The sequence below is a fragment of the Haloarcula nitratireducens genome (genome assembly GCF_019599505.1).
Genome location: NZ_RKLT01000003.1, coordinates 1 through 111,464 on the forward strand (window position 1 = coordinate 1; position 111,464 = coordinate 111,464).

Sequence of the window (111,464 nt, forward strand, 5' to 3'; positions counted from 1 at the left end):
AGGCCTCGACCAGCGTGTCGGGCACCGACGAGAGGCCGGCGTAGAAGATGATGAACATGAACGGCGTCCAGTTCCACGTGTCCAGTAAGATGACCGTCAACAGCGGGATGTCCGAGAGGAAGTTCGGTGCCGCGAAGGGAGTCAGCGTGTTGATCACATAGGGGATGATGCCGATCTCGCTGTTGAGCATGATGCGACCGATCGTCGCCATCGAGACCGGCGCAACCGCCATCGGGACGATGAACAGGACCCGGTAGAACGACTTCGTGCGCCCCGACTCGACGCCGGAGACGAGCGCGGCCAGCACGAATCCGAGGACGGATTCGAGGAACAGCGCGCTGACGACGACGGTGATGGTGACGACGAACGAGTGGAACGCGCCGCCTCTGGTGAACGCCGTCCGGAAGTTGTCTAACCCGGCGAACTCGGCCTCGAAGACGTTCAGCGTGGCTTCCTCGATGAGCGCGAGGTAGAGGTCGTAGGCGCCGGGGAAGAAGGTGATCATCACCATCACCAGCACCATCGGTGCCATGAACCAGTACGGGAGGTAGTCGTTCCAGACGTCCCGCAGGCTCCCGAGGGCCGTGTCGTCCGTCGTTTCTGTCTGCGTTGGTGTACTCATTATGGTAGTGTGGCTCGGATTGGTTCGGGCGGGTTACCCGCTGTAGATGTCTTCGGCGATCTCCGCCGCCCGGGTCATCGCTTCCTCGGCGGACTTCTGCCCGGCGATGGCTCGCTGGAGCTCCTCGGAGTAGCGCTGGCCCCACTGGGGGTACTTCCGGTCGAAGGGGTCGGGCTGCGCTTGCTCCAGGGAGTCGAGCGAGACCTGCGCGAAGTTCTCGCCGACGCGCGAGCGGAACTCCTCGTTCTGCCAGACCGACCGCCGGACCGAGTAGGCCGCGCTCTGGTTCAGGTGTACCCAGGTGTTCGTCGGTTGCGACGTCGCCCACAGCATGAAGAGGAAGCCCTGTTCGGAGTTCTTGGCGTTCTTCGACGTGGACAGCTGCCAGTTGAACGCGTTCGGGCCGAACTCGCCGTCGGCCGGTCGCGGCGCCTTCGCGACGCCGATGGAGTCGGCGACCGACGAGTCGGAACCGGTCAGCGCGGGCCAGAACAGGTTGGCGTCGGCGACGATGTGACCGGCGCTGCCCTCCTGCATCGTCGAGAGCACGTCGGACCAGGTCATCGCGGAGACGCCTTCCGGACCGTACTCCCGCAGTATCTTGGTGTACCACTCCGCCGCGTTGATGACCGCGTCCGTATCGAGACCGGAGTCCTCCGGGAACGAGGTCCAGAGTTCGCCGCCGTACTCGCGGATGAACGTGTTCAGGATGTAGATGTTCATCCCGTACCCCTTCTGTCCGCGACCGACGGTGCCGACGATTTCGGACTCGTTCTCGTGGATAGTCTTCGCGTTCTGTCGGAACTGTTCGAGCGTCTCGGCGACTTCGAGCCCGTGCTTCTCGTAGAGGTCCTTCCGGTAGAACTGCGTCTGAACCTCGACCGTGATGGGAACGCCGGTCCAGTTGTCGCTGTACCCGCCGCCGTGGGCCTGCCAGCGAGACGACTCGAAGAGGTCGTCGGGCTTCCACCAGTCCTCGTCGTAGAGACTGCTGTCGTTGAAGTATTTATCGAGCGTCTGCAGCCACCCCTCGTTGCGGAACTGGTTGACGACCTGGTCCATGAAGAAGACGTCGAACTGCCCGGCCCCGGTGCTCACGTCGGTCTGCCGCTTGGTCCGGAACTGCTGTTCGGGCAGGACGTTCCAGACGACGTCGATGCCGGTCAGTTCCTCGAAGACGGGAACGGCGGGTTTGATGTTATCGACCCACGCGTGATTGACGGCCCCGACGTTTATCTTCGAGCCCTCGAACTGCTTCCAGTCGATGTCGGCCCCGGTGTACTTATCGAGCGAGATCGGCAGGTCGCCCGATGCATCATCGCTCCCGGTACCGCTCGACCCGTTACCGGTCGACCCGCCGCCCCCGCCGTCGCCGCCGTCACCGCCTCGCGTACACCCAGCGAGACCGCCGAGGAGGCCGACGCTGGCCGCTTTGATGAAGCTACGCCGCTTGTGCTGACGTCGATTGCGCTCGCTTGTCATTGGTCTCCGTCTCACCTCCCAACGAATTTCTCATGAGCAATAAAGTTAATCATTTGTAGAGCATGATACACGTTATCCCACCCGCAATCATTATATACCATAGGTGAAAACCGATTCCCGTATGGAGTACGACTTCACAGACCAGACCGTCCTCGTCACCGGAGCCGGGAGAGGGATGGGGAAAGCGGCGGCGAAGAAGTTCGCAGAGAACGGCGCGAGCGTCGTCGTCAACGACCTCGACGCCGAGGTCGCCGAATCGACCGCCGCGGAGATTCGAGCGAGCGGGGCCGACGCCGTCGGTATCGGCGCCGACGTGAGCGACGAGGCCGAAGTCGCCGCGATGGTCGAGACGGCGACCGACGAGTCGGGCACTATCGACGTGCTGCTGAACAACGCCGGCGTCGGCGACGCCGGTCCCTTCCTCGACGAACAGTACGACGACACGTTCCAGTTAAACCTCGACGTCCACCTCCACGGGTCGCTGAACTGCATCCGCGAGGTCGTCGACGGGATGGTCGAGCAGGGCTACGGGAAGATCGTCAACACCACCTCGATCCACACCAAGAACGCCGTCGGGATGTCGCCGGCCTACGACGTGGGCAAGTTCAGCCTGCTCGGCCTGACCAAGAGCCTCGCGCTGGAACTCGGCCGGGAGGGGATCCGGGTCAACGCCGTCGCGCCGGGCTGGGCGGACACGCGGATGACGGACGAGTTCAGCGACGCCGTCACCCAGCAGATTCTGGACAACAACCCGCTCGGGCGGTTCGCGGACCCGGAGGACGTGGCCAACGCGATGGTGTTTCTCGCGTCGCCGGCCAGCGACTACGTCAACGGCCACGAGCTCCGCGTCGACGGCGGGCAGGTCCCCATCGACAGCTGGCGACTGGACGACCGATAGCCCCACAGCGACCCCAGCAACAAGCTATTTATCTCGTGACCGGAATAGTGTCTCCCGTTGGACCGAAGCGTCGACTGTCGTCACCCATCGGTAACGGTACCCGGACGGCGTCGAACCCACAGCCATCAGCGGCGAGACGTGACGTACCGTGACGTGACGGTCGCTATCCGGTCACGTCACCCGAGAGACGGAGCGGCCGAACCCGAGAGCGCACCTATGAGACCTGACAGACACACTCCGAAACGCACCGAGCGACCGACTACCCGAGACGCCGAGGGAGGCAGCTGATGCGCGCATCGACACTGACCGACGTCGGCGAGATCACTGTAGAGGAGCGCGAGCGACCGACCCCGGCGGCCGACGAAGTTCTCGTCGAGGTCGGTGCCTGCAGCGTCTGCATGACTGACTACCACATGTACCACGGGACCTTCCCGATCGAGACGCCGCTGGTGCCCGGTCACGAAGCGGCGGGCACCGTCGCCGACGTCGGGGACGACGTCACCGGCTTCGAGGCGGGCGACCGCGTCGCGGTCAACCCGACGGTCCCCTGTAACGCCTGTTCGTACTGTAAACGCGGCGAGACCCACCTCTGTGAGAACAACACCAGCATCGGCGGCGCGGGCGACACCATCCTCGACGGGGCGTTCGCCGAGTACGTCCGCGTCCCGGCGATCAACGTCGAGGACATCGGCGACATGTCCTTCGAGCGGGCCGCGCTGGCCGAACCGCTGGCCTGCTGCGTCCACGGCGTCGAACAGGTCGATCTCACGCCGGGCGACAGCGTCGCCATCATCGGGGCCGGTCCCATCGGGCTCTTACTGCTACAGGCGTTCCGCAACGCCGGTGCCGCCCCCGTCGTCGTCTCCGAACTCGACCCCGAGCGGCGCGAGCTCGCGGCCGAGCTGGGCGCGGACGCCGTCGTCGATCCCGACGAGGTCGACCCCGAGGAAGCCATCCCCGAGGCCGCGGGTGGCCCGGTGGACATCGGCGTCGAGGCCATCGGCCTCGTCCCGACCATCGAGCAGGCCAACGCGGTGACCGCCAAGGGCGGGTCCACCCTCATCTTCGGCGTCCCCGAACAGGACGCGACGCTGGAGGTCAGCCCGTTCGACGTGTTCTTCGACGAAGTCGGCTATCGGGGGTCGTACTCCCTCACCACCGAGGACTTCGAGCGAGCGATCACGATGCTCCGGTACGGTCGCGTCGACGCCGACTCGCTCGTCACGGAGCGAATCGGACTCGACGAGTTGCCGACGGCGTTCGAGCGGATGGGCGACGCCGAGGGGTTGAAGAAAGTCGTCGTCCCCGACCGCGACTGACCGCCCCGTAGCGACGTGCTCACTTCCCTCTGTGCAGTCTTCCTACGTAGCCGGGCCGCTATTTCCACGTCGTGAGGGGGACCTGTTCTTCTCTACAGAACGAATAGATTTCCGCAGCTACGCGCGCAAACGAACCCCATCCATCCGAAAAATCGTGATAGATTCGGCATGCGAATAATTAACAAAGTCGATAGCGTTCTGCTCTAAAGAACAACCTTTTCACCGTCCCGTTCGTAGCGTGCGTATGGACGACACACCGGAGTACGCCGTCGAAGCGACCGGGACCTCGCTGTCGATCCTCGAAGCGCTCGTCGAACACGAGGAACCGCGGGGCGTCACGGCTCTGGCCGACCGCGTCGACGTCTCGAAGAGCGTGGTCCACAATCACCTCTCGACGCTGCGCGCACGCGGCTACGTCGTCAAGCGGTCCGACGGCTACGAGCCGTCGTTGCGGACGCTGAATCTGGGCAACCGGACGCGGGAGAAACTGCCCGTCTACCGGGACGCGAAGCAAGCTCTCGACAACCTCGCGGCCGCGAGCGGCGAGACGACCACGCTGTTCGTCCTCGAAGCGAACGCGGGCGTCCCGGCGTACATCTCACAGCCCTCGAACGGCTGGGACCCCGAGTTTCGGGAGGGCGAACGGCTCCCGATTCACGTCAACGCGCCCGGGAAATCGATACTGGCCTCGCTGTCCGACGACCGCGTCGAGGCGATATTAGACGGCACTCGACTCCACGCACAGACGGAAGCCACGATCACCGACGCCGACGCGCTCGAAGACCAGATCAGCCGCATCCGAGACGACGGCATTGCGTTCTGCAGAGAAGAACAGTACGAGGGGATCGTCGGCGTCGCCGCACCGATTCAGACGGGCGAGGAAAATTACGTCGCCGCGCTCGGCGTCTGTGGCCCCGTCGACCGACTGAGCGGCCGATACCTCGAAGAGGACGTCACCGGCCAAGTGCTCAGCACTGCGAAGTCGGTGCAGGTCACGCTCACGAGCAACTGACAGCGACCTATCGAGTATATAACACTGGTACGTTCGTTATTCCCCTCTCCATTCCGGTGTCCGTCCGATGACGATACGCTCCTCAAGGCAGCTTCATTTCGACGATATTCCCCACCATCTCAGCGGTTTTATCGATGTAGTATTCACCGATTCAGAATACTCTCTCTAAATCTTCCGTTCCATATTCTTTTTATCCCCTTTCACGAGTAGAAATGCAGTGAGTGTCAAGATATATCTGGATATGTATGTCTTTAGAGAGTGACAGCGACATCTCTCCTTCGGAAACGGTGCGGTACCCGCACAATCCCCGTATGTGCGGCTGGGCGGGATGAGCGCCGGGCTCGACTCCGACGGTTCACCGCCTCTCAGCCATCGCAGTCCGTACGCTCCTCGCGACCGTTACCCACTGCCAGGCCGCCGCACGCCCGACCGCAGTTCGAACTGTTTAAGGGCGCGAATACGGAACAGTCGATAACTCGCTGGACGACGGGCACCAGCGGGCACCTGCGTGTGCAGGTCGGGATGTGAGCCGCCGACGCGACGTTCGTCGCGGGCGACTTGAACCACGCAACGCCCGTGGTGAAACACAATGGCACGAAGTGCATACTCGTACATCCGAGACGCGTGGCAGAGCCCCAAGGAAGGCAAACTCGCCGAGCTGCAGTGGCAGCGACAGCAGGAGTGGCGCGAGCAGGGCGCGGTCGAACGCATCGAGCGCCCGACCCGCCTCGATAAGGCCCGTTCGCAGGGTTACAAGGCCAAGCAGGGCGTTGTCGTCGCTCGCGTCTCCGTCCGCAAGGGGAGCGCGCGCAAGCAGCGCCACAAAGCCGGACGCCGGTCGAAGCGCCAGGGCGTCACGCGCATCACCCGCCGGAAGGACATCCAGCGCGTCGCCGAGGAACGCGCGGCCCGGGTCTACCCGAACCTGCGCGTGCTCAACAGCTACTCCGTGGGTCAGGACGGCAGCCAGAAGTGGCACGAGATCATCCTCGTCGACCCCGAGCATCCGGCCATCCAGAACGACGACGACCTCTCGTGGATCTGCGAAGACCACCAGGCCGACCGCGTCTTCCGCGGGCTGACCGGTGCCGGCCGTCGCAACCGCGGCCTCGACACGAAGGGCAAGGGCGCAGAGAAGACCCGGCCGTCGATCCGCTCGAACCGCGGCAAGGGCAAGTAAGCGACCGGTCGCGCTCCCGTTTTCCGCACCGCTTTCTCTCGACTTTCCTACGTCGCTCTCGCTACCGGCGGTTCCGAGCGTCCCCGGCGTCCGGAAGACCGGCGGCCGCTACCCGCGCCACGCCGGGTGACCGTGGCTGGCGACTTCCGTCGGCGTCGTCCCCGAACCGCGCTCGGAGACGGCGCTGACGGCGTAGAACGTCGCCTCGGGGTCGCCGTTGCGCCGCCAGTGCCACCACGTCCGGGCCAGAAGCCAGAGGCGACGGCGGCGGGTCAGTTCCGGCGTCGCCGTGAGCACGTCGTACCCTCGTTCCCGGATGAGCCGATGGTGTTCCGCGTACAGCACCGCCGCCAGCAGGACGCCGAACTGGCAGTCCTCGGGCAGGTAACGGATGCCCGTGACGCCCTCGCGATACAGTTCCTCCGTGCGAGTCAGCTCCTCCTCCATCACCGCGCGGAACGCGTCGTCGACCTCGGCGTCCGCGAGTTGCTCCTCGGTGACGCCGTGCCGGGAGAGCGTCTCCTGTGGGAGATACACCCGGCCGTAGTCGCGGATGTCCTCGCGCACGTCCCGGAGGAAGTTCGAGAGCTGAAACGCCTCCGCCAGCGCCGCGGCGTGAGGAAGCGCCTCCTCCTTGCCGGGCGGGTCCATCACCATCGTCATCATGTTGCCGACGGCGACGGCCGACCCTCGCATGTACCCCCGAAGGTCCTCGAACGTCTCGTAGCGGGCCTGTTCGATGTCCATCTCCATGGCGTCGACGAAGACGTTCACCTCCTCGTCGGGGATGTCGTGTTCGGCGCGGAGGTCCCGAAACGCCGAGAGGACGACGCCGTCGTCGGTGTCGTCCGGTTCGCGGTTCCCGAGGGCTGTCTCCCGGATCGCTTCGAGTCGCTCGTGCTGAACGGCCGGCGACGGGCCGTCGGGTTGATCGACCACCTCGTCCGCGATACGGAAGAAGGCGTACATGACGTAGGTCGGATAGCGGATGCGTTCCGGAAGCAGGCGCGTAGCGAGGTGAAACGTCCGACCGGTCTGCTGCTGGATCGATTTGCTGGTTCGGATATTATCAGATTGCATTGAGTTCTGGCGACGGGATGGTGGGTGGGTGAGTGGTACTCGAATCGCGACGGCCGCGGCAGGGAGCGTAGTCGGTTCTCGTCCGTCGTCGGTAGTTCGGGCCGCGATTCATGTCACGGGTCCGATATCAGAGGCCCGAGTGACACTTCGTCTACATACACGTACGGAGAGTACGACTTTAAACTGTGTGCCCAACTGCTTTGGACGAGTCACGGCGTCCGCCGGGTCGTCGACGCCGGGAGCGCCTCACCACGTCTCGAAGACGGCTTCGAGCAGTTTCCGCTCGCCGGCGCGGAGGTGCTGGTGGAACGTCGAGGGGCAGATGTCCATCGATTCGGCCAGTTCCTCGCCCGAGATGTCGCGGGGCCACTCGAAGAAGCCGCCGAGATACCCCTTGCGCAGCGCCGTCAACTGGCGGTTGGTCAACTCGTCTTCGAGCGTGGCGAGAAACGCCTGCCGCGACATCGGCGGTTCGTCGCGGTCACGGACCGACAGCAGGTCCGTCCCGGGGTAGGCGTCCCGGACGTGTTCGACGACGGCGCGGGTCTCGGTGGCGGCCGGAAGCACCGCGGTGACGACGGCGTGGTCGGGCGTGACGACGATGTCGCGTGTCTCGGCCCCTCGATCGGCCAGTAGCGAGACGACGGGCGGGTCCGCGACGGCGAACTCGAACAGCGACGTCGACTCCGTCGTCGAGACGTGCGTGACGGCGCTGACCTGCGGGTGGTCGGCGGCCGTCGCACACACCGCCGTGGGGTCGTCGGTCTCGACGAGGAAGAACATCGCCGACTCCTCGTCGCCCGCGACGCTGCCGCCGTACTCCATCCGACAGCCCAGTTCGCGGGCCAGCGAGAGGAAGAAGACGTCGTCGTCGCGTATCTGGAGCTCCAGTTCGGTGAAGTTGTCCGCCCTGAGCAGGCGGCTGGTCTCCGTCGCGTCGATCGCCGTCGAGACCGCCTGTCCGACGGCTCCGAGGACGGCCCGTTCGCGCGGGTCGAACACGTCGCCTCTGTCGGCGTACACCGTGAGCACGCCGTACAGGGACTCGCCCGCGACGAGCGGAACAGCCGCCAGCGACGCGACGTCCTCGCCCGCGAGTTCGCGGTGGACGGCGCGTATCTCACCGGTCTCGACCTGAATCGCTTCAGTTCGGGCGGCGACCGCGACGGGGTCGTCGTCGGTCATCGGGATGCCGACGTCCGTCCCGTCGCCGTCGGGTCCGGCAGTCGACACCGCCGCCGGGCGAAGCGTCTCGTCGCGGACGTCGAACTCGGCGATCCACGCGAAGCGGTACGAATCCACGGACGCCAGCCGGTCGACGACCGCCTGCTGGATCTCCGAGCGCGACCCCGCGGTCATCACATCGCCGACGACCGCCGTGACGAGTCCGTCGAGTCGGTCGAGGAGGTGTTCCAGTTTCGAGCGCTCCGCTTGCAACTGCTCACTGCGGCGCTCGGCGTCCAACTCCGCTAGTTTCCGCTGTGTGATGTCGACGTGCGCGACGACGACGCTGCCCGCTTCCTCGGGCGGCAACGGCGCGACGCGCATCAGAAACCACTGTTTCTCTTCGGCCGTGTGACACGGGTACTCCAAGGTGAAGAGGTCCCGATCGCCGTCCATGACCGCCTTCAGCCCCGCGACGGCCTCGGCGGCGTACTCGTCGGCTTCGACGTCCGTCGTCTCGAAGTAGTTCACCCCCTGCATGTCGCCGTTGTCCACCCCGGCGAACTCCCGCCAGGCGCGGTTCGTCACGAGGATCGTGCCGTCGTCGTCGAGGACGGCGACGTTGATGGGCAGCGTATCGAGCGTCGCACGCGCGAGTGTCTCTGGTGGCTTCATCGCGGTAGTTCCGGCGCAGGTGGGCCGATAGCAGGTGTAATGGCGGCATCCGAATAAACGTGTGGACGGCCGGCCCCATCAGATGGGTATCGAGAACGTCCCCCGAGTAGTTGCCCGGGCGGAAAAATCTATACCGTGGCGGACGCTATCTCGGCGTATGTTCGGCTCCCGGACAGACCGGGAGATGGTGACCTGCATCGCCTGCGGGGAACGCCTCTCGCGGTCGGACGCCCGCGAATACGACAAACACGGCGACCGATGGGACCGCCGCGATAAGACCTTCGAGTACGTCTGTAAGACCTGTTTCGGCGAGATGTCCCGCCACCCGAGAGGCGACCTCGAAGCGACGCTCGACGCCGCCGGAGCCGGGGAGACCGACCGCGAGACGTTTCTGGAGCAGTTCCGAGAGCTGTCTCGGAACGAGTCGGAGTGAGCGCGAGCGACCCGCCGAGATCACCACCCCGACAGTCCTAACTACACCGTGGGCGTAGCCGGGGGCATGACCACCGAAGACGCCCAGGCGGCCGCCGGGACGCCGGAGGGGCAGGGCCCCGTCGAGATCGACGAGGAGGTCGCCCGCCATATGGAGAACAAACGCGAGGAACTGTTCGAGAAGTTCGGCATCCGCGACGAGTTCCCGCCCGAGGTCCTCGAAGAGGCCGAGAAGCGCACCCAGGAAGTACAGGCCGAGATCCAGGACGAGGGCGAGGAGCGCCGAGACCTCCGCGACCTGACGACGTGGACGACCGACCCCATCGACGCCCAGGACTTCGACGACGCCATCTCCGTCGAGGAGCGCGACGACGAGTACGTCCTGTGGGTCCACATCGCCGACGTGACCCACTACGTCAACCCCGACACCGCGATGTGGGACGAGGCCGTCGAGCGCGGCAACACCGTCTATCTGCCCGGCTACACCATCCACATGCTCCCGCCGGTGCTCGCGGAGACCGTCTGCTCGCTGGTCCCCAACGAGGATCGACTGGCCCACACCGTCGAGATGCACCTCGACAAGGAGGATCTGGGCTACGACGAGATCGAGATCTACAAGTCCATCATCGAGAGCGACGCCCGCCTGACCTACACCGAGGCCGAGAACCTGCTGGACGACCCCGACAGCGCCGGCGACCACTTAGAAGACGATAGCGTCGATCTCGCGGAGAAGACCCGCGAGGTCTGGGAGCTGGCCGACCGGATGCACGAGCAGCGCAAGGAGGAGGGGTCGCTCGTCCTCAACCCCGCGCGGGACCGCGCCCACACCATCATCGAGGAGTGCATGCTCAAGGCCAACAAGGCCGTCACGCACGAGCTCATGTGGGGCCGCGGCGTCGAGGCGATGTATCGGGTCCACCCGCAACCCAGCCCCGACGAGTGGGACGAGGCGCTGGTCGAGATTCAGGAACTCGACGGCGTCTCCATCCCCGGGTCGGCGTGGGACGACCCGCGCAAGGCCGTCAACGCGACGCTCGAAGACGCCCCCCAGCGCCAGCTCGATAAGATCCAGTGGGCCGTGATGAAGGTGATGCCCCGCGCGAAGTACATGAACGACCCCTTCGGCGGCCACCACGCGCTGAACTTCGAGATATACGGACACTTCACCTCGCCCATCCGCCGGCTCTCGGACCTCATCAACCACTGGATCGTCTACACCAACGACGTGCCCGAGGACCTCGTGGCGCTCTGTGACCGGGCCAGCGACCGACAGAAGGATGCCGAACAGTGCGAGCGCGAGTACAAGCAGTTCTTAGAGGAGATCGGGCTGGACCCGTCGGCGGTGAACAACCGCGGTATCGAGGTCGTCGACGAGGACGAGGAAGCGGAAGAGTAGCGAATCAGGACGACGCTTCGCCCTCGGGGAGGTACTTCCGACTCCACTGCCACAGTTCCTCGATGACCGGGCCGAGGTCGGCCCCGGCGTCGGTCAGGGCGTACTCGACGCGAACGGGTTTCGCGTCGATGACGTCGCGGCTAACGACGCCGGCGGCCTCCAGGTCGTCGAGCGACTCCGAGAGCACCTTATCGGAAATACCCTCGACGGACGCTTTGAGGTCGTTGAAGCCGAGGGGACCCTCTCGCTGAAGGATGTGGATCAGGATCGGATGCCACTTCTTGCCCAGGATCGCGGTCGCCCGGCGGAGTTGCCGGCGTTCGCTGACGCGCCGTCCCACCCCCTCCCCATCGGAGTCCATGCTTTCGCGTTCAGGTGGGCCGAACATATAGGTACTGGCGGCGGTCGGGCAAGTGGACAAGACCTATTGAGCGGTCGGTCGGCATCGGAACTATGTGCCCTCCACCAGCGATCGCCACGGAGAACCTGACCAAGCGTTACGGCGACGCCGCTGCCGTCACCGACCTCGACCTGACCGTCGAGTCGGGCGAGGTGTTCGGCTTCCTCGGCCCGAACGGGGCCGGCAAGACCTCGACCATCCGCATCCTGACGACGCTGACCGAACCCACCTCGGGGTCGGCCCGCGTCGCCGGCCACTCGGTGAGCGACCGCGCGAGCGTCGTCGAACACATCGGCGTCTTACCCGAGGAGCCGCCGCTGTACGAGGAACTCACCGGCCGCGAGCAACTGGAGTACATCGCCGGGTTACGCGGCTACGAGAACTGGGACCGCGTCGAATCCCTCCTCGAACGGTTCGGTCTCGCCGAGGACGCCGACCGCCGCGTCGGGACGTACTCGAAGGGGATGAAACAGAAGGTCGGGCTCGTCCAGGCGCTGTTACACGAACCCGAGGTGCTCTTTCTGGACGAACCGACCAGCGGTCTCGACCCGCGGGCGGCCCGGACGGTGCGTGACACCATCAGCGAGGTCGCCGCGGCCGACACCACCGTCTTCCTCTCGACGCACATCCTCCCGGTCGTCGAGGAACTGGCCGACACCGTCGGCGTGCTCTACGACGGCGACCTCGTGGCCGAGGGCGCACCGGCCGACCTGACCGACGACGTCGAGGCCGGCAGCACGCTCGAAGACGTGTTCCTCGACGTGACGAGCGAACAGGAGCACGAGCGACCGGCGAGACGATGACGCGGCCGAACGCCCGCCGCGTCCGCCTCGTCGCCCGGACCGAACTGCGCCGGACGTGGCGCAACCTCCGCGAGAGCACCCGCGGCGTCGTCATGCTGCTCGGTGGCGGACTCATGGTTCCCCTGTACAGCCTGGGGATGGGGGCGCTCGCGTACTTCGGCGGGAGCGCGCTCGCGGAGACCGGTATCCGGCAGCTGCGCTCGGCCGCACTGAGCGTGCTGGCGATGCTGCTCGCGCTCGTCGTCTTCGTCGAACTCCAGCGCTCGGCGAAGCAGGTCGGGGAGCCCGACGGGCTCGACGGCCTACTGACCACGATTCCCTACGTCGACGTGCTCGCGGGCGTCCTCACCGCCGAGTTCGCCCGGATACTGGGCGCGCTCGGACTGCCGTTGCTCGCGCTCGCCGTCGGGCTGACGGCCGGGACCGGCCGCCCGCTCGTCTTCCCGATCGTCCTGCTGACGACGCTGCTCGTCACCGCGCTGGGCGCGCTCCTCGGCTACGCCGGCGGGCTGACGGTGAAACTCGCCGCCGCTCGCTCGGCGTTCGTCGCCCGGCACCGCGCCAGCGTCGGCTCGATCGCCTCGATAGGTCTCGTCGTCGGCTGGATCGGTCTCTCGACGGTGTCGTCCGTTCAACGGTCGGTACTCCGTGCGGTCACCCACTCGCCGCTCGCCTGGGTCACCGACGTCGTCCTCGTCGCGTTGCCGAACGTGTCGGCCTCCCCGCTGGCGGCGGCCGGCGGTTGGGCACTCCTCCTCGGGAGCGTCGTCGCCGCCGCCGTCGGGACCAAGTGGCTCGCCCGAGCGGTCTGGTACGTCGACCCCGTACAGCCCGACCGCGAGTTCGACGCGGACGAGCGGACGCTCTCCGACCGCCTCCTCACCGGCCGCGTCTCGACGGCGACCCGCGTGGTCGCCCAGAAGTCCTGGCTCCGGGCGAAGCGCTCGCCGTTCACCGTCCAGTTCGCCGTCGCGCCGCTGTTCCTGCTCGTCTATCGGGGCCGGTTCCTGCTGACCGGCGGTCCGGTCCCGGCGACGCTCCCGCTGACGGCGGGACTGGCGAGCGCCTCGGCGTTCGGCGCGGCGTTCACGCTCAACCCGCTCGGCGGCGAGGAGCGCGTCCTCCCGCTGACGCTGACGGCCGACGTCTCCGGCCGGGAGTTCGTCACTGGCCTCGTCCTCGCGGGCGTCCTCCCCGGGCTCCCCGTGACGATGGCCCTCGTCGGCGGTCTCGGCGTCGTCGCCGGGCTCGGACCGGCCGCGCTCGGTACCGTCCTCGCCGCTGCGTCCGTCGCGACGCTCGCCGCCCCCGCGGTCGCCGCCGGGACGGGCATCGTCTTCCCGAAGTTCGAGACCTCGTCGGTCCACGGCCGCGAGGTGACCGTCCCCAGCAGCTGGGCGTTCCTGTCGTACTTCGCCCTCCTCGCCGTCGCCGTCCTCCCGACGAGCGCGGCGTTCCTGTTCGCCGTCGATCCGCCGTTCTCGGTCTCTTTTCCGGTCGAAACGCCGCTCTTACTCGGCGTCGGCTTCGGCGTCACCGCCGTCCTCCTCGGTGCGATCGGCGGCCTCGGCTACCGCTACGCCGCGAACCGCGTCGCAACCTACCGCCTCCCCTGACCCGGCTCAGCAGGTCGGCTTCGGGTCCAGTCCCATCTCGGTCAGCGTCTCGGCGTACTCCTCGTACGCGACGTCGATAGCCTCGACAGCCGCGTCTCGGGCCGTCTCGCGGCCCTCGTCGTCGAGTTCCGCGAGCGCGTCTCGCGCCGGATCGAGGTCGCTCGCGGCGGTCCGCATCTCTCGGAACGCGTCGGCGCTGCCCTCGTCGGCCTCGTTGACGAAGAAGCTCACCACCTGCAGGTAGAACCGGTCGGCGACCAGCGGAGACGCCACGAGTCCCGCTCCGATTTGTTCGGCCGTTCCGTCGACGGTTTCGAGATGCGCCGAGAGCGCGTCCGTCTCGGCGTCGGCCGTCGTCACGTCGTCCCTCGGAATACGGTCGGCCCGCTCGCTCGCCGCCGACGCCGCGGCGTCGAACGCGTCCGCGATCGCACCTTCGCTCTCGTCGGCCCACGCGGCCAGCGCGCTCGCTCTCCCGCGTTCGCGCGTGACCGCGGCCTCGCGGACGGCATCGCTCGTCAGGTCCGCGCCCGTCACCGCGACGAGCAGCTTGTCCGACCCCAGTCGCTCCAGTCCGCTCGCGCTCGCCTCTCGCACCGCGTCGAGTGTGTCGGCCGCGTCCATACCGACGAGAGGGGCGCTCGACGCATAGAACCCCCGCCCGATTTATCGCCCGTCGGCACCTACTCCGCGTATGGCCGAGGAATACCCCGACCCGCCGGCCGACCACGCGTCGCTGTCGGCGGCCGACCTGAAACGCCGCCTCGACGCCGGCGACCCCGTTCGCCTGCTGGACGTTCGCGACCGCGACGAGTTCGAGCAGTGGCGCGTCGACGGGCCGTCGGTGACCGCGACGCAACTGCCGTTCACTAAGTTCCTGCAGGCGAAGGTGACCGACGGCGTGGCCGACCTCGCGGCGGAGATCGCCGGCGACGGCCCTATCACGGTCGTCTGCGCTCGCGGCGAGTCGAGCGCGTTCGTCGCCGGGCTCCTGACCGACCACGGTTTCGACGCCCGCAACCTCGCCGACGGAATGGAGGGCTGGGCGCGTCTCTACGAGAGCCACGAAGTACCCTGCGACGACGCTACCGTCCTCCAGTACCAGCGCCCCTCGTCGGGCTGTCTCTCGTATCTGCTCGTCAGCGACGGCGACGCCGCCGTCGTCGACCCGCTCCGGGCCTTCACCGACCGCTACGTCGCCGACGCCGCCGACCGCGACGCCGCGCTCCGCTACGCCGTCGACACCCACGTCCACGCCGACCACGTCAGCGGTCTCCGCGAACTCGCCACGGGCCACGACGTCGAGCCGATGTTGCCGGCCCGCGCCGCCGACCGCGGCGTCACCTTCGACGTGACCGAACTCGACGACGACGCCGAGGTTTCCGTCGGGTCGGCGGCGCTCGACGCCGTTTCACTGCCCGGCCACACCACCGGCATGACCGGCTTCGCCGTCGGCGACGTCCTCCTCACCGGCGACAGCGTCTTCGTCGAGAGCGTCGCCCGCCCCGACCTGGAGTCCGACGCCGACGGCACCCGCGACCTCGCGCGCTCGCTGTACGAGACGCTGACTCGGCGACTCGCCGACTTCCCAGACGAGACGCTCGTCGCACCCGGACACTACTCCGAGAGCGCCGAGCGAGCCGACGATGGGACCTACACCGCCCGCTTGGGCGATATCCGCGAGCGTCTCCCCGCCTTCGAGATGGACCGCGAGACGTTCGTCGAGCGCATCTGTGCCGACATCCCGCCGCGGCCGGCCAACTTCGAGCGCATCGTCGCCGTCAACCTCGGGACCGACGACGCCGACGAAGGCACCGCCTTCGAACTCGAACTCGGTCCGAACAACTGCGCGGCCGCGCCGATGGATTAGAACGGGAGCCGCCGACGGAGCCGGTCGAGCAGCGACGTCTCCTCGTCGGTTTCGGCCGGCCCGACGACGTCCTCGTCGGGCAGGATGACTGTCCGCTCGCCGTTGTCTTCGACCTCGATGAGACCGTCCTCTTTGAGCGCCGGGAGCGCTCCCTCGATCTGGTCGATGGTCACCTCCGCCCGCGACCGGATCTCGAACACCGTCATCCCCTCCTCGTGGCGGTCCGCGAGCGCGTCGAGCACCGCGACCTCCGTCTCGTCCCGGTCGCGATACTCCGGCTTCGCTCTCATATGCCCCTCTATACCCGGATGGCTCTTGTCTCTGTCCCTCGGTCCGCCCAAATGAGAATGCGATCTCGGGACTACTGCGCGGGCCGCCCCTCGAAGCGGCCGCGTCGAGCGGGCATTGCGCCGACTCTATTTCCGCCGGCGGTGGGAGCGTAGCGAGGCGACCCCGGTCGCGAATCGCTATCCGCCGGATTACCTCGCGCAGCCGACAGACAGGGTTTAAGTAGGTCACGGCGGCAATCACTGACAATGGGTCTCAAATGTTCCGTCCTCGGGCACACGTACGGTGAGACCACCGTAGAGCGCGAGCGCGAAGAGCAGGGTAGCGAAGTCGTCATCACCATCCAGGAACGGGAGACCTGCGAGCGGTGTGGAAAGACGCGTATCGTCTCGGAGAACAAGGAAGTGACCTCGATCGAGACGCCCGCTGACATCGCGGGCGATATGGTCGACGACGGAGACGAGAGCGAACCGGCAGCCGACGAGGAATCCGCTGCGTCGAGCGACGCCATCGATTCGTTCGCTAACAGCGAGCCGCTGGGGAGTCCGGAGACGGAGACCGACGAAGCGGAGCGAGACGACGGCGAAGATTCGGCGTCCCAGCCGGAAACAGCGGCGGGGGCCGACGTCGAGACCGAGACTGAGACCGAGGCGGTCGAACCCGACGCCGACGACGCGGAGATCTTAGACGATAGCGACGACGACGACCGACGCGGCGACAGCGAACTGGAGAACCCGACGACGGACGTGACGGTGTCCGACGCCGAGACGGGGGAGTCGGTCACCGACGACGAGGCCGACCCGGAGACGGACGACGCCGTCATCATCGACGGTGACGAGGACGACGCGGGGGGGACGACCGACCGCGAACCCGGGCAGTGGCCCGAGGAGCCGGGCGACGACAGTGAGGACGATGGGTGGCGGCCCGAGACGGATCTGACCGCAGCGGAGCCCGTCGACGGGTCCGCTGCGGCCGAGTCCGAAGAAGGCGAGGCGATCACCGTGCCGGCGGGGCAGTTCCGCTGTCCGGAGTGCGGGTTCACGACTGGCGTCGAGGCGAGTTCGCTCAGGGAGGGGGACTTCTGCCCGGAGTGCCACAGAGGCACACTGGTCACCGGTAGCGAGTGAACGCAAAGGGTAAGACGGGGCCTCGCAAAACGAAGCCCATGCGAGAGTACAAGATGCGGCGGGGTGAACACCTCGAAGACCGCGTCCCGGACATGGAAGCGTTCGTCGAGGAGCACTTCGGCGAGGTCACGGACACAGAGGAACACAACGGGAGCGAACTCCTCGTGGTAGACGAACCGGACAACCCCGTGTTCGACCGGGTCGTCGCCGGCACCGTCAGCTTCGGCAGCAAGAAGGACAAACTGGCGCTCCACATCGACGAGAAGCCCGCTGAGGAGGTCATCGCGGAGGGGCACGTCGACGCCGCCGAAGACGCCGTCACCGTCAAGAACGACTTCTTGGAGGGCGCGACCGGCCGCGACGCGAAGGCGCGCCGGGACTCCCTCAAGCGGTCCGTCGAGGACGACGCCGACAAACCCGACAACGTCTGAACGCGACACTATTTTCCGGCAGTCGAGAGCGGCGCAGCGTTATGCATAAATACGTACATGTCATATGTTCACACACGCCCTATCCGGAGGCGCACGAAATATCCGGGTCGTGGAGTCACCGAGCGGTGACTCGACGTGGCACCCTGTCATAGTTTGCCGCCCCGCCGGAGGCGGACCCAATCCGGCATTCGAGCACGTCCGCTCCGTTTTCAGTCCACCAGTCCGTAGCCGCGTTTGACCAGCAGGAAATCGACCAGGAGGACGGCCACGGCCGCGATCGAGAGGACGGCCAGTGACGTGTTCGGATCGATCTCAGTGACGCCGATCATCCCGTAGCGGACGCCGTTGACCATGTAGACCATCGGGTTCAGTAAGGACACCTGGCGCCACAGCGGCGGGAGCACGTCGAGCGAGTAGAACACCGCCCCGAAGAACACCAGCGGGCGGAGGATGAACTGGTTCATCACCGTCAGATAGTCGAAATCCGTGGCCCAGAGTCCGCCGATGACACCGAGCCCGGCGAACAGGACGGTGATAACCAGGAGGAACGCGACCGTGTAGAGCGGGTTCGCCAGCGGGACCGAGGTGAACACTACCCCGACACCGATGATGAGCAGCGACGTGATCACTCCCCGGAGAGCGCTCGCCGCGACGTAAGAGACGACTAACTCACCGTGGGACATGGGCGAGGTGATCACCTCGTGTATGTACTCGTTCCATCTCCCGTGGAAGATGGAGAACGACGCGTTCTCGAACGAGTCCGAGATGGAACCCAGTACGACCAGACCCGGGAGGACGAACTGGATGTAGCTCACACCGGCGATCGCACCGATTCGGTTCCCGAGGATCACCCCGAAGACGGCGAAGTACAGCGAGTTCGTCACGATCGGGGGCAGGAACGTGTTGTAGGGTCGCCTGACGTATCTCAGTACCTCGCGCTGAACCAGCGTGCTAAGTTGCGTGTAGTTCGTACTCATGCGATCACCCCGTCGTCCGCGGCATCGGGGCTCACGCCGACACCTCCGCGTAATCGCGGTCGTCGCGGGTCAGGTCGACGAAGACCTCTTCGAGCGACGCCCGGCGGATGTCCAACGACGTGACCGTGTGGCCCTGTCGTTCGAGTTCCCGCATGATTGCGGGGGCGGTCTGGCTCCCGCCGGCGGCGGTGACGCTGAGGCCGCCGTCGGTGACCGTCACGTCGCCGACGCCGTCGACGTCCAGTCGCGGCGGGCTCGTCGGCGGGTCGGCCAGTTCGAGTGCGATGGTGTCGGTGCCGCGGGCCATCAGGTCGTCGGGAGCGGCGACCTCGACTTTGCTCCCGCTGTCCATGATGGCGACGCGATCGCAGAGCCGTTCGGCCTCCTCGATGTAGTGGGTCGTCAGCAGGATGGTCGTCCCGGCGTCGTTCATCCGGTTGATGATGTCCCAGAGGTCGTGGCGCAACTGCACGTCTACGCCCGCCGTCGGTTCGTCGAGGATCAGCAGGTCCGGGTCCGAGACGAGCGCTCGCGCGAGGACGAACCGCCGTTTCATCCCGCCGGAGAGCCAGTCGAAGCGAGTGTCCCGCTTCTCCCAGATGCCGACGGTCTTCAGGGCATCTTCCGCTCGCTCTCGGGCGGCCTCCTTGCCGATACCGTGATAGCCCGCCTTGTGCTCTAAGACTTCGATGATGGGGAAGAACCGGTCGACGTTGAACTCCTGTGGGGCGAGGCCGATTCGGTCGCGGGCCTCGCGGTAGTCGTCTTCGACGTCGAAGCCGAACACCTCGGCGGTGCCGCCGTCCTTGTGGACGAGGCCGACGAGCGTGTTGATGAACGTCGTCTTGCCCGCGCCGTTGGGACCGAGCAGCCCGAAGAACTCGCCGCGTTCGACGGTCAGGTCCAGTCCGTCGAGCGCCCGCACGTCGCCGTAGTCTTTCCGCAGATCTCGCACGCGGATCGCCGGAGCGGTCATTGTCTACGCAAACGCAGCGACACCGAAAAGCGCGTTGAACGCGGCGGAACGGGCGGCCTATCCGCGTGAGAGAGTATCGAACGGAGAGCGGTCCGGTTACTGCCCGAGTCGCTCGCGCGAGATGACCACGTCGCTCGGCGTGATGATGAGCTGGTCGTCGTCCTTCTGGACGATGTCGCCGCCGACCTCGTTGGCGACCTGCTTGAGCTCGTCGCTGATGTGTTCCATCGTGCGGTCCTGCGTGGAGTGGCGCGTGATGTCGGCGATGACGATGTCACCGTCGTAGACGGCGTCTTTGATGTCGATGACGTCCTGCTTGTCGCTGATGCGGGCGATGCGGACCTGCCGTTCGGCCTCCGCGCTGGCGGTCTCGTACTCGTTGGCCTGCAGTTCGACGTAGTCCTCGGTGTCGCGGGACGAACCCGTCTCGCCGAGAATCTTGCTCATCAGTCCCATGTCTCTCAGGGCGAGCGCGACCGGTTTCAAGGTTTCGTCAGACGAAGTCCCGTGCCAGACGACCGTCACGGAGCGTTCTTCGGCGCGATTCCTCGGTCGGTGTCGGGGCGGACTACACCGAGAACTCGAAGAGATCGTCTCCGACGTGGTGAATCGACTCGACGACCTTGCCCGAATCGCCGACCATGTCGTCGCCGTCGGTCTTCGCGCGCCCGATCGCGAGGAACTTCCCGTGGGACTCCTCGTTGATGACGACGAGGTCGTCCGCCTCGATGTCGGGGTCGGCCTCGGTGATGCCCGGCCGCATCACGTCCGCGCCGTCGGAGACGAACGACACCGCGCCCGCGTCGACGGTGATGACGTGTTGCTGTGGCGGGTAGACGTTCGCGCCCTGAACCGTGAGGAAGGGGTCCTCGTCCACGTAGAGGACGTGCGGTTCGCCGTCGACGAGGACGACGTCCCAGTCGCTGTCCTCGAACTCGACTTTCTCGAAGCTATCGGCGTCTAGTTCGACGCCGAGTTCGTCGGCCAGCGCCGACTCGATGGCGTCGACCTCGTCCGAGCGGAGGTGGTGCCGGGACTTGACGTTCATACGAACCCCTGCGACGCGGCCGGGCGTAAGCGTAACGAACGACGGGCGACTGTGAGTCGATGAAGGGTGTCGAAAGCGAGCGATTTTGCATCTGGGACTCGTCTCCACTTACCGTCGGTTCGAAGTAGCCGGCTACTTCATGACCAATTCCGTGGTATCCCGTGGTTAGTTGTATCAGTAGTGGAATAATAGAAGGTTACGTTCGGACGGCGTCGTTCATCGAACCGCGATAATACTTGACATAACCCGCGGCTTCACGAATGTACGTCCATATTTACAATTGTTTAGTGCGATTAACAAATAGCGGTGGTCCCGTACTTCCAGTCGGTGATAATCAGTGTCAGCGGCAACTCGACTACCGGAGAGCGGAGAATGGACCGAGACGCGATTCTCGCTGACCGCGACCAGTAGATATGCCCGATAACAGAAACGCCGCGAAGGAAGCAGACAAGTCGAATAGTCACGACACCGCCAGACCGAGTCGGCGTTCGGTGCTCTCTGCGGTCCTCGGAGTCGCCGGGTTACCGAGTGCAGGTGATCTAGTGGCTGCGCAATCGGACGAACGCGAGTTCGTCGATATTCTAAGCGCCGACCCGAGCGAGTATCCCGAAGTACTGCTCAGCGTAATCGTCGACACCGAGGCCGGACGAGCCGGAGAGCTATCGGAGAGCGCCTTTCAAATCATCGAGAACGGGGTCGAGCGAGCGGTCGAGTCGTTTAGTTTCACCAGTACTACCGCAGACATCGTCTTCGTGTTCGACGATACCGGCAGTATGGGTGACGAGATCTCCGCGATGAAATCGGGCGTCAAATCGCTGACGACCGAAATCGAGAGCGCGGGGATAGACGCACGGTACTCTCTCGTCACGGTCAAGGATGATTTCGAGATTAACCGGCGGTTCACAGCCGACGCTGACAGACTGAAGCGCACTGTCGACCGACTCGCACCGGCCGGGGGCGGTGACGCTCCGGAGGACAACTTCGACGCCATCGTACGTGCCCTGGAGATGGATTATCGGCCGAGCGCACAGAAGGTGCTAGTCGACATCACCGATTCGACCTCGCACTACGCGGGCGACGGCTCAGGCCGGTCAGACTACACACTCGACGAAGTAGCGGCTCGGATAGAGAATCGCGGAGTAGCGTACGTCGCGATTGCACCTGATATCGACGACGACCGAGCGAGCAAGAAGACGCTTGCCCAGACCACCGACGGGCTGTGGATAGACTTAGCTAGCGCGGATTTTAGTCGGATACTGCGGCGAATCCGACGTCTCGTAGCGACTGCATACGTAATCGTATACATCACCGAGACCCGGCCCGGTGAAAGTCGAAGCGTCAGTTGCCGGGTCGAAGATCCAAACAGGGGGTTCGGAATCGATAGTACCTCCGTCAACGTACCATCCGACATATCGGGCCGAACCAGGGTATTCCGAATACTGTCGACGACGGAAGACGCGGAGGTATACTATCAGTTCACCGTCGCCGGAGAGGTAGAGAAAACGACCGTCGGGGAGAACGGGATCTCGGCCGACAACGACGACACCATCGTTTCGACCGAGGACGGCATCGTGACGGTCGAGGGTTCGACGGGCGACGGGGCCGGCGACGCGTATTCGCTCACAGGCGAGCTACGGTCGTTCGAACGAACGCGTGGCGAGTCGGGAGTCCGGCTCTTCCTCGGAGATGAAGAGATAACCGACGAGTATATCGACGAGCCGGACACCTTCGAAATTATATCCACCGATTCAGATTCGGAATTTACCTACGAGTTCGTCGTCGAGGGCGACGTTCGCCGGGCCCGAACTTCCGAAGAGATCACCTCGATAGGGGAGGACAACGACCAGATCAGCGAGTCCAGAGACGGAAGAATCACCGTCTCGGGCGAGACGGGGAATCTAGAGGGCGACGCGTTCGAAGTGACAGGCGATATCGTCTCGTTTCGGAAGACCAGTGGCGAATCCGGGTTCGAGCTCCGTCGAAACGGCGAAACCGTTACGGCCGAGCTGACCACTGGAGCGGACGAAACCGAGGGTTCGGACGAGTCGGGTACGCGATTCACGTTCGCGATCGTGTCCACGACGGAGGACGCGGAACTTACGTATCAGTTCCTCGTCGACGGCGAGGTCCAGCGGACCGAAGTCTCTCCGGACATCACGTCGCTGGACGAAGATAACGATTCGATTAGTGAAGATGACGAGAGAGTGTCTGTGACCGGTGAAACGGGCAACGAAAAGGGAGACGCCTATACCGTCAATGGCGAGATAATCTCCTTCGAGAAGCAGAGCGGTGAGTCCGAATTCCGACTCGAACGTGACGGTAGAGATGTTACTGACGAGTTCACCTAATGGCGAGAAGACGACCGTAATCCGCCGCCGGTGGAACGCAGTGCAGACATCGGTACGAAGCCGAGAGCGCGCGACGAACCGATGCTAGAACCGAGCGTCGGGACGGAGACTTTTCTTCTCGGGTCCCGAAACGATGGTATGCGCGTCGTCACGCTGCTCCCCTCTGCCACGGAGATCGTCTACGCCCTCGGGGTCGAACCGGTCGGCGTCTCACACGAGTGCGACTATCCGCCGGCGGCCCGCGAGGTGCCGTCGGTCAACCGCTCGCGGGTCGACCCCGAGGCGTCCAGTAGCGAGATAAACGAACAGGTCGCCGACGCCGAATCGGGCGACGGCGTCTACGCCATCGACCGCGAGGCGCTGGCGAGCGTCGACCCGGACGTGATCGTCACGCAGGGCGTCTGTGACGTCTGTGCCGTCGACCACGTACTGGTCGAGGACGCCGTCGCACAGTTGGACCTTGACGCCGACGTGGCGACGCTGGACGTCCACAGCCTCGCGGATCTCTTCGAGTCCATCCGGCGCGTCGGCGCGGCCATCGACCGCGAGGCGGCGGCGACCGATCTCGTGGCCGGCCTCCGCGAGCGCGTCGCCGCCGTCGAGTCGACCGTCGAACGGGCCACCGACACGCCCAGCGTGGCCGTCCTCGACTGGCTCGACCCGGTGATGGTCGCCGGTCACTGGGTTCCGGAGATGGTCGAGAAAGCCGGCGGGACCTACGGGATGGAGGAGGCGGGCGCGCACTCCCGGCCCCGCGAGTGGGAGGAAGTTCGTGCGTACGACCCCGACGTGCTCGTCGCCGCGCCCTGCGGCTTCGATATCGAGCAGACCCGCGAGAACCTCGCCGACGTGACCGGGCGGCCGGGCTTCGACGACCTGAGGGCGGTGCGCGAGGGGCGCGCGTACGTGATGGACGGCCACCACTACGTCAACCGCTCGGGGCCGCGGCTCGTGGACACGCTGGAGTATCTCGCCGCGGTAATGCATCCCGACCTGTTCGACGCGCCGCCGCGGGACGCCGTGCAGGAACTGCCGGCGCTCAGGGCGTAGCGTAAGTCCGAGTCACTCCCCGGTCAGCGCACAGCGCCCCTCGTAGCTGGCGTCGGTGACGCTTTCGATAGCCGGCTTCGACCCACAGACCGGACACTCGGGATTCGGTGCGATGGGGACCTCGTCGACGCTCATCTCGGCGGCGTCGTAGGCCAGCAGGCGGCCGTCGAGCGACTCGCCGTAGCCGAGCGCGAGTTTGACGACCTCCGTCGCCTGCAGACAGCCGATCGTACCCGGGAGCACGCCCAGCACGCCCGCCGTCGAGCAGTCGGGGACGGTGCCCGCCGGCGGCGCTTTCGGGAACAGACAGCGATAGCACGGGCCGTCACCCGTGAAGGTCGTCACCTGCCCCTCGAAGCGGAACACCGCGCCGTGGGAGAACGGGACGCCGGCGAGCGTACAGGCGTCGTTGACGAGGAACCGCGTGGCGAAGTTGTCGGAGGCGTCGACGACGATGTCGTAGTCGGTCACGAGGTCCGCGGCGTTCTCGGCACCGAGTCGTAGTTCGTGTGCCTCGACGGTCACGTCGGGGTTCAGCCCCGCGACGAACTCGCGGGCGCTCTCGACTTTCGGGCGGCCCACGTCGCTGTCCCCGTGGATGACCTGTCGCTGGAGGTTCGAGCGCTCGACCACGTCGTCGTCGACGATGCCGAGCGTCCCGACGCCCGCCGCCGCGAGGTACTGCAGGGCCGGCGCGCCGAGGCCGCCCGCGCCGACCACGAGCACCGACGAATCGAGCAGCGCCGCCTGTCCCTCCGGCCCCACGTCGTCCATGATGATGTGCCGGGAGTAGCGGTCGAGTTGCTCGGGGTCCAGATCCGGTCGCATACGCGAGCGTAAGTCCGTGCTCGGGGATAAGGTGTCGGATAGCGCGTCGGAAACCGGGAGCGATGACCGCCGAGCGAGATGTCGAGTACGGCCAGAAAAGCCCGGCCGAGAGGGAACTGGCCAACCGACACGGACGGGAATGAAAGGGACCGTCCGCTCGACGTTCGAGGCGACGCAAGCACTGGAGTGACCGAAGGGAACGAAGCGCGCAGCGAGCCGCAGTAGTCGAGCAGACGGGGGCTTTCTGGCTGTTCCGCGGTCCGTTACGCTCGATTTCGAAATCGGCCTCCTCACTTCCTAGCAGTCGTAGAGGTCGCGGTACTTCTCGTCGGCGTACGAGAGGAAGTAGTCGGCGGTGAAGGACTCGCCGGTGGCTTCCTTCACGAGGTCGTCGGTCTCGTAGCGCGCACCGTGTCGATGGACGTTTTCGGTCAGCCAGTCGTGGACGGGGTCGAAGTCGCCCTCCCGGACCAGCGAGTCCACGTCGCCGACATCCTCGCGGAGGTGGTGGTCGAGTTGGGCGGCCAGCACCGAGCCGAGCGAGTAGGTGGGGAAGTAACCGATCGCGCCGTTGGTCCAGTGGATGTCCTGCAGACAGCCCTCTGCGTCGGTGTCCGGGCGCACGCCGAGGTACTCCTCCATCTTGTCGTTCCAGACCTGCGGGACCTCAGCGACCTCTAAGTCGCCCCGGATCAGGTCGCGCTCTATCTCGAAGCGCAGGACGATGTGCATGTGGTAAGTCAGTTCGTCCGCTTCGACCCGGATGAGGTTGTCCGGGTGGACCGTGTTGGCGGCCTCGTAGAACTCGCGGGGCGAGGCGTCGGTGCCCAGATGCTCGTTGGCGGTGTCGGTAAAGAGATCCCAGAAGGGCCGCGTGCGGCCGACGTGGTTCTCCCAGAACCGAGATTGGGACTCGTGGACGGTCAGGTCGCGGTTGTCGCCCAGCGGCGTGCCGTAGTCCTCACGCGGCAGGCCGAGCGTGTAGGTGGCGTGGCCGAACTCGTGGATGGTCGAGCCGACGGCGTCCATCGGATCGTCGGGCTTGAACCGGGTGGTGACCCGGGCGTCGAACTGCGTCCCCGTCGAGAACGGGTGCGGGGCGGTGTCGAGGCGACCGTGGTCCCAGTCGTAGCCCAGCACGTCCAGCGCCTCCTCGACGAGTTCGTGCTGCACGTCGTCGTCGTAGGTGCCCGAGAAGGGGTCCGCGAGGGTCACGTCGCTGTCGTCGATGTCGTCGATGAGCGGGACCAGTTCGTCGCGCAACTGCGTCAGTACCTCCTCGGCGGTGTCGATGCCGAGGTAGGGTTCGTACTCCTCGAAGAGGACCTCGTAGGGGTCGCGGTCAGGGTCGATGGCTTCGGCGTACTCCCGGCGGAGTTCGACCATCTCCTCTAAGGTGTCGGCGTAGTGGTCGAAGTCGTCCTCGGCCTTGGCCTGCTCCCAGACCGGCAGGGCGTTCGAGGAGGCCTCTGAGATGCGTTCGACGAGGTCGGAGGGGACTCGTACCGCCCGCTCGTGGTCGCGGCGGACCTCGCGGACGACGGCCTCCTGCTCGGGGTCTAACTCCGCGGCTTCGAGTTCGTCCAGCCACTCGCTCAGCTCGTCGTCGGTCAGCAGGTCGTGATGGAGCGTCGAGAGCGCGGAGGACTGCTTGGCGCGAGCGGGGGTCCCGCCCTCGGGCATCATCACCTGCTGGTCCCACTGGAGGACGCCGCCGGCGTCGCTCACGTAGTGGAGGCGCTTGACGTGGTCTACGAACTGCTCGTAGGTGGAATCCACCTCGTTAGTCGTTGCCATAGCACGCCGTTGGGCCGGATGTCCTAAATGTGCAATGTCGGCGGTAAGGCGTGCACGGCGGCCCCGAAACCTCTCGGGCGAGGCGATAAATCCGTCGAGAGACACCTCCGAAGATGGCCCAAAAGACCGATACGGGGGGCTATCGAACAGCGAGCTATCGTGACTCCGAACGTCACCGGTGTCGGCCCGGTCGTGGTGTACCTCGCCATCCTCGGCTTCGTCGGTGTCCAGTACCACCGCGGCAAGGTGACGACCCGCCGGCTACCGCTACTCGTCGGAATGTGCCTCATCTGGCTCGCCTCCGGTCTGTTCCAACTCGCCACGAGCGGGACGACGCTGGGCTACGCGTTCGACGGTCTCTCTGTCCTCGCGCTGGTCGGTGGACTGTACGGGCTCTACTGGTGGTGGCGTCACCGGGACGTCGAGACGCCCGGCCCGGACCGCGACGAACGAGGCTCCCTCTGAGAGGGCAGACGACGGCGGTCCCGACGGCCCGCGACTCACCCGAGCCACGAAGTCGCGACGCTCTCGTAGATTCGACGGCAACGTTCGAGGACCGCGACTGAGACGCTCTCCTCGGCGGTGTGTGCCTCGCCGGGTTCGGCCGCGCCGACGACGACGCAGTCGGTTCCCGCGGCGGCGAGCCAGCCCGCGTCCGTAGCGTGCGGTTTGACGACGTGTTCGGGCCGAGCGTCCTGTGCGTCGGCCGCCGCGTCGAGGACCGCGTCGGCGAACGCGGCGTCGCCGCAGGCCATCGGCGGCAGGTCCTGGTCGACGCGCCAGGAGACGCCCTCGATAGCTTCGACCCGCTCTAGCGGTGCGCGTTCGTCGGGGACCGTGCGCTCGTCGACGGTGACTTCGCACTCCTCGGGAATCACGTTCCACGACGACCCGCCGTCGATCTCCGTGACGGCGACGCTTCCGCGGAGGTCGTGGCCCAGCACCTCGGTCGTCGGGAAGTCGAGGTCGCGGACGATATCGACGGCGTCGGTCGCGCGGTAGATGGCGTTCTCGCCGGCCTCGGGTTCGCTCGCGTGAGCGGCCGCGCCCTCGGCGACGACGGTCGATCCGCGCCGACCCTTGTGCGCGACGGCGACATCGGTTACCCCCGTCGCGGAGTAGCCCGTCGAACCCTCGCCGACGACGGCGTAGTCCGGCGCGAACCCCTCGTCGATGGCGGCCCGACAGCCGACGCCGCCCCGCTCCTCCCCGGCGAAGGAGGCGAAGACGAGTTCGCCGTTACCCGGCGCGTCCGCGTCGCGGAAGGCCAGTATCGCCGCGGCGAGGCTCCCCTTCATGTCGGCCGTGCCGCGACCGGAGAGGCGGCCGTCTCGCTCGTCGACGACGTACGCGCCGCCGGCGTCGACCTGCGATTCGTCCGGCGGAACCACGTCGTGGTGGCCGACCAGCGCGAGCGACTCGCCGCCGTCGCCGCCTCTCTTTCGCGCGAGGACGTTGCCGTGGTCGTCGCGGGTCACGGTCGCGTCGGTGTGCTCGCGGAGCCACGCCGCGACGAACTCGCCGGCGGCGGACTCGTCGCAGTCGGGTCCGTCGTGGCTCGGAATCGAAACCAGTTCGCGAGTGAGGGAAGCGACGTCCATACCCCGATAGTGTGGCCCGGGCGGTTTGGTTCTTGCCGGCCGTCAGCGGAGCGCCGCGTACGTGATGCCCAGCACGCCCCCGTAGACGACGTGCCAGAGCAGGCTCGGGACCGCGAAGTTCGGGAACGGCGGGGCCTGCGGGAAGCCGACCGCGCCGAGCCACAGGGGCATCACGAGCGCCGCGAGCACCAGCCACGTCACGACGCCCCAGACGACGCCGAGACCGAGCGTCGAGCCGATGGAGCGGTCGGCGGGCAGACCACGCTCGGCGACGGCCGCGAAGGCGACGCCGAGGACCGCCCCGTGCGAGAGGTGGACCACCCACCCCGCGACGCCGCCCGAGAGGCCGTAGAGGCCCGGAATCGCGCCCTGCAGTACGGGCGGACTCGTAAGCGAGATGAGGACGGCCATCACGGCCGCCCCGAGGATACCGCCGAGTACGCCGGCTTGCCAGTCGGCGAGCGTTACGTCCGTCTCCGCCGCAGTCGTGGATTCGGTCGCCATTGCGTCTGGGGATGGACCGCATGATATCAAATAGCCAACTTGTTCGAGCGACGGGCGCGCACGACCACGGTAGCTTGAAGAGGTAGCATCCGCCGAACAGCGCGGTTCAGCTCACGAACAGGCGTCGCTGCGCCCGTTCGTGGTCGGCCGCGAGCACGTCCACCAGCGGTGCGAACGGCGTCATGTCGTCGAGCGTCCGGTCGGCGCTGTCCTCGACGGCGTCGGCTATCACCGGTCGCAGGTCGTCGAGGATCCGCTGGGCGTCGGTGTGGCCCAGCGAGAGGAGGCGCTGGGCGGCCCCCAGCAGCCCGGTCACGAACCCGTGACAGCACAGCAGACACGCCTCTCGTTCGTCGACTCCGGCGAGTCCGGTCGCCGCGCCGAGGACGACGGCGTAGTTGCCGGGTGCGCCTTCAGCGGTTCCACCGTTTCCGTTCGAGGCGCTGCGCGCCTCGCCCTTAGCGCGTTCCGCGTATCGCTCGAACAGATCGGAGTCGCGCAGGTCGCGCTGGAGCGAGAGCAGGCGAGCGCCGGAGCTCTGCGCGCTCTCGCGGAACTCCGCGGCCAGCGTCACCGCCGCGAGTCGGCGATCGGCGGCACAGACTGCATCTACGTCGCCCTCGCGCGCGGCCGCGTGAGCGGCCCGCAGCGCCACGAGTTCGGCCGGCCCGACCTGCCGACGGAGGTACGTCTCTAAGAGCGCGCGGAGGTCCTCGGCGTCGGTCACCCGGTCGTCGGCGACGAACTGTTCGAGGCCGTAGGAGACGGTGTAGGTGCCCACCGGGAGGAAGGAGTCCGCCAGGCGGAACGCTTCGAGGGTCGCCTCCGCACTCGTCTCGCTCGCATCTTCGTCAGCGTCCCCGCTCATTCGCCGTCTCCGTCGATGGTGCGCACGCCGTGCGCGTGGTCGCGGCTGTATCCGCGGTCAGCACCGTCGTGAGAGCCGTGTGAATGCGAATGCGTGTGGTCACCGTGGCCGTGTGCGTGTCCGTCCTCGCCGTGGCCGTGGTCGTCCCCGTCGTCGAACGTCGTCGGGGGAACCCGCTCGTAGCGGGTCGTGACGTCCTCGGGAAGCAGGTCCGCGACGGCGGCGTCCATCCGCTCGCGGGTGTCGGGCACCGGGAACAGCGCCTCCTCGCCCCGGACGGCGAGGTCCCAGTGGCGATTGCCGAGCGCGTGGCCCAGTTCCAGCGCGGCGGCCGCCGACACGTCGGCCTCGGCGAAGTCGAGGACCAGCGCGTCGATCGCGGCGAGTTCGACCGCGACGAGCGTCCCGTCGTCGGTTTCGAGCACGTCGCCGTCCGCGAGGTCGCGGGCGACGACGATGCCGAGATCCTCGCCGTCGGTCGTCTCGGTGCGCAGGCGCGAGCGCCGGCGGTCGGTGTCCGAGAGGACGACTCGAAGCTGATCGGCCTCGGCCAATCGATCGGCGACCGCGCTGTCCTCGCGGTGGCCGAGATAGCTGTCTGCGACGTACATCAGTACTTCCTCCCGGACGGTGCGGGCGCGCCGACGAGGTCCCGGCGGGCGCTGTCCCAGGCGGCGTGGAGCGCGCTCTGGACCGTCTCCGCGCGGTCGCCCAGCGCACGGACGGCGACGCCCGCGCCATTGGGGAGGGCCGTCGCACCCGCGCGGGCCTCGCAGTCAGTGACGACCGCGTGGAGTTCGTCGCTCGTGCCGGCGGCGTCGGTCCCGGGCGCGACGACGAACAGCGTCCCGTAGACCGCGAACTCGCCGAGGACGCCCGGCGCGGCGGGGTCGCTCTCGCCGGGCGCGAGGTGGGTCGCGTCCTCGAACAGCGGGCCGTTCGGCCCCTCGGCGCGGACACGCGAGAGATATCGCTCGAACTCGAAGCGCTCGCCGCGCGCGAGCCGACCGGGGACGACGATATCGCCGAGGACCGCCGTCGCGCCCGCGTCGAGCGAGAGCGTCAGGTCCTGCGAGTAGCGGGCGTCGGCGTGGAGGATGGTCGGTTCCGGCACGTAGTCGAGATGGCCGCCCCGCCCGACGGAGAGGGACGCGCCGGCGGCGGCGTAGTTGTGCGTCATCGACTGCACTTTCGTCGAGCTCTGCGTCGAGACGTGCGCGGTCGCGTTTCCTTCGACGGAGATCGCGACGTCGTGGCGGTCGCCCTGCGCGACGCCGCCGGTCGGCGACTGGACGAACACCGTCGCCGCGTCGGGGTGCGGGTCGTGGGCGAGCGTCCCCGAGACGTGGAACGGCACCGTCGCGTAGTCGTGGACGAGCGCCGTCCCGCCGCTCGTCGGCGCGAACGTCAGTTTCAGCACGCCGTCCTTGCCCGGCGCGCCGACGGCGGCCTGCGGCGGGGATTCAGCCGCGTATCCCTCGAAAGCGGGGTGCGGGGCGTCGGCGGCGTCCGTCCGGTCGGGTACCTCCGTGGCCATCAGGCGAACAACACTCCCTCGTGGAGATGTCGAAGCACGTCGTCGATGCCCTCCTTAGCCTTGCAGTCGGTGAAGACGAACGGGCCGTCGCGGACCTCGCGAGCGTCGCGTTCCATCACCTCTAGGTCCGCGCCGACGTGGGGGGCGAGGTCCGTCTTGTTCATCACGAGCAGGTCGCAGTCGACCACGCCGGGGCCGCGCTTTCGTGGGATGTCGTCGCCCTCCGCGACGCTGATGACGTACAGCGAGTAGTCGGCGAGTTCGGGATTGAACGTCGCCGCGAGGTTGTCGCCGCCGCTCTCTATCAGCACGAGGTCCAGTTCCGGGTGCTCCGCGAGGAAGGCGTCTATCTGCTGGAGGTTCATCGACGGGTCCTCGCGGATGCCGGTGTGGGGACACGCGCCCGTCTCGACGCCCGCGACGAGGTCCTCGGGGACGACGCCCGCGAACCGCTCGCGCAGTCGCTCGGCGTCCTCCCGCGTGAGGATGTCGTTGGCGATGACGCCCACGTCCAGGCCGTCCTCGCGGAGTTGCGGGACGATCTCCGTCAGCAGCGAGGTCTTGCCCGATCCGACCGGGCCGCCGATTCCGACCGTCGCCACGTCGCGGTGGGTCAGGCTCATTCGGCCGCCCCCTCGCGCGCTGCCTCCTCGCTGTCGGTCTCACTGTCCTCGTCGAGTCCACCGACGCTGTCGGAGCGAATCGGGTCGTGAACGGTGACGAGCTTCGTGCCGTCGGGGAAGACGGGTTCGACCTGAATCATGCCGATCATCTCGGGGACGCCCTCCATGACGTCCTCGCGGCCCAGCAGTTGGGACGCGCCGGCGCGTATCTCGGCGACCGAGTCCCCGTCGCGGCCCCGTTCGATGCACCAGTCGCTGATGTACGCGACGGCCTCGGGATGGTTCAGCGGGACGCCGCGGTCCTTGCGGCGTCTCGCGACCTCTGCGGCGGTGAAGACGGTGAGTCGTTCCTGCTCTTTGGCCGTGAGTTTCATAGCATGTACCGCTGTGCGAGTGGCAGTTCGGAGGACGGTTCGCAGGTGACGTGTTCGCCGTCGACCCGGACTTCGAACGTCTCGGGGTCGACCTCGATGTCGTCGGGACAGTAGTCGTTGTACGCCATGTCGTCCTTGCCGGGCGTGCGCGTCCCCTCGACGGGGACGACGGGGGTGTCGAGGGCGTATTCCTCGCTGACGCCGCGTTCGGCGGCCGCGGGCGAGACGAACGACAGCGAGAGCCCGTGTTTGGCCTTGCCGACGGCCCCCGCGCGTTCGCGCTGGAGGACCGGTTCACAGGTCATCAGCGACCCGTTGGCCTCGCCCATCTCCGAGTGGACCGGGAAGCCGCCCTTGAACGTCATCGCGGGCTTGACGCCGAAGAACGCGGGGTCCCACAGCACCACGTCGGCGAGTTTGCCGGGTTCGAGCGTCCCGACGTAGCGCTCGATACCCGCCGAGATGGCGGGGTTGACGGTGTACTTCGCGACGTAGCGCTTGATGCGGTGGTTGTCCGCGTCGGTGCCCTCGTCCTCGGGCAGGGGGCCGCGCTGGGACTTCATCTTCGAGGCCGTCTGCCAGGTGCGAGAGACGAGTTCGCCCATCCGCCCCATCGCCTGTGAGTCCGTCGTCATCATCGAGATCGCACCCATGTCGTGGAGGACGTCCTCGGCGGCGATGGTCTCCGCGCGCACGCGCGACTCGGCGAAGGCCACGTCCTCGGGCACGTCGGGATTGAGGTGATGACAGACCATCACCATGTCCAGGTGCTCGTCGAACGTGTTGTCGGTGTAGGGCATCGAGGGGTTCGTCGAGGAGGGGAGCATGTTCGGTTCGCCGACCATCTCCATGATGTCCGGCGCGTGGCCCCCGCCGGCCCCTTCGATGTGGAAGAGATGCATCGTCCGGCCGTCGACGGCGGCGAAGGTGTTCTCGACGAAGCCGGCCTCGTTGAGCGTGTCGGTGTGCATGCAGACCTGCACGTCCTCCTCCTCGGCCACGTCGAGGCAGGTGTCGATGGCGTCGGGCATCGACCCCCAGTCCTCGTGGAGTTTCAGCGTGCAGGCCCCCGCCTCGATCTGCTCGCGCAGCGGTTCGGGATCGGAGGCGTTGCCCTTCCCGTAGAAGCCGACGTTGACCGGCCACGCCTCGGCGGCCTGCAGGAACCGCTTGACGTTCTCGGGACCGGTCGTACACGTCGTCGCGCCGCCGCCGTAGCCGCCGCCGAGCATCGTCGTCACGCCCGTCGAGAGCGCGTGTTCGTGCAGTTGCGCCGAGTTCCAGTGGACGTGGATGTCCAGCGCGCCGGCGGTCGCGATCTTCCCCTCGCAGGGGTAGACGTCCGTCGCCGGGCCGACGACCATGTCGACGCCGTCCATCGTGTCGGGGTTGCCCGCCTTCCCGATTCCCGCGATCTCGCCGTTCCGAATGCCGATGTCGGCCGCGACGATACCCAAAACGGGGTCGATGATGGTCGCGTTCGTCAGCACCCAGTCGAGCGCGCCCTCCGCCTGCGTGACGCCGGGGGCCATCCCGAGGCCGTCCCGCAGCGTCTTCCCGCCGCCGAAGACGGCTTCGTCGCCGTGCGTGCGCAGGTCCTCCTCGACTTTCGCGAACAGTTCGGTATCGCCGAGGCGCACCTTGTCGCCCTCGGTCGGTCCGTAGAGTTCCGCGTAGGCGTCGCGGTCGACGTCGCGGGTCACTCCGCGTCCCCCTCGCTATCGTCGCCGTCAGTTCCCGTGTCTCGGAAACCGGCGTCTCGCAGCCGTTCGAGCGCGGCGCTCGGGTCGCCATCGATGCTTCCATTCACCATCCCGTTCATCCCGTGGGCGACGCGCTTACCGCCGATGGCGACGAGGTCGACCGTCTGTTCGTCTCCCGGTTCGAACCGGACCGCAGTGCCGGCGGGGATGTTCAGCCGCATCCCGAAGGCGGCTTCGCGGTCGAAGGAGAGGGCGGCGTTGGCCTCGAAGAAGTGGAAGTGCGACCCGACCTGTACCGGCCGGTCGCCGGCGTTGCCGACTGTCACCGCCGCCGTCTCGCGGCCCTCGTTCAGCGTCAGCGTTCCCTCCTCGGTTATCACTTCGCCGGGAACGAGGTCCTCAACCACGACGCACCACCTCGATCGGCGTTTTCGACTGCTCGTCCATCGTGTGCGTGTGAGTTTGGACAGGTGTGATAAGCGGATTGCTCTCGGCGCAAATAGCGCCACTCGATGCAGTATTTTAGCCGATTCGTCACACTGAAGTTCGCTCGACTGGACGAGCGTCCAGCCTCACCCGTCGAGTCGGGTGCGCGCCTCGGCAACCGTCAAGGGCACGTCCTCGCGCCCCTCGAACAGGCGGACGACCTGCGGCGGGCGGAGGTCGCAGTCGGTCAACAGGTCGACGTCGGTCAGTATCTCCCGGGTCGAGCCGCGGGCGACCACCTCGCCGGCGGAGTCGAGCAGTATCACGCGGTCGGCGACGTGCGGGACGAGTTCCGTCTCCGGCGTGGACGTGACCAGCGTAACGCCGTCGGAGCGGCGCTCCGACGAGCCCCCACTCGCTTCGCTCGCGGGAACCCCCGCCGCCGAGAGCTCGTCGAGCAGCGACAGGATCGCAGCGCGGTTGCCGGCGTCGACGTTGCTCACCGGTTCGTCCAGCAAGAGCGCGTCGGGTTCGACGGTGAGCGCGCTCGCCAGCGCCGCGCGGCGCTGCTCGCCGCCGCTGAGTCTGAACGGCGGCTTCGAGAGCAGTCCGTCGAGGTCGAGTCGGTCGGCGAGTCCCTCGACGCGGCGCTCGACCTCGGTTCGCGAAACGTCCTGCTGGGCCGGGCCGTACGCGAGGTCCTCTCTGACGGTGGGGTTGAACAGGTACTCGGCGGGGTCCTGCGTGAGGACGCTCAGTCGCTCCCGGACCGAGTCGGCGTCGGTCGTCTCCCCGAAGTACCGGACCGTCCCGGCGTCCGGTTCGACGAGGCCGCCGAGCAGTTGGAGGAGCGTGCTCTTGCCCGCGCCGTTCGGGCCGAGCAGCGCGACCCGTTCGCCCGCGTCTATCGTCACGTCGACGCCGTCGACGGCGAGCGTCCCGTCCGGATAGGCGTACCGCAGACCGGTCGCCTCGATAGCGGTCACGCGAGGCCCACCCCCGCGACGGTGGCGAGGACGACCAGCGCGAACCCGGCGTCGGCCGCGCCGAGCGACTCGTGAGAGCGGGTCGGCGTCGCGCCCGTCCCGCCGCGGGCGCGGGCGGCCCGCTGGACGCCCTCACCGCGTTCGAGACTTCGCAGGAGAAAGGTCCCGACGAAGTTGCCCGAATCGCGCCACGTCCGACGCAGGTCCGGGTCCGCGAGCGTGCGGCCCCGCCGCGCGCGGACCATCCGTTCGAGTTCCGCGAAGAAGAGCAGCAGATACCGGTAGGTGATCGCCAGCAGCGAGACGGCGATCGCGGGGGCGCGCAGTCGGCGGAGCGCGACCAACAGGTCCGCGAAGCGCGTCGTCAGCAGGAGGACCGAGAGGAAGGCGACGCAGGCGGCCACGCGGACGGTGAAGACGGCGACGTACTCGACGCCGGCGGCCGACAGCGGCGTCCCCGCGAACGTCGGGCCGCCCGTCAGAAACGCTTGCGGAGCGACGACGACCGCCGCGAACGCGGCCGGGCCAGTCGCTCGGCCGAGGAAGGTTCGGAGGGGGACCCGAGAGAGCAGCGCGAGCGCGGCGGCCACTCCCGCGAGGAGGGCGACGCTCTGCAGGTCGCGCCTGGTGACGGCGAACGCGACGAGGGCGACGACGCCGATCAGTTTGACGCTCGGCGCGACGGCCTGCAGGAAGCCGGACCGTTCGGGCACGTCCTCGGCGAGCAGGAACCAGCGGGCGCGGGCCGCGATCGCCGCGACGGTGCGGTCTAGCAGGTCAGTGCGCGCCATCGGAGTCGGTGCCGAGCAGCCGACCGAGACCGGCCGCGACGAGCAGCGTCAGCGCCGTCCCGACGACGGCCGAGACGAACGTCCCGCTCGCGCCACCGAGTCCGGGGACGCCGTAGTCGGGGAGCGGTGCGACGCCGCTCGATTCGGCGTGGTCGGTCGCGCCGGTCGCTTCGGCGGCGTTTTCGAGCGGCTCGGCGTAGCCGACCGCGCCGGCCGCCCACCCGAACACCGGGGCCAGCAGCGCGAGGACGAGCAGCGCCGCGAGGGCACGCGGGAGCCAGTCGGGGGCCATCAGACGCTCGCCTCCCCCGCGGCGGTCGGTCGGAGGTCCGGTCGAGCGTCGACGAGATACCGATAGACGGCGGCCGTGATGGCCCCTTCGACGAGGCCGAGGACGAGGTGGCCGACGCCCATGATGGCCAGCGTGGTGAGCAACTGGTACTCGAACGCCGACGAGAGGCCGAGCTGGAGGCCGGCGGAGAGCGCGCCGGCGGTGATTCCGAGCCAGCCGGCGGCGAAGGCCGCCCGGAACTCGCCGTAGGGCGCGACCGCGCGATAGACGGCGTAACCGACGTACACCTCGACGATGGCCATGTTGAAGACGTTCGCGCCGAGGACGACGAGGCCGCCGTCGCCGAAGACGAGCGCCTGAATCGTCACGACGGTCGCTATACAGAGCGCGCCGAGGTGTGGGCCCAGCAGGATGGCGGCGAACGCCCCGCCGACGAAGTGAGCGCTCGTCCCGCCGGGGATGGGCCAGTTGAGCATCTGCGCGGCGAAGACGCCGGCGGCGACGACGCCGACGAGCGGCGCGCGGGCGTCGGATATCTCGCCGTCTATCCGCTCGGCGGCGTAGCCGAGCACCGCGACGGAGAGCGCGCCGAACAGCAGCGCGAGGGACAGGTCGACGTACCCGTCTGGGATGTGCATGTCACTGCCTCGCCGCCCGTCCGAGATAATACTTTCTCATCGCGCAGTATTACTGACGCGGCGACGGTAGCCACGCATATTACCCCCACTCGCCTACGCCCGAGGTATGAGCGACGACATCGACCGGATCAGCCTGACGCTGCCGTCGGCGATGGTCGAGCGACTCGACGGCATCGTCGACGACTGGGAGTACGCCAGTCGCTCCGAGGCCATCAGAGACTCGCTGCGGGACTTCTTCGCCGACTACGAGTGGGAGAGCGCCGGCGACGAACAGCACCACGGGACCATCGTCATCGTCCACGACCACCACGTCTCGGGCCTCGCCGACGACCTCCAGACCATCCAACACGAGATGGCCGACGCCATCACCTCGGTCCAGCACATCCACCTCTCGCACGACACCTGCATGGAGACGCTCGTCGTCGAGGGCGCGGCCGGTGACATCACCGAACTCGCCAACCGCCTCCGCGCGCTCGGCGGCGTCCAGCAGGTGAAGGTCGTCCTCGTCGGCCAGTAGTCGGCCGCGCGACGCGAACGGACACATCTATCTTCGATGCCGCCCTCTTCGAAGCCGTGTTCCCGCGTCGGATCCGCGGCCTGATCGTGCCAGCGCCGATCCGAGAGCGCCTCGCGGAGACCGCCGAGGCCGCACACCCCCGCGAGGCCGGCGGATTCCTCGCCTGTGAGCGCCGCGGCGACCGCTTACGCGCCGTTTCGCACGTCGACCTCGACAACGAGGCCGAGGAGCCGACGCGGCGATACGTCGCGACGGTAGACGAGCGCGCCCCCGCTCGTCCGCGCGTGTTCTATCACTCACACACCTCCGCGGCCTCCCCGTCGGGACTGACGGAGACGGACAGGCGCAACATCCCCGAGCGGTTCGCCCTCGTCGTCTTCGCCCCGCACGGTGAGCCGTACAGTTATCGCCTGTTCCGACGAGGGCTCCTCCCGTGGCGCGAACTCCCGGTCGAGGCGGCGAAGACCGACGAGTCGCCGACGCGCGCTCGCCTCCCGCGACTCGTCTGAAGCGGCGTCTCCCCACAGTAACCTTATACAGTACAAGGAGTTCCGAGAGGTACGCATCGTCCCCACCCACTGGAACTGTTCGAACGTCCATCCGTCTCATGGGACGGTTTGGGGACGTGCATGTACGATCAGAGACGGTAAACAATCACAGGATAAGCTCTTTTTACTGTGGATGATTCGTCAATTCTGTAACCCATATGCGACCGGACGTACACGCAATCCGCAGGAAGGTTCGCGTATCGCACATCGCTTCGCGGGAAACCGCCCGATTCGTCAACCGGGGGGTGGGTCGGTGAGCGTCATCGTCTACGGACTGGCGGCCATCGTGGTCGTGATGCTCGGCGTCGGCCTCTACGTCTCGAAGTACATCAACGGCGACAGCGTCAACTACATCATCGCGGGCCGGGGGTTGATTCTCCCGCTCGCCGCGGCGACGCTGATGGCCCAATCGCTCGACGCGAACGCGACGCTCGGCAACACCGACCTGACCGCCTCCTTCGGCTTCTGGGCCGGCGCGGCGCTGCCCATCGGGCTCGCGCTCTGTCTGTTCGTCACCGGCCTGTTCTTCGCGAAGCCGATGAACCGGATGGACCTCGTCACGCTCCCGGACTTCTACCGCCGGAAGTACGGCCGCGGCGTCGAGGTGCTCGCGAGTCTCATCATGGTGCTGAGCTACGCCTTCCTGCTCGCCGGGAACCTCGTCGCCGGCGGCTACCTCTTCCAGACGTTCGTCGGCACCTCGTACTTCACGGGCGTCGTCGCCATCGCGGCCATCATCTTCGCGTACACCATCGCCGGCGGCCTCTTCGCGGTGGCTTACACCGACGTGATTCAAGCGTTCGTCGCGCTGGCCGGGTCGCTCGCGCTCGTCGCCTTCGTCGCGATGAACTACGGCATCACGATCCCCGAAGGGATGGGACCGACGGCGCTCGGCCAGCTCACCGACCCCTCGAAGGGCGCGTACGTCAACCTCGCCACCATCGCCGCGCTCGGACTCGGCGACATCGTCGCTCTGGACTTCATGGAGCGCGTCTTCGCGGCCGACGACCCGGAGACGGCACAGAAAGCGTGTTTCATCGGCAGTCTCGGGACGCTCGTCATCGGGATCCCGTTCTCGATGGTCGCGCTCTCGGCCGGTTCCATCCTCCAGTCGATGGGCGTTCAGGCCGGCGAACAGGCGGTCCTCTACGTCCTCTTACAGAACGCCGTCCCGCCGTGGCTGGCGGCGCTCGTCCTCGGGGGTATCGTCGCCGCCTCGTTCTCGACGGGCGACGGCGCGATCTTGGGTACCTCGTCGGTCATCGCCCGCAACATCGGCGACATCCGCGTCGACGAGAAGACCGAGGCCGACCCGACGGCGGCCGACGGCGGCTTCTTCAGTCACGAGAGCGACAAGCTCCTGAAGGTCACCCGCATGATGGCGGTCCCGATTACCCTGCTGGGCGTGTTCTTCGCCCTTCGCGTCCCCGCGACGGGGATGTTGCTCGTCCTGGCGTTCGACATCATGTTCGCCGGCGCGCTCGTCCCGCTGGCGCTCGGTCTCTACTGGCCCGACGTGGCGACGACGCCCGCGGCGCTGGCCTCGATGATTTCCGGCAGCGTGACTCGCCTCGCCTTCTTCGTCCTGATTCCGGTCACCTACGGCTACGAGAACACGCTCCTGTACGTCCAGAACGACGTCTTCACCGCCGCCTTCGACGGCATCCCGACGTTCATCGCACCGACCGTGAGTCTCACCGTGTTCCTCGCGGTCGGCTACGCCACCCGGGAGAGCTACGGCGTCCGCAGCCTCGACCGGCAGGGCCAGCGGACCATCGTCGCCGGCGGCGACGACGATGACTGATAGAGACTGTCGTAGCTGTGTTGCGGTATTCGCCGATCCGGTCTCGGCGACCTACCGAAATGACTTACGACAGTCTCTATGACCGCTCGGCCGCCGACCGGTTCTTCGTGTTCGGCCTCGCACTGGTCGTCGCCCTGTTGGCTCTCACGCTCGTGTTCGTCGTCGTGAGTGGCTAGGCGAGACATATTCAGACATATTGCACGTATTGTGTCAACCGAAACCCGAATCTACTATCCGATAGTGTGTTTTATTCGAATAGAGATGAACGTCCGTCCAGCGAAACTCTCAACGCGGAGTGCCCTGCCGTGAACTCCGATTACGTCCGCGTGAAACGGAAGGTCCAGCAACTCGGCTCCTCGACGCTCGCGGTGACCGTCCCGGCCGAGTGGGCCCGCCACCACGGGATCGAGAAGGGCGACGAGGTCATCGTCCAGCGCGACGAGAACGGCGGCTCGCTCCTGTTAGTTCCCGAAGAACCCACCGTCGAAGACGCGAGCGCGACCATCGACGCCGACTCGCTGTCGCCCGACGCGCTGGGTCGGGCCGTCATTACCCAGTACGTGCTCGGCCGACAGCTCATCCGCGTCGAGTCGTCGTCGCCGCTTTCGCCCGATCATCACGACGCGATCTTCCGGACGGAGCGACAGCTCATGGGGCTCGGGATCGTCGAGCAGGCGAAACAGACCGTCACCGTCCGGTGTTCGGTCGCACCGGGCGATTTCGACCTGCCGACGCTGCTGGGCCGGCTCAGTCGAACGGAGGCGACGATGCGAACCGAGAGTCTCGCAGCGCTAATCGAGGGCGACGTCGACCGGGCGCGGGCGGCGTCTAACCGTCACGAGCAGGTCGAGAAGCTCTTCTACCTCTTCTTGCGGCTGGTCTTCGCCACGTACCGGAACCCGCAACTCAACCAGGAGGTGGGACTCGACACCGGCTTCCCGCTCATCGGCTTCCGATCGGTCGCACAGGACGTCTCGCTGATGGCCGGGCTCGCCCGCGATATCGCCGACCTCGCCGTCGAGAGCGACGGCGAAGCGCCGGACGACGAGCCCGCCGAGAGACTCCGCGACCTCGGCGAGGCGCTCGACGAGGCGGTGTGTGCGACCATCGACGCCGTCACGACTCCCGACTACGGAGCCACCGAGACCGCCCGCGACCGACTGGCGGCCGTCGACGAACACGTCGCCGCCTGCAACGACCAATTGGCTAGCGAGCGCCCCGAACCCCTGCTGGAACTCCAGCGAGCGGTCGTCTTGCTGGAACGGTGTGTCCAGCACGCGCGCGACAGTCTCGACGTGGCGACTCACCTCGCGTTCCGGACCTCGCCGGACCTCGTGAACAGCGAGTGACGGCCGCCGCTTTTCTCGATAGCGCCATCGCGAGCGACAGCTGCGTCGCGCGGCCACTTCGCCCCCCGTTCTCGCCCGTCCTAGTACACCTAGAGGAGACTCGAACGGTACATGCCTACGGATGGTCTCCCCGGTGAGTATTACACATCCGAAGGAACGTTTTTCAATAGTCGTCGATCATCCACTGTTGTCGAATAAGTCGGGCGAAATCCCAACTGAAATCCGAGATAACACCACGATCACTATGTCTGAAGAACGCAACGGCGAAGACATCTACGGCGAGAAGCACAAGGAAGCGAACGAACCCATCTTCAGCGGCGTCCCGACGTTCCTGAAACTGCCCGAGGCCGAGCGAGGCGAACTCGACGAGGAGGACGTGGACGTCGGCATCCTCGGCGCGCCGCTGGACACGGCGACGACCATCCGCCCGGGGACGCGCTACGGGCCGCGCGCGGTCCGCGCCGCCTCGACGGTCCCCTCGCCGCCCTACGAGCACTTCAACATCGAGACCGGCGTCGACCCCTTCGACACGTTCAGTGTGGCCGACACCGGCGACGCCACGGTGTCGCCGGGCGACACCCGGCAGAGCCAGCTGAACATCGAGGACGCCGTCTACGAGATCAGCGAGCAGGCGACGCCCGTCGTCATCGGCGGCGACCACTCCATCTCCTACCCGGACATCAAGGGCTGGGCGGAGGCCAACGGCTACGAGGACATCGGTCTCATCCACTTCGACTGCCACGCCGACACCGGCGAGGACGGGCTCACCGGGTTCGAGTACGACCACGGCGCGTGGGTCAAGCGCGTCTACGACGAGGGCATCATGGCCGGCGAGAACTACACCCTCGTCGGCCCGCGCGGCTTCTGGCCCGGTCCCGACACCTACGAGGACATGCGCGACGCCGGCATGAAGTGGTACACCGCGATGGAGGTCGGCAACATGGACTTAGACGACGTCGTCGCCGACGCCGTCCAGCGCGCGACCGACGGGACCGACGCCGTCTGGGTCTCCTTCGACGTGGACGTGATGGAACCGGCCTACTGCCCGGGTACCGGTGAACCGGAACCGGGCGGGCTCATCCCCCGCGAGGCCATCTACATGGTCCGAGAGGTCGTCAAGGCGCTCGATCCCGAGGACTTCGGCTTCGACGTGGTCGAGGTCTCGCCGGCCTACGACGTGAGCGACTCGAACTCCTACAACGGCGGCATCACCAGCGGCTTCGCCAACCGCCTCATCATCGAGGTGCTCGGCAGCATGGCGCTGGCGTCGAAGGGTCTCGAATCGGGCGACCCGATCAAGCCGAAGGAACCGCTCGGGCCGACCGAAGCGACCGAGACGCCCGCCGACGACTGAGGTCGACTGGGTTACCGACGGCCATCACTCACTGACACCCGCAGAAATCTTTCAGACCGGCCGACCGCGCCGCTCTCCCGTCACATCCGCGGCGGCCCACGCCGTCTTTCGACCCGGAAACGCAGGCCGACTCTTTTCGCAACTCGGAATAGTTGATGTTCTCAGATTATCTCCCAGGTAGAGACAAACATCTGGTAAAATCCCCGTATCCTTTCAGATCCTAATACACAAGGGAAGATGGTTGGACATCTATAAGATGGAAGTGCAAACCCTTATTTACTATCTCGGAAATCGAAGGAACGTCAGCAGATGATGGACGAATACCCACATATTGCGCGTAGTTCGTACATGGAAGAGGTAGTTTTCCCAGTATTCAGACCAGATTGTAAACTCATCTCGGGTGATCTCGCGTGAGTCGGAAGGGCGTCAGCCGACGGCGCTTCGTCACCGCTGGCGGTGCCGCGCTGGTCGCGGGGCTCGCCGGCTGTTCACAGAGCAGCGGGAGCGGCGCGTCGACCGACGGGAAGAGCAGCGGCGAGACCGTCGAGATCGGCGTCTTGGAGGACCGCTCGGGCACGTTCGCGCTCAACGGCACGCCGAAGTGGCAGGCCAGCAAGCTCGCCATCGAGGAGATCAACGCCGACGGCGGCATCGACGGCGCCCAGATCGAGCTGTTCGACCCGGACCCCCAGTCCGACAACTCCCGGTACAAACAGCTCACCCGGAAGATGATCCAACAGCGCGACGTCGACGCGCTGTGGGCCGGCTACGCGTCCTCGACGCGGGAGGCGATCCGCCCCATCGTCGACCGCCAGGACCAACTGTACTTCTACACCACCCAGTACGAGGGCGGCGTCTGTGACAAGAACGTCTTCGCGGTCGGGCCGACCGCCCGCCAGCAACTCGGCAGCGTCCTCCCGTATCTGCGCGAGGAGTACGGCCCGAAGATCTACACCATCGCCGCCGACTACAACTTCGGCCAGCTCTCCGCGGACTGGGTGAAGGTGCTCGCGGACGAGAACGACGCCGAGGTGATCGGCGAGGAGTTCATCAGCCTCGACACCTCGCAGTTCAGTTCGACGATCAACAACATCCAGGAGGCCGACCCCGATTTCGTCATGTCGATGCTCGTCGGGAAGAACCACACGGCCTTCTACAAGCAGAAGGCCTCTGCCGGGCTGGACGTGCCCATCGGCACCTCGACGGCGATGGCGCAGGGCTACGAGCACCGCCGCCTCGAACCGCCGGCGATGGAGAACATCTACGCGGGCGTCAACTACATGGAGGAGATCCCGAGCGAGAGCAACACGAGAGACGGCGGCTTCGTCGACCGGTTCTACGAGATGTTCCCCGACGCCCCGTACATCAACGAGGAGGCCCAGACGAACTACTTCTCGACGTACATGTACAAGAAGGCCGTCGAGCAGGCCGGCACGTTCGAGCAGCCGGAAGTCAAGGAAGCGCTCGAATCCGGCATCAGCCTCGGTCCGGAGCACGCCCCGGAAGCGCCCGAGGGCGGGTCGATCGAACTCGACGGCGCGACCCACCACGTCGACCACCACATGTGGGTCATGAAAGCCGACGCCGAGCACGACGTGACGGCGGTCAAAGACGAGAAGATCCCCGAGAAGTTCCTCTCGGAGACGGTCGGCTGCGATCTCACGCAGGAGGACGAGGAGACGCAGTACACCCCGCGGGACTACTTCGAGGAGGCCGAGTAGGATGGTCAACGGGCTGAACCTCGCCTTCCAGTACCTCCAGCAGTTCTCGGTGCTGGTGCTCGCGGCCGTGGGGTTGGCCATCATCTTCGGTATCATGGGCGTCATCAACCTCGCGCACGGGGAGTTCATCATGGTCGGCGCGTACGCCACCGTCTTCGGCTACCACGACCTCGGCCTCCCGCTGCTCGCGTCGATGGTACTCGCAGTCGTCGTGACCGCCGCCTTCGGGTTCGTCGTCGAACGCCTGCTCGTCAAGCGGACCTACGGGCGGCTGTTCGACTCCATGGTCGTCACGCTGGGCCTCAGTCTCGTGTTGTCACAGGGAATGCTCGTCCTCCGGGGGACCTCCGAGCCGTCGATTCCGACGCCCTTCGGGACCATCTCCTACGGGGCGTTCTCCCAGTCGCTCTACAAGGTCGCGCTCGCGCTGGTGGCCGTCGGCGTCCTCGCCGTCGTCTACTGGCTGTTCACGCACACTGAGTACGGCATTCGAGCCCGCGCGACGATCCAGAACGAGGAGATGTCCCGCGCGCTGGGCGTCACGACCGAGCGCGTCTACAGCCAGACGTTCGCGATCGGTTCGGCGCTGGCCGGGCTGACCGGCGCGCTGCTCGCGCCGCTGGTCTCGGTCAACCCGACGATGGGCGGCACCTACCTGGTCAAGTCCTTCGTCGTCGTCGTGGTCGGCGGTCCCTCGGTCGTCCTCGGCACCGGGCTGTCCGGCGGACTGCTCGGCGCCGTCGACGCCGGCGTGACGTACTTCTACGACCAGACGATGGGGAGCATCGTCCTGCTGGTCGTGACGGTGTTCGTCATCCGGTTCTTCCAGGACGGCATCACCGGGTTCGTCGAGCGCGCACGCGACCGCCTCGCGGCGGAGGGGGCGTAGATGGCCGACGACCACGCCCTCTCCGGCCTCGGTAAGCGCTTCGAGGGGCCGAACACGGTCGGGAGCGGCCGCGGCTTCTGGGCCGCGCTCGCGGTCGCCGCCGCGGTGCTGTTCGCGTACCCGTCGCTCACCGGCATCTATCAGGCCACGCAGCTGTCGCGGTATCTCGTCGCCGCGTTCCTCGCGCTGTCGCTCGCGTTCGTCTGGGGGTACGCCGGCATCCTCAGTTTCGGACAGAACGCCTTCTACGGCCTCGCGGCGTACGCCTTCGCCGTCACCGTCGGCAACCTCGCCTCGCCGCTCGGGACGACCACGGCGGTCTTCGTCGCCGTCGGCTTCGGCGCGCTCGCGTCGCTCGTGCTGGGCTACTTCATGTTCTACGGCGGCGTGCGCGACGTGTACGTGACGATCACGACGCTGGTCGTCACCGTCGTGCTGAACACCTACGGGACGACCGCAAGCCAGGTGTTCGTCGGCTCGGTCAACCTCGGGGGCGACACCGGCATCGGAATCACCGACGTCGTCCTGGGCGCTGGCCCCGTGACCGTCGACCTCGTCCAGCCGCTCACCTACTACGTCATCGCCGGGCTCCTGGTGGCGACGTACCTCGGCCTGCGCGTCTTCGTCAATTCGGACTTCGGCCGCGTGATGGTCGCGATCCGCGAGGACGAGGACCGCGCCGAGATGTTCGGCTACGACGTGAAGTTCCGGAAGCTCGTCGTCTTCACCATCGGCGGCGGGCTGGCCGGGCTGGGCGGCGTCCTCTACATGTTCCAGTCGTACTCGGTCACGCCCGAGACGGTCTTCAGCGCCGCCGCCGCGGCGCTCCCGGTCGTCTGGGTCAGCGTCGGCGGCCGGAAGACGCTGCTCGGCCCCATCGTCGCCGCCGTCGCCACCGAGTGGGTCCGCACCGCGGCCGCCGTCCAGTTCCCGGAGGTGGCCCGGATCGGCGTCGGTCTCCTGATGATCGTCTCGATCCTGCTCCTGCCGGAGGGCGTCGTGCCGGGCGTTCGAGGCGTCTATCGCTACTTCGGTCGACACGGCCTCCGCGGCGGGAGCCGACGGGCGACCGAACGGGCCAGACGCGCGCTCGGCCGGACCCTCCGCGGACGGCTCCCCGGTACCGAGAACGCGCGGGAGGTGGCCCGCGAATGAGTCAGAGTCCCTCGGGCGACCCCAACGTCAGGGAGACCGCCGCGCAACTGGCGACCGGGACGAACACCGAGACGCTGTTGCAGACCGACGACGTGGTCAAGCGCTTCGGCGGGTTCACCGCGACGGACCACGTCGACTTCGGCGTGAAGGTCGGCGAGATACGGTGTCTCATCGGGCCGAACGGCGCGGGCAAGAGCACGCTGATGAAGCTCGTCACGGGCCAGCACCCCGTGACCGAGGGGAGCGTCTACTTCGACGGCACCGATATCACTGACGACGACCCCCACGAGCGGATCGACCGCGGCCTCAGCATGAAGTTCCAGGTGCCGAGCGTCTTCGAGGAGCTGACCGTCCGCGAGAACGCGCGGCTCCCGATCCAGCGGTTCGCGAGCGGCGACGACCGCCGCCGGCGCGTCGACGAGTCGCTCTCGGCCGCCGGCCTCGACGGCGAGGACGACGCGCGCGCCGGCGACCTCTCGCACGGCCAGCAACAGCAACTCGAGATAGCGATGGCCGCTTCGCTGGAACCCGACCTCCTCCTGCTCGACGAACCGGTCGCCGGGCTCTCGACGGAGGAGCGCCGGGCCATCGCCGAGCGGATCGAGACGCTCAACGAGGAGCGGGGCATCGCCTTCATCGTCATCGAACACGACACCGACTTCGTCGAACGGATATCCGAGAAAGTGACCGTGCTCCACCAGGGGTCGGTGTTCCGAGAGGGGACCATCGACGAGATAAAAGCCGACCCGGAGGTCCAGCGGATCTACCTCGGAGGTGACGCGGAGTGACGCTCCTGTCGCTCTCCTCGGTGACCGTCGGCTACGAGTCGACGCCGATTCTGCGGGACGTGGATTTCTCCGTCGAGCGCGGCGAGATCGTCGGCGTCATGGGCAAGAACGGCGTCGGCAAGACGACGCTGATGAAGACGGTCATCGGCCTGCTCGAACCGTGGCAGGGGACGATAACCTACGACGGTACCGACCTCACGACCAGTAGCGCGGACGAGCGCGCCCGCGCCGGCATGGGGTACATCCCGCAGGGCCGGGACGTCTTCCCAGATCTCTCCGTCGAGCAGAACCTCGAGATGGGCGAGCACGTCAACGCCGGCTCCGACGACTACCGCTACGACGAGATATACGACTTCTTCCCGGTCCTCGAAGAGCGGGCGAGTCAGGACGCGGGGACGCTCTCGGGCGGCGAACGGCAGATGCTCGCCATCGCCCGTGCGCTCGTCTCGAACCCGGACCTGCTCTTGCTGGACGAACCGAGCGAGGGCGTCCAGCCCTCTATCGTCGACCAGATCAGCGCCGACATGCGCACCGTCAACGAGGAACTCGGCACGACCATCCTCTTCGTCGAGCAGAACCTCGGCGTCATCCGCGAGATGGCCGACCGCTGCTACGCGATGGAGCGGGGCGAGATCGTCGACGAACTCGAAGGGGCGCAACTGGACGACGAGGACGCCATCGCCAGCTATCTGGCGGTCTGAACGCCGGCCCTTTTCCCGTCCCCCAAACGGACGCTCTTTTAAATGGTCGTCCCGAACACGGGGTATGGAAATCGTACCGGACACGAGCGTGGTCATCGACGGCCGCGTGTCCGAGCAGGTAGAAGCCGACGCCGACCCGGACTCGGACGTGGACGGCATGGGCTTCGCCGGCGCGACCGTCGTCGTCCCCGAAGCCGTCGTCGGCGAACTCGAAGCACAGGCCAACGACGGCCGGGAGACCGGTTGGGAGGGTCTCGAAGAGCTCCAGCGGCTGGTCAACCTCGCCGACGAGGGCACCGTCGACCTCGAGTACGTCGGTCGCCGCCCCGACGCCGTCGAGAAGCGCGACGCCGGCGAGGGCGAGATCGACGCGCTCATCCGCGACGTGGCGCAGAACCGCGAGGCGACGCTGGTGACGAGCGACGACGTGCAGGCCGAAGTCGCCCGCGCGAAGGGTCTCGACGTGGAGTTCATCGAGCCGCGAGGACGCACGATCGAGCGCCTCCAGATCGAGAACTTCTTCGACGAGGGGACGATGAGCGTCCACCTCAAGGTCGGGGTCAAGCCCTACGCGAAGAAGGGCTCCATCGGCGACATGCACTACCAGCCGATCCGCGACGACCTCGCCACCGAAGAGGAACTCCGAGGGTACGCCGAGGACATCGAGGAGGCCGCCCGCTCCTCGCCCGAGGGCTTCCTCGAACTCGACGAACCGGGGATGAGCATCGTCCAGTTCAAGGACATGCGTATCGCCATCGCCCGGCCGCCGTTCTCCGACGCGCGCGAGATCACGGCCGTGCGACCCATCGTCAAGACGGAGTTAGACGACTACGAACACGCCGACGAACTGCGCGAGCGCTTCACCGAACACCAGCGCGGCGTCCTCATCTCCGGGTCGCCCGGTGCCGGGAAGTCGACGTTCGCGCAGGCCGTCGGCGAGTTCCTCGTCGACGCCGACTACGCGGTCAAGACGATGGAGAAGCCGCGGGACCTGCAGGTCGGTCCCGACATCACCCAGTACACCGCGCTGGGCGGGTCGATGGAGAAGACCGCCGACTCGCTGCTGATGGTCCGGCCGGACTACACCATCTACGACGAGGTCCGGAAGACCGACGACTTCGAGGTCTTCGCGGACATGCGACTCGCGGGCGTCGGGATGGTCGGCGTCGTCCACGCGACGCGGGCCGTCGACGCCCTCCAGCGCCTCATCGGCCGCGTCGAGTTGGGGCTCATCCCGCAGATCGTCGACACCGTCGTCTACATCGAGGCCGGCGAGGTCCACACGGTCTACGACGTGACGACCGAGGTGAAGGTCCCGCAGGGGCTGATGGAGGAGGACCTCGCGCGCCCGGTCATCGTCGTCCGGGACTTCGAGACCGGCCAGCCCGAGTACGAGATATACACCTTCAACCGGCAGGTCGTCACCGTCCCGCTGAACGAGGACGACGACGAGCAGGATTCGGGCGTCGACCGCCTCGCGAAGCAGGAAGTCGAGCGCGAGATCCGCGCCATCGCCCGCGGCCACGTCGACGTGGAACTCCGCGGGCCGAACAACGCCGTCGTCTGGGTCGAAGACGACGACATCCCGCAGGTCATCGGGAAGGGCGGCGGCCGCATCACCGACGTGGAGAACCGACTGGGCATCGACATCGACGTGCGGACGCTCGAGGAGAAGCCCACCGGCCCCTCCGGCGGTCCTCAGACCGACAGCGGCGGCAGCCAGCAGGGCGAGGTCGTCCAGCCCGAGGTCACCTCTCGGCACGTCATCGTCCCGCTCGACGGGCACGCGGGCGACACCGTCGAGGTGCAGGCCGACGGCGAGTACCTCTTCACCGCGACGGTCTCCCGCGGCGGCGAGATCCAGGTCTCGCGCGGCTCGGGTATCGCCGAGGAGCTAGAGCGAGCCATCGACCGCGGGATGACGATCACCGTCGTCCCGTCGTAGATCTTTCGGCCCTTTTTCGCTGGACTGCCGAGTCGAAAGCCACGACTCCTGTCGTCCCTGCGGGAGTCGTTCGTGAGCCGGTTCGAGCGCGATTCTCGGAAACGCGCGCGTCAAATATTCGTCGTTAGAAGTGGACGTGCGGACCGCGTTCGAGCACTGTATTGTAGTATGTATCACTATATAAGGTATCTATACGACATTCGCCCATAGTTATTTGGTGCCGCTGCAGTGTTACTTGTGATATGGACCTCCCCGACGCCACCCCCGGTTCGGAACTCCGTCTCGACGCCGACGACCGCCGCTCGGCCCGCGACGGCGACAGGTACTGTCGCCACTGTCAGGAGATCGCGCTCGCGTTCGACCCCCGCGCTAACCGGGCGCGCTGTCGCGCCTGCGGCGAACTGGCCTGAGAACGATGAGCCTCCGACAGCGGCTCCGCGGGAGTTTCCGACGCGGGCCGACGTACGAGTGCGCGTTCTGTCGGCTGACCTTCGAGGACGAGCGAGACTACTGTCCGGCCTGCGGCTGGACGGTCAGAGAAGCCGGCTGAATCAGTCGGAGACGGCCGCGTCGGCCTGTTCCGCGGGCTGCTCGGTTATCTCGTAGAGGTTCTGTCGGGCGTCGGCGAAGTAGACGTCCTCTTCGATGACACCGACCTCGTCGAGGCGTTCGAGGGCGTAGCGGACTGTGCGTGCAGAAAGCATCGACTCCTCGACGATGCCCTTCTGGGTGAGCGGCCCGTCGTATTCCAGCACCTTGTAGACGAGCTTCGCGCTCGGTGGAAGGTCTGCGATGGCCTCCCCATCGGATTCCGTCATTACCTGTTACGAATGTCGCCGGATGCATAAAGATTGAGGAGTCAGTTCGCCAGACGGGCGTTCACGGAGAAACGGAGCGCCGTCGGGCTATCGGCGTCCGTTCCGCCGCCGTGGCGGGCCGGCCGACGCGGGGTACTGGAACCGCGCCCCTTTTGGTGAAGGGTAGTTCAGTACTGCGTATGGCAACGGAAACGGCGGACGGCATGAGTTCCCACATGCGGGGACTCACTGTCACGACGATAACGGCGGTCGCGGGGATCGCGGCGGCGTTGGTCTCGGACGCCGTGGCGACGGGTCCCGGCGACGTCACCGGCATCGTCGTCGTCGCAGTCGCCGTCCTCGCACAGTTCCCGATACTTCGGGTCATCGGCATCGGTCCGGACGACCTCTCGACGAAGGACGTCCTCTACGTCGCGTTCATGACTTTCGCGCTCTGGTTCGTCTCGTGGGGCATCCTGCTGACCGCGGGGGTGTGATCGATGGCGGAGGACAGCATCGCGGTCGTCGACTTAGAACGGTGTCAGCCTGACCGCTGTAACTACGAGTGCATGAACTACTGCCCGCCCAACCGGAGCGGGAAGGAGTGCATCGTCAAGCGCGGCGACGAGTACGAGGAAGACGAGGAGTTCGACGGGAAACCCGACCAAGTTCGCATCTCCGAGGAGATCTGTCTGGGCGAGTCCTGCGGTATCTGCGTCAACAAGTGCCCGTTCGACGCCATCGAGATCATCAACCTCCCGCAGGAACTGAACGACGACCCGGTCCACCGCTACGGCGAGAACTCCTTCGCGCTGTACGGCCTGCCGGCGCCCCAGGAGGGGCAGGTGACGGGTATCCTCGGGCCGAACGGCATCGGGAAGACGACGGCCGTCCAAATACTCGCCGACGAGATGTCGCCGAACCTGGGCCGCTACGGGCAGTCGGTCGGCTGGGACGACGTACTCGACGAGTATCGCGGCACCGCGCTACAGGACTACCTCGAACAGCTGCGCGACGGCGACGTCTCCGTCGCGCGCAAACCGCAGTACGTCGACCGCATCCCGGACCAGTTCGACGGGAAAGCCCGCGAGTTGCTCGAACGGACCGACGAGCGCGGCGAACTCGACTACCTCATCGACCGCACCGACATCGGCCCGGTCGTCGACAGTAACTTAGACGACCTCTCCGGCGGCGAACTCCAGCGCGTGGCGCTGGTGGCGACGCTGGCCCGCGACGCCGACTTCTACTTCCTCGACGAGATCACGCCGTATCTGGACATCGGCCAGCGGATGACCGCCGCGCGCCTGATCCGGGAGCTCGCCGAGGACGGCGACCGCTCGATGCTCGTCGTCGAGCACGACCTCGCCATCCTCGACCTGCTCGCGGACAACATCAACGTCGCCTACGGGACCCCGGGCGCGTTCGGTATCATCACCTCGCCGAAGTCCACGAAGAACGGCATCAACGAGTACCTCTCGGGGTATCTGGAGAACGAGAACATGCGCATCCGCCAGACGGAGATCGAGTTCGAGGAACACGCGCCTCGGACCGCCTCCACGGGCGACGTGGTCATCGAGTACCCCGACCTGACCAAGAGCTACGGCGACGGGGAGTTCTCCCTCGACGTGGACGCCGGCACCATCCGCGAGAGCGAGGTCCTCGGCGTGGTCGGCCCGAACGGCATCGGGAAGTCCACGTTCGCGAAGATGCTCGCCGGCCGACTCGAACCGACCGAGGGAAGCGTCGAGTCGGACCTCGACATCGCCTACAAGCCGCAGTACATCGAGATCGACCAGCCGATGCGCGTCGACGCCTTCCTCTCCTCTATCACCGACGACTTCGGTACCTCCTACTGGAACACCGAGATCGCCCAGCCGCTCCAGCTCGACGCCGTGATGGAACAGCAGCTCACGGACCTCTCGGGCGGGGAGCGTCAGCGCGTCGCCATCGCGGCCTGTCTCTCGAAGGACGCCGACCTCTACCTACTGGACGAACCGTCGGCACACCTCGACGTCGAACAGCGGGTGCTCGCCACCTCGGCCATCCGCCGCTACGCCGAGAACCACGACGCGACGGCGATGGTCATCGACCACGACATCTACATGATCGACTTACTCGCGGACCGACTGCTCGTCTTCGAGGGCGAACCCGCGGAGCACGGGTACGCGACCCCGCCGCAGGGCATGCGCGAGGGGATGAACGAGTTCCTCTCGAACCTCGACATCACGTTCCGCCGCGACGAGCGAACGTCCCGGCCGCGCATCAACAAGCCGGGGTCCCAACTCGACCGCGAGCAGAAGAACGCGGGCGAGTACTACTACTCGCCCGACGAGAGCTGAGCGCTACCGCCGCTTCTCCGTAGTTAGCGGCGGCGATGATGCGTCGAACGGGTGGTTTCAATTTAGTTACCAGGTGCAGTCCACGGGTTCTCACTTACAATTTACTCGCACACCGCCCAAATATACAAAATATATTAAGTAATTGTGCAGTCATATTCAGATCTGTGATAAGTTCTGGTCCCACGAAGCCGATCCCCGACGGGGCGAAAGAACTGACCGCCCACCTCCAAGACAGCATCGGAGACCGACTCCGAAGCGTCATCTGGTACGACAAGGGCGACCACGACGTGCTCTACGCCCGGAACGACGTCGCGGCCGCGTACACCGAAGCGGAGATAGAAGACGTCGTAGACGAACTCTCGATGGAGTCGTTCGCGCGCCCCATCAAGGAGGACCTGTACCCGCACGGCGACCTCCGGTGTACCGTGGAATGTTACGAAGACGGCGTCGAGATGCACTTCTGTATCGCCGACGGCGAGGGCGTCGCCATCGGAATCGAACCCGCCGCGCTCGTCGAGGATGGAACGTTCATCGGTAACTGCCTCGAAGCGGCGGAGCTCGTCGAGTGAACTGCGGCCGCAGACGCGAGCGACGCGGTCGCTGTCGTGCGGCGCGTCACCGCCGAAAAGGGACACGCTCCCGAGAGCCGCTTATGCGGCTGGGTCGCTGGTGTCGCCGGTCTCGGATCCGGCGACGGCGTCGTCGAGTCCGTCGTCGACCTCCTCGGGGTCGAACTCCTCGTCGGGTCGGAGCTCTCGGTCGGGGGAGTCGCCGTCCTGCCGTTCAGTGACCGATTCGTCGCCGGTGACCGAGACGAAGATGTCACCGAGTTCCTCGGCTCGGTCGCCTGACTGACTCTTGCTCATTTGCAATTATCTATAACGGGTAGAGGGGGTTAGCTCCGCGGCCTAACTCGTTAGGGCCGTCGCAGCCTGGCGATTTCGCCGCTCAGAGGACGCTTCGCTGGCAGGAGCCACACAGCGACGCCTCCTTGACGTCCACCTGTCGGACCGTCGGCGAGAAGTTCATCACGCAGCGCTTGTTGTCGCAGTGTTCCAGCCCGAGCGTGTGGCCGATCTCGTGGACGACCTCTTTGCGAACGCGGGCGGCGAAGATGTCGCCGGCCGACTGATTCGAGAAGCCGCCGTCGGAGGAGGTCTGGAGTCGATACGTCGAGATGACACTTCCCGAGCCGCCGAGGTAGGCGAGGCCGAACACGTAGTTACGACGGCGGTAGAAGAGGTCTTTCGGAGTGATGGCGATGTTCTTCTCGCCCGCGCCCACGCGCCGTGCGAGGTCGATGAACTCCTCGGCGCGGTACTGGTCGCGGTCGCCATCGTACGCACCGGCGGGGATCGACTGCGGTTCGTGCATGGAGACGTCGCAGTCGTAGGTGGTGCGGAGGCCCTCGGAGGCCTCGCGTTTCACCTGGGCAGAGACGTCGCCCACCGGGACGATGTCGACATGCATGAGAATGCATATGAGACGGTGGCGCTTAAACATCCCGACGTGAGCGACGCAGAACGGACCCTCGTCGGCCGATTGGCGACCGCCGATAGCGTGGTAGAGGTCGGCATCGGCAACCGCTCCGACGTGGCCGCGGCGTTGGCCGACCGCGGCGTCGACGTGACGGCGACGGACGTCACGCCGCGTCCGGTCCCCGACGGCGTGACCTTCGTCGAAGACGACGTGACCGACCCCGAGTTGGCTATCTACGAGGGCGCCGACCTCGTCTTCGCGCGGAACCTCCCGCCCGAACTCCACCGGCCGGCCCGAGCGGTCGCTCGACGCGTCGACGCCGGCTGCTGGTTCACGACGCTGGGCGGCGACCAGCCGGCGGTGCCCGTCGAGCGCGAGCAGCTCGACGGCCGCGTGACGCTGTTTCGGGTCGTGGACGGCCCCGGCGGCCGGTAGCGATTGGCCGACATAGCAAGGCGCTTCAAGGGCGACGACCAGAAGCGAGTATGCAAGTCGACGCGGTCGTCTTAGACATCGACGGCGTCCTCGTGGACGTCGCCGACTCCTACCGGCGGGCCGTCATCGAGTCCGTCGAGCGAGTGTACGACGACACCATCGAACGGGCCGACATCCAGCGGTTCAAGGACGCCGGCGGGTTCAACAACGACTGGGAACTGACCGACGCGGCGGCGCTGTACGTGCTAGCCGACCGCGAGGGGAGCGCGGGCGACGTGGCGAGTTTCACCGACGCGATCGCCGAGCGGGGCGGCGGCCTCTCGGCGGCGAAGGCCGTCGTCCGCGACCGACTTGACGAGACCACTGCCGAGCGAGTGTTCGACGCGTGGGACTCCGGCCGACTCCGCGACGTCTTCCAGACGCTGTATCTCGGGAGCGACCTGTACCGCGACCTCGAAGGCGGCGACCCGGCGTTCGACGCCCCCGGCTACATCAACGACGAACCGGTTCTGGTCGACGCCGAGACGCTGGCGGCGTTGCGAGAGCGCTACGCCGTCGGCGTCGTCACCGGCCGCCCCGCGGCGGAGGCCGACATCGCCATGGACCGCGTCGGCTTGGACGTGCCCGCGGACCATCGGTTCACGATGGACGACTGGGAGGAAGGGAAACCCCATCCAGCCGCCCTCCTGGCGCTTGCCGAGCGCTTCGACGCCGAGCGCGTGGCCTTCGCCGGCGATACGCTGGACGACGTGAAGACCGCGGTCAACGCCGACGCCGCGGACGACGACCGGGTGTACTACGGCGTCGGCGTCCTGACCGGCGGGCTGACCGGCGAGGAGGGTCGCCGGAAGTACGCCGCCGCCGGCGCGAGCGCGGTGGTCGAGACGGTCAACGACCTCACAGACCTGCTCGAGTAGCTCGCTCGGCCGAGACGCGACGCGAGAACGGCAGGGGTTTCCCGGCCGAGGTGAAACTCGGCGGTATGGGACGGAAGGCGATGGTCGCGTGGGCGCTGCTGGTGAGCGTCTGGGCGGGTCTCGTGGGCGGGGCGGCGGTGTTCGAACCGTCTATCGACTACGTGCAGCTGTACGCCATCGGTTTCGCCGTCGTCGCGTTTCCGGCCGCGTACTGGACGATATCGTCGAACCGGGCGATATTCGACTCGGCGCACCGGCCGGGTCGCATGGCCATCTTCATCCTCGTCATCTTCCTCGTGACTGTGGTCCTGGCCACGCCGTCGGCGCTCCTGTTGGGACACACCGGACCGCTCGGCATCGTCGTCCAGTTGCTCGCCTACGTCGTCGGCCTCGCCGCGGCGCTGTACGCCGCCTACGGCGGCGGCTTCGATCTCGCCTGGGAGCGGTACACGTAGGCAAGCACCACCGGTCGCACAACGCTTATTCACCGGTCGGCCTACCCCGTAGACATGGATATCGCGTTACTCGGCGGCACCGGCGACATCGGCGAGGGACTCGCCCTCCGCTGGGCGTACGACACGAACCACGACGTCATCGTCGGGTCACGGGACCCCGAGAAGGCCGAGAACAAAGCCGAGGAGTACGAGACCGAACTCGCCAGTCGCGGCACGGACGTCACCGTCGAGGGACTGGGCAACGAGGACGCAGCCGCCCGAGCTGACGTGGTCGTCGCCGCCGTCCCCGCCTACCACCTCACCGACACTATCGAGGCCGTCGCCGACCACCTGGACGACGCCATCCTCGTCTCGCCCGCCGTCGGCATGAAACGCGACGAGGACGGCTTTCACTACAACCGCCCCGGCGTCGGCAGCGTCACCGAACTGGCCGAACAGGCCGCCCCCGACGGAACGCAGGTCGTCGGCGCGTTCCACAACCTCGCGGCGGGTCGGCTGGCGAACCTCGACGCGGAGATCGACTGGGACACTATCGTCGTCGGCGACGAGACGGACCCGAAGGACACCGTCTGCGAACTCGCCGACGGCATCGAGGGTCTGCGTCCGCTCGACGGCGGCCCGCTCTCGAACGCCGCCGAGGTCGAGGGGCTGACGCCGCTGCTCATCAACGTCGCCCGCCACAACGACGGGATGCACGACCTCGGCGTCAGGTTCCAGTAGCGCTCTCGACGGACCCGCGGAAACCGGCGGTGTGGGCCGCGTTCACACGCGTGAAGGAGCACTTTTCCCGACCGAGTTCTATCGCTCGTGTGTGGCGTCTCCATACGAGATCCTCGGTGTCGACCCCGACGCGGACGAGGACGAAGTCTCCGACGCCTACCGGGAACTGGTCAAAGACGTTCATCCCGACCAGGGCGGCTCCACCGAGGAGTTTCGTGCGGTCCAGCGCGCTTACGAACGCATCCAGAGCGGCTACGAACCCGGCGAGGAGATCAGCCCGGCCGGGACGGCGACGGCCCGAACCACCCCGACCGACGAAAACGGGGCGGAAACCGAACAGACGGAACCGGAGCCAGAGGGCGTCAAAGTCGAGTTCCTCGACTACGAGGCGATGGAATCCCGCGGCTGGCAGCTGACCGACGACGACCTCTTCGAGAAGGCGGCCGACGACGAGCTCGGCGGCGAGGCCTACGGCTATTTCTACGTCGAAGAGAACGAGACGCTGCTCGAAGCCGCCGAAGACGAGGGGTACGCCTGGCCCTTCGCCTGCCGCGGCGGTGCCTGTACGAACTGCGCCGTCGCTATCGTCGACGGCGAGATGCCCTCACCCGCGAGTCACATCCTCCCGAAGGAGCTCCACGACCGCGGGATTCGCCTCTCCTGTATCGCCGCGCCGACGACGGACGCGAAGATCGTCTACAACGTCAAGCACCTGCCGGCGATCCGTGACCTCCTCTTGCCCGCGAGCCGGTTCGAACAGACCTCCTCGACGGACTGAGTCACGGGCGCACCGCTCGCTGTCGACGAGCGGTCGGCCAGCGGCGAACCCGAGCGCGAAAAGAGTAGTCGCCTTACGCTCCGGCCTGCGAGAGGGCGTCCTCGATGTCGTCGGCCTGCGTGACGCCGACGAAGCGCTCGACGACGCCGTCGTCGTTCTCGACGATGAGCGTCGGCAGGGAGCGTACCTGATACTCGTTCGCCACGTCTTGCTCCTCGTCGACGTTGATCTTCTCGAACGTGACGTCGGTCCATTCATCCTCTAAGTCTTCGAGGATGGGGTCTTGGGTCTTGCAGGGGCCGCACCAGTCAGCGTAGAAGTCCTTGAGCGTGACCGTCATGGTTCTCTTCGAGATTGTCTGTGGGGTCTGATAAGGGTTATCCATAGGTGCGTGACGGGCACGCGGACGAACCCGAAAAGCTTACTCCGCGCGAACGGAGAGAGAAAGATATGAGCAGCGATAGCGGCGGGCTGATGTCGAGTGCCGGGCTAGTCCGGTACTTCGACGCCGAGGACCAGAACACCATTCGTATCGACCCGCGAACCATCGTCGCCTTCGGCGTCCTGTTCGGTGGCCTGATCCTGGTCCTGAACGCGATGGCCTGAACGCGGCGAGACGGCTTCCGTTTCTGAGACGCCGGAGTCGAATCGCTTGCGGGAACACTGACAGATACTATCGAACGGTCGTAGCGATTCTGCGATATCTAACGCGAAAATAGCTTTCAGAACCGTTCTTCCTGCTTACTCGTCTCTTATGTCGTAACCCACTTCCGACGTGGAGTTAGCCGCGCCCTCGACGTAGTCTTGCTGAGCCGGCCCCTGCCGAAGGGTCGCGTAGTAGCGGAGCATATACGGATCTATCTCGCCTGTTTCAGCATACTCTCTCGCCCACTCTTTCGTGAGATATGTGGTCCGATATAGCTCGCCGTCCGGCGTCACCGCCCGGTGATATACCCGGTCGGGAACCCACGTTTCGTTTACTGCCGAAGACTCGTCCCGGTAGTCTTCGTACAGGTTTTTGTAGGTGAGTAGATGGGCCGCGTCTATATCAATGAGGTCCTCTCGCGTCGAGTTTGGACTCATTACGTAGGTAATCACGACGTAGTCGTCTTCCGTATTGATGGGACCAGTAGTTATATTATTATTATCTACAGGATCACTAAACACAGTTCGGTAGTCGGTCGCGAACTCGGTATATTGTAACGTCTCGTTCCATTTACTGGGGTCCTCGGCCCACCCACTGATCTCCTCGATAGTCAAGATATATTCAAATGTACCATTAGAGATACTGGACGTTGCGATAACTGTGTATCGTCCCGTATCAGGCAGTACTATCTTCTCGAACATGGCGGCATTACCCAGTCCGCCAACATCGTTAGTATTGAGCAGAGTCCCGTTCGGAGCAACCAGTCGCATCTTCGGATTCCCTGTTGAGGCCCCCATCGTGATGGTAACCGTCGTGCCGGCCTCTGCCGCGAACTCCACCGGTTCGTAGTGTCCTTCTTCATTTTGTGGGTCGCCACTATCCAGTTCGCCAACAGCGGATACTCCCTCGTTTTGTTCGAGAGTAATACTGCGTAGATCAGTTCCGTTTTCGGGCGCAGCCGGTGTTGGAGTGGGCGTTAGCGCTATCGTCGGCGTTTCGGTCGCGGGCGTGCTGACTGCTCCATCGGGACTAGTGCTATTTTGGCTGGTGTCGAAGCCGTTGCATCCTGCTGTAATCAGGAAAGTTGCAACTAGCAGAGGCAGTATCAGGTTTCGAGACCGAGTGGGGGGAGTTCGTAGCATATGAGTTTACTAACACTTCGTTGTAATCAAAATTCACTTGTGGTTGTATATAAATATACGCAAAATAGCCTTCCCTTCATTTACCGAGTGGAGCGAAGTTCGACAGTCTTGTCAATAGAGATTTCCTGCCCCATAACCTCCGGTGAATCCTCCATTAGGCTCAGAATTGGAGGGCTCATTGCCGCCAGTGCAATAGTGACACGTCCCCGCCCCAGTTTCGCTGGTATCCGTGGAATTGGAATCTTCAGAGTCGCCAGAACTATCGCCATTATAATCACCGCCATCAGGACTACTAGAGTCACTAGAACTCTCTTGCTTCTGTTGCTGTCGTTCCTCAACGCCAGTAATAGTATCTTTGCGGAGTCTATCTAAGTCGTAACGTCCACCACCAACAGCGTATTCCTCTGTATCCACGTAGTTCCCTGCATCCCGCGGTTGTCCATCGATCCACAGCGTGATTTTTCCGTCACCGTTGCCATCCATGATAGTCCGCTCGCCCGTGTTGACGTTTCGGAACGTAACGTCCGTGAGACAGTTCTGTTCCCAGAAGTGACAGTTGTTCGAAGACGTATCGGCCCCACCTCCACCAGTACCATTGACGACCTGGACACTCTCCGTCGCCGTACCCCGCCGACCGAGCTGGTCGTAGACGACGACGCGTACGGTTCGAGAGCCAGTGGCGTCGAACGAGTGAGTCGCGTTCACCGTCGCGTTCTCGCGAGACAGCGACGTGTGGTTCGTCGGGTGCCCGTCGACGAGCCAGTCGACGGTGGAGATGGGAACGTCGTCTCCGGCGACGGTCGCAGTGAGGCGCACGTCGGAGCGTCGATCGATCGTATGGGGTGCGGTGAGAGAGACGGTCGGGCCGTTCGACGGCGTGACCGTGACGTACAGCGTATCCGCGCGAGTCGCGCCGTCGTCGTCGGTGGCGCGAACCGTAACGGCGTACCGGCCGGTCCCGTCGGGACGGAACTCGGTCTGACGACAGGTCGGACACGCCGGCGCGGTGGCGTTGCCGCCGGGCGTCTGGATCGACCACTCGACGCGAGTGATAGTCCCGTCGGGGTCCCGCGAGCCGTTGGCGTCGAGGTAGACGGTCGTATTGGCCGCGACCGTCTGGTCGAGCCCGGCGTCGGTCAGCGGCGGTCGATTCTCGGTCGCGGCGGCTATGCCGGCAGTAGTCGCTACTGCGAGCACTGCGAGCGCAACGACTATCCCCACCGTTCGCATCGTTTCCTGCTGGAGAGGTTTTAGGGTATAAAATTACGTATTCGCGTCGAAGAAATCACCTCGGTCGGGAGGATCACCGCCGGCGGTGGTCACCGACGGCCGTCCGCGTCGGAGTCCGCGACGTTTTCTACCTCCCGCTAACAAAGGTCGGTATGCACTTCACGCAGCGCGAACAGCGCGCGCTCCGACAGGCAGGCGTCGAACAGGAGACCATCGAAGCGGCCTCGGAGGCCGTCGTCGCCGCGACGGACGCGGCCGCCAGCGACCTCGAGACGTTCTTCGCCGACCGAGAGACCGTCTACTCCGATATGGACCGCGCACACAGCGCCTCGGACATCCAGACTCACGCCGTCGAGTACCTCGATCTGTTCACTCACGCCGACGACATCCGCGGCTACCTCCGCTTCGATTCGTGGGGCGTCCCCGTCGAAGGTGGACGCGTGCTCGCCGAGGACGTGGTCGAACTGCGGCTGGGACCGACGGTGAACGGTCGGGTCCGCTTCGCGGCGGACGAGGACGCCCTATGAGCGTCCGGGTCAGGGGCATCTACGCGACGGCGCTGACCCAGTTGCTGCGCGACGCCGGTCTCGACGTGGTACAGGCCTCCGGACCCATCGAGGCGCGCTTCGACGCGGACTTCCCGACGGAGCGAGCGGCGGCGACGGTGACGACCACCGACGACCGACAGGGCGTCGGCGTCAGCGGCGACAGCGGGGCCGTCGAGCGCGTCGTCGGCCGTCTCGGCGACCTCGGTCGAGACACGCTCCGCTGGCCCGACCGACTGCCCGCGGAAGCGGTCTACGACGGCGAGGTGACCGAGACGCTCGGGGGCGGTGCGGTCGTGGACTGCGGTGACGGCGAGGGGTTTCTCCCCTACGCGAACGCCGACGACCGCGTCGAGACCGGCGACTGCCTTCGCGTGCAAGTCGTCGAGGGGAGCGCCCCGTGGACCGACGGCCGGCCGATCCTCGATACGACGGTCGCGGTGCGCGGCGACCTCCTGACGCTGGAACGCGGCGGGTCGAACAGTACGACGGCGGGCGGGCCGGCGATGCTGGACGTCATCGCGGCGGACCCCCGCGAGGGCTGGGGCGTCTCGTGGGAGCGCGAGAGCGACGACGCGAACTTCGACGCGCTCGCGGACGCGCTCTCGGCGGCCAACGAGCGGGCGGAATCGATCGACGCGGCGCTCGACGGAGCGGGAACCGCTTCTGAGGACGCGCCGGCCCGACACTACGACGGCGGCGCGACGACGTGGGTCTGGTTCGGCCGCGAGAGCCGATTCGCGCTGGACGAGGAGCGGCGAGCGGTCACGACGACGATGGCCGGTCACCACCGCGTGAAGGCGGGCGACGACGCCGCGAGCGCGGCCGTCGACTACGTCGAGGCGCTCTGTGCCGACCCCGATGCGGACGGCGAGACGGACTTTCCGTTCGCCGTGACCGCTCGACAGTTCGGGCCGCGGGCGGGCGGGTCGATCACGCTCGGCCACGGCAAGCCGGACGGCCGACTCATCACGCTCGGGCGAGCCGACGTTCAGTCGGTCGAGGCCGACGGGACAGTCACGGTCGAACGCGAGATGTCGCCCGGCGGGGAGTACGACGCACTGGGCGTCCCGAAGGAGGGCGGCGACGTCGCGGAGACCAAACTCAAGGAGGGGCGCTGGTGGTACCCGACGGTGTACCGCGACAGCGACGGCGAGAAGAAGGGGACCTACGTCAACGTCTGTACGCCGGTCGAGATATTCCCGGACACCGCCCGGTACGTCGACTTACACGTCGACGTCGTCAAACACGCCGACGGTCGCGTCGAACGGGTCGACGACGACGAACTCGACGCCGCCGTCGAGACGGGAGACATCCCCGAAGACCTCGCCGAGCGCGCCCGGAGCGTGGCCGCGGCGGTGGCGAGCGCGCTCGACCCCAAATAGTTAGGCGCTCAGGATATACTCCCCCTCGATAACTGTCGGTCGTATGTCCACAGCGAACTGGAAACTATACGTAGAAGACGACGTCCTCGTCGCGGACTTCGCCGAGGGGATGCCGAGCGACGCCGAGGAGTATCGGCGCGTCAACGAGCAGTTCGAGCGGCTCGCCACTCGCGGCGAGGTCGACGCCCACATGTCGGTGCTGAACACGTCGGCGTCGCTCAACAGCAACGTCTTCGAGAAGGCACGGGAGGCCGCGGAGGTCGGCACCGACTACGGCATCACGAAGTGGGCCATCGTCTCGGAGGGCATCGAGAGCCTCGCGCTCAAGGGGAAGGTCGAGGAGATGGGCGTCGAGACGATGACCAGCGACGACGAGGCGGAAGCGCTCGACTAAGCGCGGAACTAACTGTCGCGTTTTCGGCCGAACAATCCCGCGAGACCGACGCCCGCGAGCCCTGCGAGCGCCGCGGCGATCCCGAACCCGTCGCCGGCGGCACCGACGAGGCTACTGTCGCCGCCGACGGCTTCGGCCGTCTCCGAGGACGGTTCGACTCTCGGGTCGGGGAAGGCGTAGACGCCCGGCTGCGCCTCGCTCCCCGCGTTTGCGTTCGTGTTCGAAGCGAGGAAACAGCCGGCGGCGCGCTGGGCGGTCCAGAACGACGTGGATTCCGAGTCGCGCCACGAGAACACCTCCCGCGGGTCGGCCGGGTCCGAGAGGTCGTGGACCCGAACGCCGCCCATGTACCACGCCGAGTAACAGCGCCCGTCCGCGAGTTCGAAGTTGTGCGCCGTCGTCAGCACGCCGCCGGGCGTCGGGTCGTCGGTCGGCGGCGGGGCGATGGTGGCGAGCGATTCGGGTTCGGTCGGCTCGGAGACGTCGAACAGTTCGATGCCGCTCGGCCCGCCCGACCCGTCGTCGCCGCCGTCCCACGACTCCGCCCCGACGCCAAGCAGCGTGGCGTCGTCGTTCACGGTGACGTAGTGGTCGTTGCCCGGCGGTTCCGTACGTTCGAGTCCCGGGTCGTCGACGGCTGACAGTTCCGACGGCTCCCGACCGCGGACCCGCGAGATGAGCGAGATGTCGGCGGGGTCAGTCACGTCCAGAATCCACGTCCCGGCGTCCCAGTACGCGAGGTACGCCCGGCCGTCCTGGACCCACACGTCGTGGAGCGGTCGGAGGCCCGCCGGCACCTCGGCCCACGCCTCGTCGGCGTCGAGCAGCGACCACGTCCCGACCTCTCGCTCGCGGTCGGTGTCGACGACGAGAAGCGGGTTCCCGTCGCGTCCGTTGGCGGTCAGGTAGGCGTAGCGGCCGTCGAAGTCGCAGTTGTGGACGCGCGTCGCCGTCTCGTAGCCGAGGACGCGTTCGGGGTTCTCTCGGTCGCTCACGTCGAAGACGACGAAGCCGTGAGCGCCGTCTGTGGGGTGGGCCGGGCCGGCGACGAGCAGCCGGTCGTCGGCGACGGCGACATCCTGTACGATCCGCATCGGGCCGTCCTCGCTCTCGGCGAGCAAGTCGGTTCGGTGCTCGATGAGGCGCGGCGCGGTCGGCGAGACGACGTCGACGAAGGCGACGCCCCCGCCGGTGGCGACGTAGGCCGTGTGGCCGTCGGGACTGGTGACGAGTTCGCGGGCACCCGGCAGGTCGAGCGTTCCCAGCACGTCGCTTCCGGTCGGCGTGTCGCCGGGCGTCGCTGGCGTCCCCTTGTCGGTCGGCAGCGGATGAGCGCCGGCGGCGCCCGTAGCGGTACCGACGCCGGCGGTTCCCGCACCGAGCGCTCGGAGAAACGTCCGACGGCGCATACGCGAAATCGGGGACCGACGGCAAGAAGCCTTCCGGTGGGGGTCGCTCAGTTGCCCTGAATCGCGTCGATGACCATCGCGGCGGCGACGATGGGCTCTTTCGGGACGGAACTGGCGTCGTCGATGGTGATCTCGTAGCGGTCGCGGAAGGAGAACTGCCCGTTTATGTTGCCGACGTGGCCGCCCTCGGCGTCGGTGATCTCGTACTTGTGGGGGATCCACGCGCCGAACGGGAGGTAGTTCCGAGCCAGCGTCACGAGCGCGCCGCGGGAGTCGATCTGCGCGAGTTTCTCGCCCGTCTCGGCGTCCCGGATTCGCCACGAATCCTGCAGGATGGAGAAGTCGTTGTCGAGGACGACGACCTCCTCGCCGGTCTGAGAGTCGGTGAGGACGTAGTTGCCGGCCACGTCGAGGTAGCCGGCGGCGTCTACCTGGAAGGCGTCGTTACCGTCGCCGTCGACGAACGGGAACGACTCCTTGAGCTTGAACATCTTCTGTTTGCCCCGGAGGACGACGTTGCCGTCGGCATCGAGTGCCTTGTACTTGTTACGGACGAGGCTTTGCTCGACGGTGTAGCTGTCGTCGGTGAGGTCGACGCCTCGAATGTCGTATTTCTGGGCGGTACTCATGTGCCCCACTCCCGCCGAAAGCGACTTGAACCTTTCCACGAGCGTTCATGTCAGGGAAGGCGACATGGATACGCAACCGACAGGGTTTCACGGGTCCCCGCCTTGGGGAACCCATAGATGAGCAAGGACGTCATCGAGGTCAGGGGTGCAGAGGAACACAACCTCAAGGACGTCGACGTGGAGATTCCCCGCGAGGAACTCACCGTCGTCACGGGGCTGTCCGGGTCGGGCAAATCTTCGCTCGCCTTCGAGACGGTGTACGCCGAGGGCCAGCGGCGTTACATCGAGTCGCTGTCGGCGTACGCCCGGAACTTCCTCGGCCAGATGGACAAACCGCAGGTCGAGAACGTCGAAGGGCTCTCGCCCGCTATCTCTATCGACCAGAAGAACGCCGCCAACAACCCGCGCTCGACGGTCGGGACCGTCACCGAACTGCACGACTACCTCCGCCTGCTGTACGCCCGAATCGGGGTGCCACACTGTCCCGAATGCGGCCGCGAGGTCGGCGAACAGTCGGCACAGAACATGGTCTCGCGCATCCTCGAACTCCCCGAGGGAACGCGGGCGAAGATCTGCGCACCGGTCGTCCGCGACCAGAAGGGAGCCTTCGAGGACCTCTTCGACGACCTCGTGAGCGACGGGTACGCCCGCGTCGAGGTCGACGGCGAGTCCTACGACCTGACGATGGACCGCCCCGACTTAGACGAGAACTACGACCACACCGTCGACGTGGTGGTCGACCGCGTGAAGATATCGGACGACGCCCGGTCGCGCATCAACGACTCCGTCGAGACCGCGCTGGAGGAAGCGGACGGCACGCTGAAGGTCGTCCTTCCGGACCCGCCCGAAGGGGCGGCAGACGTCCTCGGCGGGTCGACGGCGCGGGCGACGGGCGACCTCGCAGACGCCGAGACCGACGAGACAGCGGACGACGACCGGCTCGTCGTCGAACTCTCCGAGGAACTGGCCTGCACGCACTGCGGCATCGACATCTCCGAGATCGAGACGCGGTCGTTCTCCTTCAACTCCCCGCACGGGGCCTGTCCGGCCTGTGAGGGCCTGGGCGAGACCAAGGAGGTCAGCGAGGACCTCGTGATTCGGGACGCCTCGAAGCCGCTGAAACACGTCTTCGAACCGTGGAGCTACGACCGGACCTACTACTCCCGACAGCTCGACAACGTCGCCGACCACTTCGGCGTCAGCCTCCAGACGCCCTTCGAGGAACTGGACGAGGAGATTCGCCGGCAGTTCCTCCACGGCACGGACGGCGTCGTTCACTTCGAGTGGCGGACGAAGAACGGCACGCGCGAGAAGACAGAGCGCTTCGAGGGCGTGATCCCGAACCTCGAACGCCGCCACGTCGAGACCGACTCCGACCGCGCGCGCGAACACATCGAGGAGTTCATGGCGACGACGACCTGCCCCGTCTGTGAGGGAACGCGCCTGAAAGCCGAATCGCGGGCGGTGCTCGTCGACGGCACGGCGATCACGGAGGTCAACCGCATGTCCATCGGTGACGCGCTCGCTCACTTCGAGGGGCTGGAGGCGAACCTCTCGGCCCGCGACACGAAGATCGCCGAGGAGATCCTCAAGGAGATCCGCGCCCGCCTGGGCTTCATGCAGGAGGTCGGCCTGGAGTACCTGACGCTGGACCGCGAAGCGGCGACGCTCTCGGGCGGGGAGAGCCAGCGCATCCGGCTGGCGACCCAGATCGGCTCGGGGCTCGTCGGCGTGCTGTACGTGCTCGATGAGCCCTCCATCGGGCTTCACCAGCGGGACAACGACCGGCTGCTGAACACCTTAGAGGAACTGCGCGACCTCGGGAACACGCTCATCGTCGTCGAGCACGACACCGAGACGATGCGGCGGGCCGACCAGATAATCGACATGGGGCCCGGACCGGGCAAGCGCGGCGGCGAAGTCGTCGTCAACGGCCCGCAGGAGGAACTGATGGCGACCGAGGAGTCGGTCACCGGCGAGTACCTCGCCGGCGAGCGGACGATTCCGGTCCCCGACGACCGGCGCGAGGGCGACGACCATCTCACCGTTCGGGGCGCGCGCCAGCACAACCTCGCCGACCTCGACGTGGAGTTCCCGCTCGGAACGTTCACCGCCATCACCGGCGTCTCCGGCTCCGGGAAGTCAACGCTGATGCACGACGTGCTCTATAAGGGACTGGTCCGCCGGATGAACGACACCGACGTCTACCCCGGCGAGCACGACGACATCGAGGGCATCGACCAGATCGAGACGGTGCGATTGATCGACCAGTCCCCCATCGGTCGCACGCCGCGATCGAATCCCGCGACGTACACCAACGTCTTCGACCACGTCCGCGAGCTGTTCGCCGAGACCAGCCTCGCGAAGCAGCGCGGCTACGAGAAGGGGCGGTTCTCCTTCAACGTCAAGGGCGGCCGCTGCGAGGCCTGCGGCGGACAGGGGACCGTGACCATCGACATGAACTTCCTCTCGGACGTGGAGGTGCCCTGCGAGGAGTGCGACGGCGCGCGCTACAACGACGAGACGCTGGACGTGGAGTTCAAGGGGAAGACCATCGCGGACGTCCTCGACATGACCGTCGAGGAGGCCTACGACTTCTTCGAGAGCCACACCGGCATCCGCCGCCGGTTGAAGCTCCTGAAGGACGTCGGACTCGGCTACATGCGGCTCGGCCAGCCCTCGACGACGCTCTCGGGCGGCGAGGCCCAGCGCATCAAACTCGCCGAGGAACTCGGCAAGAAAGACTCCGGCGAGACGCTGTACCTGCTCGACGAGCCGACCACGGGCCTGCATCCGGAGGACGAGCGAAAGCTCATCGACGTGCTCCACCGCCTGACCGACAACGGCAACACCGTCGTCGTCATCGAACACGAGCTCGACCTCGTGAAGAACGCCGACCACGTCGTCGACCTCGGACCGGAGGGCGGCGAGCACGGCGGCGACCTCGTCGCCGCGGGGACGCCCGAAACCATCGCCGAGAACGAGGACTCCCACACCGGGCGGTACCTGCGTGATCTGCTCCCCGACGTGGAGTTAGAGGGACCGCGGGCCGACAGCGACGTGGCCGCGCCCGCCGCGGACGACTGAGTCCGACGCTCGCGCTTCGGATCGCCGAATCCCGTTCTCTATCGGAGTATCAGGCGTGATAGTCGACGGGTCGGACATAAGGGTGTCCCCGTCAGTTCCCGAACTATGTCTCTCGTCTTCGCCGTCTACGTGGTCGCTCCGCTGGTGACCATCGTCATCGGCGGGGTGCTCGCGGCCTGGGTGTACACCCACCACAGGAGCGTTCGCGGGTCGGACTGGTTCTTGCTCCACCTGGTGGCCGGAATCGGATGGATGGGGGCCTTTCTGGCACACGTCGTGTTGCAGGACGCGGAGCTACAGATTTTGGCGGCGATCCTCTCGTCTAAGCTCTCCGCGTGGGCGTTCATCGCCAATATCGTCTTCGCGTCCGTCTACTCCGAATCGGACTTCCACCGACACCCGCTCGCGAAGGTGGCGCTGGGCGGGATAGCCCTCAGTACGCTGATTCCGACGTGGATAGCGCCGTTTCAGAGCATCTTCTATCGGGAGTTCGTCCTCGTATCCCGGCCGTTCCACCACGTTGTCGCCGAAAAGACGCCGTTTTACGAACTCGTCGGGCTCGTCCTCGCGATTCTCGCCACTTACGGACTACTCCAGTTAGTCAGGTACATGCTGACGACGCCGCGTCGGTCGCGGGCCCAACTGACGCTGTTCGTTCTCGGCACGCTCTCGGTGATGTTCGCCATCGTCGCAGAGGACGGTATCTGGTTTCTCGTCGAGGGACTATCGACCACCGAGTTCGGCGTGTTGCCCTACGTGGTGTGCGTCTCGCTGGCGCTGTTTCGCTTCCGACTGTTCGACGTGCTGCCGGTCGCCAGAAACGCCGTGGTCGAAGCGCTCCGCGACCCGGTGTTCGTCCTCGACGGCGAGCGCCGACTCGTCGATTTCAACGACGCGGCGCTGACCATCCTCCCGGGGGCCGGAGACCGCATCGGCGAGGCGTTCGCCGACGTCCACCCGACGCTCGCGGCCGGCATCGACTTCGGACCCGAAGCGGCCGACGCCCCCGCACGGCTGACGCTCGACGTCGGCGGCGACACGCGCCACTACTCCGTGAACGTCTCGCGCGTGGACGACGACGGAGGGGACGTGGACTGGTACTCGATTCTGCTCCGCGACGTCACCGACCTCGAACGCTCGCGGTGGCAGTTGGCCAAGCAGAACGAGCGACTGGAACAGGTCGCCAGTACCATCTCTCACGACCTCCGCAACCCGATCAACGTCGCCGACGGCTACGCCGAGTTCCTCGACGAGCAACTCGCCGGCGACTCGCTCTCTGGCGACGAACTCGACGCGGCTCGGGAGAACCTCACCAAGACCCGGGAGAGTCACGAGCGGATGGGCGAGATAATCGAGGACGTGCTCACGCTCGCTCGCGGCGGCAAGACCGTCGGAGAGACGGAGCCAGTGTCGCTCTCGACGACCGCCTGGGAGGCCTGGGAGAACGTCGAGACCGGCGACGCGAAGTTATCTCTGACCGGCGAACGGACCGTCGAGGTCGATCGGAGCAAACTGCTCTCCGTGTTCGAGAACCTGTTTCGGAACAGCGTCGAACACGGTTCGACGGGCAGTCGGACGCAGTCCGACGACAGCGTGGAACACGGTTCGACGGACCCTCGTTCGCAAACTCGCGAGGACGGCGGGGAGCACGGCCCTTCCGGCGTGACCGTCACAGTGGAAGCGATCGACGGGGGGTTCGCCGTCGCCGACGACGGGCCGGGGATCCCGGCAGTTCACTGCGAGCGGATCTTCGAGGACGGGTACACCACGGGCGAAGACGGGACCGGGCTCGGGCTCTCCATCGTGCGGACGATGGCCGAGTCACACGGCTGGACGGTCGAGCTCGACGGCGACGCCGACGGAGCGCGGTTCGTCTTTTCGACAGCCGACTCGCCGTCGTCCTCGTCGGTAACGCGTTCGAAACCGCCCGCGAACGCCCGCTGACGAACGTCTCGAAAGACCGGGCAGAACAGTTACAAACGCGTCGCCCCACACCACGGACGACATGTCAGACCCCGAGACTGACGACGTACTCGAAGCGCTCGCCGGCCTGCCGACGCTGGCCCATCCGACGGCGTCGCCGGACGGCACCGAAGTCGCGTTCTACTACGACGGCAGCGGCCGCAACGAGCTGCACGTCTTAGACGTCGAGAGCGGCGAGCACGAGCGCTGGAGCGACGGCGAGGTGCCGCGAAACGCGCGCTGGTTCCTCGAGTGGGGGGCCGACGGCGACCGGGTGTTCTTCCACCGCGACGAGGGCGGCGACGAGCAGAACGACGTCTACGCCATCGGCCGCGAGGGCGAGGTCGAACCGGTCGTCGAGATGGACGGGCAGGTCCAGATCATGGACGTGGGCGAGGACGGCGAGACGCTGCTCGTCGGGTCGACGCGCGACGGGCAGATGAACCTCTACGGCCACGACCTCGCGAGCGGCGAGACGGCGAAGCTCACCGACTACGAGCGAGCGGTCTGGACCGGCCTGCTCTCGCCGGACGGCGACCGACTGGCCTTCACGACCAACGAGGCCGACGACTTCGAGAACATGGACGTCTACGTTTCGGGGGCGGACGGATCGGATCCGCGAAACCTCGACGTGGGCGAGACCGGAGCCGAGACCGGCGCGGTCGAGTGGGGACCGGACGGCGACCGCCTGCTGCTGACCGACAACAGCACCGACATCCCGCGCTCGGGCGTCTACGACGTCGAGCGCGAGTCGGTGACGTGGTACGGCGGCGAGTTCGTCGAGGCCCCGCAGTGTTTCCTGCCCGACGGCGACCGGTTCCTCGCGCTCCGGACGCGCGAGGCGTCGAAGGTGCCCGTCGTCTACGACGCCGAGTCCGGCGACTCGCGCGAACTCGACCTCCCCGACGGCGTCGCCGGGTTCGGACGGGCGGGCGACAACCTGTTGGCCGACGGGCGGATCCTGCTGACACATACGACGCCGACGCGCCGACCGAGCCTGCTCGCGTACGACCTCGCGACCGACGAGACCGAGACCCTGCTGGAAGCCGAGTACGGTCCCTTCTCGCCGGAGGACTTCGCCGACGCGGAGTACTTCACCGTCGAGTCCGACGGCGTCCCCGAGACGCGACAGGCCGCCGTGGAACACGACCCCTACGAGACGCTCGAGATCGGCGCGCTGCTCTACGACTCCGGCGAGCGTCCGTCGCCGCTCGTCGTCAATCCCCACGGCGGCCCGCGCGGCATGGACGCGAAGTCCTTCGACCTCTACACGCAGTTCCTGGCCCAGCGGGGCTACTCGGTGTTGCAGGTGAACTACCGCGGGTCGACCGGCCGCGGCCGCGAGTTCGTCAGGGCGCTGTACGACGACTGGGGCGGGGCCGAACAGGGCGACGTGGCGACGGCCGCCGAACGCGTCCTCGACGACCGCGAGTGGGTGGACGACGAGCGAGTCGCCGTCTTCGGCGGCTCGTACGGCGGCTACTCGGCGTACTGGCAACTGGTCCAGTACCCCGACCTCTACGACGCCGGCGTGGCGTGGATCGGACTGACCGACCTCGCGGAGATGTACGAGACGACGATGCCGCACTTCCGCACCGAGCTCATGGAGAAGAACCTCGGCACGCCCGAGGAGAACCCGGACCTGTACCGGGAACGCTCGCCCGTCGAGTACGTCGAGAACCTCGCGGCCCCGCTGTTCGTGCTCCACGGCGTCAACGACCGCCGCGTCCCCGTCTCGCAGGCTCGGCTGTTCCGCGACGCGCTGGCGGAGGCCGGCTACTCGCAGGGAGCGGACGGCGATTTCGAGTACGAGGAGCTGGGCGAGGAGGGCCACGCCTCCTCGGACATCGATCAGAAGATACGGCTGTTCCGCCTGCTCGGCGACTTCCTCGAACGCCGCATCGGCGTCGAAGCGGCGGCGGCCGACGACTGAGAGGGGGTCGGCCGACGACTGTCGTGTTCCGGCCGACACGTTTCTTCCGTCCGAGCGCGTAGCGGGGATATGGACACCTGCTACGCCGCGCTCGACGACAGGGTGCTGGTCGGCGACGGGTCGTCGTGGACCGAGCGGCTACGCGACCGCGACCTGGAATGCGTCGCCGCCGCGCCCGAGGTACCGGACCGCGCGTTCGTCGGGACGGTCGATTCGGGGCTTCAGCGGACCACCGACGGCGGCGAGACGTGGCGGAGCGTCGAGCCGGCTTCGACGGATCGGGCGCTCGGCGGGGGCGACCGCGTGACCGGCGTCACCGTCAGCCCGCACGACCCGGACGTGGTGTGGGCGGGCACGGAACCGAGCGCCGTCTACCGCTCGACCGACGGCGGCGAGACGTGGACCGAGCGCGAGGGCCTCACCGACCTCGACTCCGAATCGAATTGGGCGTTCCCGCCGCGGCCCCACACCCATCACGTCCGCTGGATAGCCCTCGCGCCGGACGACCCCGAGCGGCTGTACGTCGCCATCGAGGCCGGCGCGTTCCTCCGGAGCCCCGACGGCGGCGAGACGTGGATAGACCACCCTGACGGCGGCCGCCGGGACAACCACACGCTGGCGGTCCACCCCGACGCGCCGGACCGCGTCTACACCGCCGCCGGCGACGGCTACGCGCAGTCGGAAGACCGCGGCGAGACCTGGACCTACCCCCAGGAGGGGCTGGACCACCGATACGTCTGGGGGCTGGCGGTCCACCCCGACGACCCCGACCGCGTCGTCGTCTCGGCCGCCCACGGCCCGCAGTCGGCCCACTCGACGAGCGGCGAGAGCTACGTCTACCGCCGAACGGGAGAGCGTTGGGACGTGGCGATGGACGGGCTCCCCGATCCGAACGGCCTCGCTCGCCCGGTGCTCTCGGCCGACAGCGACGGCGACGGCTTCCTCGCGCTGACGAACCGCGGGCTGTTCCGGTCGGGAGACGGCGCGACGTGGGAACGAGTCGGTTCGTGGGACGACGCCTACGAGCAAGTCCCGCGCGGCCTCGCGGTGGTCTAGCTGGACTCTTCGCTCTGTTCGTGTCTCCGGAGGCGAATTTACGTGCCGGGAACGAGAAGATTAGACCGTGACCCGAATTGGTCTTCCCCTCCCCCGCGAACTCGGCCCGACGTGGAAGTACGCCCTGCTGGGCGGACTCCCGATAGTTCCGCTGTCGCTGTGGAGATACTGGCAGTCCGAGACCGCCGTGGAACCGGTGGGACTCTGTCTCGCGGCGCTGATCGCCGGTTATCTCGCGAAACGCCGCGGCATCGACGCGACGCCGGTCGGAGTTCGCGCCGGCGTCACCGCGGCCGTGCCCGTGACGCTGTGGGCCGCCAGCGACATGGCTGGGTTCGTGCTCGGCCTCTCTCAACCGGCCTGGTTCACGGGCCTCCAGATTCTACTGCTGCTCGTCTTCGTTCCCCTCTCCGTCGTCGTCGCGGCTTTCTTCGGCGGACTTTCGGCGCGGATCGGCGGCTGGTTCGCGGAGCGAGCCGGCCGACGGCGGCAGTCGGCGGTCGGTGGCTGAGACGGTCCTCGAACCCGAACAAATCGAGAAAGTACTTGGCCCGTGACGCCGAGAGAGGGCGTATGCACGACGTCGTCGTCGTCGGGGCCGGCCCCGCGGGCTCGCGGTACGCCCGGCGGGCGGCCCGGAAGGGACTCGACGTACTCGCCTTCGAGCAGGGTACCGTCGGCGAGCCGCTGGCCTGCTCGGGCCACGTCAGCACCGACATCTGGGAGTACACCGAAGGCGCTCGCGGGGAACTGCTCCAGAACGAGGTCTCCGGCGCGCGGTTCTACACCGACGGGCCGGGCGGCGACGCCCACCCGTTCTACAAGGACGAGGTCATCTCGAACGTCATCGACCGCGTGGGACTGGACCGCCACCTGGCCGACCTCGCCCGCGAGGCCGGCGCGGACGTCCGCGAACAGCACACCGTGGTTGGCGTCGAGGAAGGACGAGATGGCGTCACCGTCGAAGCGAAGGGCCCCGACGGCGTCGAGACCCACCGAGCGAAGATGATCGCCGGCTGTGACGGCCCGAAGAGCCGCGTCCGCCGAGAGCTGGGGTTGCCGGAACCCGACGAACTGCTCCACGGCGTGCTCGGCTTCGACGAGACGGCTGACCACGGCGACTTCGTGGACGTCCACCTCACCGTCCCGCGCTTTTTCGCCTGGCGCATCCCGCGCGGCGAGGCCGGCGTCGAGTACGGGCTGGCGGTGCCGCCGGGCGACGACGCTCGCGGGCGCTTCGAGGCGTTCACCGACGGTTACGACGCGGACGTGACCCGCCGCTGTTCGGGGCTCATCCCCATCGGCCCGCCGAAGCGCGTGACCGGTCGACGGTCGTTCCTCGTCGGCGACGCCGCCGCCCAGACCAAGCCGTTCACCGGCGGCGGCATCCTCTACGGCATGACCGCCGCGGACCACGCCGCCCGCGAGATCGACCCCACCGATCCGTCTACGCTCGGCGACTACGAGCGGGCGTGGCGCGAGGACCTCCGCCGGGAGATCCGGCTGGGCCACGCGGTCAGAGCCGGGTACTCGGTGCCCAAACCCTTGCAGAAAGCCGGCATGAAGGCGTTCGAGGGCGAGATCGGCGTCCACATGGACCGGCCGAGCACGCTGTTCTCCCGCGAGCAGCTGAAGGCGCTGCTGTCGCGATCCTGAACCGTCGAGAGCCGCGAGAGCGGTCGAGAACGGGTCTAACCGGTCATTTCGGTGCGGCCCGGGTCAGCATCGGAGCGAGCACGCGACGGTAACCGAGCATGTAGATGCCCGCGTACAGCAGGATCGCGCCCATCCAGATCTCCCACAGCCCCATCGTCGGGTGGCCGGCGAGCAGGTCCGTCAGGCCGGCGCTCTCGGTGAGCGCGCCGACCACGGTCAACAGGCCCGCGACGAGCGCCGACGCGACCAGCCCGAGTAGTTCGACGAGCGATTCGGAGAGTAGTGCTGTCATCGCCGCCAGCTTTGTCGAAGCGGATTATAGCCTTTTCGACCGGAAAACAAAAAGCGTTAGTCAGGCCGAGGGCAGAGCAGGTGTATGGCACAGTATCGGAGTATGGACCACGCGGCGCTCGCCAAGCGGGGGTTCCTCCTCGGCGTTTCCCTGTTCGTCCTCGGCGTCCTCGGCGAACTCGTCGCTCCCGCCGTCGTCGGCCCGCTGCCCGGATGGGGGCACATGGTACTGACAGACATGGAAGGAATCGGCATCTTACTCGGCCTCTTCTCGCCGCTCGTCTTCGGCATCGTCCTGCCGCTCATCGAGTGAGCGGGCGGAGAGTTACGGCGACGACCGGCGTTCGACTATCTGTCTCTCCTCAGCGGAGCGATCACGTCCGACAGTGTCGCGTTGACGACGTGGCCGATCATGAGGAGCGCCGCGGCCGCGTAGAGGCTCGTGAGGATGAGGATGACGCCACTGAGGACGCCGAAGATGGCGTACGAGCCCGCGTTCTCGGCGTAGAACCGGATGCCAGCGAGCAGGCCCGTCCAGCCGATAGCGGCGGTCACCGCGCCCGGAGCGGCGGTCGACAGCGAGTCGATGTCCCTCGACGGGAGATAGTATAGGGGGAGAAAGGAAGCGGTGAGCGCGACGGGCAGCGCGACCAGACCGCCCGTCAGTACGAACGGGGCTTCGGGCAGCAGGACGAACAGCGCGCTGACGAGGAGGACGGAGACGATTCCGAAGACGAGCGAGCCGAGGACGCCGACGCCGTCGCGGAGGTGCCCGGTCAGCGACCGGTCGATCTCCCCCTCGACGTCCTCGACGACCGTCTGGAAGCCGGCGGTGATGTTCGCGCCGCTCCAGAGGAGGACGACGACCGCGAACAGCGTCGCGCCGACCCGTCCCCGCGAGTCGGTGAGCGCGTCGAGGACCAACTCCCGCGCCGCGGGGGTGAGATACTCGAGCGCCACGGCCTGGACCTCCGTCGCGGCCGATTCGCCGAGCACCGCGAGCAGGATGACCAACAGCGGCAGGAGCGAGACGAAGCCGTAGTACGCGAGCGCGGCCGCCGGATACTGGATGTCTCGATTGATGGACGTCCGTACGATGTCGAGGACGGTTTCGGACGCGCTACGCCAGTCGGCCATACCGGTCGTAGCGCTCTGCGTCGGATAACGCTGTGTTTCTCGACCGGGCCGGGTCGGGTCCGCGCGAGAACCGACTCGCCGTCAGTACGACGGCAGTCGCGCGGAGGTCGCCGACCCCTCGACGAAGGGGAGCGCCGTTCGCTCGGCCTCAACCGCGTCGCCGTCGACGCGCGCCGTCAGTTCCGCTTCGGGCAGATCCCAGTCGACGGCGGCCAGCGCGAGGGGGGCCTCGCGCATCGGACTGTCGACGGCGCGGGTGACCTCGCCGACGTGTTCGTCGCCCGCGAAGACCGCCGCGCCGGGTTCGGGGCGCGACTCGACCGTCAGGCCGACGAGTCGTTGGGTGGGGTGGCCGCGGTTCTCGATGCGGGAGACGACCTCCTGGCCGACGTAACAGCCCTTCTCGAAGTCCAGCGCGTTGCGCAGGCCGAGGTCGTTCGGGAGGCGGCCCTCGATCTCGGTGTCGAACAGCGGCGACCCGGCTTCGAGCGTGAGCGTCTCCCAGGTCCGGTAGCCGAAGGGGACGGCGTTCAGGCCGCGGTTGACCAGCGTGTCGAAGACAGCCTCGGCGTCCTCGGCGGCACAGACCACGTCGTAGCTCTCCTCGCCGGAGAGGTTGTCCGTCCGGACGACGGTCACGCCCGCGTCGCCGAGCTCGCCGCGGTTGAACGACAGCAGTTCCTCGGGCGAGGACGCCTGATGGAGGACGCTGGCGATCTTTTCCGTGGACTTCGGGCCGTGGACGCCGAAGACGGCGAAGTCGTCAGTGGCCACGCTGATCTCGACGTCCTGGATGAACGTCTTGTCGCGCCACTCCTCGGCCAGCGACTCCGCTCTCTGTGGCGGCGTGAACACCAGCAGTCGCTCGCCGGCGTTGTAGACGTACATGTCCGTCTCGACGCGGCCGTCCGGATCGAGCAACAGCGCGTAACAGCCGTGGCCGTCGTCGGTCGGGACGTCGTTCGAGACGGCGTTGTCGACGTACTCGACGCGGTCCTCGCCGGTGACGACGAGGACGCCGTAGCCGAACTCGCAGACGCCGACGACGTTGCGGACCGCGCGATGGGTCCGCTCGGAACGGCCGTAGTGGTCGACGACGCGGCGGCCGCCCACCTCGCGGAACGTCGCCCCGTGGGCTTCGTGGACCTCGGAGAGGACAGTCATTGCCCACGGATGGGGGCCTCGCGCTGAAAAGCGTCCCGCTACCGACGCCGGAGCGCGAACACGGCGAAGAGTGCGAACGCTATCAAGACCGTCACGGCGGTGAATCCGGGGCCGTCGCCGCCGGTCGTCTGCGTATCGGTGGCTGCCGGCGTCTCCGTCGCCGTCGCCGTGGGCGAGGACGTCGCGGTCGCGGTGTCGGTATCGGCCGCGGCCGCCTCGACGCCCTCGACGGTGGCCGTCGCCGAGCGGTCGCCTTCCTCGACGGTGAACGTCACGTTCCCGACCGAGGAGACGGGCGCGACGACCGCGCCGGAGGAATCGGTCGTCCCGACTTCCTCGCCGTTCTGTCCGACGGTGGCGTTCGGAACGGGGGAGCCGTACTCGTCGGTCACCCGGAGCCGGACCGTCTCGCCGACGACGACGCGCCGGTTGTCGGGCGTGAGAGAGAGCGCCGGCGTCCGCTGAATTGCGATCTCGGCCGACGCGTCGGACTCGCCGAAGCGGAGGCGCTGCTCTACGGTCTCGTAGCCGTCTTTCGTCACCGTGAGGTCGTACCGGTCGTTGACCGGCAGGCTGATGGTCGCCTGCCCGTTCGACAGCGTCTGGACAGTGTTGCCGACCGACGGCACCCGGACCGTCGCGTTCTGGACGGCCCGCGGGTCCTCGAAGTGGTCGTCGGTGACCGTCACGGTCAGGAGCGCCGACCCCTGCTCGATCGCGCTACGCGCCTGCGTCTCGTCAGTGACCTGTATCCGGGTTCGGTTCCAGTAGTAGCCCTCCTTGCCGACGGTGAGGCGGTACTCGCCGGCCTCGACCGCCGGCGTGGTGACGGTGCCGTCGGAGTCGGTCCGCTGGTCGGTGACGAACTCGCCGTCCCGGTAGAGGAGGACGCGCGCGTTCGAGACCCGGTCCCCGTCGCCGCCGACCACGGTGACCGACGCCGTCGCGATCTCCGAGACGGGGACCTCGACGCTTCGGGACGAGGCGTCTGTCACGCGAAACGGCCGGTTACGGACGTACTCGTCGCCGTTGACTCGAATCGTCACGTTCGCCCCCGCCGGGACGTCGACGAGGGCCTGGCCGTTGGCCCGCGTCGTCTCGTTGACCGGGCCGCCGTCGCCGCCGTCCCACGTCGCCGAGATGGGAACGTCGCTGACCGCGTCGCCGTTCTGGTCGACGACGGAGACGGTCAGCGTCACCCGGTCTTCTTGTGCGATGGCGCTTCCGGGGACGGCGGCCATACCCACGAGAGCCACGATACAGAGGACGAACGCCGACCGAGAGGGAGCCATAGTGAAACAGTAACGTGGGCGAACCTTAACAGTATGGTCAGCTTACACGCGATAACAGACGCTATAAGCGGGAAGTCGCGTCAGCGGCCGCGGCCGTCGCGGTCGGCGACGAGGCGTTCGACCTCGTCGGCTTCGACGGGCGTGAGCGGACCCGGCATCGTCCGGGCCAGCGCCGCGGCGGCCGCGCCGTGGGCCAGCGCCTCGTCGGTCGGCGCGCCGGCGACGAGGCGTTGGAGGACCGCCCCGACCAGCGTGGCGTGCTGGCCGGAGTGGTCGGTCGCGTCCGCCGCGTCGGTCTCGAAGGCGTCCTGCTCGTGGACGACGCTGTCGTGGTAGCCGACGACGCCGTGCTCGCTCCGGGTGAGGACGACCCGCGAGAAGTCGTACTCCGCGGCGATGGTGTGGACCAGTTCTCGGGGCGACCCCGTCCGGTCGAAGACAGCCTTGGCCTGCCCCTCGCTGGCGAAGAGGAGGTCCACCGCGCCGAAGAGGTCTTCCAGCGTGTCGTGTGCGTCCTCGGCGCTCCAGAGACCGGGGTGGAAATCGAGGTCCAGCGCTCGTATCCCCGGCGACGCGCGGAGCAGCGCGCCGGTCGTCTCCGCCGCCGTCTCCGAGAGGGCCGCTGTCGACCCCGCCGTAAAAACCACGTCGGCCCCCTGGATGCGTTCCATCGGGAGTTCGCCGGGCGTGAGCGTCGCCATCGCGGTGTCGGCGCGGTCCTGTAACAGTCGGTCCTCGCGGGGGGCGGCCGCGTCCTCGTAGAAGGTCAGGCCCTGCCGGCCGACCTCGGGGTCGGCCCAGACCACGTCGGTCTCCAGCCCGTGCTCGTGCAGTTCCGCGACGACTCGACGGCCGAGCGGCGTGTCCGGCAGTTTCGAGAGCCAGACCGCGTCGCCGCCGAGCCTGCTCGCCACCGCCCCGACGGTGCTCGCCGCGCCGTCGGCCCGCATCCCGACCTCGCGGGCCGTCTCGAATCGCCGTCCGTCCGGCGGGGAGAGCCGAAGCGCCGTCTCACCCAGTGTCACCAGTCCCATACCCGGCCATCGGGAGACTACGGTTTAGTTCAACCGGTGGTTTCGACTGTACGTATCGGATGCGGACACGGATGGAATTAGCCGACGGGATAAACAGCTCGCATCGAGCTCTGTCAGAGCGGCTTCGCCGGGGATGTACGCGCTCATCGGAGACACGTCGTATTAAATTTCGACGGGCTAACTGAATAGTTGAATATCGTCTGTCTTGGGAAAGCTACCGGGCGGCCTGTCATATTAGTGGCTCCAGAGACAACCTAGGCATATGTCGCAAGAGTCCCTCTCCGAATGCCCGTTCTGTGAATTCGAACCAGATGTCCCGGACGAGGACGTGAAAACTGCGCCCGAGCAGGCCACACATCGCGTCCACAGGCACGTCGAGAACGAACATCCGGACCGAACCGACGAACTGTCGACCTATACGAGCCCCGAGTAAACAGCCTCGGGGTCACCTGATTCGAGATAGCGACGTTTCCCGCCAACACGAGCCGGCTCCGTCGCTAGCCGTTCTCGACGGAAAGAGACTGCTACCGACAGTAGCCGTTTCCCTGAACGAAAATCGAGCCCGCTGCCGCGTATCGGCGGAGCGAAATAACTCTCCTCGGTTTCGGGCGACGGCGGAGCTACCCTTCGACGGTGACACCCCATTTCTGGTCGTGAGCTCGGTAGTATCGTCGGGCAGTTCGAACTCAAAGTCCCGCCAACGACGCCGACGGAGATCTCGTCGGCCGTGGGGCCAAAGTCCGCCAGTACGGTGGTCGTGTCGTCGTACTCGTATTCCCGAATAATGGCTTTCCGCTAGCCGACGTCTTGTAGCCGTTCGGGTATCTTCAGACGGGTTGTTTAAAGAAGAACACAATACGTTCCCTGCCAGCATGTGCAGCCGTCTGTAGCGGCTGCGGGCGCTACGCCTCCGTTCTCGACGAGCGGTCAGAGGGGCGAGTAGAGTGGTTCACAGATACGCGCCGTCGTAGTCGTCGTCCGGCTTCCGAGTGTTCCCACAGTCACCACAGCGAACCCGTTCCATGTTATCCATGGCCACGTCCGCCGACCCGCAGTTCAGGCAGTAGTAGCCGTACTGCTCCGAGCGGTCAGCGTCGGAGAACGTTTCCACGAACCAGCCCTCCGTTCCCTGGAACGGATCCTCTCCGAGATACAGTTCAGTACCATCCGTCGCCGTTGTCGTCTCGGGGATCTCGGGTGGTTGGTCGGCGTCCGACGCGTCCGACCCGGAGTCGTTTTGTTCGGCCACCTCGCCCGGCTGTTCGGCGAACACGTACTCGACGGATTCCCGGCCGCCGATGTCGGTCGTTCGTTCGGCGACCTGCTCGAAGCCGAAGCGCTCGAAGAACGTCCCGGCGGACGTGTTCGCCGCGAGCGTGACTGCGCGGGGCTCCTCGATGCCCTCGTCTGCGAGTTCTGACTGAATGCGCTCGAATAGTGCGGTTCCGACGCCAGCACCCCGTCGTTCGGGGTCGACGTGGAGCCGACGAATTTCGCCCTCGCCGTCTTCGAGCTCGGCTTCGACGACGCCGGCCGCGACACCGTCGAGTTCGGCGAGCACGACGATCGTCTCGGATGCCTCGATTCGATCCCGGACGGGATCGGCGTCGAACACGGCCTCAGTGATCGTCTCGATGTCCTGCGGACTGAGGGCGTACGACGCCGTCATCGAACTCTCGACGAGTTCTTCGATCCGCTCGGCGTCGTCGGGCTCCGCGGGACGGAGCGTCGGCTCGGGGCTCATCCGATCAGTCCTCCCGTTGTTTGTGGACGGCATCTGACCCACAGGCCGGGCATTCGGTCGGCAACCCGTCGTCGAGTTCGTCCATCTCGCCGCAGTTCTCACAGCGCCACATGATGTACCCCTCCCCGAACTCGCCGCCGGGGTTGTTCTCCTGTTCGGATTTGTGAAGGCTCTCCTCGTTAGTCGTCGCTGCTTGATCACGCTCGTCGTCCGGCGAGGCGAGCGTCGCATACCCGTCTTCGTCGACGTCTTCGATCTCGGCTTGCATCGAGACCTCGAAGCCTCTGCTTGTCATATCTGTGATGACTCCGAGTTCGTTACCATCCGGGTCGTACACCATCAGTCCGGCTTCGATAGAGGTGGATGTTTCCGACGGACTGTCTTCGCTCATACTCCGTCTTGCAGCGCACGACTGTTTACTCTGGTGGCTGAAGCGGGGCCTTGTTAAAAAGGAAGCCAACGGGTGCGAGCTAAGTAGTAGCTCAGTCAGTCCCTGCGCCCGGCGTGACCCGGGTAGTCCCGTTCGAACCGGTCTTCGAGTTCCCCGTGAGATATCTCGATGACCGTCGGTCGCCCGTGCGGGCAGGCGTAGGGGTTCTCGCAGTCGTCGAGCGCCGACAGGAGGTCCCGCACCGACCCCTCGGTGAGCGACGTGTTGCCGGTGACCGACGGATAACAGGCGAGGTCGCCGAGCAGTTCGTCGGCGGCCGCCTCCACCGTCGTCGCGGCCGACCCCTCGCCGCTGACGAACGCGCCCAGCACGTCTCGAACGATGTCGGGATCGGCGGCGTCGGCGATGACGCCGGGGAGCGTCCGGACCGCGACGGTACGCTTACCGGTGCGAGCGGTGTGAAAGCCCAGACTCGCCAGCGCGTCGCTCCGCTCCTCGAACACCGCCGCCTCGCGGGCCGTGAGTTCGAGTTCGACCGGGTCCGCGAGCGCCTGCGTCGTCGTCTCGCCGGCGAACTGCGCCTGCAACCGCTCGTAGTTCACCCGCTCGTCGGCCGCGTGCTGGTCGATCAGCACCAGTCCGTCGTCGGTCTCGGCGACCACGTACGTCTCGTGGAGTTGGCCGAGGATGCGCATCGACGGCAGGGAGTCGTGCGTCGTCTCCGGGCCGTCGCCGAGCCGGGCCTGCTCGTGGCCGCCCGAGAACTTCCGGTCGGGCGACGGCTGGTCGGTCGGCCCCGAATTACCGCCGGTCCGCGCGGCCGACCCGTCGGCGGCGTCACTGGCGGACTCGTCGGCGGCGTCACCGGCCGTCCCGATGGGCGTCGAATCGGCAGCCGAACCGGTCGAAACGGAGTCGGCCGGGGACGAAGCCGACGGCGTGTCGGCCCGCTGGTCAGCCGTTCCGGTGGCCGACGGAGCTGTTTCGTCGGCGGTCGAAACCGTCTCGTCGGCCCGGACCGAGTCGGCGTCGCCCGCGGTTCGATTCGACGCGGTAGCGTCGGCGGACTCGCTATCTGCGGGGTCTGCGGTCTCGCTCCCGACCTCGTTCGCCGCCCCTTCGTCACCCGACCGCTCGGGCGAGATCTCGGTCTGTTCGGGCTGTGACCGGCCGCGGGGGGCCGACGATCGAAGCAGCCCTTCTTCGAGAAGGGCGTCCTCGACGGCGGTTCGGACCTGCTCGCGGACCCCCTCGTCGTCGGCGAAGCGGACCTCCATCTTCCGGGGGTGGACGTTCACGTCCACGTCGCCGGCGGGCACGTCCAGGAAGAGGACGGCGAAGGGGTAGCGGTCGGGCGCTATCTGCGTGCCGTAAGCGTCGACGACGGCGTCGTGGGCCGTCTTCGCTCTGACGTAGCGGCCGTTGACGTACGTCGAGAGGTACTCCCGGCCGGCGCGGGTGGTCTCCGGGTGCGAGACGAGCCCCGAGACGCCCTCTAGGGGACCGGCGGGGAGGTCGGCGTCTTCTACAGCAATCATGGACTGGGCGACCTCGCGGCCGTAGACCGACATGACCGTCTCCCGCAGGTCGCCCTGTCCGGTCGTGGCGAACGTCTCGCGGCCGCCGTGGGAGAGCGAGACGGCCACGTTCGGGTTCGCCAGCGCGTAGCTCGTCACGATGGTGTTGACGTGCGCGAACTCCGTCGAGGCCTGCTTGAGGTACTTCCGGCGGGCGGGGACGTTGTAGAAGAGGTCCTCGACCTCGATGGTCGTTCCCTCCGGACAGCCGGCGGGACCGACCGACGTGACCTCGCCGCCCTCGACGACGAGCTCCGTGCCGACGTCTCCTCCGCGCGGGCGGGTCGTGATCGTCAGGCGCGAGACGGCCCCGATGGCGTGGAGCGCCTCGCCGCGGAAACCGAGCGTGCCGACGCCTCCCTCCAAGTCCGCGATGTCGCGGATCTTCGAGGTAGTGTGTTGCTCGACGGCGCGCTCGACGGCCTCGCGGTCCATGCCGACGCCGTCGTCGGCGACGCGGATGCCCTCGCTGCCGCCGCGTTCAACCGTCACGTCCACCCGGTTCGCGTCGGCGTCGACGGCGTTCTCAACCAGTTCCTTCACCACCGAGGCCGGCCGCTCGACCACCTCGCCGGCCGCGATGCGTTCGACGGTTCGCTCGTCGAGTCGCCGGATGTCCGTCATGGCGTCCCCCGCATAATCGTTGCTCTGCGATAACGGGCGCGGCGACTTGAGACTGTCTGCTGTCGAGGCGTCTATCGGAGTATGAAAATAGTTAACACGCCACAGTACCGACGTTCGATAGGTGAGACTCCCATGTGTCACCACAGAGGCTACACCCCGGAGTGGCGGAGAGAGCGCACCGAGACGACAGCGGACGAGAGAGCGGAGGAAGCGGACGACGCCGACGAACTGCCGTCGTTCCTCAACGAGGAAGCGACCGAGGACGCGGAGGTGCTGACCGACGGCGGCGAGGGCGATGCTGCGGACGCCGACGACTGAAGACGGTGACGACCGCGACGGCTCGCCGTGACCACCCCGTCTTTTCGCCGGTGTACCGCACAGTGAAGTGCGCTCGCGGCGAGACGACTACCAACCCGACAGATGGAACAGTACGACCAGCTCTATCGACTGTACGAGACCGCGGACACGGAGACGCTGCGGGCCTACCAGGAGTTCGTCGACCTCTTCCCGCCGCTTCGGACCCGCGTCGCGCTGGACCGCTGGGAGCGCGTCCGCGAGGAACTCGACGAGCAGAAGGCCGTCATCGCCGAGGAGTTTCCGGTGACGGGCGAGACGTACGCCGAGATCGCCGCGCGGTTGACGCGCGAGGAGGCCTTCACGGCGCTGGACCTCTACGCGAAGTACGGCCGCTCTGTGAACGTCCTCGTCCTGGACGTCGACGAGACGCTCCGGTCGGCCGGCGACACCGACAACGAGATCCCACGCGAGACGCTGTATCTGCTCACGGAGTTCCACGAGCGGGGCGTGCCGATCGTGGTCTGTACCGGCCAGACGCTGGAGAACGTCAAGGGGTTCCTGATCCAGGGATTAGGCAACGAGGTCGTCTCCTCCGGGTCGGTCAGCATCGTCTACGAGTCCGGCAACGGCGTCTTCACGCCGAAACACGGCTCCGAGACCAAGCGGTTGCTGTACGAAGACCTCGATTCGGCCGTCGTGGACGTGTTCGACGCCGTGCGGGGCCGCGTGCTCTCGGAGGCCCCCGACAGCGTCCGCCACGGCTGTCACCTCCAGGGCAACGAGTTCAACGTCACGCTCAAGCCCAACGCCGAGGTCGGCAGCGAGCCGGCCGTCGAGATCATCGACGAGGCGCTCGGCTACCTCTGTGGCTTAGTCGGCGAAGTGGTCGTCGAGGCCGTCGACGCGTCCGTCGATGACCCCGCCGCGCTCGCCCGGACCTACTTCGCTCGGGACCCGGAGATAGCGGCCGTCCTCGGCGCTGCCGGTCTCTCGACGGACGCCGACACCGACGACGCTCCCGCGGCCGTCCTCGACGTCTTCGAGCGCATCGACATCGGCTACTACGAGGGCGACGCCGCCGAACTCGTCAGCCTGGAACTCGACAAGTCCGCGGGCGTCGAACGGGCCTTCGAGGTGCTCGACATCGACGACCCGTTCGCGCTGGTGATGGGCGACAGCAAGAGCGACCTCCGCGTTATGGAGTGGGTCGCCGAGAACGACGCCGGCGTCGCCGCCGCGCCGGACCACGCCTCGACGGCCGTCCTGGACCACGTTCGGAACCGCGACGACCTCGTCTACGAGGCCGGAGAGGCCAGTTCGATCCTGAACGTCGTCTACGGGCTGGCGCTGCTCGCGGAGCTGGGCGACCGCCGCTCCTGACTCGGTGAGACCGCGGTTCGTCACCAGATTTCAGCTTCGTGCGACGCGTCACCACGCAACAGTTAGACGGCTCCGCGCCGAACGCCACCTATGGCGCTCGAACAGGTCTTCCAACAGGTCCCGGATCCGCGCTCGCACACGTTCCCGGAGTACTCGCTCGGACAAGGTGACCCGGTGCGACCCATCGCGGTCACCGCCGACGAACTGACGGCGCTGCTCGACCTCTACGAGCGGTTCGCCGCCGTCGATCCGAGCGGCTTCGACAGCAACCCGTTCCTCCGGGCGACGAGCGACTTCCTGAACCAGACCTTCGGGACGACGCTCAAGCGACCGGACGAACAGTTACACGACGACATCGCGGCGATGCTCAACGACTTCTCGGACGACCTCGGCGGCCGCTCGCCCGGCGTGGTCGACGCGACGCCCGCCCACCATCGGACGCTCTACTTCTTCCTGACCAGTTGCAAGGCCTACCACCTCGCACCCCATATCCGCTTTTCGCCGGGCGAAGCGGCCGTCCAGACGCTGTACGACGTCTACGAGCGAGTCAGCGAACAGGAGTTCTACCTGAAGCGACCCGAGACGGTGCTGGAGTGAGCGGACGGGACAGTTATCGACTCCGTCGGACGCGCCGATATGGGCCACTCCCCGACTGTGACGCGACGCTCGGCAGCGGCGTCGTTAGTGCGAAAGCGGACGGCGGCGCGGTGTGAACGGGCATTCACAACGACTGCTGTCGTGACAGCTGAAGCGGGTCTACACACCGATTGCACTGCTGTCGTGCAATCGGGTGTGCATTGCCTTTCAATGGCTCCCGTAGCGATCGGTCCCATCGGGGTCCGCGCCGCCAATATTTCGAATGGCTTGTAGAAGAGACACCCCCTCACTGCGCTTCACTCCTGTGGCGTCTCGGCGATGCGAGAGTCCACGGATATCGTTCTGCACGATGTTCTTCCAATAGGTCGGCCAAAACCACTACGACTAGACCTACTCTACGGGAGTCCTGAATGGATAATCACGATAGTTTCGACAGCCCGGGCCGGTCCACCTCACGAGGTCACCTCTCGCGTCGCCGACTTCTCCAGACAGCCGTCGCCGGGGGGGTGCTCGGCGTCTCGGGGGCACTGACCGAGCCAGCCGTAGCGAACACTCAGACGGGCCCGAAACCGGGACCAGATGTCCTCTACGAGTCGCCTGCGACGGCCCCGCAGTTCGAGAACGGTCCACCTTGGCGTGCCGAGCCACTGCTCGTCGCGGGGACGGAGGGATACTCCGCAGGCGAGTACCTGTATCAAGACTACGTCTACGACGACTACGGAGCGAATACGACCGATACGGCCGCGCCGCCACAACCTGCACCGAACGATGCGTCGGCGTACGGGGAGAACGGAGTGATGTCGGGTGACGTCGTCTACCCGACGGACGCCGAGACGTACCGCCACAACTCGGCCGACCTCCTCGAGTTTCGTGCGACGACGAAGGGCGACAGTCTCAGGTACCGCGTGACGCTCAACACGATGACCGAGTCGGGACTCGCCGCCGCGGCAATCGGTATCGATACCGGCGGGGCGACGGGGGGAAACGAGTGGGGCTACGGCCTCGGCACGCTCGGTGACCTGTCGCTCGACCACGTCGTCGTGACGTGGGGTGACGGCGCAGAGCTCGACGGCGAGCCGGTCGACTCGCGGGCCGATCTCGCTCGGAACCAGATCGACGTCACAGTCCCGCTCTCGCCGGGGGAAGAGACGTGGCGTCACTACCTCGTCGTCGGCCTGTTCGACCCGGAGACGAAGTCGTTCGTCCCCGTCCAAGAACTCCCGGACGAGACACACCCCGGCGGGGCGCACGCGTCGTCACCACCGCCGGTGTTCAACGTCGGCTTCCGATTCGACGAACCCGCCGGCGCACCCAATGTTGACCGCGAAACTGGCGAAACACAACTCGAAGAGGCGACGGAAACCGAATCCCGCGGTATCGGCTACGGCCACTGGCGTGACCACGCACAGGCGACGGCACTCGCCGCCCGGGACATCAGCGAGTTCCACGCCGACATCGACTTCGCCAAGGTGCGGACGAAGGTTGAGGACCGTCGGCTCCCCGAGACGGGCTTCCAGACGCGTCTGTACGCGTCGCATTACGACCTCGGGACGGGAGTCGACGCAGAGAACGATGTGCTTCGGGGCCGAGTCCAACAGTACGGGTTGTACGTCCCCGAGAGCTACGACCCGGAGACGCCGGTTCCGATGCACCTGCATCTCCACTCTCTCGGGTCGACGTACAGCGAGTACCCGACCCTCAGCCCGAACCTCCTCCGACAACTCGGTGAACAGCGCGATGCGCTCGTCCTCACCCCGCACGGGCGGGGACCTGCGGGGTGGTACCTCGACGAGGCCGAACTCGACGTTTTCGAGGCGTGGGGCGACGTTCGCTCGCGGTTCGCCGTCGACTCCGACCACGTGACGCTCGGCGGGTACTCGATGGGGGCGTTCGGGACGTTCCGGCTCGGCGGACAGTATCCGGACCTGTTCGCGCGTGCGTTCGCCGTCTCCGGTGGCGCGTTCGAAGCCGAGACGTACGAGGGAAGCACGACACGGTACCTCGATGGCTTCCGCAACCTCCCCGTTCGAATGTGGAACGGAGGGGCCGACAAGCTCGTTCCGGCACCGGTTTTCACGGCGACGGAGGAACGACTGAGAGAACTCGGCTACCGTCACGAACTCGACGTGTTCCCCGAGTACGACCACTTCACCTTCGCCTTCCGCGACGAGTGGGGTCCAGCCCGCGACTTCCTCGGTGACGCGACGGTGCCGAGACACCCCTGGCGCGTGGTGTACCCACTGGTTCCTGAGTACGACGCCGAAGAGTTCGGGCTCGTTCACGATGGAGCCTACTGGGTGTCGGATGCGACTGTCGCCGCCGGCGCGGAATCTGGCCGCGTCGACGCTCGGTCCCGTGCGTTCGGTGAGGGCCCACCAATCGAAGCGGACTACGAGCGCGACGGCACCGAGCCGACGCCGCACGTCAAGCGCGGCACCGCGTGGAAGGAGCCGATTACGAACCCGCCAGCCGAGAATGCGCTCGAGCTGACCTTGGAGGGAGTCTCCCACGTGACGGTGTGGGTCGAAGATGCCGGGCTGGACCCCACAGAGGCGATTCGCGTGCGTGTCGATTCGACCCACCCAGTCGAGGTTACATTGGCGACGTCTAACGACCGAACACCCCTCTCCTTCGAGGCGGGCGAGTCAGAGAGACAGGTCACACTCTGACCGTCGCGTTGTTGGGTGGCTCTTCGCGTGGTGGGCGTCCGTGGACGCGACAGCCACGACACATATCAGCGTGGACGGCGAACGACGGGGTATGCCACTCGACGTGCCGGTTCCGGACCCGCCGTCGCTGCGCGGGCCACAGCCACGGGGCGAGTACGAGGCCATCGACAACCCGGTCGAGGACCCCGAGGACGACTATCGGAGGGAGGAGATCGAGGGGTTCCTCGAGTCGGGCGCGTGGGCCGACGCCTTCGAGGAGTGGACGACACAGACCAGTCTGACCGAGGAGGACTTCGCCGTCGTCACGGAGTACGACCTCGTCGAGCAGTTGGACTTCTACTGGGACCCCGGCGTGGACGAAGTGGGGTACCGGTCGCCGACGCTCCCCGAGGAAGCCGAGGACGAGGCCGACCTCGACGCCGGCGAGGCCGACGAGATCGAGATCGAGATCGACTCGCTGGGCCGCGTCGTCACGGAGATGCTCGAAAACGACTACCTCCGCCGGGAAGACGAGACGTTCGGCTTCTTCGCCGACGACGCGCCGGAGGAGACCTTCGATTACGAGGACGACGACTTAGGCGAGGGGCTGTAGGGGGCGGACAGTCGGGCACGTCTGCGCTGAAAGAGCGGGTTCCGCGGCGACTATCCGATTGTATTCGTAAGTAATAATTGGGGGTGTGGCCTCGCTTTCGACAATGGACGGCGAACGCGGACGCGAAGCGTTAGAGTCGATACTGACCGACCGGCGGCGGCGCTATCTGCTCTACTGCCTCCACCTCCACTCGACGCCGCAGTCACTGCCCAGTATCGCCGATCAGGTCACGGTCTGGGAGACCGGCGGCCCGGCGACCGAACGACTCGACGAGCGCCTCGAGATCTACATGTCGCTCTATCACGATCACCTCCCGGAACTCGTCGCAGCCGACGTCGTGACGTATCGACAGACCGAGGACGCCGTGGACTGGGACGGACGCGTCACCCCGGAACGGCTCGACTCGCGTCTCGAACGGCGGCTGTGTGAGGAGCTCGACGCGCTGCTGGATGCCGAGACCTGTACGTTCGACTGTGACGACCGCGGGGACGTAGAGCCGTGACAACGTTCTTTCGGCTTCGTCCCCTATCCGAATACACAGTGTCAGACGAAGACCCGTTCGACGATCTCGACATCCCGGAAGACCCGACTGCGGACCTCGACCGCGCGACGCAGCGGCTCACGGTCCGCACGGAGGAGCGCCGCTACGGCAAGAAGATGGTGCTCGTCGAGGGGTTCGAAGACGAGGGCGACGTCCAGGACCTCGCTTCGGACCTGAAATCCTCGCTCGGCACCGGCGGAACCGTCAAGGACGGACGCATCGAGCTCCAGGGCGACCACGCGGAGCGCGTCCGGGACCTCCTCGAATCGAAGGGGTATCAGATAGCCTGACGCAGAGCGGCAGACCCCTTCGAGAATTGCGGTACGGCAGGCGAGCCGCCGCGATTCGTAACAGCGGAACCGGTGGGGTAGAAAGTCAGTAACAGCGGAACCGGTGGGGTCGTGAAAGTGTCGCTAACGCTTGAACCGGTGGGGTCGTGAAAGTGTCGCTAACGCTTGAACCGATGGATCGCGCCACCGGCGCTACCCCCGGGGTCGGAGCGGGGGGTCAAGGCGTCGTCTCGAGGAGCTCGGATAGCCCGGTTTTCACCGACGAGATCGACTGTTCGAGTTCGTGTTCCTTGTACTTGCCGCCCCCCTTTCCGCGGTTGTACTCCGTCGACGAGATGATGCCGAGTTGATCGAGTTCGCCCAGGTAGTCGCGGACGGACCGTTCCGAGACGGGGTCCACGCCCTCCTCGATGGCGACCCGTTCGTACGCGCTGAGGATGTCCTTCGTCCGCGCGGGCGTGTCGCCCCGTTCGGCGAGCAGCGTCACTGCGTAGAGGACGAACTGGCCGTGGTTGGAGTAGTTCCGGATCCCCTCGACGACCTGGTCCGTCTGGAGGCGCTGTCGAGCGCGACGGACGTGCGATTCCGTGACGAGTTCCCCGTTGTTCTCGCGGGCCAGGTCGCCGGCCTCCAGCAGCAGGTCCAGCGCCTGCCGGGCGTCCCCGGAGTCTTTCGCGCCGTAGGCCGCGCACATCTCGACGACGCCGTCGTCCAGCACGTCGTCTCTGAACGCCACGGCCTCTCGCTGCTGGAGGACCAGTTGCAGTTCTCGGGCGTCGTACGCCGAGAAGGAGACCTCCTTCTCGCAGAGACTGGAGCGGACCTTCGAGGAGAGCTGGTTGCGGAAGTCGAGGTCGTTCGAGATCCCGATGACGCCGAGCTTGGCGTCGGTGACGTCGCCGTTGGAGCGGGCGCGCGGCAGTTTGTAGAGCAGCGAGTCGTCCCGGATGTGGTCGACCTCGTCCAAGACGATCAAGACAGTTCCGCCCACCCGATCGAGTTCGTCGAACAGGAACTGGTAGACCGACGCCTGCGGGTAGCCGGTGTTGGAGATCTGGTCGGCCGGGTCCCGGAGTTCGTTGACCAGCGCGACGGCGACCTGGTAGCTCGAGTTGAGCCCGTCGCAGTTGATCTCGATCGTGTGGAGGTTCAGTTCCGGGACCGGTTCGGCGTCGCGTTCGAGCGCCTGGAGGAGATAGCGCGTGGCGGCGGTCTTGCCGACGCCGCTCTTACCGTATAGAAAGATATTCGAGGGGCTCTCGCCGTTGATCACCGGCTGGAGCGCCGCGTGGAACCGTTCGAGTTCCTCGTCGCGGCCGACGAGCTCGTCGGGCGTCCACTCCTCTAAGAGGGCCTCTCGCCGCTCGAAGATCGCAGACGTCGGTGAGAACGTGATATCCGTCATCCACCACAGGGTGAGCGGTGTAGCGGTATTAACCTTCGGTTCCGCTGTTTCCGTTGTTACGGATGTTTTATATGTAACCGACCCCACCGCTTCCGCTGTTAGGGAGTGACAGAGCGTAGATCTCGAGAGAGAAAGGGAAAGACGGTACACACCCACCCCACCGCTTCCGCTGTTAGCGGGGGATGGGGACGACTATCGGAGAGAGGAAGACGAGATCCGTGATCGGCTCGCAGTCGGCTATGTTTCCACCCCGGATAGGTAAGTTCAAGTGGCTGCTCTAGAAACGGTATCCGCACGTCGTTCTCCACCGAACGATACCACACCCCCTCTGGGGTGGGGCTACTCGTTCCCCGCTAACAGCGGAACCAGTGGGGTGGGAGGGTGGCCCGTGACCCGGTTCTATCGCCGTCGCTCGCCTATCACCGAATCTCCGAACGGACGAGCGCGACACCGGGTCAGACCCGGCCGAGTGCGGGAGTCGTCACGCCTCGTCGAGTTCCTCTTGCCACTGTTGGACCGTCGCCATCAGTTCGACGGGCGGGGTCTCGTTGACGTCGAGGTTCTGTAGCTCTTCGAGGACCGACCGCGTCTCGGCGTCGATGGCCGCCCCGTCCGACTCGTCGGCGGCGGCCGCCTCCGGGCTCCCGTCGGTCTCGACTCGCTGTGTCTCCCCGCCGGGAGCGAACTGTCCCGACCCCAGGTCGAAGACGGCCTGCGTAGTTCCGGCGTCTCCGGCCGCGTCGCTCCCGCGGACCTCGATGGCCTTGTCTTCTCGCAGGCGGTCGAGCACCTCCCGCGAGCGGGAGACGACCGGGTCGGGAATTCCGGCTAAATCAGCTACGTGTACCCCGTAGGAACGGTTCGTCGGGCCGTCCCGGACCGTCCGCAGGAAGGTCACGTCGCCGTCGGTCTCGTCGGCGGCGACGTGGACGTTCTGGACGGTCGGCAGTTCGTCACCCAGCGCCGTCAGTTCGTGGTAATGCGTGGCAAAGAGCGTCTTCGATTCGAGCGTGTTGACGACGTACTCCGTCGCCGCCCACGCGATGGAGATGCCGTCGAACGTCGCCGTCCCGCGACCCACCTCGTCTAAGATGATCAGCGAGTCCTCCGTCGCCGAGTGGAGGATGTTCGACAGCTCCTGCATCTCGACCATGAACGTCGAGCGGCCCTGCGCGAGTTCGTCTAAGGCCCCGACGCGGGTGTAGATGCCGTCGACGAGACCGACGGTCGCCGCCCTCGCGGGGACGAAACTGCCGGTCTGAGCAAGCAGCGTGATCAGCGCCGCCTGTCGCATGTACGTCGATTTGCCGCTCATGTTCGGCCCGGTGACGACGAGGAACCGCCGGTCGCGGTCCAGGTGGAGGTCGTTGGGGACGAACTCGGTGGTCTGCTCGACGACCGGGTGCCGGCCGGCCTCGATGGTGAGTTCGTCGCCCCCGGTGACCTCGGGGCGCGTCCAGTCGTTCTCGACGGCGTGGACGGCGAAAGACGCCAGCGCGTCCACCTCGGCGAGCGCCCGGCCCACGTCCTGCAGGAGCGTCGCGCGCTCGGCGACGCGCGCTCGGAGGTCCTCGAACAGGTCGCGCTCCATCTCGTGACGGCGCTCCTCCAGCCGGAGGACGTCCCGCTCCTTCTCGTCGAGTTCGGGGATGGTGTAGCGTTTCGAGTTCTTCAGCGTCTTTATCTGCTCGTACTCGTCGGGCACGTCGCCGGTCTCGCTCTTGCCGACCTGGATGTAGTAGCCGTCGGTCTTGTTGCGGTCCACCGAGAGGTGGGTGATGCCGGTACGGTCTTTCTCCCGCTCCGGCAGCGTCTCCAGCCACGAGAGCGCCCCCTCGTGCTCGTCGATCAGCTCGTCCAGTTCGTCGTCGTACCCCCGGCAGAAGAGCCCGCCCTGCGTGACGGTGCCGGGCGGGTCCTCGACGAGCGCCGCGTCCAGTTCCGCGGCGAGCGAGGCGGCGGCCTCGCGGTCGGTCCCCGAGAGCGCGTCGGCGAGCGGCGAGTCGGCCAGCCGCTCGGTCTCGGCGACCGCGTCGGCCACCTCGGGGAGAAGCGCGAGCGTCTCCTGTGCCGCCCGCAGGTCCCGCGCGTCGGCGCTCCCCGAGGTCGCCCGCGACGCCAGCCGTTCGAGGTCGTAGGCGTCGCCGAGAGTCTCCCGAATCGCCTCGCGGGCCATCGCTTCGCGGGCCAGCGCCGCCACGGAGGACTGCCGACGCTGGAGTTCACTCCGGTCCCGGCGCGGTCGCTGGAGCCACCGCCGGAGGAGTCGCCCGCCGGCGGCGGTGACGGTGTGGTCGACGGTGTCGAACAGCGACCCCGAGCTGTCGCCCTGCATCGTCTCGGTGAGTTCGAGGTTGCGCTGGGTCGTCGCGTCCAGCGCGACGTGTTCGCGCGCGCCGTAGACCCGCAGTCGCGTGACCGCCGCGAGCGTCCCGACGCCCGTCTCCTCGACGTAGGAGAGCACCGCGCCGGCGGCGGCGATGGCGGCCTCGTCCCCCTCGATACCGACGCTCTCCAGGGTCTCCGCGCCGAACTGCTCGCGCACCCGGTGGCGGGCGCGGCCGGGTTCGAACGACTCGGTGGCGTGGAGAGTGAGCGCGGCGTCGGAGCGCTCCCGAAGCTGCTCCAGGAAGTCGTCGTCGTTCCGGAGGTCGGGACCGGGCAACACTTCGGCCGGCGCGAAGGTGTAGAGCTCCGAGAGCACCGAAGCGGGGTCGGCGTCGTCCAGTTGGGTCACCTGAAACCGGCCCGTCGTCACGTCGGCGAAGGCCAGCCCGTAGGTGTCGCCCTCGCCGCGGGACGTCTGTCGGACCAGCGCCGCGAGATACCGGGCGCTGGCGTCGCTGCTCTCCAGATGCGTGCCCGGCGTCACGACCCGCGTTATCTCGCGGGCGTGACCGTCGGCCGTCTCGTGCTGGTCCGCGACGGCGACCCGGTAGCCGCGTTCGACCAGCGCGGAGACGTACGGCGTCAGGTCGTCGACCGGGACCCCCGCCATCGGATACGACGAACCGTGCGAGGACTTCTGTGAGACTTTCAGGTCCAGTTCCTCGGCCACCCGCTCGGCGTCGTCCGCGAAAAACTCGTAGAAGTCGCCGCACTGCATCGCCAGCAAGTCGGCGTCGGTCTCCTCCTTGAGCGAGAGGAACTCCCCGACGATGCCCGTCGCCTCTGTCATAGCCCACCCTCTGTCCGTCCCCGGCGTAAGGATTGCGGGAACGGCGCGGCGGGCGACCCTGAGCGGACGGCGACCTCGGCGATAGATTACGTTCGGTACAACCGGACAGTTATATGAACCGGGGACCGTTAAGAGGTCACAATGCGCGTGGCGCAGCGAGGGTGGGCCGCGGTCGCCTGCGCTATACTGCTCGTTCTCACGTCCGTGGGGCCGGCGGCGGGGGCAGCAGACGCTACGGGACGGACGACACCGGCCGAAACGGCGGCGCTGGCCAGCCCACAGGGTCAATCGACCGTCGCCGGCGGACAGATCTTCCAAGTCGCAGACGACGACAGTATCAATCAGACCCAGACCTACTCGTTGACGCCCGAGGAGCCCGGCGAGGTAGACGTGACGCTGACCTACGAGATCCCGGACCGGGTGGTCTCACTGGAGACGGCGGTGCCCCGGAACGCGACGGTACGGGACACCGACGGGTTCAGTCGGATCAACGAGACGACGTTCGTCTGGGACGAGGAGACGGAGACGGCGACCATCGACTACCGAATCGACCCCAACGAGACGGCCCAGAGAGCCGGGATCGAGGGGTCCGAAGGACGGTACGTCGCCGCCGACGCGGGCGAGTGGGCGCTCATCAGTCGGTCGCAGACGCCGACCCGGTGGCGCTACACCGGCCGCGACCGGATGACGTTCCAACAGCAGGTGACGACGGACGGGCCGGGTGCGGCGGGCGACCAGATCGTCTACCTCGGCGAGGTAGCGACCTTCCGGCGCGAGGCCGACGGCCAGACGTTCCGGCTCGTCGTCCCCGAGCGAGCGGACCTCGCCGAGTCGCCCGAGGAGGTCCTCGACTCGCTGGCCGCGGCGTCGGACTCGCTCCGGGTCGGCGACCGCGACGAGGAGGTGTTCGTCGTCGCCGCGCCGACCGACGGCGTCGACTGGGCCGTCCGCGGGCTCGAACAGGGCGGGTCTGACATGTGGATACAGGACGACGAGCCGCTCGATACGCCCGAGAACGTCTGGCTCCACGAGTACACGCACACGAGACAGTCCTTCGAACCCGCCAAGCGGACCCGCTGGCTCACCGAGGGGACGGCGGTGTACTACGCGGCGTTCCTCTCGCTCGAACAGGACCGCATCGACTTCGACGCGTTCCGGGACGCGCTCGAAGACGGCGAGCGATCGGTCTACGACTCCGTGGTGTTGGCCCAGCCGGCCACGTGGGAGGAGAACGCGAACTACGTCAAGGGGTCGCTGGCGGCCGGTCGCATCGACGAGGAGATCCGCGTCCAGACGGCGAGCGAGGCGACGCTTCAGGGGACGATCCGAGAGCTGAACGGGATGGACCAACCGGTGACGCAGGAGGACCTGCTCACCGCCGTCGAGCGGACCGCCGGCAACGACTCGCGGGCGACGGCGGCGACGTACACCGAGACGCCCGCCGACCTGCAGATGTGGAACGAGAGCGTCCACGCCCGCGTCTTCGGTCAGTTGCCCGCCAGGATCAGCTACTCGCTGCCCGACGCCATCGAGTCGCGGGCCTACCGGGTGAGCGGCCCGTATCGGTCCGCGAACGTCACGGAGACGAGCCCGATACGGCTGGCGACCGGCGAGACGCTCACCGTCGAGGCCCTGGTGAGCAACGCCGGCGGCACCGAGGGGACCTACAACGCGACGCTCGACATCAACGGGACCGCCGTCACGACCGAGCGCGGACGCATCGAACCCGGCGAGGAGCGGGTGGTGCCGCTGTCGCACACGTTCGCGACGCCGGGTCGCTACACCGCCAGCGTCGACGGGGCCAACGTCACCGTCGTCGTCGAGCGACCGGCCCGGACGCGGGTGACGGACGTGCAGGTCAGTTCCGAGACGCTCACGCAGGGCGATTCCGTCGTCGTGACGGCGACCGTCGTCAACGACGCCGAGGTCCCGGCGACCGGCACCGTCGTCTTCACGCGGGACTATCAGGCCGTCGCCATGCGCGAGGTGTCGCTCCCACCGGAGAACGCGACGCAAGTTGCGAGCGGCGTCCCGCTTCCCGAGGCCGGCAGCGTGGTCGTCTCGGCGGGCGGCGCGGATCCGGTCCGGATAACGGTCACGCCCTCGAACGGGTCGATGACGACGCGGACGCCGACCGGAGGGACGGCGACGCCGGCGACGGGAACGGCGACGCCGAATCGGTCGGCGGAGACGACGGCGGCGGACGGTCCCGGCTTCACCGTCGTCGGCGCGCTGCTCGCGGCTCTCCTCGTCGCGTTCGCGGCCGCTCGTCGCCGGTCCTGAGTCGGCGCTCGCGACCCGGGCCCTTCCCGCTACAACCGAGGGCCACCGATTAGTACCACGGCGTAGTACGGTTCGCTATGGCAGACCTCGGCAAAGTAGACCGCGAGTTCTTCGACGAGTACATCTACCCGAACCTCGGTGCCGACCGCGAGGACGTGACGCTGGGACCGCGCCACGGCGTCGATTTCGGCGTCATCGACGTGGGCGACCGCGCGGTCGCGATGGCGACCGATCCCGTGTTCCTGATGCCGTCGCTGGGGTTCGAGCGAGCGGCGTGGTTCGCCTTCCACATCCTGCTGAGCGACGTGGCCGTCTCCGGCCTGCCGCCGACGCACCTCTCGGTCGACTTCAACCTCCCGCCCGAGATAACGAACGAGGAGTTCCGCACCGTCTGGGAGACGTTCGACGCGGAGGCCCGCGAGTTCGGCGTCTCGGTCGTCACCGGTCACACCGGGCGTTACGCCGGTTGCAACTATCCGATGGTCGGCGGCGCGACGAGCGTCTCGGTCGGGTCGTTCGACGAACTAGTTCGCCCCGACGGCGCGCGGGTCGGCGACCGCGTCGTGATAACGAAGGGACCGGCGATCGAGGCGACCGGCCTGCTCTCGATCCAGTTCGAGTCGCTCATGGAGGGGGAGTTGGACGCCGGAGCCATCGACGACGCCACCGACCGATTCTACGACATGAGCCCCGTCAGGGACGCGCTGACGGCCGCCGCGGCCGGGTCGGTGAACGCGATGCACGACGCCACCGAGTGCGGGATCTACGGCGGTCTCTACGAGATGGCCCGCGCCGCGGGCGTCGGCATCGAGCTAGAGACGGCGCGAGTACCGATGCAACCGGGCGTCCGCGAGGCCTGCGACTTCTTCGGTATCGACCCGTGGATATCCATCAGCGAGGGGACGCTGCTGGCGGCCGTCGACCCCGACGGCGTCGAGGACGTGCTGGCCGCACTCGAAGCGGAGGGGATTCCGGCAGCCGACGCCGGCGAAGTCACCGAAGAAAGCGGGTTGGTCGTCGACGGCGAGCCCACGGACCACCCCGGGGTCGACCCCTTCTGGGGGACCTTCGAGGAGTACATGGGAAAACTACGGGAGTGAGTTACGCGCTCGTTCGTTCCGACGAGGGTCCTACTTCGACGGCATAGCTGGACTGGAGCCACGCCTCCGGGTTCTGCGTGTCGTAGACGACGGTGTCGCCGCCGCCGGTGGTGAAGGTGCCGTACTGCTCGGTCGCGTCGTCGGAATCGTTCGATGCCGGTTCCATCGTACACCGGTTTCCAGTAGGTTCGAACACATAAGCGTTTCCCAGGCATGCTTAAGAGTATTATTAGCATACTAGGACAACGCCTCGATTGCCGGTTTGTTCGTCCCGCCTTCGTTTCTGCCGCGCGACGGTCTCCGAGACCAGCACCGCTTTGTGGCCGCCGGTCGACCCCTCGAACATGCCACGAGCGGACGCGCCGGTCACGCCGCCGGTCGTGCTCACCGTCGCGGGCAGCGACTCGGGCGGCGGGGCCGGGATTCAGGCCGATCTGAAGACCATCGAGGCCGGCGGGGCCTTCGGGACGAGCGCCGTCACGAGCGTCACGGCACAGAACACGACCGACGTGCGGGGCCAGCACCTCCTGCCGACCGAGGAGATCGAGGCACAGATTCGGGCCGTCCGCGAGGACTTCGAAGTAGCCGCGGTCAAGACGGGTATGCTCGCCACCAGCGAGGTCATCGATCTCGTGGTCGAGGCCGCCGCCGACCTCCCGAACCTCGTCGTCGACCCGGTGATGGTCGCCACGTCGGGCGACCGACTGCTCGCATCCGAAGCGGAGGCCGCCTACGAGCGACTGCTCGCCGAGGCGGCGCTCGTCACGCCCAACGCCGACGAGGCCGAGGTGCTGACCGACCGCGAGATTACGAGCCCCGACGACGCCGAGGCGGCGGGACGGGACATCGTCGAGATGGGGGCCGACGCGGCGCTCGTCAAGGGCGGGCACGTCCCCGGCGACGAGGTCGTCGACACGCTCGTCGCCGCCGACTCGGTGACGACGTTCCGCCACGACCGAGTCGATACCGAGGCCACGCACGGGTCGGGGTGTACGCTCTCGTCGGCCATCGCCACGCGACTGGCTCACGGCGACGACCTCACGGCTGCCGTCGGCAGCGGTATCGGACTGCTGTCGCGGGCGGTGCGGTACAACCTCGACGTGGGCGAGGGACCGGGAGCGGTCCACCACATGGTCGAGGTCCGCAACGAGGCCGCTCGTCACGAGACGAGCGAGGCGGTCGAGGGGGTCGTCTCGGCGCTCACGGAGAGCGACCTGACGACGCTGGTTCCCGGGGACGGAACGGCCGTCGCCGGCGCGACGCCCTACGCCGAGACGCCCGGCGAGGTCGCGGGCGTCGAGGGCGTGTCGACGGAGTCAGCGAGCGACGGCCACTCGAACCGCTGTGTGCGTTTCGGTGCGTCGGCGACCCTCGGAGCGCGTCTGTTGGCCGCCCGCGAACGCGATTCCGAACTCCGGTTCGCGGTCACCTGCCGAGCGAGCGAGCGCGTCGAATCGGCCCTCGAAACCCTCGACGGATCGGTCGCGACGATCGATGCCGCGGACCGTCAGGCAGGCGTGCCGGAAGACGAGGCGGTATCGCGGGACGTCTCGCGGGCGGTCGAGACGATCAACGGGTCGCCGGTCGCGCTCGTCGCTCGCGACGACGGCGTCGCCGAGGAGATCACACTTCTCGCGTCGACTGTCGAGGGGCTACTGGACCGGGCCGAGCGACTGGCCGGCGCGGTCGAGAACTGAGCAGGGTTCGAGACCCGCGAGCGACCGACGCTACATGTTCGACTTGAGTCGGACCTCGTCGTCGTCGATGCTCGCTACCTGTGAGGAGTCCAGTTTGTAATCGTCGTCGTCGACGTTCTCCCAGCCGAGCGTCGACATGATCTTGTCCGTGATCCCGGGGTCCGGGTCGACGTAGGCGTGCCCGCCCCGATACCCCGAGATGACGCCGACCTCGTCGCCCCTGTTGTTCACGACTCGCTTGCCTTCGTCCTCCTCCGAGAGGTTCGTTCGTGCCATTGCAGTAATCCATGCCCGGAGAGACGGCATTGTTATACTGGCACAACCGCGGGCCGAGCGGAGGCGAAGCGCGCCTACCGCTCGATAAGAGGACGTTACAGCGGAGAAGAACGCGTTCGCGGCCGCGTCAGTCGTTTCGATACTCTTTGCGGAAGCCCCGGAACTCCGTCCGGTGGGCTTCCTCGTCGGCGAGGATGGTAACTGCGAGGTCCTCGGTGACCGGGTCGTCGGCCTCCTCGGCGGCGTCGACGAGGTCGCGATACGTCTGGATGGCGTCGTTCTCGGCGTCCAAGACGCCCTCGATGACCGCCAGCACGTCGGTCGTGTTCTCCGGCGGTTGCAGGGAGTCCTGCCGCGCGACGAACTCCGAGGACCCCGGTATCTGGGCGTCGAGTTGCTTGAGCCGCTGGCCGAGCTGTTCCGCGTGCCCGAGTTCCTCCTGGATGTCCTCCCGGAGGCTCTGCTTTATCTCTTCGGCGCGCACGCCGTCGAGGGCGATGGCGTTGGTCTGGTAGTTCATGACCGTCTCCATCTCGTCGCCGTAGGCCTGTCGCAGCAGGTCGATGACGGTGTCGTCTGCCATACGACCGTCTTTCGTGACCGAGGCTTAAACAAACCCGGTCGTTGAAGCCCGGAACCAATCGCCTACCGGGAGATGGCGATGCGTACCGCCGCCCTTTCACGTGAGCACGCCAGAGAGCTGTCAGTAAGCCATCTGGAGCCGGAAGCGTAATCAAGCCGTTCGGTCCGATACAGTAGTATTACCGCCGTGCAGTCGAGCGACGACGACGACGTGACGGACCCCCGCCTCCGCGAGGAGTGCCTCGAACGAATCCCGGGAGCGGCGGGCGACGTCCTCCTCGTCGGCGTCGTCCACGACCACCCCGCGAGTACGTACCGAGTCAGGGCCGTTCTCGACCGCGAGACGCCGGCGACCCTCGCGCTCGAACTCCCGCCGCCGGCCGTGCCGCTGTTCGAACAGCACGCGGCCGACGAGCGGACGCCGCCGCCCTTCGGCGGCGAGATGAGCGCGGCGATACAGGCCGCGGACGCCGCCCGAGTCGTCGGCATCGACGGCCCGACGCCGACGTTTCTCCGTCATCTCGTCGGCGATCTGTACCGGGAACGAGCGTCGCTCTCGGCCGTCTGTGACACGGTGCGAGCGCTCCTCTCGGTGACGAGGGAAGTCGCGACCCGGCGAGTAGCCGCCACCGTCGCCGCACGGACTACGCTACGGATTGCCGTCGACGCGCCGACGACGTACGACGTGAGCTCGGACGACGCCCCCGACAGGCAGGCCACTGACGAGCGTGAGCGGATTCGGGCGGCGAACTCGGTACTGTCGGCGTTCGAGCCGCCGACGGCCGCCACGGTTCGTACAGCGGCGCGCGAGCGGCACATGGCCGAGCGGCTGGCGTCGCTCCGAACGGCCGGCGACGTCGTGGCCGTCGTCGGGATGGCTCATCTGGAGGGCGTACGGGAGCGCCTCGTCGACGCCGAGTGACTACCATCGGCACGAGAACAGCCGATTCACAGTCGGGCTGGGGTGTGCGCGGGTCGAACACGACCGGCCCTCTCTCTTTAGGGACCGACCGATAGAATCGGGACGATGAGCGAGACATCGACCGACGAACGCATCACGGTCTACTCCGACTACGTCTGTCCGTTCTGCTACCTCGGCCGCGAATCACTCAGACAGTATCAGGCGGACCGTGAGAACGAACTGGAAATCGACTGGCACCCCTACGACCTGCGGAGTCAGAAGCGGAACCCGGACGGGAGCATCGACCACTCCGTGGACGACGGGAAAGACGAGGAGTACTACGAGGAGGCCAAACAGGGCGTCCGTCGCTTACAGGAACAGTACGGCGTGGAGATGGACCTCGATATCGCCACCGACGTCGACTCCCTGCCCGCGCAGGTCGTCTCCTACGCGCTGAAAGAGCGGGAGGACTACGAGACGTGGCTGGCCTTCGACAGAGCCGTCTTCGACGCGCTCTGGCAGGAGGGACGCGACATCGGCGACGCGGACGTGCTGGTCGAACTCGCGACCGAGGCCGGCGTCGACGCCGACGTGGTCCGCTCGGCGCTGGACGACGCTTCGCTCCGGGAGAAGATCCACGAGCAGTTCGCGGCGGCCCGACGGCAGGGCGTCACGGGCGTTCCGACGTTCGCCTACGACGGCCACGCCGCCCGCGGGGCGGTGCCGCCCGAACAGCTCGAACGGCTGGTCGAAGGCACCTGAGCGGTTCAGGCAACGCGGTTTCGCAGTTCGTCGCCGCGGGCGACCCGCTCGACGTTCCCGCGGACGAGCGCCGCCACGTCCTCGTGATAGCGGTTCGTGAAGGCGGCACAGTGGGGCGTCACGATGACGTTCTCGAACTCCCAGAGCGGGTGGTCCGCCGGGAGCGGCTCCTCCCAGTAGGCGTCGATGGCCGCCCCGGCGATGGTCTCCTCGTCGAGCGCCGATAGCAGGGCGTCCTCGACGACCACGTCGCCGCGAGCGACGTTGACGAGATAGCCGTTCGCCGGCATCGCGTCGAGAATCCGGGCGTCGACGAGTCCCTCCGTCTCGCCGGTCAGCGGAACGGCGAGGACGACGAAGCGGGCGTCGGCGACGGCGGTCCGGAGGTCGGCCGGTTCGTACACCCGCTCGACGCCGGGAACCGGGTCGTCCGAGCGACGGACGCCGACCACGTCCATCCCGAGCGCGTCGGCCCGGTCGACGATTCCGCGGCCGATGGTGCCGAGACCGACGACGCAGACGCGCTCGCCGGAGAGCGTGAAGGGCGCGTCGTAGGGTTCGTGGTCCCACTCCCGGTCGCGCTGTCGATCCCGGTAGACGTGGAGGCGACGGGCGAACGCCGTGAGGTAGCCGACGACAGTCTCGGGAACGGTGTCGCCGTGGATGCCGGTGCTGTTCGTGAGGGCGGTCCCGCTCGCCTCGTAGGCGGCCGTGTCGAACTCGTCGTAGCCCGCTCGGACGCCGTGGACCCACGCCGCGTCGAGGAACGCCTCGCGGGGGGAGAACGTCACCACGCAGTCGCCATCGGCGTAGGATTCGCCGTCGGTCGTCGTCTCGACGGGCACCGAGCAGGCCGACAGGGACTGTGCGAGCGAGTCGGTCGGGCAGGCCTCGGCGACCGACTCGTGGACGGCGATTCTGTCGATGTCCATACCGTATGGCCGACGGTCCCCCGGTTAGTCGTTTCGCCGGGCGAACGGGGCACGCTCCGGTCGGGAGAGCGGCCGCTCGTCGGGGTATGCACGAAGAAGATCCGCCGAACGCGGCGCTACTTCCGACGCGGGGAACGGGCTTCGACGCGCATCTCGACGTAGCGTCCCGGCCACGTCGCTACGTGCTTTCGAACGGCCCGAGTGATCCCCGCGACGAACCCGTCCGTCGGGGCAGGATCGACCGCGTCGTGACTGTCGTCCTGCTCCGTCTCGATCGGTCCCTCGGGAAAACTCATTACGTCACGGACTAGCATGGCCGATATAATAAACATTAGGGATTCGAGAACGCGTACGCGAGCGGGTGCGAACCTCATTTAGTCAGATTATTCCGCGGCGATTGCGACATCTTGCACTATTGTTGAGTGAAAACGGAAACACAGACAACAACGCACTTATACCCGAGTTTCCAAAACAGGGCTCACCCTCAATGACCTCGTCGTCACCCACGGGAAGCATCCAAAAGACGTTTCTGAAGTACCAGCACGTCTTCGTGTTCCTCGCGCCGCTGGCGTTCGTGGTGGGCGTCTACTTCTTCGCGCCCACGTCGCCCGCCGACCCCGGAACGGGCTACTGGTTGGAGTACTGGTGGCTGTTCCTCGCGTTCCTCGTCGGCGCGACCATCGTCAACACGGTCGGCATCAGCGGGTCGGCGCTGTTCGTCCCGTTCCTCATCTTCGTCTTCCCGCTGTTCGCCTTCGAGATGAAGCCCGAACAGCTGGTGAAGATCGGGCTCATCAGCGAGTCGTTCGGCCTGTCGAGCTCGTCGCTCGCGTTCATCCAGTACGGACTCGTCGACCGCCGACTGGCGCTCTCGCTCGTCGGCGGCGCGATCCCGTTCGTCGTCGCCGGCGCGCTGCTCTCCTTTATCATCCCCGCGCCGGTGTTCCACGCGCTGCTGGGCATCGCGCTCATCGCGGCGTCGTTCCTCCTGTTCAAGGCCGATCTCGACCACGAGGAGCCCGACGCCAGCGACGACGAGTCGGGCGTTTCGACCGACGGCGGAACCGACGACAGACTGCCGGACGACGACGACAAACTCGGGCCGGCCGGCGTCGAGAAGGACGACGCCGGAACCGTCACGCGCGTCGACCGCGACGGCAACGACTACAGTTACACGCAGGGCGGCTACCTCGAACGGTTCGCCAACTACAGCGTCGGCGGCATCTTCCAGGGGCTGGCCGGGTTCGGCATCGGCGAGCTCGGTATCATCTCGATGCTCCGGACGAACGTCCCGGTCCGGATCGCCATCGGGACCAACCACATCGTCGTCGCCACGACGGCCATCCTCGCGTCGCTCGTCCACGTCTTCGGCGGCGGACTGGTCCCCGGCGCACACAACATCGACCTCGCTTCGACCCACTGGAACATGGTCATCTGGACCGCCCCGGCGGCCGCCACGGGCGGCCAGATCGCCCCGTACGTCTCCGCCGCACTGGACACCGAGATCATCAAGAAGGGCGTCGGCGGGCTGTTCGCCATCATCTCCGTCGCGCTGTTCCTGATGGCCAGCGGTGCTTTCTAACGTCCGGGCGTTCACCGTCCGGACGTGTACGACGATATCTTGCTCCCGACCGACGGCAGCGACGGCATCGCCGCGGCCGCAGAGCACGCCGGTAACTTCGCCGAGTCGTTCGACGCGACCGTACACGTCCTCTCGGTCGTCGACACGCGCAACCGCTTCGAGAGCCCGACCAGCGGGCTCTCCTCGGAAGCGTGGACGGAAGCCGAAGAAGAGCGCGCGACGGAGGCCGTAGAAGACACCGTCGCCGAGCTTCCCGACGACATCGCGGCGGAAACGGTCGTTCGAGAGGGCGTCCCTCGGACGGAGATCCTGGAGTACGTCGAGGACGAAGCGATGGATCTCGTCGTGATGGGAACGCACGGTCGAACCGGAATCGATCACTATCTCATCGGCAGCGTCGCCGAGAAGGTCGTCCGCCGCTCGCCGGTTCCGGTGACGACCGTGCGGGTGGGCGACGAATAGGCCGCGCGGTCGCGATGGCGGGCGACGCACGGCTCGCGCCGTCAGTCGGACTCGACGAACGCCACGAGCTCCGCCGTCGGAACGAACCCGTCGGCGCGGCGGTCGACCAGTTCCCCGTCGACGAACAGCAGGAACGTCGGGACGCTCCGAACGTCGAACGCCTCGACGGCGTCTAAATCTTCCTTCGGGTTGAAGACGACGACGGCCGCGTCGGTCGCTCGGGCGACGTTGTCGAGGATCGGCTCCATCGACTTGCAGATGGTACAACCCTCGGTGCGGACCATCGTCAGCACGCGGTCGCTGTCCGCCAATACGTCGTCGAGTTCCGCGCGCGTTCGAACCGTGACCGGTCGGTCGTGGTCGGAAGCAGCCATGGCCGACGTAGGGTCCGCGGCGGGGTAAGGGTTTCAGCCCTCGGCGGTCGTTCGCTCGGCCGTGACTTACGCGGCGGACGAGCAGTCGACCTGATACTCGACCGTTCGATTCTCGGTCGTCTCCGCGAAGACGCTCGCGCCCTCGGCCCGCGCGCCGAACTCGACGGTCGCGTTCTGCTGGCCGCTCCCGGTGCAGTTGAACTGCACTGTTACGTCCCGTTCGTTGCCGACGCCGACCGACTGGCTCGTTACGGTGTCGCTGGCCGGAGACGCGCTCAGCCCCTCATCGGTCGACACGTCGTATTCGATGGTGAAATTGACGGGTTGAGCGAACTGGTTCGTAGCAGTGACGAACGTATCGTCGTATTCGCTACTGCCGGACAGTTCGACCTGGCTGTCGGAGTAGTTCAGCGCCATGTAGGCGTCCTCGTCGCCGACGACCTCGACGCTCGCCGTCCGGTCGGCCGTCACCGAACTGAACCCGCCGCTGCCGACGGCGAACGCCAGCGCCGCGACCGCGACGACCGCGAGGGCGACTCGCCTACGCATCGCTCACCTCGGGGGGTTTCTCGTCGACGCCGAGCCGCATCCGCCGGGAGAGCAGGAAGTGCGAGACGGACGAGACGAGAAACACTCCCAGCAGGAACACGGTCCACCCGGCGAAGGGGACCGCGGCGAACGGTGCGAGCTCCAGCCACGAGAGCGAGACGAGCGCCGTCCCGAACAGCGTGAACCCCAGATAGTACGAGCTCCACGGGACGTCGTACCTGTCGACCACCTCCAGATAGATGTCGAGGTCGGCCGCGGCGTCGGTGAGCGTGACCTCGCCGGCGCGGCGGTCGAAGTCGACGACGCCGGTATCGTCCATCTTCGGGAGGTGGAACTGCTGGAGCGAGGTGTACACCGTCTTGCGCTCGCTCGCGGAGATCTCCCCGACGGTGCTGTCGTTCTCCCACGCGGCGACCTGTTCGGCGAGGTCCGACAGCGTCACGTCGGTCCGCTCGTCGTGGAGGTAGTGTAACGTGTAGCGCCGCCGGCGGTTGCTCAGCATCTCGAACGCGTCGTCGCGCGAGAGGTCCGTCTCCTCTTCCGATTGGTCGTCCGGTTCCTGTTCCTCTGCCGTCTGAAGGGTCTCAGCCCCGGTGGATCCTGCTTGTGCCTTACTCATGCTAACCTCCCACCCCTGGGAGATACCGCGACCGACTGCGATGGCTTCGGCTGTGTGCATTTGCAAAGTGGTCCACATATGGTATAAAACCATTGGATAGCTATCATGAAGCTACTCGAGTCGCATCTGGTTACAACTCCGAACAACTCGGCTTCAGTTGCCCGTAGACACCGACAACCGTACAGATAGCAGCGCGATACGGTATCGAAAACGGTGTTTGAACCCCCTCCTTGGAACCGTAGTCGGCCCCTATCAATCTTCAAACACTCACAGGCCCCCTGTCAAAGAGATTACTACAATGGGGGAAGGGGGACATGACTCAGGTAGCGCTTGCCCGTAGGGGGTGGGCGCTGAGGTATACAAACGATGCAACGACGCAAGTTCCTGATCGGAATGGGATCGCTCGCGGCCGGCTCGGCCGCTGCAATGGGTACCGGCGCGTTTTCAAGTGTAAGCGCGAACCGTGGCGTTTCAGTTGAGGTGGCGGATGACTCAAACGCGTACCTAGGCATTAGTTCCATTAGTGAATACGCGGATACCACTAATGACAATTCGGCAACGCTAGAACTCAATTTGGATGAATCTGTGTCTGGTGGAGGGTCAGGCATCAATTCGGACGCGACGACGCAGATCCGCGAAGTGTTCCAGATCACGAACCAGGGCACCAAGGCAGTCGGGATTTCTATCGATTCAGAGGCGCTCAACAACGCACTGGACACTGGTAGTGGGAGCCAGCTTCACTTCTTTGTGGGCGATCCTGGCGGTAAGTCCCTCGATGTATACGATCCGAACGATCTAGTGGACTCTAACGGAAACTGGAAGCTTCCAGATAAGCGTATCATCGCGTCAGGCAATAGTGTCGAAGTTGGTCTGTACGTCGTGAACAACGGTGCTGACTGGGACATTGACGAAAGTATCACGATCAATGCATACGATCGTACTTCGTTGAATAACAACGACTTCGACACCTAATTCGGTCTTCCACAGAGAGGCTATTAATCTCTCTTTGAAGACACTCTCGGACAAATATTTCGGGAAATAATAATCTCTGCCAAATTTCGATTCCTGCTAATAGTCCGCAGTTTACGAAACCAAGCCATCTAACGCATACTGATCACCTGTGAATAGAACTATACTCCTGCTCGTCGCTACCGTCACGTCTGCCGCGATACTCGTCCCGACCGGCGCGATACCGTTCGCCGAGTCGGGACCCGACCAAATTAGCGAAGACATCGAGATGGCACCCGCCGACACTCCCAATGGCGGCTACGCGGTCCTGAACGAGAACGACGAGATAGAACTCCTGTTGACCGACGCCAACCCGTATATCGACGGGGCCGGCGTGGACGCCGACGCCGTCACTCCGATAGACTGCGTGTTCACGATGACCTACACCGGCGACAGCAGTGCCGAGGTCTGGCTGACCGACGACGCAGAAGACGTGCGGTTCTACCGGGACACCGATCCCGAGGACTCGCTCGAACGGAGCGAGAACAGCGTCGTCCTCCGGCCGAACGAGAGCGTCTCGGTCGGCTTGCTGGTTGACACCCGCGGCAACCACGACGTCGAGGAGGTAGATACGTTCACCGTGCACGCGGAGCTCGCCGAGCAGCGGGACCGGCGGAACGATCGCGGAAACGACGGCAGTAACGGCCGGAACGACGTTGGAGAGAACGACAACAATGACGACGCTGGCCTCGAAGACCGCGAGAACGAAGACGTCCGAAATGAGGCGGGCGGGGCGAGCGAACCGTCGCGACAGACGCCGGCCTCACCGACGGCGACCCCCGACCAGACGCCGGGCGCGGACGCAGACGGCGAGACAGCCGAGGCGACGGACGAGACGGGGACCGCGGTGACCGACGAGGGCGACACCGCGCCGAGTGGGAACGCGCCGGCGGCCGGCGAGCCGACGGAACTCGGCGGCTTCAGTCCGGGACCGCTGGGACTCGTCGTCGGGTCGCTGGCGGCGGTGTTGCTCGGACTCGCCGCGTTCCGGGCGCTCGGCTGAGACGCACGCGTGGTCCGCCCGACGTGACCCGTCGATACCGCCGCAACTGAGATGAGGGACGCGCCGAAACGAACGGCAGACGACCGATCGATGAACGCGAGCGAGGAGACGGAAACGGCGGACGAGAGCCCGTTGCGGACGGTCCGCGAGCGAACGGCGATACTCGACGTCTGTCTGCTGCTCTCGGTCCCGGTAGCGTTGCTCGCCGTCGCGTCGCTTCCGCTCGCCGTCCGCGAGTCGTTCGCCTTCGAGTACGCGGACCCGACGCTCGCGACGGCGCTCGTCTCGCCGTTCGTCCACCTGACGCCCGTCCATCTCGGGGCGAACCTCGCGGTGTACGCGCTCGTCGTCCCCGCGGCCTACCTCCTGAGCGTGACGAGCGGGCAGCGGCGGCGGTTCCGCGTCGTCTTCGTCTCGCTGGTGCTCGCCTGTCCGCTCACGCTGTCGTATCTGAACCTCGCGATCGTCCGACAGAGCGCCGGCGTCGGCTTCTCGGGCGTGTTGATGGCCCTTTACGGCTACCTGCCGCTGACGCTCGCGACCTATCTCGACCGGCGCTTCGGCGTCGGGCGGGTGCGACAGACGGGACCGCTGCTGTTCTTCGTCGGCTTGCTGCTGATGACGACGCTGACCCTCGTCGCCGTCCGCACCCACCGAGTCGCCGTCCCGCTGCGCGGGGCGATGGTACCGGTCACGTGGCTCCTCTCGGTGACGCTCCTCGGCGTGCTGGCGGCGCTCGCCCTGACCGTCGCGCTGTACGTGGTCTCGGGTCTCGACGAGTGGTGGCCGAGTCGATCGACCCTCGCCGACGCCGCGGCGCGGACCGGGTACTTCGAACTGGCCGTCGTCTCGACGGTGGTTTTTCTCACGGTGCCGATCGCCACGTTTCCGGTCGACCCCGTCGTCGCGGGTAGCGTCGTGAACCTCTACGTCCACGTACTGGGCTACGCGCTGGGATTCATCGGCGCGTACGCGACGGTACTGCTCGACCGCGCGTTGTTTGCCACTTCGCCGCGACTGTGACGCAGATGGATACTGTCACTCCGCCAATTACTTGATGGTGGAGTATCGTACAGGTAACGATGACAGCGCGGAGGGGGGGTAGAGCTCGGGCTGGAGGCAGCGATGGCGCTGTTCCTCGTCGCGATGGTCGCCGGGCAACTGCTCGGCCAACCCGTGCTGTTGGGCTACGTCACGACCGGGAGCATGCAACCGACGCTGGACCCGGGCGACGGGTTCGTGGCGGTGCCGGCGGCCGTCGCGGGGCCGATCGAGGAGGGAGACGTAGTCACGTTTCGAGCCGAAGAGCTGCACGGCGGGGGGTTGACGACCCACCGGGTCGTCGGTGAGACCGACCGCGGCTACGTGACCCGGGGCGACAACAACCCGTTCACCGATCAGGACGGCGACGAGCCGCCGGTGACCGACGCGCAGATAGTCGCCGTCGCCTGGCAGCCCGGCGGGGCGGTGCTGTCGATCCCCGGCGTCGGGCTGCTCGTCACGGGCGCGCAGGACGCCATCGCGGGGGTACAGCAACGCCTCGCGGTGCTCACCGGCAGCCGCTCGCTGCTCGGCACGCAGGGCATCGCCTATCTGCTCGTGACGCTATCGCTCGGAGCGTACGTCGCGGACGTGGCGCTGAGCGGCGACCGAAAGCGCCGGCGGACTCGGTCGCGGGAGACGGGGACGAACGTCCGCCTCGTCGTCGCCGTCTTCGCGGCGGCGGTGGTGCTGGCCGCGACGGCGGCGATGGTGGCCCCGGCGGGGAGTGCAGAGTTCGGGATCGTCAGCGCCGAGAGCGACGCGCCCGGCAGTCGCGTCATCGAAACCGGGACCAGCGAGTCGGTGCCGTATCTCCTCCAGAACGGCGGGTTCGTCCCCGTCGTCGCGTACTTCGAGCCGGTGACCGACGGCGTCGACGTTCGACCCCGGGAGACGCGAATTCCGGGCCGCTCGACGGTCAACGCGACGCTCGTCCTCACCGCGCCGCCGGAGACCGGCTACTACCGACAGTACCTCGTCGAACACCGATACCTGCTGGTGCTTCCCCAGCCGACGATTCGGGCGCTCTACGAGGTGCACCCGTGGCTCCCTATCGCCGCCATCGACGGCATCCTCGGCGGGTCGTTCTACCTCCTCGGGACGACGCTCGCCGGGACCGGACGCGTCCGGACTCGCTCCCGAGAGAGCCCCTCTCGGTTCGA

General features: G+C 66.8%; 118 protein-coding genes (1 of these 118 running past the window's edge). 65 read left to right on the top strand and 53 right to left on the bottom strand.

The window, feature by feature from the left end; all coding sequences use genetic code 11:
* Both EGH23_RS09920 and EGH23_RS09925 read right to left on the bottom strand, forming a co-directional pair.
* Positions 1 to 622, bottom strand: a 622-nt coding sequence (locus EGH23_RS09920) for a carbohydrate ABC transporter permease (protein WP_220579858.1), incomplete at its 3' end; no start/stop codon positions are given.
* Between the two features lie 33 nt (positions 623 to 655).
* Positions 656 to 2,104 (bottom strand): extracellular solute-binding protein, encoded by a 1,449-nt coding sequence (locus EGH23_RS09925; RefSeq protein ID WP_220579859.1) that lies wholly within the window; start codon positions 2,102 to 2,104, stop codon positions 656 to 658.
* Positions 2,105 to 2,225: 121 nt separating this feature from the next.
* Here EGH23_RS09925 and EGH23_RS09930 point away from each other — a divergent pair, with 121 nt between their 5' ends.
* The 4 genes from EGH23_RS09930 to EGH23_RS09945 all read left to right on the top strand — a co-directional run bounded on the left by EGH23_RS09930 (position 2,226) and on the right by EGH23_RS09945 (position 6,513).
* Entirely contained in the window at positions 2,226 to 3,002 is a 777-nt protein-coding gene (locus EGH23_RS09930; protein WP_220579860.1) for an SDR family NAD(P)-dependent oxidoreductase, read from the top strand.
* 287 nt (positions 3,003 to 3,289) lie between these two features.
* Positions 3,290 to 4,321, top strand: a complete 1,032-nt coding sequence (locus EGH23_RS09935; RefSeq protein WP_220579861.1) for a galactitol-1-phosphate 5-dehydrogenase — start codon at positions 3,290 to 3,292, stop codon at positions 4,319 to 4,321.
* Between the two features lie 244 nt (positions 4,322 to 4,565).
* Entirely contained in the window at positions 4,566 to 5,333 is a 768-nt protein-coding gene (locus tag EGH23_RS09940; protein ID WP_220579862.1) for an IclR family transcriptional regulator, read from the top strand.
* 589 nt (positions 5,334 to 5,922) lie between these two features.
* Positions 5,923 to 6,513 (top strand): 50S ribosomal protein L15e, encoded by a 591-nt coding sequence (locus EGH23_RS09945; protein WP_220579863.1) that lies wholly within the window; start codon positions 5,923 to 5,925, stop codon positions 6,511 to 6,513.
* Positions 6,514 to 6,621: 108 nt separating this feature from the next.
* Here EGH23_RS09945 and EGH23_RS09950 read toward each other — a convergent pair whose 3' ends face one another.
* Together EGH23_RS09950 and EGH23_RS09955 are read right to left on the bottom strand one after the other, a co-directional pair.
* Entirely contained in the window at positions 6,622 to 7,593 is a 972-nt protein-coding gene (locus tag EGH23_RS09950) for a phytoene/squalene synthase family protein (protein ID WP_220579864.1), read from the bottom strand.
* A 246-nt stretch (positions 7,594 to 7,839) separates the two neighbouring features.
* On the bottom strand, positions 7,840 to 9,432 hold the full coding sequence (locus EGH23_RS09955; protein ID WP_220579865.1) for a bacterio-opsin activator domain-containing protein: 1,593 nt from the start codon (positions 9,430 to 9,432) through the stop codon (positions 7,840 to 7,842).
* A gap of 157 nt (positions 9,433 to 9,589) precedes the next feature.
* On the opposite strand from EGH23_RS09955, the gene EGH23_RS09960 reads away from it, so the two are divergent.
* Positions 9,590 to 9,865: a DUF7562 family protein gene (locus EGH23_RS09960; RefSeq protein ID WP_220579866.1), complete on the top strand. Its 276-nt coding sequence runs from the start codon at positions 9,590 to 9,592 to the stop codon at positions 9,863 to 9,865.
* 66 nt (positions 9,866 to 9,931) lie between these two features.
* Positions 9,932 to 11,260 (top strand): RNB domain-containing ribonuclease, encoded by a 1,329-nt coding sequence (locus EGH23_RS09965; RefSeq protein ID WP_220579867.1) that lies wholly within the window; start codon positions 9,932 to 9,934, stop codon positions 11,258 to 11,260.
* Positions 11,261 to 11,264: 4 nt separating this feature from the next.
* On the opposite strand, the gene EGH23_RS09970 is transcribed toward EGH23_RS09965, so the two are convergent.
* Positions 11,265 to 11,621 carry a winged helix-turn-helix transcriptional regulator gene (locus tag EGH23_RS09970; protein WP_220579868.1) on the bottom strand — a complete coding sequence of 119 codons (357 nt, stop codon included), beginning with the start codon at positions 11,619 to 11,621 and terminating at the stop codon, positions 11,265 to 11,267.
* Positions 11,622 to 11,713: 92 nt separating this feature from the next.
* Here EGH23_RS09970 and EGH23_RS09975 point away from each other — a divergent pair, with 92 nt between their 5' ends.
* Both EGH23_RS09975 and EGH23_RS09980 read left to right on the top strand, forming a co-directional pair.
* Positions 11,714 to 12,463: an ABC transporter ATP-binding protein gene (locus EGH23_RS09975; RefSeq protein WP_220579869.1), complete on the top strand. Its 750-nt coding sequence runs from the start codon at positions 11,714 to 11,716 to the stop codon at positions 12,461 to 12,463.
* Positions 12,460 to 14,079, top strand: a complete 1,620-nt coding sequence (locus EGH23_RS09980; RefSeq protein WP_220579870.1) for a hypothetical protein — start codon at positions 12,460 to 12,462, stop codon at positions 14,077 to 14,079. The genes EGH23_RS09975 and EGH23_RS09980 overlap by 4 nt, the downstream gene beginning before the upstream one ends.
* Before the next feature lie 6 nt (positions 14,080 to 14,085).
* Here the strand turns inward: EGH23_RS09980 and EGH23_RS09985 are convergent, their stop codons facing one another.
* Positions 14,086 to 14,703 (bottom strand): transcription antitermination protein, encoded by a 618-nt coding sequence (locus tag EGH23_RS09985; RefSeq protein WP_220579871.1) that lies wholly within the window; start codon positions 14,701 to 14,703, stop codon positions 14,086 to 14,088.
* A gap of 70 nt (positions 14,704 to 14,773) precedes the next feature.
* Here EGH23_RS09985 and EGH23_RS09990 point away from each other — a divergent pair, with 70 nt between their 5' ends.
* Positions 14,774 to 15,949 (top strand): MBL fold metallo-hydrolase, encoded by a 1,176-nt coding sequence (locus tag EGH23_RS09990; protein WP_220579872.1) that lies wholly within the window; start codon positions 14,774 to 14,776, stop codon positions 15,947 to 15,949.
* Here the strand turns inward: EGH23_RS09990 and EGH23_RS09995 are convergent.
* Positions 15,946 to 16,239, bottom strand: coding sequence for a DUF6432 family protein (locus EGH23_RS09995; RefSeq protein ID WP_220579873.1), 294 nt, complete (start codon positions 16,237 to 16,239; stop codon positions 15,946 to 15,948). The two genes, EGH23_RS09990 and EGH23_RS09995, sit on opposite strands and share 4 nt — an antisense overlap.
* A 246-nt stretch (positions 16,240 to 16,485) precedes the next feature.
* On the opposite strand from EGH23_RS09995, the gene EGH23_RS10000 reads away from it, so the two are divergent.
* Complete coding sequence (locus EGH23_RS10000) at positions 16,486 to 17,364, top strand: DUF7093 family protein (protein WP_220579874.1); 879 nt, start codon at positions 16,486 to 16,488, stop codon at positions 17,362 to 17,364.
* A gap of 38 nt (positions 17,365 to 17,402) precedes the next feature.
* On the top strand, positions 17,403 to 17,795 hold the full coding sequence (locus EGH23_RS10005) for a DUF5611 family protein (RefSeq protein WP_220579875.1): 393 nt from the start codon (positions 17,403 to 17,405) through the stop codon (positions 17,793 to 17,795).
* 209 nt (positions 17,796 to 18,004) lie between these two features.
* Here the strand turns inward: EGH23_RS10005 and EGH23_RS10010 are convergent, their stop codons facing one another.
* The 4 genes from EGH23_RS10010 to EGH23_RS10025 all read right to left on the bottom strand — a co-directional run bounded on the left by EGH23_RS10010 (position 18,005) and on the right by EGH23_RS10025 (position 20,796).
* Positions 18,005 to 18,772, bottom strand: a complete 768-nt coding sequence (locus tag EGH23_RS10010; RefSeq protein WP_220579876.1) for an ABC transporter permease — start codon at positions 18,770 to 18,772, stop codon at positions 18,005 to 18,007.
* Between the two features lie 31 nt (positions 18,773 to 18,803).
* Positions 18,804 to 19,748: an ABC transporter ATP-binding protein gene (locus EGH23_RS10015; protein ID WP_220579877.1), complete on the bottom strand. Its 945-nt coding sequence runs from the start codon at positions 19,746 to 19,748 to the stop codon at positions 18,804 to 18,806.
* A 96-nt stretch (positions 19,749 to 19,844) separates the two neighbouring features.
* Entirely contained in the window at positions 19,845 to 20,204 is a 360-nt protein-coding gene (locus EGH23_RS10020) for a cell division protein SepF (RefSeq protein WP_220579878.1), read from the bottom strand.
* 112 nt (positions 20,205 to 20,316) lie between these two features.
* Complete coding sequence (locus tag EGH23_RS10025; protein WP_220579879.1) at positions 20,317 to 20,796, bottom strand: RNA-binding protein; 480 nt, start codon at positions 20,794 to 20,796, stop codon at positions 20,317 to 20,319.
* Positions 20,797 to 21,338: 542 nt separating this feature from the next.
* Between EGH23_RS10025 and EGH23_RS10030 the strand changes: the two genes are divergently transcribed.
* Together EGH23_RS10030 and EGH23_RS10035 are read left to right on the top strand one after the other, a co-directional pair.
* A complete protein-coding gene (locus EGH23_RS10030; RefSeq protein ID WP_220579880.1) occupies positions 21,339 to 23,144 on the top strand; it encodes a vWA domain-containing protein in 1,806 nt (601 codons plus the stop codon).
* Positions 23,145 to 23,282: 138 nt separating this feature from the next.
* Complete coding sequence (locus EGH23_RS10035) at positions 23,283 to 24,194, top strand: ABC transporter substrate-binding protein (RefSeq protein ID WP_220579881.1); 912 nt, start codon at positions 23,283 to 23,285, stop codon at positions 24,192 to 24,194.
* 12 nt (positions 24,195 to 24,206) lie between these two features.
* On the opposite strand, the gene ubaA is transcribed toward EGH23_RS10035, so the two are convergent.
* Both ubaA and EGH23_RS10045 read right to left on the bottom strand, forming a co-directional pair.
* Entirely contained in the window at positions 24,207 to 25,022 is an 816-nt protein-coding gene (ubaA, locus tag EGH23_RS10040) for an SAMP-activating enzyme E1 (RefSeq protein WP_220579882.1), read from the bottom strand.
* A gap of 297 nt (positions 25,023 to 25,319) precedes the next feature.
* Positions 25,320 to 26,819 (bottom strand): carboxypeptidase M32, encoded by a 1,500-nt coding sequence (locus tag EGH23_RS10045; protein ID WP_220579883.1) that lies wholly within the window; start codon positions 26,817 to 26,819, stop codon positions 25,320 to 25,322.
* Between the two features lie 159 nt (positions 26,820 to 26,978).
* Between EGH23_RS10045 and EGH23_RS10050 the strand changes: the two genes are divergently transcribed.
* Positions 26,979 to 27,284, top strand: coding sequence for a hypothetical protein (locus EGH23_RS10050; protein ID WP_220579884.1), 306 nt, complete (start codon positions 26,979 to 26,981; stop codon positions 27,282 to 27,284).
* 35 nt (positions 27,285 to 27,319) lie between these two features.
* Here the strand turns inward: EGH23_RS10050 and EGH23_RS10055 are convergent, their stop codons facing one another.
* The 13 genes from EGH23_RS10055 to EGH23_RS10115 all read right to left on the bottom strand — a co-directional run bounded on the left by EGH23_RS10055 (position 27,320) and on the right by EGH23_RS10115 (position 37,162).
* A complete protein-coding gene (locus tag EGH23_RS10055; RefSeq protein WP_220579885.1) occupies positions 27,320 to 28,420 on the bottom strand; it encodes a M20 family metallopeptidase in 1,101 nt (366 codons plus the stop codon).
* 42 nt (positions 28,421 to 28,462) lie between these two features.
* Complete coding sequence (locus EGH23_RS10060) at positions 28,463 to 28,924, bottom strand: histidine kinase (RefSeq protein ID WP_220579886.1); 462 nt, start codon at positions 28,922 to 28,924, stop codon at positions 28,463 to 28,465.
* A gap of 106 nt (positions 28,925 to 29,030) precedes the next feature.
* A complete protein-coding gene (locus tag EGH23_RS10065) occupies positions 29,031 to 29,792 on the bottom strand; it encodes an urease accessory protein UreF (protein ID WP_220579887.1) in 762 nt (253 codons plus the stop codon).
* Positions 29,789 to 30,403: an urease accessory protein UreE gene (locus tag EGH23_RS10070; RefSeq protein ID WP_220579888.1), complete on the bottom strand. Its 615-nt coding sequence runs from the start codon at positions 30,401 to 30,403 to the stop codon at positions 29,789 to 29,791. Before EGH23_RS10070 ends, EGH23_RS10065 begins: the two co-directional genes overlap by 4 nt.
* Positions 30,403 to 31,329 carry an urease accessory protein UreD gene (gene ureD / locus EGH23_RS10075; protein ID WP_220579889.1) on the bottom strand — a complete coding sequence of 309 codons (927 nt, stop codon included), beginning with the start codon at positions 31,327 to 31,329 and terminating at the stop codon, positions 30,403 to 30,405. The genes EGH23_RS10070 and ureD overlap by 1 nt, the downstream gene beginning before the upstream one ends.
* Positions 31,329 to 31,952, bottom strand: coding sequence for an urease accessory protein UreG (gene ureG / locus EGH23_RS10080; protein WP_220579890.1), 624 nt, complete (start codon positions 31,950 to 31,952; stop codon positions 31,329 to 31,331). Before ureG ends, ureD begins: the two co-directional genes overlap by 1 nt.
* The gene (locus tag EGH23_RS10085) at positions 31,949 to 32,326 is read right to left on the bottom strand and encodes an urease subunit gamma (RefSeq protein ID WP_220579891.1); all 378 of its coding nucleotides are present in this window, start codon (positions 32,324 to 32,326) and stop codon (positions 31,949 to 31,951) included. Before EGH23_RS10085 ends, ureG begins: the two co-directional genes overlap by 4 nt.
* Positions 32,323 to 34,029 (bottom strand): urease subunit alpha, encoded by a 1,707-nt coding sequence (gene ureC, locus EGH23_RS10090; protein WP_220579892.1) that lies wholly within the window; start codon positions 34,027 to 34,029, stop codon positions 32,323 to 32,325. The genes EGH23_RS10085 and ureC overlap by 4 nt, the downstream gene beginning before the upstream one ends.
* Positions 34,026 to 34,436 (bottom strand): urease subunit beta, encoded by a 411-nt coding sequence (locus EGH23_RS10095; RefSeq protein WP_220579893.1) that lies wholly within the window; start codon positions 34,434 to 34,436, stop codon positions 34,026 to 34,028. The genes ureC and EGH23_RS10095 overlap by 4 nt, the downstream gene beginning before the upstream one ends.
* 165 nt (positions 34,437 to 34,601) lie before the next feature.
* Entirely contained in the window at positions 34,602 to 35,441 is an 840-nt protein-coding gene (locus EGH23_RS10100) for an energy-coupling factor ABC transporter ATP-binding protein (RefSeq protein ID WP_220579894.1), read from the bottom strand.
* Complete coding sequence (gene cbiQ / locus EGH23_RS10105) at positions 35,438 to 36,232, bottom strand: cobalt ECF transporter T component CbiQ (RefSeq protein WP_220579895.1); 795 nt, start codon at positions 36,230 to 36,232, stop codon at positions 35,438 to 35,440. The genes EGH23_RS10100 and cbiQ overlap by 4 nt, the downstream gene beginning before the upstream one ends.
* On the bottom strand, positions 36,219 to 36,524 hold the full coding sequence (locus EGH23_RS10110) for a PDGLE domain-containing protein (protein WP_220579896.1): 306 nt from the start codon (positions 36,522 to 36,524) through the stop codon (positions 36,219 to 36,221). The genes cbiQ and EGH23_RS10110 overlap by 14 nt, the downstream gene beginning before the upstream one ends.
* Positions 36,524 to 37,162, bottom strand: a complete 639-nt coding sequence (locus EGH23_RS10115) for an energy-coupling factor ABC transporter permease (RefSeq protein WP_220579897.1) — start codon at positions 37,160 to 37,162, stop codon at positions 36,524 to 36,526. The genes EGH23_RS10110 and EGH23_RS10115 overlap by 1 nt, the downstream gene beginning before the upstream one ends.
* 106 nt (positions 37,163 to 37,268) lie before the next feature.
* Between EGH23_RS10115 and nikR the strand changes: the two genes are divergently transcribed.
* The 13 genes from nikR to EGH23_RS26830 all read left to right on the top strand — a co-directional run bounded on the left by nikR (position 37,269) and on the right by EGH23_RS26830 (position 50,483).
* Complete coding sequence (gene nikR, locus EGH23_RS10120) at positions 37,269 to 37,679, top strand: nickel-responsive transcriptional regulator NikR (RefSeq protein ID WP_220579898.1); 411 nt, start codon at positions 37,269 to 37,271, stop codon at positions 37,677 to 37,679.
* Positions 37,680 to 37,765: 86 nt separating this feature from the next.
* Positions 37,766 to 38,188, top strand: coding sequence for a M67 family metallopeptidase (locus tag EGH23_RS10125; protein WP_328765928.1), 423 nt, complete (start codon positions 37,766 to 37,768; stop codon positions 38,186 to 38,188).
* A 292-nt stretch (positions 38,189 to 38,480) separates the two neighbouring features.
* The gene (locus EGH23_RS10130; protein ID WP_220579899.1) at positions 38,481 to 40,031 is read left to right on the top strand and encodes a high affinity choline transporter 1; all 1,551 of its coding nucleotides are present in this window, start codon (positions 38,481 to 38,483) and stop codon (positions 40,029 to 40,031) included.
* A 326-nt stretch (positions 40,032 to 40,357) separates the two neighbouring features.
* On the top strand, positions 40,358 to 41,380 hold the full coding sequence (locus EGH23_RS26300) for an AbrB/MazE/SpoVT family DNA-binding domain-containing protein (protein ID WP_220580300.1): 1,023 nt from the start codon (positions 40,358 to 40,360) through the stop codon (positions 41,378 to 41,380).
* A 244-nt stretch (positions 41,381 to 41,624) separates the two neighbouring features.
* Complete coding sequence (locus EGH23_RS10140; protein WP_220579900.1) at positions 41,625 to 42,734, top strand: agmatinase family protein; 1,110 nt, start codon at positions 41,625 to 41,627, stop codon at positions 42,732 to 42,734.
* Between the two features lie 410 nt (positions 42,735 to 43,144).
* A complete protein-coding gene (locus EGH23_RS10145) occupies positions 43,145 to 44,455 on the top strand; it encodes an urea ABC transporter substrate-binding protein (protein ID WP_220579901.1) in 1,311 nt (436 codons plus the stop codon).
* A gap of 1 nt (position 44,456) precedes the next feature.
* Complete coding sequence (locus EGH23_RS10150; RefSeq protein WP_220579902.1) at positions 44,457 to 45,344, top strand: ABC transporter permease subunit; 888 nt, start codon at positions 44,457 to 44,459, stop codon at positions 45,342 to 45,344.
* Positions 45,345 to 46,499, top strand: a complete 1,155-nt coding sequence (locus tag EGH23_RS10155) for an ABC transporter permease subunit (protein WP_220579903.1) — start codon at positions 45,345 to 45,347, stop codon at positions 46,497 to 46,499.
* Positions 46,496 to 47,287, top strand: coding sequence for an ABC transporter ATP-binding protein (locus EGH23_RS10160; protein WP_220579904.1), 792 nt, complete (start codon positions 46,496 to 46,498; stop codon positions 47,285 to 47,287). Before EGH23_RS10155 ends, EGH23_RS10160 begins: the two co-directional genes overlap by 4 nt.
* A complete protein-coding gene (locus EGH23_RS10165; RefSeq protein WP_220579905.1) occupies positions 47,284 to 47,988 on the top strand; it encodes an ABC transporter ATP-binding protein in 705 nt (234 codons plus the stop codon). Before EGH23_RS10160 ends, EGH23_RS10165 begins: the two co-directional genes overlap by 4 nt.
* Positions 47,989 to 48,052: 64 nt before the next feature.
* Complete coding sequence (locus EGH23_RS10170) at positions 48,053 to 49,933, top strand: PINc/VapC family ATPase (RefSeq protein ID WP_220579906.1); 1,881 nt, start codon at positions 48,053 to 48,055, stop codon at positions 49,931 to 49,933.
* A 242-nt stretch (positions 49,934 to 50,175) separates the two neighbouring features.
* A complete protein-coding gene (locus EGH23_RS10175; RefSeq protein WP_220579907.1) occupies positions 50,176 to 50,343 on the top strand; it encodes a hypothetical protein in 168 nt (55 codons plus the stop codon).
* A 5-nt stretch (positions 50,344 to 50,348) separates the two neighbouring features.
* On the top strand, positions 50,349 to 50,483 hold the full coding sequence (locus tag EGH23_RS26830; protein WP_268899427.1) for a hypothetical protein: 135 nt from the start codon (positions 50,349 to 50,351) through the stop codon (positions 50,481 to 50,483).
* Position 50,484: 1 nt separating this feature from the next.
* Here the strand turns inward: EGH23_RS26830 and EGH23_RS10180 are convergent, their stop codons facing one another.
* Positions 50,485 to 50,751 carry a MarR family transcriptional regulator gene (locus EGH23_RS10180; RefSeq protein ID WP_135306228.1) on the bottom strand — a complete coding sequence of 89 codons (267 nt, stop codon included), beginning with the start codon at positions 50,749 to 50,751 and terminating at the stop codon, positions 50,485 to 50,487.
* Positions 50,752 to 50,930: 179 nt separating this feature from the next.
* On the opposite strand from EGH23_RS10180, the gene EGH23_RS10185 reads away from it, so the two are divergent.
* From EGH23_RS10185 to EGH23_RS10195, 3 genes are all read left to right on the top strand, one after another.
* A complete protein-coding gene (locus EGH23_RS10185; RefSeq protein ID WP_236044760.1) occupies positions 50,931 to 51,227 on the top strand; it encodes an EMC6-like membrane protein in 297 nt (98 codons plus the stop codon).
* 3 nt (positions 51,228 to 51,230) lie between these two features.
* A complete protein-coding gene (locus EGH23_RS10190) occupies positions 51,231 to 53,069 on the top strand; it encodes a ribosome biogenesis/translation initiation ATPase RLI (protein WP_220579908.1) in 1,839 nt (612 codons plus the stop codon).
* 164 nt (positions 53,070 to 53,233) lie between these two features.
* The gene (locus EGH23_RS10195; protein ID WP_220579909.1) at positions 53,234 to 53,638 is read left to right on the top strand and encodes a DUF7522 family protein; all 405 of its coding nucleotides are present in this window, start codon (positions 53,234 to 53,236) and stop codon (positions 53,636 to 53,638) included.
* Positions 53,639 to 53,719: 81 nt separating this feature from the next.
* Here EGH23_RS10195 and EGH23_RS10200 read toward each other — a convergent pair whose 3' ends face one another.
* Both EGH23_RS10200 and EGH23_RS10205 read right to left on the bottom strand, forming a co-directional pair.
* On the bottom strand, positions 53,720 to 53,935 hold the full coding sequence (locus EGH23_RS10200; RefSeq protein ID WP_220579910.1) for a hypothetical protein: 216 nt from the start codon (positions 53,933 to 53,935) through the stop codon (positions 53,720 to 53,722).
* Between the two features lie 82 nt (positions 53,936 to 54,017).
* Positions 54,018 to 54,539, bottom strand: coding sequence for an archaemetzincin family Zn-dependent metalloprotease (locus EGH23_RS10205; RefSeq protein ID WP_220579911.1), 522 nt, complete (start codon positions 54,537 to 54,539; stop codon positions 54,018 to 54,020).
* Here EGH23_RS10205 and EGH23_RS10210 point away from each other — a divergent pair.
* The 5 genes from EGH23_RS10210 (at position 54,534) to fer (ending at position 57,853) form a co-directional block, all read left to right on the top strand.
* Positions 54,534 to 54,983 carry a UPF0146 family protein gene (locus EGH23_RS10210; protein WP_220579912.1) on the top strand — a complete coding sequence of 150 codons (450 nt, stop codon included), beginning with the start codon at positions 54,534 to 54,536 and terminating at the stop codon, positions 54,981 to 54,983. The two genes, EGH23_RS10205 and EGH23_RS10210, sit on opposite strands and share 6 nt — an antisense overlap.
* A gap of 50 nt (positions 54,984 to 55,033) precedes the next feature.
* Complete coding sequence (locus tag EGH23_RS10215; protein WP_220579913.1) at positions 55,034 to 55,900, top strand: TIGR01548 family HAD-type hydrolase; 867 nt, start codon at positions 55,034 to 55,036, stop codon at positions 55,898 to 55,900.
* Positions 55,901 to 55,965: 65 nt separating this feature from the next.
* Entirely contained in the window at positions 55,966 to 56,355 is a 390-nt protein-coding gene (locus tag EGH23_RS10220; protein WP_220579914.1) for a hypothetical protein, read from the top strand.
* A gap of 54 nt (positions 56,356 to 56,409) precedes the next feature.
* Positions 56,410 to 57,075: an NADPH-dependent F420 reductase gene (gene npdG, locus EGH23_RS10225; RefSeq protein ID WP_220579915.1), complete on the top strand. Its 666-nt coding sequence runs from the start codon at positions 56,410 to 56,412 to the stop codon at positions 57,073 to 57,075.
* A gap of 91 nt (positions 57,076 to 57,166) precedes the next feature.
* A complete protein-coding gene (gene fer, locus EGH23_RS10230) occupies positions 57,167 to 57,853 on the top strand; it encodes a ferredoxin Fer (protein WP_220579916.1) in 687 nt (228 codons plus the stop codon).
* A 73-nt stretch (positions 57,854 to 57,926) separates the two neighbouring features.
* Here fer and EGH23_RS10235 read toward each other — a convergent pair whose 3' ends face one another.
* Complete coding sequence (locus EGH23_RS10235) at positions 57,927 to 58,193, bottom strand: thioredoxin domain-containing protein (RefSeq protein ID WP_162317130.1); 267 nt, start codon at positions 58,191 to 58,193, stop codon at positions 57,927 to 57,929.
* 110 nt (positions 58,194 to 58,303) lie between these two features.
* On the opposite strand from EGH23_RS10235, the gene EGH23_RS10240 reads away from it, so the two are divergent.
* Positions 58,304 to 58,459: a preprotein translocase subunit Sec61beta gene (locus EGH23_RS10240; RefSeq protein WP_135306238.1), complete on the top strand. Its 156-nt coding sequence runs from the start codon at positions 58,304 to 58,306 to the stop codon at positions 58,457 to 58,459.
* Positions 58,460 to 58,594: 135 nt separating this feature from the next.
* Here EGH23_RS10240 and EGH23_RS10245 read toward each other — a convergent pair whose 3' ends face one another.
* Both EGH23_RS10245 and EGH23_RS10250 read right to left on the bottom strand, forming a co-directional pair.
* Positions 58,595 to 59,641, bottom strand: a complete 1,047-nt coding sequence (locus tag EGH23_RS10245) for a hypothetical protein (protein WP_220579917.1) — start codon at positions 59,639 to 59,641, stop codon at positions 58,595 to 58,597.
* A 111-nt stretch (positions 59,642 to 59,752) separates the two neighbouring features.
* Complete coding sequence (locus EGH23_RS10250) at positions 59,753 to 60,871, bottom strand: PKD domain-containing protein (protein WP_220579918.1); 1,119 nt, start codon at positions 60,869 to 60,871, stop codon at positions 59,753 to 59,755.
* A gap of 152 nt (positions 60,872 to 61,023) precedes the next feature.
* Between EGH23_RS10250 and EGH23_RS10255 the strand changes: the two genes are divergently transcribed.
* Genes EGH23_RS10255 through EGH23_RS10265 form a run of 3 tightly spaced genes read left to right on the top strand, consistent with a single transcriptional unit; the run spans position 61,024 to position 63,195 of the window.
* Complete coding sequence (locus tag EGH23_RS10255) at positions 61,024 to 61,398, top strand: DUF7532 family protein (RefSeq protein WP_220579919.1); 375 nt, start codon at positions 61,024 to 61,026, stop codon at positions 61,396 to 61,398.
* Positions 61,395 to 62,801, top strand: coding sequence for a ribonuclease FAU-1 family protein (locus tag EGH23_RS10260; RefSeq protein WP_220579920.1), 1,407 nt, complete (start codon positions 61,395 to 61,397; stop codon positions 62,799 to 62,801). Before EGH23_RS10255 ends, EGH23_RS10260 begins: the two co-directional genes overlap by 4 nt.
* Before the next feature lie 43 nt (positions 62,802 to 62,844).
* Complete coding sequence (locus EGH23_RS10265) at positions 62,845 to 63,195, top strand: hypothetical protein (protein ID WP_220579921.1); 351 nt, start codon at positions 62,845 to 62,847, stop codon at positions 63,193 to 63,195.
* A gap of 8 nt (positions 63,196 to 63,203) precedes the next feature.
* Here EGH23_RS10265 and EGH23_RS10270 read toward each other — a convergent pair whose 3' ends face one another.
* Both EGH23_RS10270 and EGH23_RS10275 read right to left on the bottom strand, forming a co-directional pair.
* Positions 63,204 to 64,604 carry an LVIVD repeat-containing protein gene (locus EGH23_RS10270; RefSeq protein ID WP_220579922.1) on the bottom strand — a complete coding sequence of 467 codons (1,401 nt, stop codon included), beginning with the start codon at positions 64,602 to 64,604 and terminating at the stop codon, positions 63,204 to 63,206.
* A 47-nt stretch (positions 64,605 to 64,651) separates the two neighbouring features.
* Positions 64,652 to 65,233: an LURP-one-related/scramblase family protein gene (locus EGH23_RS10275; protein WP_220579923.1), complete on the bottom strand. Its 582-nt coding sequence runs from the start codon at positions 65,231 to 65,233 to the stop codon at positions 64,652 to 64,654.
* Positions 65,234 to 65,350: 117 nt separating this feature from the next.
* Here EGH23_RS10275 and uvrA point away from each other — a divergent pair, with 117 nt between their 5' ends.
* The 6 genes from uvrA (at position 65,351) to EGH23_RS10305 (ending at position 74,927) form a co-directional block, all read left to right on the top strand.
* Positions 65,351 to 68,320 carry an excinuclease ABC subunit UvrA gene (uvrA, locus tag EGH23_RS10280; RefSeq protein ID WP_220579924.1) on the top strand — a complete coding sequence of 990 codons (2,970 nt, stop codon included), beginning with the start codon at positions 65,351 to 65,353 and terminating at the stop codon, positions 68,318 to 68,320.
* A gap of 105 nt (positions 68,321 to 68,425) precedes the next feature.
* Positions 68,426 to 70,264 (top strand): sensor histidine kinase, encoded by a 1,839-nt coding sequence (locus tag EGH23_RS10285; RefSeq protein ID WP_220579925.1) that lies wholly within the window; start codon positions 68,426 to 68,428, stop codon positions 70,262 to 70,264.
* Between the two features lie 61 nt (positions 70,265 to 70,325).
* Complete coding sequence (locus EGH23_RS10290; RefSeq protein ID WP_220579926.1) at positions 70,326 to 72,215, top strand: S9 family peptidase; 1,890 nt, start codon at positions 70,326 to 70,328, stop codon at positions 72,213 to 72,215.
* Between the two features lie 69 nt (positions 72,216 to 72,284).
* Entirely contained in the window at positions 72,285 to 73,271 is a 987-nt protein-coding gene (locus tag EGH23_RS10295) for a WD40/YVTN/BNR-like repeat-containing protein (protein ID WP_220579927.1), read from the top strand.
* Between the two features lie 67 nt (positions 73,272 to 73,338).
* Complete coding sequence (locus EGH23_RS10300; protein WP_220579928.1) at positions 73,339 to 73,782, top strand: DUF5518 domain-containing protein; 444 nt, start codon at positions 73,339 to 73,341, stop codon at positions 73,780 to 73,782.
* Between the two features lie 62 nt (positions 73,783 to 73,844).
* Entirely contained in the window at positions 73,845 to 74,927 is a 1,083-nt protein-coding gene (locus tag EGH23_RS10305; RefSeq protein WP_220579929.1) for a geranylgeranyl reductase family protein, read from the top strand.
* A gap of 43 nt (positions 74,928 to 74,970) precedes the next feature.
* Here the strand turns inward: EGH23_RS10305 and EGH23_RS10310 are convergent, their stop codons facing one another.
* A complete protein-coding gene (locus EGH23_RS10310) occupies positions 74,971 to 75,219 on the bottom strand; it encodes a DUF8151 family protein (RefSeq protein WP_220579930.1) in 249 nt (82 codons plus the stop codon).
* An 84-nt stretch (positions 75,220 to 75,303) separates the two neighbouring features.
* Here EGH23_RS10310 and EGH23_RS10315 point away from each other — a divergent pair, with 84 nt between their 5' ends.
* Complete coding sequence (locus EGH23_RS10315; protein WP_220579931.1) at positions 75,304 to 75,531, top strand: DUF7860 family protein; 228 nt, start codon at positions 75,304 to 75,306, stop codon at positions 75,529 to 75,531.
* Between the two features lie 35 nt (positions 75,532 to 75,566).
* On the opposite strand, the gene EGH23_RS10320 is transcribed toward EGH23_RS10315, so the two are convergent.
* From EGH23_RS10320 to EGH23_RS10335, 4 genes are all read right to left on the bottom strand, one after another.
* Positions 75,567 to 76,355 carry a YihY/virulence factor BrkB family protein gene (locus tag EGH23_RS10320; RefSeq protein ID WP_220579932.1) on the bottom strand — a complete coding sequence of 263 codons (789 nt, stop codon included), beginning with the start codon at positions 76,353 to 76,355 and terminating at the stop codon, positions 75,567 to 75,569.
* A gap of 81 nt (positions 76,356 to 76,436) precedes the next feature.
* Positions 76,437 to 77,519 carry a CAF17-like 4Fe-4S cluster assembly/insertion protein YgfZ gene (gene ygfZ, locus EGH23_RS10325; protein WP_220579933.1) on the bottom strand — a complete coding sequence of 361 codons (1,083 nt, stop codon included), beginning with the start codon at positions 77,517 to 77,519 and terminating at the stop codon, positions 76,437 to 76,439.
* A gap of 38 nt (positions 77,520 to 77,557) precedes the next feature.
* Positions 77,558 to 78,811, bottom strand: coding sequence for a carboxypeptidase regulatory-like domain-containing protein (locus EGH23_RS10330; RefSeq protein WP_220579934.1), 1,254 nt, complete (start codon positions 78,809 to 78,811; stop codon positions 77,558 to 77,560).
* A gap of 80 nt (positions 78,812 to 78,891) precedes the next feature.
* The gene (locus EGH23_RS10335) at positions 78,892 to 79,845 is read right to left on the bottom strand and encodes a PfkB family carbohydrate kinase (protein ID WP_220579935.1); all 954 of its coding nucleotides are present in this window, start codon (positions 79,843 to 79,845) and stop codon (positions 78,892 to 78,894) included.
* Between the two features lie 262 nt (positions 79,846 to 80,107).
* On the opposite strand from EGH23_RS10335, the gene EGH23_RS10340 reads away from it, so the two are divergent.
* Complete coding sequence (locus tag EGH23_RS10340; protein ID WP_220579936.1) at positions 80,108 to 80,278, top strand: hypothetical protein; 171 nt, start codon at positions 80,108 to 80,110, stop codon at positions 80,276 to 80,278.
* Here EGH23_RS10340 and EGH23_RS27485 read toward each other — a convergent pair.
* The 4 genes from EGH23_RS27485 to mutL all read right to left on the bottom strand — a co-directional run bounded on the left by EGH23_RS27485 (position 80,260) and on the right by mutL (position 84,181).
* Positions 80,260 to 80,631, bottom strand: coding sequence for a DUF7127 family protein (locus EGH23_RS27485; RefSeq protein WP_483867110.1), 372 nt, complete (start codon positions 80,629 to 80,631; stop codon positions 80,260 to 80,262). The genes EGH23_RS10340 and EGH23_RS27485 overlap by 19 nt on opposite strands.
* 163 nt (positions 80,632 to 80,794) lie before the next feature.
* Entirely contained in the window at positions 80,795 to 81,589 is a 795-nt protein-coding gene (locus EGH23_RS10345) for a GNAT family N-acetyltransferase (RefSeq protein WP_220579937.1), read from the bottom strand.
* 4 nt (positions 81,590 to 81,593) lie between these two features.
* Positions 81,594 to 81,980, bottom strand: coding sequence for a TFIIB-type zinc ribbon-containing protein (locus tag EGH23_RS10350; RefSeq protein WP_220579938.1), 387 nt, complete (start codon positions 81,978 to 81,980; stop codon positions 81,594 to 81,596).
* A 95-nt stretch (positions 81,981 to 82,075) separates the two neighbouring features.
* Positions 82,076 to 84,181 carry a DNA mismatch repair endonuclease MutL gene (gene mutL / locus EGH23_RS10355; RefSeq protein WP_220579939.1) on the bottom strand — a complete coding sequence of 702 codons (2,106 nt, stop codon included), beginning with the start codon at positions 84,179 to 84,181 and terminating at the stop codon, positions 82,076 to 82,078.
* 132 nt (positions 84,182 to 84,313) lie between these two features.
* Here mutL and EGH23_RS10360 point away from each other — a divergent pair, with 132 nt between their 5' ends.
* The 7 genes from EGH23_RS10360 to EGH23_RS10390 all read left to right on the top strand — a co-directional run bounded on the left by EGH23_RS10360 (position 84,314) and on the right by EGH23_RS10390 (position 90,547).
* Positions 84,314 to 84,499, top strand: a complete 186-nt coding sequence (locus EGH23_RS10360; protein WP_220579940.1) for a hypothetical protein — start codon at positions 84,314 to 84,316, stop codon at positions 84,497 to 84,499.
* Positions 84,500 to 84,601: 102 nt separating this feature from the next.
* Positions 84,602 to 85,858, top strand: a complete 1,257-nt coding sequence (locus tag EGH23_RS10365) for an HAD family hydrolase (RefSeq protein ID WP_220579941.1) — start codon at positions 84,602 to 84,604, stop codon at positions 85,856 to 85,858.
* A gap of 90 nt (positions 85,859 to 85,948) precedes the next feature.
* Positions 85,949 to 86,455, top strand: coding sequence for a hypothetical protein (locus EGH23_RS10370; protein ID WP_220579942.1), 507 nt, complete (start codon positions 85,949 to 85,951; stop codon positions 86,453 to 86,455).
* A gap of 410 nt (positions 86,456 to 86,865) precedes the next feature.
* The gene (locus EGH23_RS10375; RefSeq protein WP_220579943.1) at positions 86,866 to 89,124 is read left to right on the top strand and encodes a hypothetical protein; all 2,259 of its coding nucleotides are present in this window, start codon (positions 86,866 to 86,868) and stop codon (positions 89,122 to 89,124) included.
* Between the two features lie 91 nt (positions 89,125 to 89,215).
* Positions 89,216 to 89,716, top strand: coding sequence for a DUF7992 family protein (locus EGH23_RS10380; RefSeq protein ID WP_220579944.1), 501 nt, complete (start codon positions 89,216 to 89,218; stop codon positions 89,714 to 89,716).
* Between the two features lie 103 nt (positions 89,717 to 89,819).
* Positions 89,820 to 90,218 carry a DUF7344 domain-containing protein gene (locus tag EGH23_RS10385; RefSeq protein ID WP_220579945.1) on the top strand — a complete coding sequence of 133 codons (399 nt, stop codon included), beginning with the start codon at positions 89,820 to 89,822 and terminating at the stop codon, positions 90,216 to 90,218.
* 38 nt (positions 90,219 to 90,256) lie between these two features.
* Entirely contained in the window at positions 90,257 to 90,547 is a 291-nt protein-coding gene (locus EGH23_RS10390; RefSeq protein WP_162317161.1) for an SUI1 family translation initiation factor, read from the top strand.
* Positions 90,548 to 90,764: 217 nt separating this feature from the next.
* On the opposite strand, the gene EGH23_RS10395 is transcribed toward EGH23_RS10390, so the two are convergent.
* Positions 90,765 to 91,952, bottom strand: coding sequence for an orc1/cdc6 family replication initiation protein (locus tag EGH23_RS10395; RefSeq protein WP_220579946.1), 1,188 nt, complete (start codon positions 91,950 to 91,952; stop codon positions 90,765 to 90,767).
* A 481-nt stretch (positions 91,953 to 92,433) separates the two neighbouring features.
* Positions 92,434 to 95,130: a DNA mismatch repair protein MutS gene (mutS, locus tag EGH23_RS10400; RefSeq protein ID WP_220579947.1), complete on the bottom strand. Its 2,697-nt coding sequence runs from the start codon at positions 95,128 to 95,130 to the stop codon at positions 92,434 to 92,436.
* 141 nt (positions 95,131 to 95,271) lie between these two features.
* On the opposite strand from mutS, the gene EGH23_RS10405 reads away from it, so the two are divergent.
* A complete protein-coding gene (locus EGH23_RS10405; protein ID WP_220579948.1) occupies positions 95,272 to 97,413 on the top strand; it encodes a peptidase in 2,142 nt (713 codons plus the stop codon).
* A gap of 77 nt (positions 97,414 to 97,490) precedes the next feature.
* A complete protein-coding gene (locus EGH23_RS10410; RefSeq protein ID WP_220579949.1) occupies positions 97,491 to 98,513 on the top strand; it encodes an AIR synthase family protein in 1,023 nt (340 codons plus the stop codon).
* Position 98,514: 1 nt separating this feature from the next.
* Here EGH23_RS10410 and EGH23_RS10415 read toward each other — a convergent pair whose 3' ends face one another.
* Positions 98,515 to 98,679 carry a DUF7331 family protein gene (locus tag EGH23_RS10415; RefSeq protein WP_164509624.1) on the bottom strand — a complete coding sequence of 55 codons (165 nt, stop codon included), beginning with the start codon at positions 98,677 to 98,679 and terminating at the stop codon, positions 98,515 to 98,517.
* A 178-nt stretch (positions 98,680 to 98,857) separates the two neighbouring features.
* Here EGH23_RS10415 and thiD point away from each other — a divergent pair, with 178 nt between their 5' ends.
* Positions 98,858 to 100,210: a bifunctional hydroxymethylpyrimidine kinase/phosphomethylpyrimidine kinase gene (gene thiD / locus EGH23_RS10420; protein ID WP_220579950.1), complete on the top strand. Its 1,353-nt coding sequence runs from the start codon at positions 98,858 to 98,860 to the stop codon at positions 100,208 to 100,210.
* Between the two features lie 30 nt (positions 100,211 to 100,240).
* Here thiD and EGH23_RS10425 read toward each other — a convergent pair whose 3' ends face one another.
* Both EGH23_RS10425 and EGH23_RS10430 read right to left on the bottom strand, forming a co-directional pair.
* Positions 100,241 to 100,486 (bottom strand): PRC-barrel domain containing protein, encoded by a 246-nt coding sequence (locus tag EGH23_RS10425; protein ID WP_236044761.1) that lies wholly within the window; start codon positions 100,484 to 100,486, stop codon positions 100,241 to 100,243.
* A 127-nt stretch (positions 100,487 to 100,613) separates the two neighbouring features.
* Complete coding sequence (locus tag EGH23_RS10430; RefSeq protein ID WP_220579952.1) at positions 100,614 to 101,069, bottom strand: ferritin-like domain-containing protein; 456 nt, start codon at positions 101,067 to 101,069, stop codon at positions 100,614 to 100,616.
* A 186-nt stretch (positions 101,070 to 101,255) separates the two neighbouring features.
* Here EGH23_RS10430 and EGH23_RS10435 point away from each other — a divergent pair, with 186 nt between their 5' ends.
* Both EGH23_RS10435 and EGH23_RS10440 read left to right on the top strand, forming a co-directional pair.
* Positions 101,256 to 101,990, top strand: a complete 735-nt coding sequence (locus EGH23_RS10435) for a hypothetical protein (protein ID WP_220579953.1) — start codon at positions 101,256 to 101,258, stop codon at positions 101,988 to 101,990.
* Positions 101,991 to 102,095: 105 nt separating this feature from the next.
* A complete protein-coding gene (locus EGH23_RS10440) occupies positions 102,096 to 102,731 on the top strand; it encodes a DsbA family oxidoreductase (RefSeq protein ID WP_220579954.1) in 636 nt (211 codons plus the stop codon).
* 5 nt (positions 102,732 to 102,736) lie between these two features.
* On the opposite strand, the gene ddh is transcribed toward EGH23_RS10440, so the two are convergent.
* A complete protein-coding gene (gene ddh / locus EGH23_RS10445; RefSeq protein ID WP_220579955.1) occupies positions 102,737 to 103,663 on the bottom strand; it encodes a D-2-hydroxyacid dehydrogenase in 927 nt (308 codons plus the stop codon).
* A gap of 116 nt (positions 103,664 to 103,779) precedes the next feature.
* Complete coding sequence (locus EGH23_RS10450) at positions 103,780 to 103,959, bottom strand: hypothetical protein (protein ID WP_220579956.1); 180 nt, start codon at positions 103,957 to 103,959, stop codon at positions 103,780 to 103,782.
* A 191-nt stretch (positions 103,960 to 104,150) separates the two neighbouring features.
* On the opposite strand from EGH23_RS10450, the gene EGH23_RS10455 reads away from it, so the two are divergent.
* Together EGH23_RS10455 and EGH23_RS10460 are read left to right on the top strand one after the other, a co-directional pair.
* Positions 104,151 to 105,245 (top strand): sulfite exporter TauE/SafE family protein, encoded by a 1,095-nt coding sequence (locus EGH23_RS10455; protein WP_220579957.1) that lies wholly within the window; start codon positions 104,151 to 104,153, stop codon positions 105,243 to 105,245.
* A gap of 24 nt (positions 105,246 to 105,269) precedes the next feature.
* A complete protein-coding gene (locus EGH23_RS10460; RefSeq protein ID WP_220579958.1) occupies positions 105,270 to 105,707 on the top strand; it encodes a universal stress protein in 438 nt (145 codons plus the stop codon).
* Positions 105,708 to 105,748: 41 nt separating this feature from the next.
* Here EGH23_RS10460 and EGH23_RS10465 read toward each other — a convergent pair whose 3' ends face one another.
* From EGH23_RS10465 to EGH23_RS10475, 3 genes are all read right to left on the bottom strand, one after another.
* Complete coding sequence (locus EGH23_RS10465) at positions 105,749 to 106,081, bottom strand: thioredoxin family protein (protein ID WP_220579959.1); 333 nt, start codon at positions 106,079 to 106,081, stop codon at positions 105,749 to 105,751.
* Between the two features lie 66 nt (positions 106,082 to 106,147).
* On the bottom strand, positions 106,148 to 106,630 hold the full coding sequence (locus EGH23_RS10470; protein WP_220579960.1) for a hypothetical protein: 483 nt from the start codon (positions 106,628 to 106,630) through the stop codon (positions 106,148 to 106,150).
* Entirely contained in the window at positions 106,623 to 107,309 is a 687-nt protein-coding gene (locus EGH23_RS10475; RefSeq protein WP_236044762.1) for a DUF7344 domain-containing protein, read from the bottom strand. The genes EGH23_RS10470 and EGH23_RS10475 overlap by 8 nt, the downstream gene beginning before the upstream one ends.
* 306 nt (positions 107,310 to 107,615) lie before the next feature.
* Here EGH23_RS10475 and EGH23_RS10480 point away from each other — a divergent pair, with 306 nt between their 5' ends.
* The 4 genes from EGH23_RS10480 to EGH23_RS10495 form a co-directional block, all read left to right on the top strand.
* Positions 107,616 to 108,221, top strand: a complete 606-nt coding sequence (locus EGH23_RS10480; protein ID WP_220579961.1) for a hypothetical protein — start codon at positions 107,616 to 107,618, stop codon at positions 108,219 to 108,221.
* A gap of 148 nt (positions 108,222 to 108,369) precedes the next feature.
* Complete coding sequence (locus tag EGH23_RS10485; protein ID WP_220579962.1) at positions 108,370 to 109,260, top strand: hypothetical protein; 891 nt, start codon at positions 108,370 to 108,372, stop codon at positions 109,258 to 109,260.
* 90 nt (positions 109,261 to 109,350) lie between these two features.
* Entirely contained in the window at positions 109,351 to 110,283 is a 933-nt protein-coding gene (locus EGH23_RS10490; RefSeq protein ID WP_220579963.1) for a hypothetical protein, read from the top strand.
* 102 nt (positions 110,284 to 110,385) lie between these two features.
* Positions 110,386 to 111,464, top strand: partial view of a S26 family signal peptidase gene (locus EGH23_RS10495; RefSeq protein ID WP_220579964.1) — the 5' portion only. It continues 25 nt past the right edge of the window; 1,079 of the gene's 1,104 nt are visible here — the first part of the coding sequence; its start codon is at positions 110,386 to 110,388; its stop codon lies beyond the right edge, outside the window.

Coding starts and splice junctions, on each gene's coding strand:
- EGH23_RS10310 (WP_220579930.1), bottom strand. CDS start 75,219: ATGACAGCACTACTCTCCGAATCGCTCGTCGAACTACTCGGGCTGGTC.
- EGH23_RS10465 (WP_220579959.1), bottom strand. CDS start 106,081: ATGGCTGCTTCCGACCACGACCGACCGGTCACGGTTCGAACGCGCGCG.
- EGH23_RS10000 (WP_220579874.1), top strand. CDS start 16,486: ATGGGTCTCAAATGTTCCGTCCTCGGGCACACGTACGGTGAGACCACC.
- EGH23_RS10070 (WP_220579888.1), bottom strand. CDS start 30,403: ATGTACGTCGCAGACAGCTATCTCGGCCACCGCGAGGACAGCGCGGTC.
- npdG (WP_220579915.1), top strand. CDS start 56,410: ATGGATATCGCGTTACTCGGCGGCACCGGCGACATCGGCGAGGGACTC.
- EGH23_RS10160 (WP_220579904.1), top strand. CDS start 46,496: ATGAGTCAGAGTCCCTCGGGCGACCCCAACGTCAGGGAGACCGCCGCG.
- EGH23_RS10475 (WP_236044762.1), bottom strand. CDS start 107,309: ATGCACACAGCCGAAGCCATCGCAGTCGGTCGCGGTATCTCCCAGGGG.
- EGH23_RS10245 (WP_220579917.1), bottom strand. CDS start 59,641: ATGCTACGAACTCCCCCCACTCGGTCTCGAAACCTGATACTGCCTCTG.
- EGH23_RS10175 (WP_220579907.1), top strand. CDS start 50,176: ATGGACCTCCCCGACGCCACCCCCGGTTCGGAACTCCGTCTCGACGCC.
- EGH23_RS09960 (WP_220579866.1), top strand. CDS start 9,590: ATGTTCGGCTCCCGGACAGACCGGGAGATGGTGACCTGCATCGCCTGC.
- EGH23_RS10180 (WP_135306228.1), bottom strand. CDS start 50,751: ATGACGGAATCCGATGGGGAGGCCATCGCAGACCTTCCACCGAGCGCG.
- EGH23_RS10270 (WP_220579922.1), bottom strand. CDS start 64,604: ATGCGCCGTCGGACGTTTCTCCGAGCGCTCGGTGCGGGAACCGCCGGC.
- EGH23_RS10305 (WP_220579929.1), top strand. CDS start 73,845: ATGCACGACGTCGTCGTCGTCGGGGCCGGCCCCGCGGGCTCGCGGTAC.
- EGH23_RS10015 (WP_220579877.1), bottom strand. CDS start 19,748: ATGACCGCTCCGGCGATCCGCGTGCGAGATCTGCGGAAAGACTACGGC.
- EGH23_RS10170 (WP_220579906.1), top strand. CDS start 48,053: ATGGAAATCGTACCGGACACGAGCGTGGTCATCGACGGCCGCGTGTCC.
- EGH23_RS10380 (WP_220579944.1), top strand. CDS start 89,216: ATGCCACTCGACGTGCCGGTTCCGGACCCGCCGTCGCTGCGCGGGCCA.
- EGH23_RS09925 (WP_220579859.1), bottom strand. CDS start 2,104: ATGACAAGCGAGCGCAATCGACGTCAGCACAAGCGGCGTAGCTTCATC.
- cbiQ (WP_220579895.1), bottom strand. CDS start 36,232: ATGGCGCGCACTGACCTGCTAGACCGCACCGTCGCGGCGATCGCGGCC.
- EGH23_RS10210 (WP_220579912.1), top strand. CDS start 54,534: ATGCATGAGAATGCATATGAGACGGTGGCGCTTAAACATCCCGACGTG.
- EGH23_RS09975 (WP_220579869.1), top strand. CDS start 11,714: ATGTGCCCTCCACCAGCGATCGCCACGGAGAACCTGACCAAGCGTTAC.
- EGH23_RS10060 (WP_220579886.1), bottom strand. CDS start 28,924: ATGGCGACCGAATCCACGACTGCGGCGGAGACGGACGTAACGCTCGCC.
- EGH23_RS10410 (WP_220579949.1), top strand. CDS start 97,491: ATGGCAGACCTCGGCAAAGTAGACCGCGAGTTCTTCGACGAGTACATC.
- ygfZ (WP_220579933.1), bottom strand. CDS start 77,519: ATGACTGTCCTCTCCGAGGTCCACGAAGCCCACGGGGCGACGTTCCGC.
- EGH23_RS10335 (WP_220579935.1), bottom strand. CDS start 79,845: ATGGGACTGGTGACACTGGGTGAGACGGCGCTTCGGCTCTCCCCGCCG.
- EGH23_RS10220 (WP_220579914.1), top strand. CDS start 55,966: ATGGGACGGAAGGCGATGGTCGCGTGGGCGCTGCTGGTGAGCGTCTGG.
- EGH23_RS10320 (WP_220579932.1), bottom strand. CDS start 76,355: ATGGCCGACTGGCGTAGCGCGTCCGAAACCGTCCTCGACATCGTACGG.
- EGH23_RS10235 (WP_162317130.1), bottom strand. CDS start 58,193: ATGACGGTCACGCTCAAGGACTTCTACGCTGACTGGTGCGGCCCCTGC.
- EGH23_RS10140 (WP_220579900.1), top strand. CDS start 41,625: ATGTCTGAAGAACGCAACGGCGAAGACATCTACGGCGAGAAGCACAAG.
- EGH23_RS10455 (WP_220579957.1), top strand. CDS start 104,151: ATGACCTCGTCGTCACCCACGGGAAGCATCCAAAAGACGTTTCTGAAG.
- EGH23_RS10295 (WP_220579927.1), top strand. CDS start 72,285: ATGGACACCTGCTACGCCGCGCTCGACGACAGGGTGCTGGTCGGCGAC.
- EGH23_RS10290 (WP_220579926.1), top strand. CDS start 70,326: ATGTCAGACCCCGAGACTGACGACGTACTCGAAGCGCTCGCCGGCCTG.
- EGH23_RS10045 (WP_220579883.1), bottom strand. CDS start 26,819: ATGGCAACGACTAACGAGGTGGATTCCACCTACGAGCAGTTCGTAGAC.
- EGH23_RS09990 (WP_220579872.1), top strand. CDS start 14,774: ATGGCCGAGGAATACCCCGACCCGCCGGCCGACCACGCGTCGCTGTCG.
- ddh (WP_220579955.1), bottom strand. CDS start 103,663: ATGGACATCGACAGAATCGCCGTCCACGAGTCGGTCGCCGAGGCCTGC.
- EGH23_RS10345 (WP_220579937.1), bottom strand. CDS start 81,589: ATGAGCCCCGAGCCGACGCTCCGTCCCGCGGAGCCCGACGACGCCGAG.
- EGH23_RS10260 (WP_220579920.1), top strand. CDS start 61,395: ATGAGCGTCCGGGTCAGGGGCATCTACGCGACGGCGCTGACCCAGTTG.
- ureG (WP_220579890.1), bottom strand. CDS start 31,952: ATGAGCCTGACCCACCGCGACGTGGCGACGGTCGGAATCGGCGGCCCG.
- EGH23_RS09980 (WP_220579870.1), top strand. CDS start 12,460: ATGACGCGGCCGAACGCCCGCCGCGTCCGCCTCGTCGCCCGGACCGAA.
- EGH23_RS10240 (WP_135306238.1), top strand. CDS start 58,304: ATGAGCAGCGATAGCGGCGGGCTGATGTCGAGTGCCGGGCTAGTCCGG.
- EGH23_RS09955 (WP_220579865.1), bottom strand. CDS start 9,432: ATGAAGCCACCAGAGACACTCGCGCGTGCGACGCTCGATACGCTGCCC.
- EGH23_RS09930 (WP_220579860.1), top strand. CDS start 2,226: ATGGAGTACGACTTCACAGACCAGACCGTCCTCGTCACCGGAGCCGGG.
- EGH23_RS09995 (WP_220579873.1), bottom strand. CDS start 16,239: ATGAGAGCGAAGCCGGAGTATCGCGACCGGGACGAGACGGAGGTCGCG.
- EGH23_RS10405 (WP_220579948.1), top strand. CDS start 95,272: ATGCGCGTGGCGCAGCGAGGGTGGGCCGCGGTCGCCTGCGCTATACTG.
- thiD (WP_220579950.1), top strand. CDS start 98,858: ATGCCACGAGCGGACGCGCCGGTCACGCCGCCGGTCGTGCTCACCGTC.
- EGH23_RS10115 (WP_220579897.1), bottom strand. CDS start 37,162: ATGCACATCCCAGACGGGTACGTCGACCTGTCCCTCGCGCTGCTGTTC.
- EGH23_RS10365 (WP_220579941.1), top strand. CDS start 84,602: ATGGAACAGTACGACCAGCTCTATCGACTGTACGAGACCGCGGACACG.
- EGH23_RS10215 (WP_220579913.1), top strand. CDS start 55,034: ATGCAAGTCGACGCGGTCGTCTTAGACATCGACGGCGTCCTCGTGGAC.
- EGH23_RS10490 (WP_220579963.1), top strand. CDS start 109,351: ATGAACGCGAGCGAGGAGACGGAAACGGCGGACGAGAGCCCGTTGCGG.
- EGH23_RS10150 (WP_220579902.1), top strand. CDS start 44,457: ATGGTCAACGGGCTGAACCTCGCCTTCCAGTACCTCCAGCAGTTCTCG.
- EGH23_RS09985 (WP_220579871.1), bottom strand. CDS start 14,703: ATGGACGCGGCCGACACACTCGACGCGGTGCGAGAGGCGAGCGCGAGC.
- EGH23_RS10470 (WP_220579960.1), bottom strand. CDS start 106,630: ATGCGTAGGCGAGTCGCCCTCGCGGTCGTCGCGGTCGCGGCGCTGGCG.
- EGH23_RS26830 (WP_268899427.1), top strand. CDS start 50,349: ATGAGCCTCCGACAGCGGCTCCGCGGGAGTTTCCGACGCGGGCCGACG.
- EGH23_RS10450 (WP_220579956.1), bottom strand. CDS start 103,959: ATGAGTTTTCCCGAGGGACCGATCGAGACGGAGCAGGACGACAGTCAC.
- EGH23_RS09965 (WP_220579867.1), top strand. CDS start 9,932: ATGACCACCGAAGACGCCCAGGCGGCCGCCGGGACGCCGGAGGGGCAG.
- EGH23_RS10110 (WP_220579896.1), bottom strand. CDS start 36,524: ATGGCCCCCGACTGGCTCCCGCGTGCCCTCGCGGCGCTGCTCGTCCTC.
- EGH23_RS10255 (WP_220579919.1), top strand. CDS start 61,024: ATGCACTTCACGCAGCGCGAACAGCGCGCGCTCCGACAGGCAGGCGTC.
- EGH23_RS10430 (WP_220579952.1), bottom strand. CDS start 101,069: ATGGCAGACGACACCGTCATCGACCTGCTGCGACAGGCCTACGGCGAC.
- EGH23_RS09935 (WP_220579861.1), top strand. CDS start 3,290: ATGCGCGCATCGACACTGACCGACGTCGGCGAGATCACTGTAGAGGAG.
- EGH23_RS10055 (WP_220579885.1), bottom strand. CDS start 28,420: ATGGACGTCGCTTCCCTCACTCGCGAACTGGTTTCGATTCCGAGCCAC.
- ubaA (WP_220579882.1), bottom strand. CDS start 25,022: ATGCGACCGGATCTGGACCCCGAGCAACTCGACCGCTACTCCCGGCAC.
- EGH23_RS10395 (WP_220579946.1), bottom strand. CDS start 91,952: ATGACGGATATCACGTTCTCACCGACGTCTGCGATCTTCGAGCGGCGA.
- EGH23_RS10440 (WP_220579954.1), top strand. CDS start 102,096: ATGAGCGAGACATCGACCGACGAACGCATCACGGTCTACTCCGACTAC.
- EGH23_RS10285 (WP_220579925.1), top strand. CDS start 68,426: ATGTCTCTCGTCTTCGCCGTCTACGTGGTCGCTCCGCTGGTGACCATC.
- EGH23_RS10190 (WP_220579908.1), top strand. CDS start 51,231: ATGGCGGAGGACAGCATCGCGGTCGTCGACTTAGAACGGTGTCAGCCT.
- EGH23_RS10005 (WP_220579875.1), top strand. CDS start 17,403: ATGCGAGAGTACAAGATGCGGCGGGGTGAACACCTCGAAGACCGCGTC.
- EGH23_RS10375 (WP_220579943.1), top strand. CDS start 86,866: ATGGATAATCACGATAGTTTCGACAGCCCGGGCCGGTCCACCTCACGA.
- EGH23_RS10330 (WP_220579934.1), bottom strand. CDS start 78,811: ATGGCTCCCTCTCGGTCGGCGTTCGTCCTCTGTATCGTGGCTCTCGTG.
- EGH23_RS09940 (WP_220579862.1), top strand. CDS start 4,566: ATGGACGACACACCGGAGTACGCCGTCGAAGCGACCGGGACCTCGCTG.
- EGH23_RS10010 (WP_220579876.1), bottom strand. CDS start 18,772: ATGAGTACGAACTACACGCAACTTAGCACGCTGGTTCAGCGCGAGGTA.
- mutS (WP_220579947.1), bottom strand. CDS start 95,130: ATGACAGAGGCGACGGGCATCGTCGGGGAGTTCCTCTCGCTCAAGGAG.
- EGH23_RS10205 (WP_220579911.1), bottom strand. CDS start 54,539: ATGCATGTCGACATCGTCCCGGTGGGCGACGTCTCTGCCCAGGTGAAA.
- nikR (WP_220579898.1), top strand. CDS start 37,269: ATGAGCGACGACATCGACCGGATCAGCCTGACGCTGCCGTCGGCGATG.
- EGH23_RS09950 (WP_220579864.1), bottom strand. CDS start 7,593: ATGCAATCTGATAATATCCGAACCAGCAAATCGATCCAGCAGCAGACC.
- EGH23_RS09970 (WP_220579868.1), bottom strand. CDS start 11,621: ATGGACTCCGATGGGGAGGGGGTGGGACGGCGCGTCAGCGAACGCCGG.
- EGH23_RS10370 (WP_220579942.1), top strand. CDS start 85,949: ATGGCGCTCGAACAGGTCTTCCAACAGGTCCCGGATCCGCGCTCGCAC.
- uvrA (WP_220579924.1), top strand. CDS start 65,351: ATGAGCAAGGACGTCATCGAGGTCAGGGGTGCAGAGGAACACAACCTC.
- EGH23_RS10265 (WP_220579921.1), top strand. CDS start 62,845: ATGTCCACAGCGAACTGGAAACTATACGTAGAAGACGACGTCCTCGTC.
- mutL (WP_220579939.1), bottom strand. CDS start 84,181: ATGACGGACATCCGGCGACTCGACGAGCGAACCGTCGAACGCATCGCG.
- EGH23_RS10020 (WP_220579878.1), bottom strand. CDS start 20,204: ATGGGACTGATGAGCAAGATTCTCGGCGAGACGGGTTCGTCCCGCGAC.
- EGH23_RS10085 (WP_220579891.1), bottom strand. CDS start 32,326: ATGAAACTCACGGCCAAAGAGCAGGAACGACTCACCGTCTTCACCGCC.
- EGH23_RS09945 (WP_220579863.1), top strand. CDS start 5,923: ATGGCACGAAGTGCATACTCGTACATCCGAGACGCGTGGCAGAGCCCC.
- EGH23_RS10425 (WP_236044761.1), bottom strand. CDS start 100,486: ATGGCACGAACGAACCTCTCGGAGGAGGACGAAGGCAAGCGAGTCGTG.
- EGH23_RS10275 (WP_220579923.1), bottom strand. CDS start 65,233: ATGAGTACCGCCCAGAAATACGACATTCGAGGCGTCGACCTCACCGAC.
- EGH23_RS10360 (WP_220579940.1), top strand. CDS start 84,314: ATGTGTCACCACAGAGGCTACACCCCGGAGTGGCGGAGAGAGCGCACC.
- EGH23_RS10250 (WP_220579918.1), bottom strand. CDS start 60,871: ATGCGAACGGTGGGGATAGTCGTTGCGCTCGCAGTGCTCGCAGTAGCG.
- EGH23_RS10035 (WP_220579881.1), top strand. CDS start 23,283: ATGCGCGTCGTCACGCTGCTCCCCTCTGCCACGGAGATCGTCTACGCC.
- EGH23_RS10065 (WP_220579887.1), bottom strand. CDS start 29,792: ATGAGCGGGGACGCTGACGAAGATGCGAGCGAGACGAGTGCGGAGGCG.
- EGH23_RS10315 (WP_220579931.1), top strand. CDS start 75,304: ATGGCACAGTATCGGAGTATGGACCACGCGGCGCTCGCCAAGCGGGGG.
- EGH23_RS10340 (WP_220579936.1), top strand. CDS start 80,108: ATGTCGCAAGAGTCCCTCTCCGAATGCCCGTTCTGTGAATTCGAACCA.
- EGH23_RS10350 (WP_220579938.1), bottom strand. CDS start 81,980: ATGAGCGAAGACAGTCCGTCGGAAACATCCACCTCTATCGAAGCCGGA.
- EGH23_RS10415 (WP_164509624.1), bottom strand. CDS start 98,679: ATGGAACCGGCATCGAACGATTCCGACGACGCGACCGAGCAGTACGGC.
- EGH23_RS10185 (WP_236044760.1), top strand. CDS start 50,931: ATGGCAACGGAAACGGCGGACGGCATGAGTTCCCACATGCGGGGACTC.
- ureD (WP_220579889.1), bottom strand. CDS start 31,329: ATGGCCACGGAGGTACCCGACCGGACGGACGCCGCCGACGCCCCGCAC.
- EGH23_RS10025 (WP_220579879.1), bottom strand. CDS start 20,796: ATGAACGTCAAGTCCCGGCACCACCTCCGCTCGGACGAGGTCGACGCC.
- EGH23_RS10200 (WP_220579910.1), bottom strand. CDS start 53,935: ATGAGCAAGAGTCAGTCAGGCGACCGAGCCGAGGAACTCGGTGACATC.
- EGH23_RS10480 (WP_220579961.1), top strand. CDS start 107,616: ATGCAACGACGCAAGTTCCTGATCGGAATGGGATCGCTCGCGGCCGGC.
- EGH23_RS10385 (WP_220579945.1), top strand. CDS start 89,820: ATGGACGGCGAACGCGGACGCGAAGCGTTAGAGTCGATACTGACCGAC.
- EGH23_RS10155 (WP_220579903.1), top strand. CDS start 45,345: ATGGCCGACGACCACGCCCTCTCCGGCCTCGGTAAGCGCTTCGAGGGG.